Annotated in this window: 99 protein-coding genes and 1 pseudogene (2 of these 100 only partly in view); 57 read left to right on the plus strand and 43 right to left on the minus strand. The window is 71.8% G+C overall.

The window, feature by feature from the left end:
* The 4 genes in view from ACIGXX_RS02095 to ACIGXX_RS02110 are tightly spaced (at most 11 nt apart) and all read left to right on the plus strand, a layout consistent with a single transcriptional unit that may run on beyond the window.
* On the plus strand, positions 1–193 hold the 3' end of the coding sequence (locus ACIGXX_RS02095) for an ABC transporter permease (protein ID WP_399971884.1). Its footprint begins 692 nt before the window's first position; only the last 193 of its 885 coding nucleotides appear in the window; its start codon lies off the left edge, out of view; its stop codon occupies positions 191–193.
* Positions 190–1,230 (plus strand): ABC transporter ATP-binding protein, encoded by a 1,041-nt coding sequence (locus ACIGXX_RS02100; RefSeq protein WP_351156992.1) that lies wholly within the window; start codon positions 190–192, stop codon positions 1,228–1,230. The genes ACIGXX_RS02095 and ACIGXX_RS02100 overlap by 4 nt, the downstream gene beginning before the upstream one ends.
* Entirely contained in the window at positions 1,227–2,261 is a 1,035-nt protein-coding gene (locus ACIGXX_RS02105; RefSeq protein ID WP_399971887.1) for an ABC transporter ATP-binding protein, read from the plus strand. Before ACIGXX_RS02100 ends, ACIGXX_RS02105 begins: the two co-directional genes overlap by 4 nt.
* Before the next feature lie 11 nt (positions 2,262–2,272).
* Positions 2,273–4,129 carry a gamma-glutamyltransferase gene (locus tag ACIGXX_RS02110; protein WP_361464082.1) on the plus strand — a complete coding sequence of 619 codons (1,857 nt, stop codon included), beginning with the start codon at positions 2,273–2,275 and terminating at the stop codon, positions 4,127–4,129.
* 141 nt (positions 4,130–4,270) lie between these two features.
* Here ACIGXX_RS02110 and ACIGXX_RS02115 read toward each other — a convergent pair whose 3' ends face one another.
* The 4 genes from ACIGXX_RS02115 to ACIGXX_RS02130 all read right to left on the minus strand — a co-directional run bounded on the left by ACIGXX_RS02115 (position 4,271) and on the right by ACIGXX_RS02130 (position 9,444).
* The gene (locus ACIGXX_RS02115; RefSeq protein WP_383816715.1) at positions 4,271–5,533 is read right to left on the minus strand and encodes a cation:proton antiporter; all 1,263 of its coding nucleotides are present in this window, start codon (positions 5,531–5,533) and stop codon (positions 4,271–4,273) included.
* A 4-nt stretch (positions 5,534–5,537) separates the two neighbouring features.
* Positions 5,538–6,023: a TrkA C-terminal domain-containing protein gene (locus ACIGXX_RS02120; RefSeq protein WP_351156982.1), complete on the minus strand. Its 486-nt coding sequence runs from the start codon at positions 6,021–6,023 to the stop codon at positions 5,538–5,540.
* 130 nt (positions 6,024–6,153) lie between these two features.
* Complete coding sequence (locus tag ACIGXX_RS02125; protein WP_399971890.1) at positions 6,154–7,695, minus strand: ATP-dependent DNA ligase; 1,542 nt, start codon at positions 7,693–7,695, stop codon at positions 6,154–6,156.
* A 210-nt stretch (positions 7,696–7,905) separates the two neighbouring features.
* Entirely contained in the window at positions 7,906–9,444 is a 1,539-nt protein-coding gene (locus ACIGXX_RS02130) for a sigma factor (RefSeq protein ID WP_399971892.1), read from the minus strand.
* Between the two features lie 207 nt (positions 9,445–9,651).
* Between ACIGXX_RS02130 and ACIGXX_RS02135 the strand changes: the two genes are divergently transcribed.
* Both ACIGXX_RS02135 and ACIGXX_RS02140 read left to right on the plus strand, forming a co-directional pair.
* On the plus strand, positions 9,652–10,065 hold the full coding sequence (locus tag ACIGXX_RS02135) for an SsgA family sporulation/cell division regulator (RefSeq protein ID WP_351156974.1): 414 nt from the start codon (positions 9,652–9,654) through the stop codon (positions 10,063–10,065).
* A gap of 91 nt (positions 10,066–10,156) precedes the next feature.
* The gene (locus ACIGXX_RS02140) at positions 10,157–10,900 is read left to right on the plus strand and encodes a siderophore-interacting protein (protein ID WP_399971894.1); all 744 of its coding nucleotides are present in this window, start codon (positions 10,157–10,159) and stop codon (positions 10,898–10,900) included.
* On the opposite strand, the gene ACIGXX_RS02145 is transcribed toward ACIGXX_RS02140, so the two are convergent.
* On the minus strand, positions 10,876–12,057 hold the full coding sequence (locus tag ACIGXX_RS02145) for a serine hydrolase (protein WP_351156968.1): 1,182 nt from the start codon (positions 12,055–12,057) through the stop codon (positions 10,876–10,878). The two genes, ACIGXX_RS02140 and ACIGXX_RS02145, sit on opposite strands and share 25 nt — an antisense overlap.
* Before the next feature lie 151 nt (positions 12,058–12,208).
* On the opposite strand from ACIGXX_RS02145, the gene ACIGXX_RS02150 reads away from it, so the two are divergent.
* The 3 genes from ACIGXX_RS02150 (at position 12,209) to ACIGXX_RS02160 (ending at position 14,199) form a co-directional block, all read left to right on the plus strand.
* Positions 12,209–12,910: a restriction endonuclease gene (locus tag ACIGXX_RS02150; protein ID WP_351156965.1), complete on the plus strand. Its 702-nt coding sequence runs from the start codon at positions 12,209–12,211 to the stop codon at positions 12,908–12,910.
* Between the two features lie 172 nt (positions 12,911–13,082).
* On the plus strand, positions 13,083–13,910 hold the full coding sequence (locus ACIGXX_RS02155) for an NAD(P)H-binding protein (protein ID WP_399972801.1): 828 nt from the start codon (positions 13,083–13,085) through the stop codon (positions 13,908–13,910).
* On the plus strand, positions 13,855–14,199 hold the full coding sequence (locus ACIGXX_RS02160) for a hypothetical protein (protein ID WP_399971897.1): 345 nt from the start codon (positions 13,855–13,857) through the stop codon (positions 14,197–14,199). The genes ACIGXX_RS02155 and ACIGXX_RS02160 overlap by 56 nt, the downstream gene beginning before the upstream one ends.
* A gap of 27 nt (positions 14,200–14,226) precedes the next feature.
* Here the strand turns inward: ACIGXX_RS02160 and ACIGXX_RS02165 are convergent, their stop codons facing one another.
* From ACIGXX_RS02165 to ACIGXX_RS02175, 3 genes are read right to left on the minus strand one after another with little or no spacing between them, the layout of a single operon-like run.
* Positions 14,227–14,718 (minus strand): glutathione peroxidase, encoded by a 492-nt coding sequence (locus ACIGXX_RS02165; protein WP_351156960.1) that lies wholly within the window; start codon positions 14,716–14,718, stop codon positions 14,227–14,229.
* Between the two features lie 42 nt (positions 14,719–14,760).
* On the minus strand, positions 14,761–15,306 hold the full coding sequence (locus tag ACIGXX_RS02170) for a hypothetical protein (RefSeq protein WP_351156957.1): 546 nt from the start codon (positions 15,304–15,306) through the stop codon (positions 14,761–14,763).
* 32 nt (positions 15,307–15,338) lie between these two features.
* The gene (locus ACIGXX_RS02175) at positions 15,339–16,121 is read right to left on the minus strand and encodes an ABC transporter permease (RefSeq protein ID WP_351156954.1); all 783 of its coding nucleotides are present in this window, start codon (positions 16,119–16,121) and stop codon (positions 15,339–15,341) included.
* Between the two features lie 182 nt (positions 16,122–16,303).
* Between ACIGXX_RS02175 and ACIGXX_RS02180 the strand changes: the two genes are divergently transcribed.
* From ACIGXX_RS02180 to ACIGXX_RS02190, 3 genes are all read left to right on the plus strand, one after another.
* The gene (locus tag ACIGXX_RS02180; RefSeq protein WP_351156952.1) at positions 16,304–17,389 is read left to right on the plus strand and encodes an S-(hydroxymethyl)mycothiol dehydrogenase; all 1,086 of its coding nucleotides are present in this window, start codon (positions 16,304–16,306) and stop codon (positions 17,387–17,389) included.
* A complete protein-coding gene (locus ACIGXX_RS02185; RefSeq protein ID WP_399971900.1) occupies positions 17,389–18,018 on the plus strand; it encodes an MBL fold metallo-hydrolase in 630 nt (209 codons plus the stop codon). The genes ACIGXX_RS02180 and ACIGXX_RS02185 overlap by 1 nt, the downstream gene beginning before the upstream one ends.
* A 190-nt stretch (positions 18,019–18,208) precedes the next feature.
* Positions 18,209–18,928 carry a DUF2470 domain-containing protein gene (locus tag ACIGXX_RS02190; RefSeq protein WP_351156946.1) on the plus strand — a complete coding sequence of 240 codons (720 nt, stop codon included), beginning with the start codon at positions 18,209–18,211 and terminating at the stop codon, positions 18,926–18,928.
* On the opposite strand, the gene ACIGXX_RS02195 is transcribed toward ACIGXX_RS02190, so the two are convergent.
* Positions 18,899–19,189 carry a DUF1232 domain-containing protein gene (locus ACIGXX_RS02195; protein ID WP_351156943.1) on the minus strand — a complete coding sequence of 97 codons (291 nt, stop codon included), beginning with the start codon at positions 19,187–19,189 and terminating at the stop codon, positions 18,899–18,901. The genes ACIGXX_RS02190 and ACIGXX_RS02195 overlap by 30 nt on opposite strands.
* Positions 19,190–19,404: 215 nt before the next feature.
* On the opposite strand from ACIGXX_RS02195, the gene ACIGXX_RS02200 reads away from it, so the two are divergent.
* Positions 19,405–20,604, plus strand: a complete 1,200-nt coding sequence (locus tag ACIGXX_RS02200) for an amidohydrolase family protein (protein WP_351156941.1) — start codon at positions 19,405–19,407, stop codon at positions 20,602–20,604.
* On the plus strand, positions 20,597–21,178 hold the full coding sequence (locus tag ACIGXX_RS02205) for an isochorismatase family protein (protein WP_361464068.1): 582 nt from the start codon (positions 20,597–20,599) through the stop codon (positions 21,176–21,178). Before ACIGXX_RS02200 ends, ACIGXX_RS02205 begins: the two co-directional genes overlap by 8 nt.
* A gap of 22 nt (positions 21,179–21,200) precedes the next feature.
* On the opposite strand, the gene ACIGXX_RS02210 is transcribed toward ACIGXX_RS02205, so the two are convergent.
* From ACIGXX_RS02210 to ACIGXX_RS02220, 3 genes are read right to left on the minus strand one after another with little or no spacing between them, the layout of a single operon-like run.
* Positions 21,201–21,986, minus strand: coding sequence for an SDR family NAD(P)-dependent oxidoreductase (locus ACIGXX_RS02210; RefSeq protein WP_399971904.1), 786 nt, complete (start codon positions 21,984–21,986; stop codon positions 21,201–21,203).
* A 17-nt stretch (positions 21,987–22,003) separates the two neighbouring features.
* A complete protein-coding gene (locus ACIGXX_RS02215) occupies positions 22,004–22,687 on the minus strand; it encodes a TetR/AcrR family transcriptional regulator (RefSeq protein WP_399971906.1) in 684 nt (227 codons plus the stop codon).
* Between the two features lie 53 nt (positions 22,688–22,740).
* Positions 22,741–24,369, minus strand: a complete 1,629-nt coding sequence (locus ACIGXX_RS02220; RefSeq protein WP_399971908.1) for an alpha-amylase family glycosyl hydrolase — start codon at positions 24,367–24,369, stop codon at positions 22,741–22,743.
* An 85-nt stretch (positions 24,370–24,454) separates the two neighbouring features.
* Here ACIGXX_RS02220 and ACIGXX_RS02225 point away from each other — a divergent pair, with 85 nt between their 5' ends.
* A complete protein-coding gene (locus tag ACIGXX_RS02225) occupies positions 24,455–25,054 on the plus strand; it encodes a hypothetical protein (RefSeq protein ID WP_399971910.1) in 600 nt (199 codons plus the stop codon).
* On the opposite strand, the gene ACIGXX_RS02230 is transcribed toward ACIGXX_RS02225, so the two are convergent.
* Positions 25,051–26,244: a lactonase family protein gene (locus ACIGXX_RS02230; protein WP_366461618.1), complete on the minus strand. Its 1,194-nt coding sequence runs from the start codon at positions 26,242–26,244 to the stop codon at positions 25,051–25,053. The two genes, ACIGXX_RS02225 and ACIGXX_RS02230, sit on opposite strands and share 4 nt — an antisense overlap.
* Before the next feature lie 353 nt (positions 26,245–26,597).
* On the opposite strand from ACIGXX_RS02230, the gene ACIGXX_RS02235 reads away from it, so the two are divergent.
* Both ACIGXX_RS02235 and ACIGXX_RS02240 read left to right on the plus strand, forming a co-directional pair.
* Positions 26,598–26,984: an STAS domain-containing protein gene (locus tag ACIGXX_RS02235; protein WP_383816759.1), complete on the plus strand. Its 387-nt coding sequence runs from the start codon at positions 26,598–26,600 to the stop codon at positions 26,982–26,984.
* A gap of 112 nt (positions 26,985–27,096) precedes the next feature.
* Positions 27,097–27,786 carry a L,D-transpeptidase gene (locus tag ACIGXX_RS02240; protein WP_399971913.1) on the plus strand — a complete coding sequence of 230 codons (690 nt, stop codon included), beginning with the start codon at positions 27,097–27,099 and terminating at the stop codon, positions 27,784–27,786.
* Between the two features lie 62 nt (positions 27,787–27,848).
* Here ACIGXX_RS02240 and ACIGXX_RS02245 read toward each other — a convergent pair whose 3' ends face one another.
* Positions 27,849–29,696, minus strand: coding sequence for a choice-of-anchor A family protein (locus ACIGXX_RS02245; RefSeq protein ID WP_399971914.1), 1,848 nt, complete (start codon positions 29,694–29,696; stop codon positions 27,849–27,851).
* 311 nt (positions 29,697–30,007) lie between these two features.
* Here ACIGXX_RS02245 and ACIGXX_RS02250 point away from each other — a divergent pair, with 311 nt between their 5' ends.
* The gene (locus tag ACIGXX_RS02250) at positions 30,008–30,673 is read left to right on the plus strand and encodes a TNT domain-containing protein (RefSeq protein ID WP_399972804.1); all 666 of its coding nucleotides are present in this window, start codon (positions 30,008–30,010) and stop codon (positions 30,671–30,673) included.
* 7 nt (positions 30,674–30,680) lie between these two features.
* Complete coding sequence (locus tag ACIGXX_RS02255) at positions 30,681–30,917, plus strand: hypothetical protein (RefSeq protein ID WP_351156913.1); 237 nt, start codon at positions 30,681–30,683, stop codon at positions 30,915–30,917.
* On the opposite strand, the gene ACIGXX_RS02260 is transcribed toward ACIGXX_RS02255, so the two are convergent.
* Together ACIGXX_RS02260 and rpmF are read right to left on the minus strand one after the other, a co-directional pair.
* Positions 30,906–32,078 (minus strand): GTP-binding protein, encoded by a 1,173-nt coding sequence (locus ACIGXX_RS02260; RefSeq protein WP_351156910.1) that lies wholly within the window; start codon positions 32,076–32,078, stop codon positions 30,906–30,908. The two genes, ACIGXX_RS02255 and ACIGXX_RS02260, sit on opposite strands and share 12 nt — an antisense overlap.
* Before the next feature lie 6 nt (positions 32,079–32,084).
* Positions 32,085–32,255 carry a 50S ribosomal protein L32 gene (gene rpmF / locus ACIGXX_RS02265; protein WP_351156907.1) on the minus strand — a complete coding sequence of 57 codons (171 nt, stop codon included), beginning with the start codon at positions 32,253–32,255 and terminating at the stop codon, positions 32,085–32,087.
* Positions 32,256–32,408: 153 nt separating this feature from the next.
* Here rpmF and ACIGXX_RS02270 point away from each other — a divergent pair, with 153 nt between their 5' ends.
* The 9 genes from ACIGXX_RS02270 (at position 32,409) to ACIGXX_RS02310 (ending at position 43,567) form a co-directional block, all read left to right on the plus strand.
* Positions 32,409–33,917 (plus strand): membrane-associated oxidoreductase, encoded by a 1,509-nt coding sequence (locus ACIGXX_RS02270; protein WP_399971917.1) that lies wholly within the window; start codon positions 32,409–32,411, stop codon positions 33,915–33,917.
* A gap of 128 nt (positions 33,918–34,045) precedes the next feature.
* Positions 34,046–35,140, plus strand: a complete 1,095-nt coding sequence (locus ACIGXX_RS02275; protein ID WP_351156902.1) for a substrate-binding domain-containing protein — start codon at positions 34,046–34,048, stop codon at positions 35,138–35,140.
* Between the two features lie 91 nt (positions 35,141–35,231).
* Positions 35,232–36,563, plus strand: coding sequence for an extracellular solute-binding protein (locus tag ACIGXX_RS02280; RefSeq protein ID WP_351156899.1), 1,332 nt, complete (start codon positions 35,232–35,234; stop codon positions 36,561–36,563).
* Between the two features lie 109 nt (positions 36,564–36,672).
* Positions 36,673–37,644 carry a sugar ABC transporter permease gene (locus ACIGXX_RS02285; RefSeq protein ID WP_366461611.1) on the plus strand — a complete coding sequence of 324 codons (972 nt, stop codon included), beginning with the start codon at positions 36,673–36,675 and terminating at the stop codon, positions 37,642–37,644.
* Positions 37,641–38,504: a carbohydrate ABC transporter permease gene (locus ACIGXX_RS02290; protein ID WP_399971920.1), complete on the plus strand. Its 864-nt coding sequence runs from the start codon at positions 37,641–37,643 to the stop codon at positions 38,502–38,504. The genes ACIGXX_RS02285 and ACIGXX_RS02290 overlap by 4 nt, the downstream gene beginning before the upstream one ends.
* Positions 38,505–38,549: 45 nt before the next feature.
* On the plus strand, positions 38,550–39,572 hold the full coding sequence (locus tag ACIGXX_RS02295; RefSeq protein WP_399971922.1) for a hydroxyacid dehydrogenase: 1,023 nt from the start codon (positions 38,550–38,552) through the stop codon (positions 39,570–39,572).
* On the plus strand, positions 39,569–41,476 hold the full coding sequence (locus tag ACIGXX_RS02300; protein ID WP_399971924.1) for a DUF2264 domain-containing protein: 1,908 nt from the start codon (positions 39,569–39,571) through the stop codon (positions 41,474–41,476). The genes ACIGXX_RS02295 and ACIGXX_RS02300 overlap by 4 nt, the downstream gene beginning before the upstream one ends.
* Before the next feature lie 55 nt (positions 41,477–41,531).
* On the plus strand, positions 41,532–42,344 hold the full coding sequence (locus tag ACIGXX_RS02305) for a MerR family transcriptional regulator (RefSeq protein WP_399971926.1): 813 nt from the start codon (positions 41,532–41,534) through the stop codon (positions 42,342–42,344).
* Positions 42,341–43,567, plus strand: coding sequence for a glycosyltransferase (locus ACIGXX_RS02310; RefSeq protein ID WP_366461606.1), 1,227 nt, complete (start codon positions 42,341–42,343; stop codon positions 43,565–43,567). The genes ACIGXX_RS02305 and ACIGXX_RS02310 overlap by 4 nt, the downstream gene beginning before the upstream one ends.
* Here the strand turns inward: ACIGXX_RS02310 and ACIGXX_RS02315 are convergent.
* Positions 43,564–45,225 carry an amidohydrolase gene (locus tag ACIGXX_RS02315; RefSeq protein ID WP_399971928.1) on the minus strand — a complete coding sequence of 554 codons (1,662 nt, stop codon included), beginning with the start codon at positions 45,223–45,225 and terminating at the stop codon, positions 43,564–43,566. The genes ACIGXX_RS02310 and ACIGXX_RS02315 overlap by 4 nt on opposite strands.
* A gap of 53 nt (positions 45,226–45,278) precedes the next feature.
* On the minus strand, positions 45,279–46,760 hold the full coding sequence (locus tag ACIGXX_RS02320) for a purine-cytosine permease family protein (RefSeq protein ID WP_399971930.1): 1,482 nt from the start codon (positions 46,758–46,760) through the stop codon (positions 45,279–45,281).
* 215 nt (positions 46,761–46,975) lie between these two features.
* Here ACIGXX_RS02320 and ACIGXX_RS02325 point away from each other — a divergent pair, with 215 nt between their 5' ends.
* Together ACIGXX_RS02325 and ACIGXX_RS02330 are read left to right on the plus strand one after the other, a co-directional pair.
* Positions 46,976–47,545, plus strand: a complete 570-nt coding sequence (locus tag ACIGXX_RS02325) for a TetR/AcrR family transcriptional regulator (protein WP_351157965.1) — start codon at positions 46,976–46,978, stop codon at positions 47,543–47,545.
* A gap of 65 nt (positions 47,546–47,610) precedes the next feature.
* Positions 47,611–47,901: a hypothetical protein gene (locus tag ACIGXX_RS02330; protein WP_351156872.1), complete on the plus strand. Its 291-nt coding sequence runs from the start codon at positions 47,611–47,613 to the stop codon at positions 47,899–47,901.
* A gap of 352 nt (positions 47,902–48,253) precedes the next feature.
* On the opposite strand, the gene ACIGXX_RS02335 is transcribed toward ACIGXX_RS02330, so the two are convergent.
* The gene (locus ACIGXX_RS02335) at positions 48,254–49,744 is read right to left on the minus strand and encodes a cytochrome P450 (protein ID WP_351156870.1); all 1,491 of its coding nucleotides are present in this window, start codon (positions 49,742–49,744) and stop codon (positions 48,254–48,256) included.
* Between the two features lie 108 nt (positions 49,745–49,852).
* Between ACIGXX_RS02335 and ACIGXX_RS02340 the strand changes: the two genes are divergently transcribed.
* A complete protein-coding gene (locus tag ACIGXX_RS02340) occupies positions 49,853–50,464 on the plus strand; it encodes a TetR/AcrR family transcriptional regulator (RefSeq protein WP_351156867.1) in 612 nt (203 codons plus the stop codon).
* Between the two features lie 142 nt (positions 50,465–50,606).
* Here ACIGXX_RS02340 and ACIGXX_RS02345 read toward each other — a convergent pair whose 3' ends face one another.
* The 5 genes from ACIGXX_RS02345 to ACIGXX_RS02365 all read right to left on the minus strand — a co-directional run bounded on the left by ACIGXX_RS02345 (position 50,607) and on the right by ACIGXX_RS02365 (position 54,903).
* Positions 50,607–50,798: a DUF5999 family protein gene (locus ACIGXX_RS02345; protein ID WP_351156864.1), complete on the minus strand. Its 192-nt coding sequence runs from the start codon at positions 50,796–50,798 to the stop codon at positions 50,607–50,609.
* 123 nt (positions 50,799–50,921) lie between these two features.
* Positions 50,922–51,377 (minus strand): hypothetical protein, encoded by a 456-nt coding sequence (locus ACIGXX_RS02350; RefSeq protein ID WP_351156861.1) that lies wholly within the window; start codon positions 51,375–51,377, stop codon positions 50,922–50,924.
* A 5-nt stretch (positions 51,378–51,382) separates the two neighbouring features.
* Positions 51,383–52,018, minus strand: a complete 636-nt coding sequence (locus ACIGXX_RS02355) for a hypothetical protein (protein ID WP_351156858.1) — start codon at positions 52,016–52,018, stop codon at positions 51,383–51,385.
* Between the two features lie 157 nt (positions 52,019–52,175).
* Positions 52,176–53,453, minus strand: a complete 1,278-nt coding sequence (locus ACIGXX_RS02360) for a helix-turn-helix domain-containing protein (RefSeq protein WP_351156856.1) — start codon at positions 53,451–53,453, stop codon at positions 52,176–52,178.
* A gap of 136 nt (positions 53,454–53,589) precedes the next feature.
* Positions 53,590–54,903 (minus strand): lipase family protein, encoded by a 1,314-nt coding sequence (locus tag ACIGXX_RS02365; protein ID WP_351156853.1) that lies wholly within the window; start codon positions 54,901–54,903, stop codon positions 53,590–53,592.
* Between the two features lie 165 nt (positions 54,904–55,068).
* Between ACIGXX_RS02365 and ACIGXX_RS02370 the strand changes: the two genes are divergently transcribed.
* Both ACIGXX_RS02370 and ACIGXX_RS02375 read left to right on the plus strand, forming a co-directional pair.
* A complete protein-coding gene (locus ACIGXX_RS02370) occupies positions 55,069–56,334 on the plus strand; it encodes an AMP-binding protein (protein WP_361464021.1) in 1,266 nt (421 codons plus the stop codon).
* A gap of 240 nt (positions 56,335–56,574) precedes the next feature.
* Positions 56,575–57,315 carry a MerR family transcriptional regulator gene (locus ACIGXX_RS02375; RefSeq protein WP_361464019.1) on the plus strand — a complete coding sequence of 247 codons (741 nt, stop codon included), beginning with the start codon at positions 56,575–56,577 and terminating at the stop codon, positions 57,313–57,315.
* On the opposite strand, the gene ACIGXX_RS02380 is transcribed toward ACIGXX_RS02375, so the two are convergent.
* Positions 57,281–58,732: an MFS transporter gene (locus ACIGXX_RS02380; RefSeq protein WP_361464017.1), complete on the minus strand. Its 1,452-nt coding sequence runs from the start codon at positions 58,730–58,732 to the stop codon at positions 57,281–57,283. The genes ACIGXX_RS02375 and ACIGXX_RS02380 overlap by 35 nt on opposite strands.
* A 248-nt stretch (positions 58,733–58,980) precedes the next feature.
* Between ACIGXX_RS02380 and ACIGXX_RS02385 the strand changes: the two genes are divergently transcribed.
* The 3 genes from ACIGXX_RS02385 (at position 58,981) to ACIGXX_RS02395 (ending at position 65,960) form a co-directional block, all read left to right on the plus strand.
* On the plus strand, positions 58,981–60,795 hold the full coding sequence (locus ACIGXX_RS02385) for a fatty acyl-AMP ligase (protein WP_399971937.1): 1,815 nt from the start codon (positions 58,981–58,983) through the stop codon (positions 60,793–60,795).
* Positions 60,792–64,868, plus strand: a complete 4,077-nt coding sequence (locus tag ACIGXX_RS02390) for an acyltransferase domain-containing protein (RefSeq protein WP_399971939.1) — start codon at positions 60,792–60,794, stop codon at positions 64,866–64,868. The genes ACIGXX_RS02385 and ACIGXX_RS02390 overlap by 4 nt, the downstream gene beginning before the upstream one ends.
* A gap of 69 nt (positions 64,869–64,937) precedes the next feature.
* A complete protein-coding gene (locus ACIGXX_RS02395) occupies positions 64,938–65,960 on the plus strand; it encodes an alpha/beta hydrolase (protein ID WP_399971941.1) in 1,023 nt (340 codons plus the stop codon).
* On the opposite strand, the gene ACIGXX_RS02400 is transcribed toward ACIGXX_RS02395, so the two are convergent.
* Entirely contained in the window at positions 65,902–66,885 is a 984-nt protein-coding gene (locus ACIGXX_RS02400; RefSeq protein ID WP_361464009.1) for a fatty acid desaturase, read from the minus strand. The genes ACIGXX_RS02395 and ACIGXX_RS02400 overlap by 59 nt on opposite strands.
* Positions 66,886–67,113: 228 nt before the next feature.
* Here ACIGXX_RS02400 and ccrA point away from each other — a divergent pair, with 228 nt between their 5' ends.
* Together ccrA and ACIGXX_RS02410 are read left to right on the plus strand one after the other, a co-directional pair.
* Positions 67,114–68,388 carry a crotonyl-CoA carboxylase/reductase gene (ccrA, locus tag ACIGXX_RS02405; protein WP_399971944.1) on the plus strand — a complete coding sequence of 425 codons (1,275 nt, stop codon included), beginning with the start codon at positions 67,114–67,116 and terminating at the stop codon, positions 68,386–68,388.
* 110 nt (positions 68,389–68,498) lie between these two features.
* Positions 68,499–68,966: a VOC family protein gene (locus ACIGXX_RS02410; RefSeq protein WP_399971946.1), complete on the plus strand. Its 468-nt coding sequence runs from the start codon at positions 68,499–68,501 to the stop codon at positions 68,964–68,966.
* A 73-nt stretch (positions 68,967–69,039) separates the two neighbouring features.
* Here ACIGXX_RS02410 and ACIGXX_RS02415 read toward each other — a convergent pair whose 3' ends face one another.
* The 3 genes from ACIGXX_RS02415 to ACIGXX_RS02425 all read right to left on the minus strand — a co-directional run bounded on the left by ACIGXX_RS02415 (position 69,040) and on the right by ACIGXX_RS02425 (position 73,348).
* A complete protein-coding gene (locus ACIGXX_RS02415) occupies positions 69,040–69,453 on the minus strand; it encodes a hypothetical protein (RefSeq protein WP_399972808.1) in 414 nt (137 codons plus the stop codon).
* 2 nt (positions 69,454–69,455) lie between these two features.
* Complete coding sequence (locus ACIGXX_RS02420; protein ID WP_351156824.1) at positions 69,456–70,766, minus strand: hypothetical protein; 1,311 nt, start codon at positions 70,764–70,766, stop codon at positions 69,456–69,458.
* Between the two features lie 230 nt (positions 70,767–70,996).
* Positions 70,997–73,348: a hypothetical protein gene (locus tag ACIGXX_RS02425; RefSeq protein WP_399971947.1), complete on the minus strand. Its 2,352-nt coding sequence runs from the start codon at positions 73,346–73,348 to the stop codon at positions 70,997–70,999.
* Between the two features lie 186 nt (positions 73,349–73,534).
* Here ACIGXX_RS02425 and ACIGXX_RS02430 point away from each other — a divergent pair, with 186 nt between their 5' ends.
* From ACIGXX_RS02430 to ACIGXX_RS02440, 3 genes are all read left to right on the plus strand, one after another.
* Positions 73,535–75,352, plus strand: coding sequence for an ABC transporter ATP-binding protein (locus ACIGXX_RS02430; protein WP_383816833.1), 1,818 nt, complete (start codon positions 73,535–73,537; stop codon positions 75,350–75,352).
* A 60-nt stretch (positions 75,353–75,412) separates the two neighbouring features.
* Positions 75,413–75,973: a DinB family protein gene (locus tag ACIGXX_RS02435; RefSeq protein WP_399971950.1), complete on the plus strand. Its 561-nt coding sequence runs from the start codon at positions 75,413–75,415 to the stop codon at positions 75,971–75,973.
* 87 nt (positions 75,974–76,060) lie between these two features.
* A complete protein-coding gene (locus ACIGXX_RS02440; RefSeq protein WP_399971952.1) occupies positions 76,061–76,744 on the plus strand; it encodes a M15 family metallopeptidase in 684 nt (227 codons plus the stop codon).
* Here ACIGXX_RS02440 and ACIGXX_RS02445 read toward each other — a convergent pair.
* On the minus strand, positions 76,719–77,369 hold the full coding sequence (locus tag ACIGXX_RS02445; protein WP_399971954.1) for a TetR/AcrR family transcriptional regulator: 651 nt from the start codon (positions 77,367–77,369) through the stop codon (positions 76,719–76,721). The genes ACIGXX_RS02440 and ACIGXX_RS02445 overlap by 26 nt on opposite strands.
* Before the next feature lie 147 nt (positions 77,370–77,516).
* Here ACIGXX_RS02445 and ACIGXX_RS02450 point away from each other — a divergent pair, with 147 nt between their 5' ends.
* The 3 genes and pseudogenes from ACIGXX_RS02450 to ACIGXX_RS02460 all read left to right on the plus strand — a co-directional run bounded on the left by ACIGXX_RS02450 (position 77,517) and on the right by ACIGXX_RS02460 (position 79,231).
* Positions 77,517–78,077: an NAD(P)H-dependent oxidoreductase gene (locus tag ACIGXX_RS02450; RefSeq protein ID WP_361463997.1), complete on the plus strand. Its 561-nt coding sequence runs from the start codon at positions 77,517–77,519 to the stop codon at positions 78,075–78,077.
* 288 nt (positions 78,078–78,365) lie between these two features.
* A pseudogene (locus tag ACIGXX_RS02455) lies at positions 78,366–78,667 on the plus strand (TetR/AcrR family transcriptional regulator); the annotation flags it as partial.
* Between the two features lie 102 nt (positions 78,668–78,769).
* Positions 78,770–79,231, plus strand: a complete 462-nt coding sequence (locus ACIGXX_RS02460) for an SRPBCC domain-containing protein (protein WP_351157957.1) — start codon at positions 78,770–78,772, stop codon at positions 79,229–79,231.
* A 5-nt stretch (positions 79,232–79,236) separates the two neighbouring features.
* Here the strand turns inward: ACIGXX_RS02460 and ACIGXX_RS02465 are convergent, their stop codons facing one another.
* From ACIGXX_RS02465 to ACIGXX_RS02475, 3 genes are read right to left on the minus strand one after another with little or no spacing between them, the layout of a single operon-like run.
* Positions 79,237–79,929 (minus strand): YoaK family protein, encoded by a 693-nt coding sequence (locus ACIGXX_RS02465; protein ID WP_399971956.1) that lies wholly within the window; start codon positions 79,927–79,929, stop codon positions 79,237–79,239.
* A gap of 50 nt (positions 79,930–79,979) precedes the next feature.
* Positions 79,980–81,521 carry a carboxylesterase/lipase family protein gene (locus ACIGXX_RS02470; protein ID WP_399971958.1) on the minus strand — a complete coding sequence of 514 codons (1,542 nt, stop codon included), beginning with the start codon at positions 81,519–81,521 and terminating at the stop codon, positions 79,980–79,982.
* On the minus strand, positions 81,518–82,531 hold the full coding sequence (locus ACIGXX_RS02475; protein ID WP_399972812.1) for an MBL fold metallo-hydrolase: 1,014 nt from the start codon (positions 82,529–82,531) through the stop codon (positions 81,518–81,520). Before ACIGXX_RS02475 ends, ACIGXX_RS02470 begins: the two co-directional genes overlap by 4 nt.
* A gap of 177 nt (positions 82,532–82,708) precedes the next feature.
* On the opposite strand from ACIGXX_RS02475, the gene ACIGXX_RS02480 reads away from it, so the two are divergent.
* Complete coding sequence (locus tag ACIGXX_RS02480) at positions 82,709–83,656, plus strand: helix-turn-helix domain-containing protein (RefSeq protein ID WP_399971961.1); 948 nt, start codon at positions 82,709–82,711, stop codon at positions 83,654–83,656.
* Here ACIGXX_RS02480 and ACIGXX_RS02485 read toward each other — a convergent pair.
* Positions 83,653–84,957, minus strand: coding sequence for an ROK family protein (locus ACIGXX_RS02485; RefSeq protein WP_399971963.1), 1,305 nt, complete (start codon positions 84,955–84,957; stop codon positions 83,653–83,655). The genes ACIGXX_RS02480 and ACIGXX_RS02485 overlap by 4 nt on opposite strands.
* A gap of 192 nt (positions 84,958–85,149) precedes the next feature.
* On the opposite strand from ACIGXX_RS02485, the gene ACIGXX_RS02490 reads away from it, so the two are divergent.
* From ACIGXX_RS02490 to ACIGXX_RS02505, 4 genes are read left to right on the plus strand one after another with little or no spacing between them, the layout of a single operon-like run.
* Positions 85,150–86,469 carry an ABC transporter substrate-binding protein gene (locus ACIGXX_RS02490; protein ID WP_399971965.1) on the plus strand — a complete coding sequence of 440 codons (1,320 nt, stop codon included), beginning with the start codon at positions 85,150–85,152 and terminating at the stop codon, positions 86,467–86,469.
* 26 nt (positions 86,470–86,495) lie between these two features.
* Positions 86,496–87,488 (plus strand): carbohydrate ABC transporter permease, encoded by a 993-nt coding sequence (locus tag ACIGXX_RS02495; RefSeq protein ID WP_383817183.1) that lies wholly within the window; start codon positions 86,496–86,498, stop codon positions 87,486–87,488.
* Positions 87,481–88,377 carry a carbohydrate ABC transporter permease gene (locus ACIGXX_RS02500; RefSeq protein WP_351156790.1) on the plus strand — a complete coding sequence of 299 codons (897 nt, stop codon included), beginning with the start codon at positions 87,481–87,483 and terminating at the stop codon, positions 88,375–88,377. Before ACIGXX_RS02495 ends, ACIGXX_RS02500 begins: the two co-directional genes overlap by 8 nt.
* A gap of 44 nt (positions 88,378–88,421) precedes the next feature.
* Positions 88,422–89,786: a GH1 family beta-glucosidase gene (locus tag ACIGXX_RS02505; protein WP_399971968.1), complete on the plus strand. Its 1,365-nt coding sequence runs from the start codon at positions 88,422–88,424 to the stop codon at positions 89,784–89,786.
* A gap of 129 nt (positions 89,787–89,915) precedes the next feature.
* On the opposite strand, the gene ACIGXX_RS02510 is transcribed toward ACIGXX_RS02505, so the two are convergent.
* The gene (locus ACIGXX_RS02510; RefSeq protein WP_351156785.1) at positions 89,916–90,362 is read right to left on the minus strand and encodes an SPW repeat protein; all 447 of its coding nucleotides are present in this window, start codon (positions 90,360–90,362) and stop codon (positions 89,916–89,918) included.
* A 181-nt stretch (positions 90,363–90,543) separates the two neighbouring features.
* On the opposite strand from ACIGXX_RS02510, the gene ACIGXX_RS02515 reads away from it, so the two are divergent.
* The 3 genes from ACIGXX_RS02515 to ACIGXX_RS02525 are packed head-to-tail and all read left to right on the plus strand — an operon-like array spanning position 90,544 to position 92,848.
* Entirely contained in the window at positions 90,544–91,224 is a 681-nt protein-coding gene (locus tag ACIGXX_RS02515) for an ABC transporter permease (protein ID WP_399971971.1), read from the plus strand.
* Positions 91,221–91,901, plus strand: coding sequence for an ABC transporter permease (locus tag ACIGXX_RS02520; RefSeq protein ID WP_399971973.1), 681 nt, complete (start codon positions 91,221–91,223; stop codon positions 91,899–91,901). Before ACIGXX_RS02515 ends, ACIGXX_RS02520 begins: the two co-directional genes overlap by 4 nt.
* The gene (locus ACIGXX_RS02525) at positions 91,898–92,848 is read left to right on the plus strand and encodes an ABC transporter substrate-binding protein (protein WP_351156780.1); all 951 of its coding nucleotides are present in this window, start codon (positions 91,898–91,900) and stop codon (positions 92,846–92,848) included. Before ACIGXX_RS02520 ends, ACIGXX_RS02525 begins: the two co-directional genes overlap by 4 nt.
* 29 nt (positions 92,849–92,877) lie before the next feature.
* Here the strand turns inward: ACIGXX_RS02525 and ACIGXX_RS02530 are convergent, their stop codons facing one another.
* From ACIGXX_RS02530 to ACIGXX_RS02565, 8 genes are all read right to left on the minus strand, one after another.
* Entirely contained in the window at positions 92,878–94,041 is a 1,164-nt protein-coding gene (locus tag ACIGXX_RS02530; protein WP_351156777.1) for a betaine/proline/choline family ABC transporter ATP-binding protein, read from the minus strand.
* Positions 94,042–94,045: 4 nt separating this feature from the next.
* The gene (locus ACIGXX_RS02535) at positions 94,046–94,747 is read right to left on the minus strand and encodes an LUD domain-containing protein (RefSeq protein ID WP_361463980.1); all 702 of its coding nucleotides are present in this window, start codon (positions 94,745–94,747) and stop codon (positions 94,046–94,048) included.
* Positions 94,744–96,240 carry a LutB/LldF family L-lactate oxidation iron-sulfur protein gene (locus tag ACIGXX_RS02540; RefSeq protein ID WP_366464179.1) on the minus strand — a complete coding sequence of 499 codons (1,497 nt, stop codon included), beginning with the start codon at positions 96,238–96,240 and terminating at the stop codon, positions 94,744–94,746. The genes ACIGXX_RS02535 and ACIGXX_RS02540 overlap by 4 nt, the downstream gene beginning before the upstream one ends.
* Positions 96,237–96,998, minus strand: coding sequence for a (Fe-S)-binding protein (locus tag ACIGXX_RS02545; RefSeq protein WP_351156769.1), 762 nt, complete (start codon positions 96,996–96,998; stop codon positions 96,237–96,239). Before ACIGXX_RS02545 ends, ACIGXX_RS02540 begins: the two co-directional genes overlap by 4 nt.
* Before the next feature lie 65 nt (positions 96,999–97,063).
* Positions 97,064–98,563 carry a rhamnulokinase family protein gene (locus ACIGXX_RS02550; RefSeq protein ID WP_399971978.1) on the minus strand — a complete coding sequence of 500 codons (1,500 nt, stop codon included), beginning with the start codon at positions 98,561–98,563 and terminating at the stop codon, positions 97,064–97,066.
* Positions 98,564–99,000: 437 nt separating this feature from the next.
* Positions 99,001–101,040 (minus strand): bifunctional aldolase/short-chain dehydrogenase, encoded by a 2,040-nt coding sequence (locus ACIGXX_RS02555; RefSeq protein ID WP_399972815.1) that lies wholly within the window; start codon positions 101,038–101,040, stop codon positions 99,001–99,003.
* Positions 101,041–101,045: 5 nt separating this feature from the next.
* Positions 101,046–102,215, minus strand: coding sequence for an L-rhamnose isomerase (gene rhaI, locus ACIGXX_RS02560; RefSeq protein ID WP_351156762.1), 1,170 nt, complete (start codon positions 102,213–102,215; stop codon positions 101,046–101,048).
* 33 nt (positions 102,216–102,248) lie between these two features.
* Positions 102,249–105,446, minus strand: a complete 3,198-nt coding sequence (locus tag ACIGXX_RS02565) for an alpha-L-rhamnosidase (protein ID WP_399971980.1) — start codon at positions 105,444–105,446, stop codon at positions 102,249–102,251.
* A 322-nt stretch (positions 105,447–105,768) separates the two neighbouring features.
* Here ACIGXX_RS02565 and ACIGXX_RS02570 point away from each other — a divergent pair, with 322 nt between their 5' ends.
* The 5 genes in view from ACIGXX_RS02570 to ACIGXX_RS02590 are tightly spaced (at most 57 nt apart) and all read left to right on the plus strand, a layout consistent with a single transcriptional unit that may run on beyond the window.
* A complete protein-coding gene (locus ACIGXX_RS02570; protein ID WP_399971982.1) occupies positions 105,769–107,265 on the plus strand; it encodes a sugar ABC transporter ATP-binding protein in 1,497 nt (498 codons plus the stop codon).
* A complete protein-coding gene (locus tag ACIGXX_RS02575; RefSeq protein WP_351156753.1) occupies positions 107,262–108,302 on the plus strand; it encodes an ABC transporter permease in 1,041 nt (346 codons plus the stop codon). Before ACIGXX_RS02570 ends, ACIGXX_RS02575 begins: the two co-directional genes overlap by 4 nt.
* The gene (locus tag ACIGXX_RS02580) at positions 108,295–109,293 is read left to right on the plus strand and encodes an ABC transporter permease (RefSeq protein ID WP_399971985.1); all 999 of its coding nucleotides are present in this window, start codon (positions 108,295–108,297) and stop codon (positions 109,291–109,293) included. Before ACIGXX_RS02575 ends, ACIGXX_RS02580 begins: the two co-directional genes overlap by 8 nt.
* A gap of 56 nt (positions 109,294–109,349) precedes the next feature.
* Positions 109,350–110,453 carry a rhamnose ABC transporter substrate-binding protein gene (rhaS, locus tag ACIGXX_RS02585; RefSeq protein ID WP_399971987.1) on the plus strand — a complete coding sequence of 368 codons (1,104 nt, stop codon included), beginning with the start codon at positions 109,350–109,352 and terminating at the stop codon, positions 110,451–110,453.
* A gap of 57 nt (positions 110,454–110,510) precedes the next feature.
* A protein-coding gene (locus ACIGXX_RS02590) for a LacI family DNA-binding transcriptional regulator (RefSeq protein WP_399971989.1) crosses the window boundary here: on the plus strand, positions 110,511–111,512 show its 5' portion. The gene runs 15 nt beyond the window's last position; only the first 1,002 of its 1,017 coding nucleotides appear in the window; the start codon lies at positions 110,511–110,513; its stop codon lies off the right edge, out of view.

The following is a 111,512-nucleotide window of genomic DNA, read 5'->3' on the forward strand; positions in this document are numbered from 1 at the left end:
CTTCCTGGGCCTCGGCGTCCAGCCGCCGGAGGCCTCCCTCGGCGTGATGCTCTCCGGCGCCCAGTCCTTCCTCGCGCCCGCGCCGTGGATGGCGGTCTTCCCCGGACTCGCCGTCGTCGCGGCCACCCTGGCGTTCAACCTGCTCGGCGACGGCCTGCGGGACGTCCTCGACCCCCGAGGAGCCACCCGATGACCCAGCCAGTGACGACCGAACCGGTACTGAGCGTGCGCGACCTGTCCGTCTCCTTCCGCTCCGACACCCGCACCGTGCACGCCGTCGACCACCTCTCGTACGACGTCGCACCGGGCGAAGTGCTCGCGGTGGTCGGTGAATCGGGATGCGGCAAGTCCGTCACGGCGATGGCCGTGATGGGGCTCCTGCCGCCCACCGCGCACATCGAAGGGTCGATCAGACTCGGCGGCGCCGAGATCGCCGGAGCGAGCGAGAAGGAACTCGGAAGGGTCCGCGGCAAGGACATCGCGATGATCTTCCAGGAGCCGATGACCTCGCTGAACCCGGTCCTGACCATCGGCCGGCAGATCGGCGAGGTGCTCCGGCGCCACCAGGGCCTGTCGAAGAAGGAGGCACGCGCGCGTGCCGTCGAACTCCTCGACCTGGTGGGCATCCCGGCCCCCGCCCAGCGCGTCGACGAATACCCCCACCAGCTCAGCGGCGGCATGCGCCAGCGCGTCATGATCGCCATCGCGGTCGCCTGCGACCCGTCCGTACTGATCGCCGACGAGCCGACCACGGCCCTCGACGTCACCGTCCAGGCGGGCATCCTCGAAGTCCTCCAGTCGCTGCGCGAGCGGCTCGGCACCGCGATCGTGCTGATCACCCACGACCTGGGCGTGGTGGCCGACGCCGCCGACCGGGTCCTGGTCATGTACGCCGGCCGCCCCGTCGAACAGGCCCCCGTGCACGAACTGTTCGCCGAGCCCCGCCACCCCTACACCCGCGGCCTGCTGGGCGCGGTCCTTCGCCCCGGCGGCGAGGGCAAACGGCGCCTGCCCGAGATCCCCGGCCTGGTGCCGAGCCTGGACGCGCAGCCCGACGCCTGCACCTTCGCCCCGCGCTGCGCCCACGCCGACGACCGGTGCACGACGCGCAAGCCCGGCTTCAAGGCCGTCTCCCTGGACGCCGGAGCCGACGCCGCGCACCGGGCGGCCTGCTGGCACCCGCAGGACGCCGCCGTGCTCACGCCCACCATCCAGGAGGCCGGACAGTGACCCCGACACCCGTTCTTGAACTGCGCGACCTCCAGCGGCACTTCGCGGGCCCCGGCGGCACCGTGCGCGCCGCCGACGGCGTCACGCTCACCGTCGGCAAGGGCGAAGTCGTGGGCCTCGTGGGGGAATCGGGGAGCGGCAAGTCGACCGTCGGGCGCTGCGCCGTCCGGCTCGACGACCCCACCGGTGGCACCATCCGCATCAACGGCACGGACGTGACCCGCCTCTCGCGGCGCGCCCTGCGGCCCCTGCGCAAGGACTTCCACCTCGTCTTCCAGGACCCCTCCTCCTCGCTCGACCCGCGCATGACCGTCGGGCAGATCATCGCCGAACCCCTGCGCCTGCACTCCATCGCCAAGGGGGACGCGGCACGCGCGCGCGTGGCGGAACTCCTCGCCCAGGTCGGCCTGCGCCCCGAGCACGCCGACCGGCATCCGCACGAACTCTCCGGCGGGCAGCGCCAGCGCATCTCCATCGCCCGCGCGCTCAGTGTCGACCCGGACCTCCTGGTGGCCGACGAACCCACCTCCGCCCTCGACGTCTCCGTCCAGGCCTCGGTCCTCAACCTCCTGGCCGACCTGCAGCGGGACCGCGGCTTCGGGTGCCTGTTCATCACGCACGACCTGGCCGCGGTGGAGTTCCTCGCCGACCGCATCGCGGTCATGTACCTCGGCCAGATCGTCGAACAGGCGCCCACCGTCGAGCTGTTCGCCGCCCCCAAGCACCCGTACACCCAGGCGCTGCTCTCCGCGGCGCCCGTACCCGACCCGGCGCTCCAGCGCACCCGCGAGCGCATCGTCCTCAGCGGCGAACTGCCCAGCCCGCTCGCCCCGCCGCCGGGCTGCCGCTTCCACACGCGCTGCCCGCTGGCCGTCGACCGCTGCCGCGTCGAGGTGCCCGAACTGCGCGAACTTCCCGGAGAGGGCCACCGCCAGGTCTCCTGCCACCTGGTCGCCGACGACGGCACGGCTCCGGACGCGGCCGCCGCCCCGACCCTCCGTACGATCCCCAGTACCCGCACCGCACGCTAGGAGCAGCTCACTTGTTCACCACTAGGCCGACCCTCCAAGGCACCTTCGGCATGGTGTCCTCCACCCACTGGCTCGCATCGCAGTCCGCGATGGCCGTCCTGGAGGACGGCGGCAACGCCTACGACGCGGCCGTCGCCGCGGGTTTCGTCCTGCACGTCGTCGAGCCGCACCTCAACGGCCCGGCAGGAGAGGTGCCGATCATCCTGGCGCCCGCCGACGGTGAGGTGCGGGTCCTGTGCGGGCAGGGCGTCGCGCCCGCCGCAGCGACCGTGGAGCACTACCGCGCGCTCGGCCTCGACCTGGTGCCGGGCACCGGGCCGCTCGCGGCCGCCGTACCCGGAGCCTTCGACGCGTGGATGGTGCTCCTGCGCGACCACGGCACCAAGTCCCTCGCCGACGTCCTCAAGTACGCCATCGGATACGCCGAGGACGGCCACGCGCCCGTGGAGCGCGTCGGCGAGACCGTCGAGACCGTGCGCGAACTCTTCACGACCGAATGGCCCTCGTCGGCCGAGGTCTACCTGCCCGAAGGCCAGGCCCCGCGCCCCGGCGAACTCCTGCGCAACCCGGCGCTCGCCGCGACCTGGCGCCGCGTGATCGAGGAGGCGGGCAACGGCTCGCGCACCGAGCAGATCGAGGCCGCGCGGAAGATCTGGAGCGAGGGCTTCATCGCCGAGGCGCTCATACGCCAGGCCGCGGTCCCCACGATGGACACCAGCGGCTCCCGGCACACCGGCACACTGACGGCCGCCGACCTCGCCGGGTGGGAAGCGACCTACGAGGACCCGGCGACGTACGACTGGAACGGCTGGACGCTGTGCAAGGCGGGCGGCTGGAGCCAGGGCCCGGCCTTCCTCCAGCAACTGTCGCTGCTGCCCTCGGAGCTCGCGGACCTGCCCGCCTACGGCTCCGCCGACTACGTGCACCTCCTGATCGAGGGCTGCAAGCTCGCCATGGCCGACCGCGAGGCCTGGTACGGCGACGCCGACGGCACCGGCACGGTCCCCGTCGCCGAGCTGCTGTCCGCGGCCTACAACGACGAGCGCCGGACGCTCATCGGCGAGAAGGCCTCGCACGAACTGCGTCCCGGAAGCCCCGGCGGACGCACCGCGAAGATCTCCGCCCACGCGCGCGCCGTGGCCGACAAAGAGCCCGGCTTCGACGCGCTCGGCCTGCCCGGAGCGGGCGCAGGCGAGCCGACCGTCGCCAAGAGCGGCACCTCGCCCGTGCCCGGCGAACCGGCCGTCTCCGCGGACGGCGCCACCCGCGGCGACACCTGCCACCTGGACATCGTGGACCGCTGGGGCAACATGGTCGCGGCCACGCCGAGCGGCGGCTGGCTCCAGTCCAACCCGGTCGTGCCCGAGCTGGGCTTCCCGCTCGGCACCCGCCTCCAGATGGCCTGGCTCGAAGAGGGCCTGCCCAACTCCCTGGTGCCGGGCCGCCGCCCGCGCACCACGCTCACCCCGTCCCTCGCGCTCAAGGACGGCGTACCGGTGCTGGCCTTCGGCACCCCCGGCGGCGACCAGCAGGACCAGTGGCAGGTGCACTTCTTCCTCGCGGTCGCGCTGCGCGGCTCCGTACGCGGCGGACTCGACCTGCAGGGCGCCATCGACGCCCCCAACTGGCACAACGACAGCTTCCCCGGTTCCTTCTACCCGCGCGGCATGCGCCCGGGAAGCGTCACCGTCGAGTCCCGCATGGACGAGGGGGTCATCGAGGAGCTGCGGCTGCGCGGGCACGACGTGACGGTCGGCGAGCCCTGGTCGGAGGGGCGGCTGTGCGCGGTCGCGCGTGATCCGCGCACCGGGGTGCTCTCGGCGGCGGCCAATCCGCGCGGGATGCAGGGGTATGCCGTGGGGCGGTAGAGAAAGCGGGGAACTGCGCGAGGACGGAACACGATCCGCGTCCGGCGACGGCGCGAACCCGGCCGACGCAGCTCCGGGGAAGCCCTGCGGCACGGCCGGGTACGCGGCGCGCGACGCCGCGTACCCGGCCGAAGGTGGGCGTCAGGACCGGCCGCTCGTCTCCTGGCCGTCCAGCGATTCCTTCGTCGACTGCTCCGGCTCCCGCGGCGAGGGCAGGGCCACGGTGGCCGCGGCCTCCCGGCGGCGCGACACGGCGCCGCCCACCAGTGCGGCCACCGGCTGCGCGAAGCGCGCGGTCAGCGGGCCGACGATCACCAGGATCAGGACGTACGCCGTGGCCAGCGGGCCGAGCGACGGCTCGATGCCCGCGGTGACGGCGAGCCCCGCGATGACGATGGAGAACTCGCCGCGCGCCACGAGGGCGCCGCCCGCCCGCCACCGCCCCTTGACGGAGATCTTGGCGCGGCGTGCCGCCCAGTACCCCGTGGCGATCTTCGTGCACGCCGTCACGACGGCGAGCAGGAGCGCGGGAAGGAGCACCGGCGGGATGCTCGCCGGATCGGTGTGCAGACCGAAGAAGACGAAGAAGACGGCGGCGAACAGGTCCCGCAGCGGCGCCAGGAGACTGTGCGCGCCCTCGGCGACCTCGCCGGACAGGGCGATGCCGACCAGGAACGCGCCCACGGCGGCCGACACCTGGAGCTGCTGCGCGATCCCGGCGACCAGGATGGTCAGGCCGAGGACGACCAGGAGCAGCTTCTCGGGGTCGTCGCTCGACACGAAGCGCGAGATGACGCGGCCGTAGCGCACGGCGAGGAACAGCACCAGACCGGCCGCCCCGAGCGCGATGCCCAGGGTGAGACTGCCCGCGGCCCAGCCGACACCGGCCAACAGGGCGGTGATGATGGGCAGATACACGGCCATCGCCAGGTCTTCGAGGACCAGGATGCTGAGGATGACGGGCGTCTCGCGGTTGCCCAGGCGGCCCAGGTCGTTCAGGACCTTCGCGATGACCCCGGACGACGAGATCCAGGTGACGCCAGCCAGGACGACGGCGGCCACCGGACCCCACCCCATGAGGAGCGCGGCGATCGCGCCCGGCACGGCGTTGAGCCCCATGTCGACCAGACCCGCCGGGTACTGCGTCTTGAGATTGCTGACCAGATCGCTGGCGGTGTATTCGAGCCCCAGCATGAGCAGCAGCAGGATGACGCCGATCTCGGCGCCGATCGCGACGAACTCCTCACTGGCGCCCAGCGGCAGCAGACCGCCCTCGCCGAACGCGAGCCCGGCCAGCAGATAGAGCGGGATGGGGGAGAAGCGGAACCGTCCGGCGAATCTGCCGAGCAGCCCGAGCGCGAGAATGATCGCGCCGAATTCGATCAGGAAGACAGCGGAGTGCATCGAATCACTCCCGCCCGAGTATCGCGGCGGCGCTCTCCACACCCTCGCGGGTGCCGATCACGATGAGGGTGTCCCCGCCCGCGAGACGGAAGTCCGGCGTGGGCGACGGAATGGCCTCGGCCCTGCGAAGTACCGCGACGACGGAGGCACCTGTCTCGGTGCGCATCTGGGTCTCGCCGAGCACCCGCCCGTTCCAGTGCGAGGAGCCGGCCACCTCGATGCGCTCGGCGACGAGACCGAGATCGGTGGTGTGCAGGAGGTTCGGGCTGTGGTGCGAGGGCATCAGCGCGTCGATCAGCGCGTCCGCCTCACCCGAACTCAGTCGCAGCGAGAGCGCGCACTCGTCCGGGTCGTCGGCTCGGTAGGCGCTGAGGGTGCGCGCGCCGTCCCGGTGCGCGACGACCGAGATCTGCCGATGTTCTCGGGTGGTCAGGTCGTACCGGATTCCGATGCCTGGAAGTGGCGTCTGGCTCAGACGTGAAGCGGGCACAGCTCTTCCCCTAGGTGCTGATCGGGCTGATGGGCGTCAATACGGCGTTAAGGTCACCCTATCGGCCCACTCTTTGCCAGAACTTGGTGGTAGAGGTCCCGCGCCCGGACTAGTGCGGAATCGGCCCGGTCTAGGGCTGACGTTCCGCCAGCACCGTCTCGACGGTATCGGCCTCCGCGGGCGACTTGTCCTCGCGGTAGCGGACGACCCGGGCGAAGCGGAGCGTGACGCCGGCCGGATAGCGGGTGGACTTCTGCAGCCCGTCGTAGGCGATCTCGACGACGAGCTCCGGACGTACGGTCACCACAAAGCCGTCGTCGCCGACGGCGAGCTCACGCAGCCGCTCGGTCTGCCAGGCGAGCATCACGTCGGTCATGCCCTTGAAGGTCTTGCCGAGCATGGCGAACGTGCCGTCCGGTCGGCGGGCGCCCAGGTGGAGATTGGACAGCTTGCCGGTCCGCCGCCCGTGCCCCCACTCGGCGGCCAGGACCACGAGGTCCAGGGTGTGCACGGGCTTGACCTTCAGCCAGCTCGCACCGCGCCGCCCGGCGATGTACGGAGCGTCGAGGGACTTGAGCACGACGCCTTCATGGCCACGGCGCAGTGTGTCGGCGAAGAACTCCTCGGCGGCGCGGAGTTGGGCCTCGTCGACGGGGTCGGCGACGACGATGCGCCGCACCCGCATCGGCTCGGGAACGAGCCGCGCCAGATGGCTGTGCCGCTCGACGAACGGCAGGTCGAGCAGATCCCGCCCTTCGGCGTACAGGACGTCGAAGAAGACGGGGGACACGGGAAGTTCGGCGGCGGCGGTGGCGACATCGACACGGGACCCGACGCGTCCGGCGATGTCCTGGAAGGACCGGGGTCTGCCGTCGCCGTCGAACGCGATGACTTCCCCGTCGAGAATGAAGTCCCCACCCGCCAACTGCTCTGCGGCAGAGGTGAGTTCGGGCAGCCGGTCGGTGATGTCGTCGAGGGTGCGGGTGTACACACGGACGCCGTCGGCATCGCGGTGAACCTGCACACGGATACCGTCCAGCTTCTCCTCGACGGCACAGGGCGCACCCAGCTTTTCGACCCCTTCGGCGACGGAGCCGGCGCCGTGCGCGAGCATCGGCAGCACGGGCCGCCCGACGCTGAGCCGGAACTCCTCCAGGGCGCTCGGCCCCCTGGCGAGCAGGGCCTCGGCGACGGGTGTCACCGCCCCGGCCAGCATCACCGCACGGCGCACGGCGGTCGGCGGGGCCTCGGTGGCCCGGGCGAGCCCCTCCACGGCGATGGCGTCGAGCGCGCCCTGCCGGACCTCACCGGTCAGCAGCCCAAGGAGGAACCGCTGCTCCTCGGCGGTGGCAGCCCCCATCAACTCCCGTACGAGCCGCTTGCGTTCGGCCTGCGAGCCCTGCCCGGAGAGCGCACCGATGGCGGTGAGCGCGGCGTCCGTGGCCTGGACGGTGAGGGTGGGCTCGGCGGCGGCCGGAGGCGGCTCCTTGAGGAGGCTCCACCCGATACCGAGCCTTCCCTGGGGGAGGCGTCCGGCGAGGTAGGGAATGACGATGGGGGCGTCGGCGGGGCCGGCGGCCCGGAAGAGGTCGGAGAGGAGGGCGATCTTCTGCGATCGGGCGGGGGTGGTGGCCACGGTGGCGGACACGTGGGCGAGGCGGGCTAGGAGCATGCGATGTCCATTCCCCGATCGGGCACCTTTCCGAAACCAGGGGGCTCAGGGGGTGGAATTCAGCCCGTCCGGCCTTCGAGGACGAACTCGGCGGAGCCGGTGATCGACGGCCATCGAGGCCCCCGCGCCAGAGTGGCCCGACGCGGAGACGCACATGTCACAGCCGGGAAGGGGCGGGGCTGGGGACTGAATCCGTTGCCCGCACCCCCACTACGGGCTGTGGCAGACATAGATCGGCCCGACCCAGCGCTCGCAGACCGGCTCAGGCGGAGACGTGGGCTCGACAGGGGTGGGCTCCACGGGCGTCGGCTCCACCGGAGTAGGCACCGGGGTGGGCGTCTGGGTCGCAGGGGGAGGCGTGGGAGTGGGCGTAGGGGTAGGCGTCGGGACCGGCGGAGCGGCCGGTTCCGACGGCTCGGCAGGAGCCACCGGCTCCGCAGGGACCGGCGCCTCGGACTGATCCGGCGCCACGGCCTCGGGAGCCTCCGGCTTTGCGGGAGCCTCTTCGGCGGCAGGCTTCTGCTCCGGGGCTTCCGCCTCCACCTCCGCTTCTGCTTCCGCCTCCGCAGGAGGAGAACCAGGCTCCGGCGCATCCGGCGCATCCGGCGCATCCGGCGTATCCGGCGCAGGAGCCGCCGGAGCTGCGGGAGCCGTCGGAGCTGCGGGAGCCACCGGCGCCGGAGCCTGCTCCGGCACCCCCCTCTCCACAGAAGCGGCTCGCTGCGGCGGCACCGCGTGGCCCGACCCCGACCCCCCGAGCAGAAGCCCCGCCGCCACAGCCGCCCCCACCAGGGACGCCCCCACAGCTCCCACCGCGGCAACGGGCAGCTTGCCGCCTCCGGTGAGGGCATGACGTATGCCGTGCAGGAAGCCGCCGTGCCCACCCGAGCCGGCAGCGGAGCCCGCCCCCACCGAACCTGCCCCCACCGAACCCGCCGCCAGCGGCACGAGGAACTTCCCCGCACCACCCAGAACGAAGATCAGCAGCGCAGGACCGACCAGCGCGGGCAGCCGGTCGTTCGCGCGGGCGAGCAGCGCGAGCCTGCCCCGGCAGTCGGCGCAGCCGTCGAGGTGGGCGAGGAGCCGCTCGGACTGCCGGGCGGAGGCCTCGCCGCGTATGTGGCCGGGTATGCGGTCCCAGTGCTGTTCGCACGCGGGGTCCTCCGGCGTGCCGGGATGCGCGCGCAGGAACGCCTGCCGCATCCCCTCGCGGGCCCGGTGGAGCAGGACGGCGGTCGCACCCTGCCCGGCGCCGATCCTGCGGCCGACCGTCTCCAGCGGCTGTCCCTCCGCCTCGGCCAGCCACAGTGCCTTCACCCAGCGCTCGGGCAGCTGACCGAGCACCCGGCCGAGCAGATCCACGGAGGAGACACGGTCACCCGGGTCATCACCGACGCCTGCCACTCCATCGAAGGCACCGAAGGCCTCTACGGCCTCGACGGACTCCGGGGCATGCGGATCATGCGGCGTCTCGCGCGCGGAGCCGCGGCCCACGGTCACCGCGAGGTTCCGCACGGTCGTCATGAGGTACGCCGGTACGTTCTCGATCTCGTGACCCGCGGACAGCCGCCGCCAGACACGGAAGTGCGCCTCGGCGACGAGGTCGTCGGCGACCCAGGCGTTGCCGGTCAGCGAGCGCGCGTAGGCGACGAGGCGCGGCTGTTCCTCCTCGTAGATACGGGAGTACGTGGCCGTGGCGGGCGTCGTGACGGGCCCGTCGGCGGATGCGTCGGCGGATACGTCGGTCATGGCAGAGCACTCTCCCGGTCCCACTGCGGGTGGTTCGGACGAGTTCCAGAGCCTAGGTGTTAAATGTCCGACTTGTGAGGCTGGAGTGGCGTACGTCACAGAGATTGTCCCGTGTGGCGCGTAATGAACCCCCTGGTCGCGGACTCGAACAGGCACGGAAGAAAGCAGAGTGCGCAGCGGGAGCTGCGCCAGCAGAGGAGTCCGATCATGGCCGTCACCCTTGAGCAGCCCGCCCGCGCCCGTCTGGTCGCCCCCGAGGGGCGCGAGCGCGCGCTGCCCGTGACCCTGCGCTATGCGGCCGACGACCCCCTGGCTGTCCAGATCGTCTTCCCGTCGGAGGCCTCCCTCGATGGCGCGGAGGTCACCTGGATCTTCGCCCGCCAGCTCCTCGAAGAGGGCCTTCGCGCCCCCGCGGGCGGCGGTGACGTGCACATCTGGCCGTGCGGGCGGGCGCGCACGGTTCTCGAGTTCCATGCGCCGCAGGGTCTTGCCCTGGTGCAGTTCGACAGAGCCGTGCTGCAGCGGTTCCTGGTGCGCACCTACGCGGTCGTGGGTGCGGGGCGCGAGGTCGCGGGGCTCGACCTGGACCAGGATCTGGCCCGTCTGCTGGGTGGAGTCTGAGCGCGCCGTACACACCCATCCGCCATTAGGTTAGGCTGTCCTAACTTAATCATGGTGGGTGGTTTTCGGCCGCCCAGGGGAGGGGAATCCGATGGGGCATGGCTGGGAGGGAGTGGTCCTCAAGCTGTTCCGCGGCAAGGACTTCGAGTTCACCGTGACCGGGGCCGAGGACGTCACCGAGCACTACCGGCGCCTGCACCTCACGGACGGCGGCATGCTCGCGCTGACCGGAGTGCATCCGACGATGTGGGTCCGCCTGTGGATCGACCAGGCGGACGGCAAGCATCATCAGCGCGCCTACACCCTGGTGGACCCCGACCCCGCCGCCGGGACGTTCAGCCTGGAGTTCGCCCTGCACGACGGCCGCGCGAGCGACTGGGCGCGCAAGGCGGGGCCGGGCGACAGGATCGAGGCCACGCTCCAGGGCACCGGCTTCGACGTGCCCGAGCCGCTGCCCACGCGGCTCCTGGTGATCGGGGACACGGCGGCGGTCCCGGCCGTCAACTCGCTCCTGACGGCCATGCCCGACGTGCCGGCGACCGTCTGGCTGGAGACGCAGCACGCGTCGGACCACGACCTCGAACTGCGCCTCGACCCGGCCCTGCACGACCTGCACCGGGTGGAGCGACGCGACGCGGGCAGTCACCTGGTCGACGAGGTCAAGGCGGCGCTGCCCGCACTGATCGAGAACGACGGCGACAGGGCCGACGTGTACGTATGGATCACCTGCGACACGACGACGACCCGGGCCCTCGCCTCCTACGTACGCAAGGATCTCGCGATCCCGAAGCAGCGCGTGCACGCGCTCGGCTACTGGCGCCCCGAGAAGCGGTAGACGCGAGCCCTCCGCCGCCGGACCACCACCGCACCGGCCGCCAGAGCCGCCGAACCCGCGGCGGCGAGAAGGATCACGGTCCAGTCCGGGCCGTCCGCGTCGTGCGAGGTGGCGACGGGCTCGGCGGCGGGCGCGGGGCCCTGCGCCGTGCCCTGCCGTTCGCTCCTGGGGAGCAGCGAACCCACCGGCCTGACGTGCCCGGCGGCCCTGAACCCCCAGTCGAGAAGCGACCTGGTCTCCTCGTACACGCGGTATCCGCCGCTCGCCTGAGGGTTCATCACCGACACCACGAGGGTGCGGCCGCCGCGCTGCGCCGCGCTGATGAGGGTGTTGCCCGCGTGGCTGGTGTAGCCGTTCTTGATGCCGAGCAGGCCGGGGTAGGGGGCCACGCCGTCGGCGCCGGTCAGCAGGCGGTTGGTGTTCTGGATGGGGTAGGACCAGTTGCCGTGCGGGAACTTGGCGACCGACGTCGAGCAGTAGCGGGCGAACTCCGGGTCCGCGAGCCCCGCCCGGCCGAAGATCGCCAGGTCGTACGCGGATGACACCTGCCCGGCCGCGTCGTAACCGTCGGGCGAGACCACATGGGTGTCGCGGGCGCCCAGCGCGCGTGCCTTGGCCCGCATCTGACGGACGGTCTGCTGCCAGCCGCCGTTGAGCTTGGCGAGCACGTGCACGGCGTCGTTGCCGGAGCTGAGGAACACCCCCCGCCACAGGTCGGCCACGCTGTAACTGCGTCCCGCCTCGACCCCCACCAGGCTGCTGCCGTCACCGACGCCGTCGAGCTCGCTCTGGGTGACCCGGTGCCGGGCGACGGCGTCCAGGTGGGGCAGCGCGGTGAGGGCGAAGAGCGACTTCAGGGTGGAGGCGGGCGGCAGTTGACGGTGCGCGTTCCGGGCCGCGAGCACTTCGCCCGAACGGGCGTCGGCCACCACCCAGGAGAGCGCGGAGACGTCGGCGGGGACGGCGGGGGCGCCGGCGCCGGGACGGGCCTGGATGCCCGGCCGGTCGAGAAGGTCGGAGGAGTACGCGGGACCGGGCCCCGGGGGCGTGGGCTCGGCCGCGGCGGCCGAGAAGGGTGTGGGCAGGAGGACCAGGGCGGCGACCGCGAGGGCCGCGGTGCGGACGGATGAGGAGCGCGGGAGGTACCTGATGACCATTCAGCCACCGTATGAGCGCCGCCCGAAGACCGCAGGTCAGCTTGGTCCGGCTGGATGTACGGGGGCGGTCGCGGACCGTGCCCGCGTGCGCTCTTCCCGAACCCGCCGTCCTTGCCCACACTGCTGGGCAGGGACGGCGGAGGGGGCTCGGATGGCCGCTCGACGGGGACGGCGAAGCGCGGTGCGGAAACGGCACAAGGCGCTGTGGAAGCCGGTGGCGGTGTTCGGCGGCATCCTGGCCCTGGAACTGATGCTGCTCTGGTCGCCCCTGCGGCCTTACGTGGCCGGGGCGTTGATCCTCGGCCTTCTCGGCGCCGTGCTGTGGTGGCTGTGGCGCACGGACCGCCAGGCACGCCGGGGAGATCGGGCCTGGCGGGAGAAGGAGGCGGTACGCGCGGGCCACCGGACGCTCGCCGAGGTGGACGCGATGACGGGCACCCGGTTCGAGGAGCTGGTCGCCGGACTCTGCCGCAGGGACGGCTGCGCCGAGGTACGCCGCGTGGGCGGGGCGGGGGACAACGGCGCCGACGTGGTCGGGCGGCTCCCGGACGGCCGGTCCATGATCATCCAGTGCAAGCGGTACGCACCGAGCCGCACCGTCGCCGCACGCGATCTGCGCGATCTCCTGGGCTCCCGCGTGCACTTCGGGGCCGATGTGGCGATCTGCGTGACGACCGCGCGATTCAGCCGCCAGGCCCAGACCTTCGCGACGGGGAACGGCATCGCCACCCTGCACCGCGACCACGTGGGCCTGTGGAACAGCGGGGCCGCGCTGGAGTCACTGATCGGGCTCGGCGGCGCGGGCCAGGGGGACAACCGGCACCGGGTGCGCTGGAGGAAGACGTACGGATAGTTGCGTACGGGCCCACCCGCCAAGGGAGTTGTGAGCTCGGTCACGAAAACCCCCTCTCCCCAATACTTTCCCCTAGGTACCTACTGCACCTGCGCGGATAGCTTCCATCGAGTCAGCGCACTCAGCGCACTCAGCGCACAACGACTCGGGAGAACGACTCATGGGAGCGAGAATGATCGTGGTGACCGGAGCGACGGGCAACGTCGGTAGGCCGCTGGTACGGGCCCTCGCCGAGGCGGGTGAACAGGTCACGGCCGTCTCGCGCGGGATAACGGCGACGGACGTACCCGAAGGCGTCCTGCATCGACAGGCCGACGTGGCCGACCCCGCGGGCCTCGAACCCGCGCTCGACGGCGCCGACGCGCTGTTCCTGCTGACCTCCGGGGACCTGGTGCTCGGCGGCGGAAGCATCGACGGCGCCCTCGAAGCCGCGCGGTCCAGTGGCGTCCGGCGGGTCGTCCTGCTGTCCTCGCAGGGCGTCGGGTCGCTGCGGCACCCGCCGGTGTTCGAGGACGCCGTCAAGCGGTCGGGCCTGGAATGGACGGTGCTGCGCCCGGGAGGCTTCGGCTCCAACGCCTACCAGTGGGCCGATGCGGTCCGTGAGCGGCGGGAGGTGGCCGCGCCGTTCGGCGATGTCGCGCTGCCGGTCATCGATCCGCTCGACATCGCGGAGGTCGCGGCCGCCGCGCTGCTCGACGGCGGCCACGGCGGTGCGACGTACGTACTGACCGGCCCGGCGCCCGTCACGCCCCGGCAGCAGGCGGCGGCGATCGGGGACGCGCTGGGCGAGCCCGTGCGGTTCGTCGAGCAGAGCCGGGCGGAGGCACGGGCGCAGATGGTGCGGTTCATGCCCGCGCAGGTGGTGGACGCCACGCTGGCCATCCTGGGCACTCCGTTCCCCGAGGAGCAGCGGGTGAGCCCTGACGTCGAGCACGTCCTTGGCCGTGCGCCCCGCACGTTCGCCGAGTGGGCGGCGCGGAACGGGGCCGCCTTCAAATAGCCGCCGCGAACCGGTCCTCCGGCAGGTCAGGCGGCCGTGGATACCGCCCGCCATCGTCACCGAACTGGCCACGCTCAGCCCCGAGTTCCGGCGGATCTGGGGCATCGGGGAGGCCCTGATGTGCGCGGCGGTCCGCAGGCGGCTGAGGCACCCGGCGGCCGGGCTGCTCACCCTGGACTGCGAGCCCCTGCACGTGCCGGCCGCGCCCCGCGAGACGGGGCTTGTGGTGCACGTGTTCAGGGCCGAGGAGGGCAGCGCGGAGGCCGACGCCCTCGCGGGCCTTGCGTAGCGCCGCGCGAGGACGAGGCCGTAGGGGTTACTTCGGCAGGTTCGCCTCGATCGCGGCGATGACCTCGGGAGCGTCCGGCTCGGTCTTCGGACCGAAGCGGGCCACCACGTCGCCGTCAGCGTTAGTGAGGAACTTCTCGAAGTTCCAGCGGACGTCGCCGGTGTGCCCCTCGGCGTCCGCCGTGCCCACCAGGTTCCCGTACAGCGCGTGCCGGTCGTCGCCGTTCACGTCGACCTTCTCGGTCATCGGGAACGTCACGCCGTACGTCGCCGAACAGAACTCGGCGATCTCGTCCGACGTACCGGGCTCCTGGCCCATGAACTGGTTGCAGGGCACACCGAGCACGGTGAAGCCACGGCCCGCGTACTGCTCGTGCAGCCGCTCCAGACCCGCGTACTGCGGGGTGAGCCCGCACTTGGAGGCGACATTGACGATCAGGACGGCCTTGCCGAGGTACTGATCCAGGTTCGCCGGACCGCCTTGCAGGCTTTCGATCTTTACTGCGTCATAGACAGACATGATCCGGAGCCTACGCTTCGGACGCCGCGGCCTTTGCGTCGCCTACGTCGACAGTTCGGCGCGCCATTGGCGTGGCCATTGTCCCGAGGGCGGGGGAGCTCCGCCGATGCCGAGGTCGGTGCGTGCCCTTTCGTAGAACTGGTCCCGTGCCGCACTGGCTATCTGGTGTGCTTTGGTCCAGTCGCTCGGTGCGCTGACGCCTTCCCGTACGAGTAGTTCTATGCCCCATACCGCTTCGTGCCATTTCCGGGCCGCGGCGATCGTGGACGCGTCTCCGACCAGCAGCATCGACTCCCATTCGGCCGCGCGCTGGGACTCGGCCTCGGCCAGGTCGGCGAAGCCGCGCTCCGGCTCCAGGGGGTCGGTCACGTCCGCGTACCCCAGGGCCGCGCCGATGCGCCACGCGATCCGGAGCTGCGCCTTGAGGACGTTTCCGTAGCGGCTGTACGTCTCGAACCGCTTCTCGTCCCACCGCTCCAGCTTCTGTATCTTCCACTTCCGCCGCTCGGTCAGGCTCTGGGCCGCGTAGGAACCCACGGAACCCACTACGACGCCGATCAGTGCCGGCAATTGGTCTGCAAGCGACATGGTCCCCCCTCGTCGTTCCAAGATGGTTGCCATCAGATGATGGCTCGCCGGTTCAGGCGGCCGCAGGCGATCAGCTCGACGGTCGTGGCCACCGCGATCGCCTGGACCGCCATGAGGGCGATCAGGACGAACAACTGCACCGCGCCCGCCAGGACGGGTGACGCGCCGCCCAGGAGCATGCCGACGAAGGCGCCGGGCAGCGTGACCAGGCCCACCGTGCGGGTCTGGTCGAGGCCGGGGAGCAGGGCGTCCGACGCGGCGGGGCGGATCACCTCCAGTCGGGCGTCCCGGTCGAGCAGGCCGAGGGCCAGACCTGCCTCGAACTCGCCGTGGCGGGAGTCGAGTTCGCCGAGGGCCCGGCGCCCGCCCAGCACCGTCGCGGTCAGCGCGCCGCCGATCAGGATGCCCGTCACGGGGATCATGGCGATGCCGCGCACCGGCAGGAGTCCCGCAAGGACCAGGCAGGTCACCACCGGGACGACCGGGCCCGCGATCGGCAGCGCCGCCCACCACCAGCTGCCGTTGGCGGTGATGCGGCGCCCGGCGGTGCGCGCGGCGACGGCGAACATCAGGAGCAGGAAGGCGAAGAGCGCCACGACGTGGTGGATCACCCAGCCGATCGCCAGGGACACCACGCCCAGCTGTACGGCCGCCCGCACCCCGGCCACGAGGATCTCCCGCGCCCTGCCGTGCGAGCCGTCGGGGGAGAGGCGGAACACGGCGGCGGTCGTGGCCGCGGCGAGCAGCAGGACGAGGAGCGCCACGCCGAGCGTCGCGTTCACCGGAAGGAGAGCCTGAGCAGCGAGATCGCGCACGCGCCCACCCTAGGCGGCGATCTCGCCGCACAGATCGGAACACAGATCGGAACCGGGAACGCACCGGAGATCGGAACCCGTGCGTCCGGGGTCGTCGCGGGCGGGCCCGGTCTGTGAGGATGCGGGAAGAACATGTGTTGCCGGACGAGCAAGCAACGCCGGAAGAAAGAAGGGCTGACCTCATGGCGCAGCAGGTACAGGGCGTGATCGCGCGCGCGAAGGGCGAGCCGGTACGGATCGAGACGATCGTCGTGCCGGATCCGGGGCCCGGGGAAGCCGTGGTGAAGGTGCAGGCCTGCGGGGTCTGTCACACCGACCTGCACTACCGCGAGGGCGGCATCAACGACGACTTCCCCTTCCTCCTCGGCCACGAGGCGGCGGGCATCGTCGAGTCGGTCGGTGACGGTGTCACGGAGGTCGCGCCCGGCGACTTCGTGATCCTCAACTGGCGTGCGGTGTGCGGCCAGTGCCGCGCCTGCCTGCGCGGTCGCCCCCAGTACTGCTTCGACACGCACAACGCCAAGCAGAAGATGACCCTTCTCGACGGCACGGAGCTCTCGCCCGCGCTCGGCATCGGCGCCTTCGCGGAGAAGACCCTGGTCGCCGCCGGGCAGTGCACCAAGGTCGACCCGGCCGCCTCGCCCGCCGCGGCGGGGCTCCTGGGCTGCGGGGTCATGGCCGGTATCGGCGCCGCCATCAACACGGGCAACGTGGGCCGCGGCGACTCGGTCGCCGTCATCGGCTGCGGCGGTGTGGGCAACGCGGCGGTGGTGGGCGCGCGCCTGGCCGGAGCCGCGAAGATCATCGCCGTCGACATCGACGACAAGAAGCTGGAGACGGCCAAGGGCCTGGGCGCCACGCACACCGTCAACTCCCGCTCGGCCGACCCCGTCGAGGCGGTCCGCGAGCTGACCGACGGCAACGGCGCGGACGTGGTCATCGAGGCGGTCGGCCGTCCGGAGACCTACGAACAGGCCTTCTATGCCCGCGACTTGGCGGGCACGGTCGTCCTGGTCGGGGTGCCGACACCGGAGATGCGCATCGACCTGCCGCTCCTGGACGTCTTTGGACGCGGCGGCGCGCTCAAGTCGAGCTGGTACGGCGACTGCCTGCCCTCGCGCGACTTCCCCATGCTCATCGACCTCTATCAGCAAGGTCGCCTCGACCTGGACGCGTTCGTCACGGAGACGATCGCGCTGGAGGACGTGGAGAAGGCGTTCGAGCGGATGCACCACGGGGATGTCCTGCGTTCGGTGGTGGTCCTCTGATGGCCGCGCGCATCGACCACCTGGTCACCTCGGGCACGTTCTCCCTCGACGGGGGCACCTGGGACGTCGACAACAACGTATGGATCGTGGGCGACGACAGCGAGGTCGTCGTCATCGACGCCGCGCACGACGCGGACGCCATCGCGGCCGCGGTGGGCGGGCGCCGGGTCGTCGCCATCGTGTGCACGCACGCCCACGACGACCACATCGACGCGGCCCCCGCGCTCGCCGCCCGCACCGGCGCGCCGATCCTGCTGCACCCCGCCGACGCGGAGCTGTGGAAGCAGACCCACCCCGACCGTGCCCCCGACGGCGAGCTGTCCGACGGGCAGGAACTCACCGTGGCGGGCACGCAGTTGCACGTCATGCACACCCCGGGCCACTGCCTGGGCGCCGTCAGCCTCTACGCGCCCGCGCTCGCCACGGTCTTCACCGGCGACACGCTCTTCGCGGGCGGGCCCGGCGCCACGGGCCGCTCGTTCAGCGACTTCCCCACGATCGTGGACTCGATCAGGGACCGGCTCCTGACGCTGCCGCCGGAGACCGAGGTGCGCACCGGCCACGGCGACAGCACGACCGTGGGCGCGGAGGCGCCGCACCTGGAGGAGTGGATCGCCCGCGGTCACTGACCGCGCCGAACGAGGCCACCGACCGCACCACCCGCGGCCACCGGCCGCGTCAACTGACGTACGCGACCGGGCTCCTGCCCGGTTCGTCCGACCGGCCCCGCGTGGTTCGCCGCGCGGGGCCTTCCGCGTACTGGCCCTGATCCACGATCTCCGATAAGTTAGGCAAGGCTTACCTAATGGAGGTTGAAGGATGGGTGTCCGTCACGCCAGCACGACCGTGCCCACTGCAGCGGCACGCGCTCGCTCACTGCTCACCACCGCCTGGTCCTGTGCGGTGACCACGGAGATCGGCAGGGATGAACTCGTCGGCGCGCACAGCGTCACGCCGGAGGGCATCCTCCTGCTGTCACCGCCCCCGGACAGCGCGCTGGCCACCGCGATGATCTGCGCACCGCGCGGCGAACCCTCCACGCTGGTGGAGTTCGCCGATGTCGCCCCCGTCCCGGTCAGGGACCGCATCCGGGCCCGGCTGTGGCTCTCGGGGTCACTGGTGCCCGACGGCGAGGGATTCGTCTTCGCCCCGACCTGCGCCGTGCTGCACGACTCCACCGGCGGCCGCATCGGCATCGACCTCGACGAACTCGCCCTGGCCGCACCCGACCCGCTCGCCGAGGCCGAGGCACGGCTGCTCACCCACCTCGCCGAGGCGCACGAGGACGCCGTCGAGCAGCTGACCCGGCTCGTGTGCTCGGACAGCCTGCACGGCGTGGTGCGCGTACGCCCACTCGCCATCGACCGCTACGCCCTCACGCTGCGCCTGGAGAAGGCCCGCAGCCAGGCGGACGTCCGGCTGGCCTTCGACGAGCCCGTCGAGGACGTCACCCAGGTGACCGAACGCATGCACCTCCTGCTGACCAAAGCCCGGCACCTGCGCCGACCCCTACTGCGCCCCTCGGCTCCCGACGCCTGAATTCGCCGACCGCATCGACCGCAGCGCCAGCACCAGCACCCCGATGTCGTCGAGGAAGACCGGGTCGGGCAGCAGATCGGCCGGCAGGACGAGATAGGCGACCGCGCCCCAGAACACCCACTGGCGCTCGACCGGCAGCCCCGCCGCGCGCAGCGTCCGGCGCGTGCGGATCAGCCGTACGAGCAGCGCGATCGCGACCGCGAGTGTGGCGGCCACCAGGATCGCGCCGGCAACGAGGAGGACCGTGACTTCCGTGCTCATCAGACCTTGACCTCCGTCCTGCGACGTCCCGAGACATCCCGTGCGGGCACTCGGCCCAGGCTATGGGTACCCCCGGGACGCCGCGCGAACATCCCGTCCCGCCTTTCCGTGAGTGACCTTCTGCCCTCCTTCGACGGACCACTCGCCCTCCCATGACGGACGATGGAGGCCGGCACCACCGCCAGCTCCTCCAACTCCTTCCGGGAAAGGCAGAGATGAGCCAGACGAGCCAGACGCTGCTGACGGCAGGGCGGGTTCTGACCGGGCCGCGCGGCCGGTACGTCACGGACGGCGCCGTACTGACCCAGGGCGCGGACATCGTCGCCGCGGGCGCCCGGGCCGATGTCGAGCCCCTGGCACGCGGCGTGTCGCAGCGGTACGCGCTGCCCGACGCCACGGTGCTGCCCGGACTCATCGACGCCCACGTCCACCTGGTCTTCGACGCGAGCAAGGACCCCGTCGCGGTCCTGGACGCGCACAGCGACACCACCCTCATGGCGGCGATGGAGGAGCGGGCGCTGCGGTTCCTGCGCAGCGGTGTCACCACGGTGCGCGACCTGGGCGACCGCGGCCGTCTCACCCTGCGGCTGCGTGATGCGATCGCCGCTCACCGGGTGCCGGGCCCGCGGATCGTCGCCGCCACCACGCCCCTGACCACCAAAGGCGGCCACTGCTGGTTCCTGGGCGGTGAGGTCGAGGGGGAGGACGAGATCCGCGCCCTGGTGCGGCGCAACGCCGAGCTCGGCGCTGACGTCATCAAGGTCATGGCCACCGGCGGCGGCCTCACCCGGGGTGGCCCCGCCACCTGGCAGGCCCAGTTCGACGCCCCCCAGATCCGTGTGATCGTCCGTGAGGCGCACCGGGCGGGGCTGCCGGTCGCCGCCCACGCCCACGGCACCGCGGGGATCGTGGCCGCCGTCATGGCGGGCGTCGACACCATCGAGCACTGCACCTGGATGACGCGCAAGGGCCTCGGCCTGCGCGAGGACGTCCTGGACGCCATCGTCGACAAGGGCATCCGGATCTGCCCCACCGTCAGCCCGAACTGGCGGATGCTGCCGATGTTCTTCGGTGCCGAACGGGCCAAGGAGATGTTCGACCAGGTCCGCACGATGGCGGAGCACGGCGCACGGCTGATCGCCGGGACGGACGCGGGCGTCCAGCGGGCCGGCTGCGACGGCCTGGCCCAGAGCCTCGGCTTCTACCAGCACCTGGGGATCGAACCGGGCCGCGTCATCGACATGGCGACCACGGAGGCCGCCGACGCCCTGGGCATCGCCGACCACGTCGGACGCCTGGCGCCGGGCTACCGCGCCGACCTCATCGCGGTGCACGGCGACCCGCTCACCGACGTGGAGGCCCTGGGCGATGTCCGCCTGATCATGGCGAACGGCAGACTGGTGGACCATGAGTGAGTCATCGGCATCTCCCACGAAACCCGTCCAGGCACTGATCGTCGTCGACATGCAGTCCGCCTTCGTCACCGGGGACGGCGCCGTGCCCCAAGCGGCCCGCGTCCTGGACCGGACGACCGACCTGATCACGCGGGCCCGCGAGGCGGGCGCCCTCGTCGTCCAGCTCCAGAACGACGGCGAGCCCGGAAGCGTGGACGAACCCGGCACCCCCGGCTGGCGCATCCACCTCCCCACGGACCCCGACCGGGGCGAGAAGGTCCTGCGCAAGAGCGTCGACGACGGCTTCGAGGAGACCGGGCTCGCGGAACTGCTCGCCGAGGCGGGCGTGCACGACCTGGCCATCTGCGGGGTGCAGTCCGAGATGTGCGTGCTGGCGACCGCGCGTACCGCCCTGGAGCTGGACTTCCGTGTCGTCCTGCCGCACGACGCGCACGCGACGTACGACATCCCGGCCGCCGAGGGCATCAGCGAGATGGTCCCGGCGGCGATGGTGTCCCGGGTCGCCGAATGGGCCCTCGGCGACGAGGTCGAGATCGTCGCGAGGGCCCAGGACGTCGACTTCACCAAGCCGTAGACCTGATGGCGACCGCGGGGGATCAGCGGGCGGTGTACGCGCCGTCCACCAGGTGGTAGCTGCCGTGGATGAACGAGGCCCGCTCCGAGAGCAGGAACACGATCAGCTCGGCGACCTCCTCGGAGTGACCGAGGCGGCCCGCCGGGTGCAGGGAGACGAGGGCGTCGTACGCCTCCTTGTCCATGTTCTGCAGGAGCGGGGTCTCGATGAAGCCGGGGCCGACCGCGTTCACGCGGACGCCCTTGGCCGCGTACTCGGCGGCGGCGGTCTTGGTGAGGCCGACGACGCCGTGCTTGGCGGCGACGTAGGCGGGGGAGCCGGCGAAGCCGACGGAGCCCAGTATCGAGGCGACGTTCACGATGGCGCCCGCGCCCGCGGCCTCCAGGACGGGCAGTTCGTAGCGCATCGAGTAGAAGACGCCGTCGAGGTTCGTGCGGATCACGCGGTCGTACACATCGATGTCGTACGCGCCCGTCGGCTTGCTCTCCCCGCCGATGCCCGCGTTGTTCACCGCGAGGTCCAGCCCGCCGAACGTGTCGACGGTGAACCGCACGGCGGCCTCGACCGAGGCGGGCTCGGTGACGTCCACGGCGACCGCGGCGGCCTTGATGCCCTCCGCGAGCAGCTGCGCGGCGGCCTTCTCGGCGCCCTCGGCGTTGTGGTCGGCGATGACGACGTTCGCCCCACCGGCGCCCAGGCGACGGGCGGTGGCCAGGCCGATGCCGGAGGCGGCGCCCGTGACCAGGGCGGTCTTGCCCGCGAACTCGGTGGCGTAGTCGGGGACGGTGGTGGCGGGGGTGGTGCTCATGGTGCTCTTCACTTTCCTCATCCGATGTGGGGGGCCGCGACGGCGGCCTCCTCGGTCAGAACGGCGTAGGCCCGCTCCACATGCGCGGTGAGGTCTGCGTCGTTCTCGTGCCCGCCGCGCGCCCAGCTGCGCAGGGCGGCGGTCAGCACTCCGGCGGCGGCGCCGACGACGACGGCCGAGCGCTGGTCCCGGACGGGGTCGGTGCCGAGCCGGTCGGCGATGATCCGGACGGACTCGTCCTGGGCGTCGACCCGGACGCGTTCGTACGCGGCGAACAGCGCGGGCTCCGTGTCGACGAGCGCCAGCAGCGCCCGCGTGCGGGACCTGCGATGCAGCCCCGGGGTCCGCGGGTCGGCGAGCCACTCCCGCACCGCCGCGCGATAGGCGGCCAGCGGGGGCTCGTCGGCGGGGCGGGTGCGCAGGGCGGCGTTGATGCGGTCGCCGTCGGCGCGGGTGAAGTCGAGCGCCGCGGCCTCCTTGCTGCCGAAGTGACGGCTGAAGGTGCGGCGCGTGACGTCCGCGCGCTCGGCGACGGCCTCCACGGTGACGGCCGCGAGGCCGTGCTCCAGGATCAGGTCGATGGCCGCGTCAGCGAGCGCTTCCCGGGTCTGCCGGGCCTTGCGCTGCCTGCGGTCCTCGCCGGTCGGGTCGCTCCGGCCCGGGGCCGGGGCTCCTGGGCCGGATTCCGTCGCCTTGTTCATGTCTTCGACTGTACACCCGTGATGTCCCAATGGGACACCTGTCCCGTCGGGACTCAATCAGAGGCGGCGGCTGAGGCGGCGGCTAGGGGATGCCGCAGCTCGAAGACGCCGTACCCGAAGCCCCGCGCCGTCACGGCGCCGCCCGCGGCCTCCACGCCCGCCGCCTCCAGCGCCCGCGGTCCCCTCCCGGCCGCGAGGCCGGTGGTGAACGCCGCCGGTTCGCCGCGGGGGTTGATCACCACGAGGTGGCGCCCGCCCCTGACGTACACGAACGGATAGCCGGTGTGCAGCACCTCCACCGAGCCGTCCGGGCCCAGCTCCGGGGTGGACTTGCGCAGGGCGATCAGGCGGTGCACGAGGTGCAGCAGCGAGGTCTCGTCGGCCCGCTGGGCGGCGACGGTGGGGCGGAGCGGGTCGGGGTCGACGGGGAGGTAGAGGCGGTCGGCCGGGGCGGTGGAGAACCCGGCGTTCGGGCCGTCGTCCCACTGCATCGGCGTGCGCGACCCCGCCCGGTTGTAGCGCGGGCCGAGCACGCTGCCCTCGGTGTCGGGCAGGCCCGGGACGTAGCGCATGCCGATCTCGTCGCCGTAGTAGATCGCCGGGAGCGTGGGCCAGGTGAGCTGGAAGGCGAACGCCGCCGGGAGCTGCTCGGCGGTGCGCGGGCCGCAGTTGAGGCGGGAGAAGTCGTGGTTGGAGGTGGGCAGCGAGACATGCCCGGCGTCCCCCACGGCCTCATGGGCCGCCTGCCACGCCTCGACGAACGTACGGGCCGAGCCCTTGCCGCTCGGGTCGAAGAAGCAGTCGACGGGGTCCCACGCCGTGTCGTCGGTGCCCTCGCCGTTGTTCCACAGGGAGCGCAGGGGGCCGCCGTTGGTGGGGCCGCCGAACTGGAGGAAGAAGTCGGCGTGGAACCCGGCGGGCACGGACACGGCCGGATCGCCCCACTCCGAGAGCAGCACCGCCTCCGGATGGGCGGTGTCCAGCCAGCCGCGCAGCTCGGTCCAGATCGCGGCCGTCGCGCTGCGGTCCGGGTCGTCCTTGACCAGGGAGTGCGCCATGTCGACACGGAATCCGGCCAGGCCAAGGCGCAGCCAGTGGTCCATGACGGCGCGCAGCGCGGCCCGGTTGGCGCGCGGCCCCTCGGCGTCGACGGGCAGGCGCCACGGCTCGGCCGGATCCTTGCGCGCGTATCCGAAGTTGAGGGCGGGCTGGGAGTCGAAGAAGTTCGGCAGATACGCGCCGGGGCGGCTCCCCGGGGACCGCACGAAACCGTCAGGACAGCCCTCGGGCGCCCAGATGTAGCGGTGGTCCTGCGGGTCGTCGGCCGACGCGACGAACCACGGATGCCGGTCGGAGGTGTGCCCGGCCACGAGGTCGAGCAGCACCCGGATGCCGCGCCGGCCCGCCTCCTCCACGAGCCTGGCCAGGTCGTCGTCCGTGCCGTAACGGGGCGCCACGGAGAGGTAGTCGCAGACGTCGTACCCGGCGTCGCGGAACGGCGAGGCGAAGCAGGGGTTGATCCAGACGGCGTCGACCCCCAGCCAGGCGAGGTGGTCCAGACGCGCGGTGATTCCGTTGAAGTCACCGATGCCGTCTCCGTTCGAGTCGGCGAAGGACTGCGGATAGATCTGGTAGAAGACGGCGCCGGAGAGCCAGGCGGGGGCGGGACGAAGCGAAGTCATGGCGGGGACGGGGCCCTTCTCTCGTACGGGTACGACGGCTGAGGCGGCGCGGTTGTCCCGATGCGGGCAGGGGTAGGTCCGCCCGGTGCTTTCCTTACCCATTCCTGCCCCGCCGCTGAGCGATCACTTCGCCGCCGAGGGCTGTCTGCGAAAGAAGCTCGCCGTGCGCCGGGACTTCGCCATGGCGGCGACGGCCGATTCGCCCCGCCACATGACCACCCTCGGCGGCCACACCATCGACCGGGAGTCGACCCTGATCCCGCGCCTGTACCGCGACCGTGAACTCCTGGCCTGGCTGGGCGACGTCTCCTCGCTGGCCGCGGTCGAGGTCGCCGACCCCCTGGAGCGGCACGTCCTGAACATCCTGCACCGGCCCGGCGACACCCATGGTGCCCACACCGACGACTACCCCCTGGCCCTGGTGCTCTTCATCGAGGCGCCCGCCGACCCGGCCGACGGCGGGCTGCTGCACTACACCCCGCGCACCGGCGCCCTCGACGCCACCGCCGAGCGGGCGCACCACCGCAGTGGCGACGGCTATCTCCTGCGGGCCGACACCACGGCCCACCACGTCACCGCGCTGCGCAGGCCGGGCATCGGTCGTACGGTCCTCAACTTCGCCTACACCACCCCTGACCGGCAGCGGGCGCGCACGTCGACGACCTCCGCGTTGTACGCGCCCTAGAGCGGCAGCGCGCACACGGCCAGCGGAGCGGCGAACGGCTCTCCCGCCAGGCGCAGTTGGCCGGACTTCCCCACCTGGAAGACGCTCACCGAGTTCGACTTCTGGTTCGCCGCGAACAGCAGTCGCTGCGAGGGCGAGAAGGCGATGTGCCGGGGGAAGTCACCGCCGACGGGGACCGTGTCAAGGAGCCGCAGCCGGGCGCCGCCCGCTTCGACGGCGTACCGCGTCAGGCTGTTGTGCCCGCGGTTGGCGAGGAAGGCGAAGGCGCCGTCACGCGTGACGACCAACTGCGCCGGATAGCTGGTGCCTTCGCCCGTTCCGGTGGACTGCGGAGCGCCGGGCGTCAGCCGCCCGGTCGCGGGGTCGTAGGCGCAGACGACCACCGTGTCGTCGAGCTCGTTCGCCAGGTAGGCGAAGCGCCCGGAGGGGTGGAAGGTCAGGTGGCGCGGCCCCGCACCCGGGCGCACGGTGGCGTACGAGACCTGGGTGAGCTTCCCCTTCTTCGGGTCGAGGCGGTAGCTGTAGACGGTGTCGTTGCCCAGGTCCACGGCGAGCACATGGCCGCCGTCCGGGCTGGTCACGATCTGGTGGGCGTGCGGCCCGTCCTGCCCGGGGCCCGGGGGCGGGCTGGAGTGGGCGACCAGATCGCTCAACTCGCCCAGGGCGCCCGAGGGTTGGATCGGGTGGACGGCCACGCTCCCGGAGAGATAGTTGGCGCTGAGCAGCCAGCGCCCGCTCGGGTGCACGGACAGATGGCAGGGCCCGCCGCCGCCCGTGCCGCGCGCCCCCAGGACCTCGGGCCCCGACGGCGAGAGCGCGACCGCGGTCACCCCGCCCTTCTCCCGCTCGTTGACGGCGTACAGCGTCCTGCCCGAGGGATGGAGGCAGAGGTAAGAGGGATCGGGTACGCCGGTCAGCGTGCCGGTGTCCGTGATGCGCCCGGTCGCTTCGTCGTACGTCGCAAGGCCGAGACCGGTGCCGCCGCCGTCCTGGGTGGTGTACGTACCGAGGAAGAGCCGTCCCGTGCGGCGCGGGCGCCGTTCGGGGAGCAGGGCGGACGCCGATGCGGGCGCGGGTGCGGCGAAGGCGGCGGCGGTGGCCGTGGCGGCGACGGCCCCGATGAACCCGCGCCGTCCCCAGCCGCTCGCTTCGGGCCGTCCCTCGGACCCGCCGTTCATCCCTGCCGCCATGTCCGCTCCTCGATCCAAGTGTCGGTAGTGAGGCGTGTGGCAGACAGCGTGATGCCCAGAACCCCCACGATCAAGAGGCGCAACCCGAGTTGCACTCCGCGCAACGCTCGATCGGCGTGGTGTACAACGTGTTAACTACGTAGAGTAACAATGGCCGACTTGCTGCGCATATGCGCCGTGCAGTGGCCGGTGATACCACCCTGAGGTATGAACTGGCCCTGAGCGGGCAAGATGTAGGTGCCATTCGCGGTGCCGCCCCAGTCCCCGGCGGCGTCGGGCGCCGGCCTCCGGGCCGCGCCGCTCGCGTTGTCGTAACTCTTCGTATGCGGGGTGTAGGGAATTGGGGGTGGACCATGGGTACGCCCGACCCGGGCTTTGGACTGCACCACCATGTGGTGGACGGATCGATCGTTCTGACGTTCCGCGGTGAGCTGGACGCGTGGGCGGACCTGGAACTCACGCCGCGCATAGCGGAGTTACTGGACCGTCCAGGCGTGGATGTGGTGGTGGACCTGCGGCAGGTGTCCTTCCTGGACGCTGGCGGCCTGCGGCTGCTGGTGCGCATCAAGGGCCTGGCCATCGCGAGACAGCGCTCCCTGCGGCTGGTGCGCAGCAGCCCACGCGTCTGGCGGGTGCTGTGCATCACTCGGCTCGACCGCAGTTTCACCGTTCTGGACAGCATGCCCGTCGGCCTGGACACGCCCGACGACCGTGAAGGAAACCTGAACAGACCAGCCTAGAAGGGGAGCAAGTGGCAAATCTGATTACATGATTCGCCGCAGCCCCAGCCGAACCTTCAGCCGCAGCCACAGCCGCAGCCGGACCTTCACTGGTCCAGGTCCTGGCCTTCGCATGCCCACGTCCCCCTTCCCGCGCTCCCTGCTGACCGCGACCGTCCTGCTCCTGGCGCTGCCCGCCGCCCCGGCAGCCGCGACAGCCGCCCGCCCCGAGCCGCCGTGCACCGCCGGAACCGCCCCCTACCAGCGCCAGCTGGAGCGCGAGCTGCGCAGACCGGTCGACGGGGTCCAGTCGCCGGAGGACTGCGCGGCGATCCGCCGGCTTCAGCGGCGGCTCGGCGTCTCTCCCGCCGACGGGCGCGCCACGCTGCGCACGTACCGGATGGTCGTCGCCGACCAGGCGCGGCGCGACCCCGCGGCCCGCCGAGGCTGTCCCTCCCGGGCGTACCGCGTGGTCTGCGTGGACCTGACCCGGCAGATCCTCTGGGTGCAGGTGGGGCAGCGCCTCGTCTTCGCGCCGGTGCCGGTGCGCACCGGCCGCGACGGTCTGGAGACGCGGCGCGGCTGGCACCGGATCTACTGGAAGCACCGGGACCACTTCTCGACGATCTACAACGTGCCCATGCCCTACGCCCAGTTCTTCAACGGCGGCCAAGCCCTGCACGGCACCCGGCACGACCTCTTCTCCTCCGGATCGGGCGGCTGCGTGAACCTGACGGTGGCGGACGCGAAACGCCTCTACGGATTGCTGCACAAGGGTGACCGGATCTACGTGTGGGGCACGAAGCCCGGCACCGGCGGCTGACCGGCCGTCAGCCGCCGGTGCCGGGCCTCACTCAAGGCTCGGACCGAGCCCTCGATGGAGGCTCAGCCCCTGCCGCCCTGCCCCTTCCCCTTGAGTCCCTTGTCCCCCTTGCCCGTGTCGTCCCGCACATTGCTGAGCTTGACGGTGACGCCCGCGGTGGCGTTCTCCTTGGTCAGCCGGTAGGGGCCGGTGACCTTGGGGGAGGGCAGGCGATAGCCGTCCGGTACGGCGGTCTCCTTGAGGTAGTAGGAGCCGAGCGGCTGGTTGGTGAAGTCGCAGCGGCCCCGGCCGTCCGTGGCGCAGCCCTGCCCCCTGCGGGTGTCCGGGTCTGCCCCTGAGGTCTGCAGTCCCGCCCTGCCGTTGGTCTCGCGCCACAGTTCGAACACGGCCCCGGCCAGCGGTCGGCCGCTGGTGCGGTCCGTCTTGACGACGTGCAGGGAGCCCACCGTCTCGCTGGCGGGCGTCTTCTTGTTCTTCGCGGTCACCCTGACGCCGTCACGCGCGTTGGCGGCGGTCACGACGAGCGGGCCGAAGGAGGCCGGTGACGGCAGGTCGTACCCGTTCGCGGGCTTGGTCTCCACCCAGTAGTACGTGCCCAGCGGCACCGTCCGGCCGCACTCGCCCCGGGCGTCCGTGGTGCACGGCTCGCCGACCTGGACATCGGGGTCGGCGCCCGAGGTCTGCACGCCGGGGACACCGTTGGTCTCGTGCCAGAGCTCGAAGACCGCCCCGGGCAGCGCCTTCCCGTTCTCCGCGTCCTTCTTGGCGACCTCGACCACGCCCGTCTCCGTCGGGGCGGCCCCGCACTCGGGCAGGTCACCCACGAAGGGGTAGTTGTGGAACTCCTGGCCGCCCCCGCCACTGGCCGAGCTGGTGTGGGTGAGGGAACCGGTCGTGAAGAAGCGTCCGTTGATGCCGGGCACGCTGACCGTCGTGTTCGAAGCGTTCTGGCCGATCAGTACGCTGCCCTGGAACTGCCCGGTGCCCTTGATCTCCACGTCCGTCGCGTCCGGGAAGTTCCACAGCAGGCGCTCCCGCAGCCGGTTGAGCGGATCGGTCGCGTCGTCGATGCCGCCGCTGTAGGTGTTCACGACCCGCCGCGTGCCCAGCACATTGACCAGGACCGTCGCCCCGTCCGGAATGTTCGCGAACCGGACGCCCTCCTGCCCGCCGCTCGCACCGGCCAGGTCGAAGTCGACGTTGAACACCTGGAGCGCCGATGTGCCGTCCCCGGTGAACACCGTCTCGCCGCCCCCGTGCACGGCCGTACCGGTCGGCGTGCGCGTGCCGGCCTCCCCGTGCGCGTAGCACTGGCTGGCCACGTTCAGCTGGCCGCGCAGCGCGGTGTACGGCGCCGCCGCGCCCGCGTCCTCGGTCACGTCCCGGGCCAGGATCGTGCCGCTCGCCGCGCCCGCGTGGCGTACGACCCCGCCCTCGGCGAGGAGCCGCTCGCCCGCGCCGACCGTGACGCGGCCGCCGGTGGTGAGCCAGTCGGAGCCGATCGGCGGCGCGACCCGGGAGCCGACGCCCGCCTCGCCGACGTTGTAGGCGGCGCTGACCCCGGCCGCCTTGTCCTGGTCGAAGTCGCCGAGGACGACGACGCGCCCCTCTGCCTCCGCCGCGCTCCCGCGCACCAGGAAGTCGCCGCCCGCGAAGACGTTGATCGCGTTGTCGCGGAACCGGACCGGATCATTGGTGACGGGCGGGTAGGGGCCCGGCGGGCAATTGCCCGGGACGCAGGGCCCGAGGCCTCCCGGAAGCGGCGCGGCCGCTGCCCGGTCGGCCGGTGGGTCACCGGCCGACGCGAAGGCGTTCCCGGAGGGGAACAGCGGGACGGACGCGGCGGCGAACGCACAGCTCAAGGTGGTCAGCAGGCGTCCGGCGCGGTGCGTTGGGAACAGTCCGAGCATGTCGATTACCAGCTCCTCAGGCGATAGGAAAGGCTCCTCGCCAGGCAGCTTGCGACAGCCTCCCGCCGGGCTCGGTGCGGCAGGCCGCGTTCTCCCGGGGAGCGGGCCAACTTCCACTCTCACGGCGGCTCCCGAAACCCGATGGCCGGTTCTGGCTCGCCGTGACGGAAGTTGACCACTGACAGCCACCGCTCGGATACGGTGTGCGAGCTGTCTTTGTTTCCCGTGGATACGCGAGGAGTTGCTGAGTGGACCGCAGTTCTGTGATCCGGATCCGTACTGTTCTGGCCGCTCTGGGCGTGGCGACCGCGATGGCGGCCGCGCCCACCGCGACGGCGGCGGCGGCGGAGCAGAAGCCGACGCCGACGCCGACGGCGGGGTCGGCGGGGTCGGCGGGGGTGCCGTCCTCGGCGCCGCACGAGCCGTGCACCGGCGAGTTCCACAAGGACGCCCGCCTCGGCCCGAAGTGGCTCCCCAAGAAGTGGCAGGAGCCGGTCGGCCCGCTGCTCAAGGGGTGGAAGCGCACGGGCGGCCTCTCGCCCTCGTCCTTCCTGAAGAAGTACTGGGAGGGCCCCGCCGACACGGGCAGCTGGAAGTATCCGCCGAACGACGGCTTCGAGACGGTCAACGGCCAGATCGACAAGCACCCCGAGGAGCTGGAGGAGGGTGAACTCCTCGACCGCTTCGGGTCGGAGTTCGGCTCGTTCCTGGCCCCCGCGGGCGACTCGTACGCCGAGCGCGCGCTGCCCCCGCAGAACCTCAACACCCGGGACGCCGCGGTCGCCTGCGACTACCGCGTCTACGAGGTGAGCAAGCCGTTCTACGTCTGGCAGGGCGGCATCGCCCCCTGGTTCGCCCAGCCCGGCGGCGGCCAGCAGATCAAGCTCGACCCGGTCTTCCTGGACCCGGGCGAGGGCCAGCGCCTGAACGTGAAGTGGCTGCTCCAACACGGCTACCTCGAGCCCGCGAACGACTAGCGCGCCGATGGACGTCCGTGGACTGCCCGCCGCGCTGCGCGCAGCCGGTGTCGCCGAGGGCTACTACTGGATCGAGGGCGTCCACGAACCGGCCCCCACGCCCCCCGACTTCGTCTACCTGCGCAGAACCGAGGACGGCGAGGCGTGGGAGACCGGGACGTACGAACGCGGAACGCACCACCCCCTCGCCCGGCACACGGACGAGGGGGAGGCCTGCGCGCAGCTGCTGCGCCTACTGCGGTGAGACGGCGAGGGCCTCGTGCTCACAGGCCTCGTCGATGCCGTACGTGTCCCACGCGGGGAACGGGTCGTCCGCCGGTGCCGGACGGCCTTCGCCCTCGGTCATGAGGCAGTCGGCTAGCGCCGCGCGCAATGCGTCGGCGCGCAACCGCGTCCCGATGAAGACCAGTTCCTGCCCGTGGCGGTCGCCCGCGTCGCGTGCCGCGGACGGCTCGAAGCGCGCCACGGACCCCGCCTGGGACCACAAACCGGTCACGTTCGGGCGGCTGGCGAGCCAGAAGAAGCCCTTGGACCGCAGCACGTCGCCGAAGGCCCCGCTGTCCAGGCCCTCCGTGACGAAGGTCCACAACCGGCCCGGATGGAAGGGCCGTTCGGCGCGGTAGACGGTGCTGGAGATCCCGTACTCCTCGGTCTCCGGCACATGGTCACCGTTCAGCTCCCGCACCCACCCCGGGGCCTGCTGCGCCCGCTCCAGGTCGAACAGGCCGGTGCCGAGCACCTGCTGGGGATCGACGCGGCCGTGGGTCGCGGTCACGACGCGGGCGAGCGGGTTGAGGCGGGAGAGGGTGGCGATGAGCCGCTCGGCGCTCTGTGCGTCCACGAGGTCGAGCTTGTTCAGGACGATGACGTCCGCGAACTCGATCTGGTCCATCAGCAGATCGCTGACGGTGCGCTCGTCCTCCTCGTACTGATCGAGACCGCGCTCGACCAGACCGTCCCCGCCCGCCAGTTCCGGCAGGAAGTTCGCGGCGTCGACCACCGTCACCATCGTGTCCAGGCGGGCCAGGTCGCCGAGCGTGGCGCCGTCGTCGCGCGGGAACGCGAAGGTGGCCGCGACCGGCATCGGCTCGGAGATGCCGCTGGACTCGATGAGGAGGTAGTCGAACCGGCCCGCTCGCGCCAGGCGGTCGACCTCCTCCAGGAGATCGTCGCGCAGGGTGCAGCAGATGCACCCGTTGGTCAGCTCCACGAGCCGTTCCTCGGTCCGCGAGAGGGCGGCGTTGCCGCCCCGCACGAGCGCGGCATCGATGTTGATCTCGCTCATGTCATTGACGATCACCGCGACGCGCAGGCCTTCGCGGTTGCCCAGGACATGGTTGAGCAGGGTGGTCTTGCCCGCGCCGAGGAAGCCGGACAGGACGGTCACCGGCAGGCGTCCGGCCATCTCCGGTCAGCCCTCGGGCCGCAGCAGGCCGCGCTCGTACGCCTTGGCGAGCCGCTGGGGCACCAGGTAGGCGGAGCCGTCGACGGTGATCGGCACGAGCTGTGGGGTGCTGGCCTTCCACTGGGCTCGGCGGTGGCGGGTGTTGCTGCGGGACATCTTCCGCTTGGGTACGGCCATGGTTCCGGGTCCTTTCTCGGCGTGCGATGCCGAGTCTCGGCGGTGCGGTGCCGAGGCTATATGAAAATGGTTCCCGTTTCGAATTAAGGAGGTGCCGACCGGTCCCGAGCCCGTGGTTGACAGGCCGAACGCGCCCGCGACAGCATCCGGGCGATGGAGATCACCGACCTGACACCGGCCGAGCACCGCGTCTGGCAGGCGTTCTCGCTCGGCGAGGGCGTCGACTTCCGCGAGAGCCCCGACGACGACGCCCGGGCCGGCGCGTCCTGGGGCCCCGAGCGGACGGTGCGCGCCGAGGTGCTGCGGGCGCTGCTGCTCAACGGGCCGACGCGGGAGGGCGAGACAGCCGGCATGAAGGTGACCGGCGCGCGGATCACCGGGCGGCTCAACCTCATGTACGGGGCGGTCGAGCATCCCGTACGGCTGCGGTCCTGCCACTTCGAGGAGGCGCCGGATCTGTACGGGGCCCAGGTCCGCGCCCTGGTGCTCAGCGACTCGGTCCTGCCGGGCCTCACGGCGGGAAATCTCCGCGTCGAACTGGTCCTGCGGATCAGCTGCTGCCGAATAGCGGGCCCCGTGCGGCTCGCGGGCGCGCAGATCGCCGGCGCCTTCTTCGTGAACGGGGCGGAGCTGGGCACCCCGAGCGCTCCCGACGAGCCGCCCGCGCCGGACTCACCGGACCCGGAGGGGGAGGCGGAAGCGGTCCTCCAGCTGAACCACGCGGTGATCGGCGCCGATGTCTGGGCCGTGGGGCTGGTGGCCCACGGCCAGGTCCGGCTGAACGGCACGACCGTCGCTGGACAGGTCAACCTCGACGGCGCCGTGCTGAACGCCCCCGGTGGCGTCGCCCTGTACGCCGAGACCCTGTCGGTCGGCACCGATCTGCGGGCCATGCGGCTGCGCGCCCGCGGCACGCTCAACCTGAGCGGTGCCAGAATCCCGCGGCACGTCAATCTGGCCTACGCCCGCCTCTCCCGCCCCGGTGGGACGGCGCTGCGCGCCAGCAGCTGTGTCGTCGGCGAGTTGTGGCTGCGGGAAGCCGCCCCGGTCCAGGGCGCCGTGAACCTGCGCCGCTCCCAGTTCGACCTGCTGCACGTCCCTCCGGAGGTGTGGCCCGGCGAGGTCAAGCTCGACGGCCTCGCGTACCAGCGGTTCGCCCCGCACCTGCCCGCGGAGGCGCGGCTGCCGCTGCTCGAGCGCGAGGCGGCGGGCTATCTCCCGCAGAGCTACGAGCAGTTGACCGCCGCGTACCGCACGGTGGGCGACGAGGCCGCCGCCCGCACCGTGCAGCTGGCCAAGCTCCGCCGCCACCGGCGCACCCTGCCGCCGTACGCCAGGATCTGGGGCCACCTCCAGGACGTGACGGTCGGCTACGGATTCCGCCCGATGCGCGCCGCGGGGTGGCTGCTCGTCCTGCTGCTCATCGGCGCGCTCGTCTTCGCCCTGCACCCTCCGCGCCCGCTGAAGTCCGACGAGGCCCCCGGCTTCAACCCCGTCTTCTACACCCTCGACCTGCTCCTCCCGATCATCGGCTTCGGTCAGGAGCAGGCCTTCGCGCCCGAGGGCCGGTACCAGTGGCTCTCGTATCTGCTGATCGCCACGGGCTGGGTCCTGGTCACCACGGTGGCGGCCGGTATCACGCGCTCGCTCAGCCGCCAGTGACCGACAGCGGTGACCCATCGCCGGTGACGAACATCGCCGACCCGCATACAGGCGGAGCAATGATCGATATCCTCCAGCGAAACGCTCAAACGAACACCTGACGGGTACGTCGCGAGGGGGTCGGCAGCATGCGGGAGCCGAGGGATGTCAGGCGGCAGCGGATACTCGCGGTCGTGCAGTCGCGGGGTGAGGCGCGGCTGAGCGACCTCGCCGACGATCTCGAGGTCTCGGTGATCACCGTGCGCCGGGACGTCGAAGACCTCGCCCGCGAGGGCAAGTTGCGGCGCGGCCACGGGGTGGCGCGGTCGGTCGGGCCCGTGGAGCGCGGCGCGGCGCCCGCCGAGCCGGTGACGGGCGGCGGGGCCGTGGCGCTGATGGTGCCCGAGCGGCACACCTATCTGTACGAGACGATGCACGGGGCCCGGGGCGTCCTGAACGAGGCCGGGATGCGGGTCGCGCTGCACATCGCACCGCAGGTCGAGGGGGCCGAACGGCCGCTCGTGGAGCGGGTGCTTGCCGAGGACGTGCGCGGGCTGCTCATCGCCCCGCGCTGGCGCACCGCGGCCGAGGAGGAGGCCGACTACGCCTGGCTGGCCGCGTCCGGCGTGCCCACGGTCCTGATGGAGCGGCGGCCGCGTGCGGGCAGTGCGCTGCACGCCATGGACTCGGTCTGCACCGACCACTGGTACGGCATCCACCTCGCCGTCGACCACCTCGTGCGGCTGGGCCACCGGCGGATCGTCCTGGCCGCCCGTGACGACAGTCCGACGGCCCGCGCGCTGCGTGCGGCCTTCGCCGAGATCGCCGCGTCCAGGCCCGACGTCGAGGACTGGAGCGTGATGCTCAGCGCCGAGGGCGCCGGGCCCGGCCGGGTGCGCGAGCCGCTGGACCTCGCGGCGCGGCTGCGCGAGCACGGGGCGACGGCCGCCGTGCTGCACGGCGACGTGGACGCGCTGATGCTCGTGCAACAGCTGATGGACCGCGGGGTGCGGGTTCCGCAGGACTGCTCGGTGGTGGCGTACGACGACGTGGTGGCCGCGCTCGGCAGCACTCCGCTGACGGCCGTCTCCCCGCCGAAGCACGAGGTGGGACGGGCCGCGGCCGGACTACTGCTGCGCAGGCTGGGGGAGTTGGCGGGGCCGGGTGCCGGGACGCCGCAGCGGGTGCAACTCCTGCCGGAGCTGAAGGTCCGTGGATCCACCGCTCCTCTGCGGATCGTTTGACCGCTTGAGTTTCTTTTGATCGGTCTATTGACCGGCACCGTTCACGCGATCAGGATTCCCGTGTCCCGAACAAGAGCCGCGGGAGGCACCCATGCCTGGTCGACCGAGCCGCCGGTCCCTGCTCGCCGTGACAGCCACAGTTCCCATGACAGGTGCGCTCAGCGCCTGTTCGGGCAGCACGGGCGGCACGTCGAGCGGCAAAGGCGGCACCACACGCATCACCTTCTGGTCCGCACTGCGCGGAAGCCAGGAAGTGGTCGACGCGTTCAACAAGACCCACGACCGCATCCAGGTCGAGTTCCAGCAGATCCCGTCCGGCGCCATGGGCGGCTACGCCAAACTCAGCAACGCCGCCCGGGCCGGAAACGCCCCGGACGTCGCCACGATCGAATACCCCCAGGTCCCCGGCTTCGCCATCGACGGTGTCGCCCGGGACATCACCTCCCTGGTGAGCGACCGGCTGCGCGCGAAGCTGCTGCCGCAGGCCCTGTCCCTCACCACCTTCGAGAACCGCGTCTACACCGTCCCGCTCGACGTCGAGCCGATGGTGCTGCACTACCGCGCCGACCTGTTCGACCGGTACGGCATCGAAGTCCCGCGCACCTGGGACGAGTTCGCCGAGGCCGCACGCACCGTGCGCGACAAGGCGCCCGACCGGCGCATCGCGCTCTTCCCCACCGACGGCGGCACCCAGTTCGCCGCCTGGGCGTGGCAGGCGGGCGCCCAGTGGTTCGACACCCGTGACGGCGCCTGGAATGTCTCGCTGACGGACCGTCCGACCCGGAAGGTCGCGGCCTACTGGCAGCGGCTCATCGACGAGGAACTGCTCTTCGTCAACGCCAGCGAGAGCAGGCACTACGACTCGCAGCTCGCCGAGGGCCTGGTCCTGGCCCGGCTCAGCGGCGCCTGGGACGCGGGGTCGCAGATGAACGCACGTCCGGGACAGAAGGGCCTGTGGGCCGTGGCCCCGCTCCCGCAGTGGGACCCGAAGAACCCGCTGGTCGGCACCCACGGCGGCTCCACCTTCGCCGTCACCAAGGACAGCCGGAAGCCCGAGGCCGCCATGGAGTTCATCGAGTGGCAGGTCTCCCACCCCGACGCCCTGCGCGCCCGTCTCTCCAGCGGCACCAGCAGCCAGTACCCGGCCGTCCCCGACCTGGTCTCCGTGGGCCGCAAGGCCTTCGACCGCACCTACTACTCGGGCCAGGACATCTACCGCCTCTTCGAGGAACAGGCCGAGACCATCCGCGACGGCTGGGTCTGGGGCCCGCGCATGACCGCCACCCAGAAGGTGATGCAGGACGGCTTCGCCCGCGCCGGCGGCGGCAAGGGCTCGCTCATCGACGCCGTACGCGCCGCGCACGACGGAACGCTGCCGGACCTCAAGGCGCTCGGCCTCTCCATCACCGAGCACAGCACATGACCGGCTTGAGCGTCCGGAGCGGGACCGAAGCCCCGGCGCGACCGAAACCTACGGAGCCGCAGCAGCCCCGTACGCCGACGAGCACCAGCAGAAAGGCAGGTGACCCCCGATGACCACGACCGCGCCCCCGGCCCGCGCCACCCGCACCGCCGACGCCCCCGCTCCCGCACGCGGCGCCCGCACGCGTGCGCGACGCCGTGAACACATGGCGTGCGGCGTCCTGATGACCCCCTTCCTGATCCTGTTGGTGACGGTCTTCCTGATACCCGTCGCCACCGCGGTCTGGCTGAGCTTCTTCAGCGACGACCAGCCGGGCCTCGGCTTCGGCCCGGAGAAGACGGTCTTCGTCGGCCTGCGCAGCTACACGGCCGTCCTCACCGACCCGACCTTCCTCGGCAGCCTCGGAATCGTCGCCCTCTACTGCCTGATCTACATCCCGCTCATGGTGATCGGCGCCCTCGCCCTCGCGCTGCTGCTCGACTCGGGCGTCGTACGGCTGCGCGCCTGGGCCCAGTTGGGGCTCTTCCTGCCGCACGCCGTGCCGGGCATCATCGCGGCCCTCATCTGGCTGTACCTCTACACGCCGGGGCTCAGCCCGGTCGTCGACCTGCTCTCCAAGGGCGACATCCACATCGACTTCCTCGGCGTGAACACCGTGCTCCCGTCGATCGTGAACATCGCCCTGTGGAGCAACCTCGGCTACAACATGGTGATCTTCTACGCCGCCCTGCAGGCCGTGCCCCGAGAGGTCATCGAGGCCGCCGTGGTCGACGGCGCGGGACCGGTGCGCACCGCGCTCCAGGTCAAGGCACCGCTGGTGCGCTCCTCGATCGTCATGGTCGCCATGTTCACCCTGATCTGGGCGATGCAGCTGTTCACCGAGCCCATGCTGCTCAGCCAGTCATCCCCGATGATCAACACACGCTTCTCGCCCAGCATGTACATCTACGACGCGGCCTTCACCCGCAACAACTACGGCCTCGCCGCCGCGGCTTCGGTGATCCTGCTCCTGTGCACGGTCGCCCTCTCCTACGGCGTCACCCGCTGGACCAACCGCTCCCAGAAGGAGGCCGCACGATGAGCGCCGACACCCTCACCGCGCACCGCCCCCGCCTCCTGGGCCGCACCGTCGTCAACACCGTGGTCGGCATCGCGGTGCTCTACACCCTGCTGCCCGTCCTGTGGCTGGTCCTCGCCGCGTCCAAGAACCGCGACGCGCTGTTCAGCAGCAACTTCTTCACGCTGGCCGACTTCTCCTTCGTGCAGAACCTGCGCGACCTGTTCGCGATGGACGGCGGCCTCTACGGCCGCTGGTACACCAACAGCCTGCTGTACGCCGTCCTGGGCGCCGCGATCAGCGCCCTGGTGAGCGTCGCCTGCGGCTACGCCTTCGACAAGTACCGCTTCCGGCACAAGGAGAAGATGTTCGGCCTGGTGCTCGCCGCGGTGATGGTGCCGCAGACGGTGCTGGCCCTTCCGCTGTATCTGATGGCATCGGCCACGGGTGTCGTCGACACCTTCTGGGCGGTGTTCATCCCGGTCCTCTTCAACCCGTTCGGCGTCTATCTGGGCCGGATCTTCAGTCAGGGGTACGTGCCCGACGAGGTGCTCGAAGCGGCCCGGGTGGACGGCGCGGGGGAGCTGACCACCTATGTGCGCGTCTCCCTGCGGATGCTGGGACCCGGCCTCGTCACGGTATTCCTCTTCCAGCTCACCGCCATCTGGAACAACTTCTTCCTGCCCATGGTGATGCTCTCGGACGAGAAGCTGTACCCGGTCACCCTGGGCCTCTACACCTGGAACAGCTCGGCCACCGTCTCGCCCGAGTACTACCCCGTGGTGATCATCGGTTCGCTCATCGCGGTGCTGCCACTGATCCTCGCCTTCATCCTGCTGCAACGCTTCTGGAAGTCGGGTCTCACCGCCGGCTCGGTCAAATGAGCCACCGGTGAGCCACACGTGAGTCATGTGAAAGGGAATGTGCCGATGAACGGCAGCAGCCACCGCCGTCCGCGCACCGCGCTCGCCATGGCGCGGGACGCGGCCACGGCCGTGCTCGGCCCCGGCGCCCTGGCCGCACTCGGCCAGGTCTGCGATCTGGAACCGGACACCGTCCTGGACGACTTCACCACCGAGCGGGCACGCTCCGTGCTCCGGGACGTGGAGGTCCTGGTCACCGGCTGGGGCTGCCCGCCGCTGGACGCCGCCGCGCTCGCGGCCGCGCCCCGGCTGCGGGCCGTCGTCCACACCGCCGGGTCGGTACGCGGTCACATCACCCCGGAGTGCTGGGAGCGCGGCATCGAGGTGTCGTCGGCAGCCGCGGCCAACGCCCTGCCCGTCGCCGAGTACACCGTCGCCATGATCCTGCTCAGCGGCAAGCAAGTCCTGGAGCGGGCGAGGGAGTTCAAGGCCACGCGCCGCCGCGACGAGTGGCTCGGCCTCTCGCACGGCGTGGGCAACTACGGCCGCGGCGTCGGCATCCTCTCCGCCTCGATGATCGGCCGCCGCGTCATCGAACTCCTGCGCCCCTACGACCTCCAGGTCCTGCTGCACGACCCGTACGTCTCCGACGAGGAGGCCAAGGCGCTGGGCGTACGGCCGGTCGGCATCAGGGAGCTGTTCGCGAACAGCGACGTCGTCAGCGTCCACACCCCGCTGCTGCCCGCCACCCGCGGCCTGGTCGGCCGCGAACTGATCGCCGTCATGCGCCACGAGGCGGTGCTCATCAACACGGCCCGCGGCGCGGTCCTCGACCAGGACGCCCTCACCGAAGCCGCGCTTGCCGGCCGCATCCGTGCCGTCCTCGACGTCACGGACCCCGAAGTCCTGCCCCCCGAGCACCCGTTGTGGGAGTGCGACAACGTCATGATCACCCCCCACCTGGCCGGTTCCCAGGGCAACGAGTGGGGGCGCCTCGCCGACCTCGCCGTCGCCGAGCTCGGCCGCTGGGCCGCGGGCGACGGTTTCGCCCACGCCGTACGACGCGAAAGGCTGGCCTACCTCGCATGAGCATCCCCGGACTGCCCGAAGACAACCGGGAGTTGAGCCCGTACACCGGCTACACGCGCGAGCACTGGGAGGCCGCGGCCGACGGTCTCCTGAGCGCCGCCTGGCAGTGGGCGACTCCGCGCGGCGCCCTGCTCGACCTGCCGGGGCGGCCCTCCGCGTCGGGCGTGCGATCGGACGGCCTGGAGGGATACGCCCGAACGCTGCTCGCCGCCGCGTTCCGAGTGGCGGGCGCCGAGGGCAAGGACCCGCACGGCTGGCTCGACCGGTACGCGGAAGGGCTGGCCGCGGGCACCCGCACGCCCGGCCGCGACGACACCGAGTCCTGGCCGGTGATCCTGGACCACCACGTCCAGGGCCAGCCGATGGTCGAGTCCGCCTCCGTCGCCCTGGGCCTGCGGCTCACCCGCCCCTGGCTGTGGGACCGGCTCGACACCGACGTACAGGACCGCGCGGCACAGTGGCTGCGCGGCGCGATACGCCACGTCCCCGCGCCCAACAACTGGTACCTCTTCCCCTACACCGTGGCCGGATTCCTGGAGTCGGTGGGCCGCGGCGACGCACGGACGGCCAGAGCGCGCGAACGGGCGCTGGCACTCCTGGAGACCTGGGACCGCGGCCAGGGCTGGTACGCCGACGGGGACGGCCGCGCCTTCGACCACTACAACGGCTGGGCGCTGCACCTGTACCCGACGCTCGACGCACAACTGACCCGCGATCAGGACGAGTTGGCCCGTCATGGCGCCCGCCTGCACGAGCATCTGGAGAGCTTCGGGCTCCTCTTCGGCGCCGACGGCGCCCCGATCCACTTCGGCCGCTCCCTGACCTACCGTTTCGCCGCCGGAGCCTCCGTGGCCCTCGGCGCGCTCACCGGCCACACACCCCTCACCCCCGGCACCTCGCGCCGCATCCTCAGCGGATCGCTGCGCTACTTCCTCGACCGCGGCTCCGTCGGCGCCGACGGCCTGCTCAGTCTCGGCTGGCACGGCCCGCACGACGCGACCCTTCAGCCCTACTCAGGCCCCGCGTCGCCGTACTGGGCGTCCAAGGCGTTCGTCGGACTCCTGGCACCGGCCACCCACCCTCTGTGGACCGCCACCGAGGAACCCGCCCCCAGCGAGACCCGCGACCAGATCCTCGCGCTGCCCGCGCCCGGCCTGCTCGTGCAGAGCACCCGCGCCGACGGGATCGTACGGCTGCACAACCACGGCAGCGACCACGCACGCCCGCACGAGGCCGAGACGGCGTCCCACGAGGACCCGCTCTACGCCCGCCAGGCCTACTCCACCAGGACAGGACCCACGGCACGCGGCAACACCGCGGACAACCACATCGCCGTGGAAGTGGCGGGCGTACGCAGCGCCCGCTGCCGCATCCACCCGCTGGGCGCGGGCCAGGGCGAGGGCTGGGGATGGGCCGCGTCCCGGCACACACCGGCCTTCGTGAGCGGTCCGCCCATGGTGCCTGGGCTGCGCGTGGAGAGCGTCACCGTGGCCAAGGGCCCTCACGAACTGCGCGTGCACCGCGTCGTCGGCGCGCCGCACGGCGCCCACGTCACCCACACGGGCTGGGCGACAGGCCCCGAAGAGTCCTTGCACTCGGCGCTCCACCCCCTGCACGGCTGGACCGGCCAGGACGAACAGCGCGCGCCCCAGGGCACGGCCTTCACCCGGTGGGCCCACCTGCCACGGCTCACGGCCGACGTGGAGGGCACGGCCGTGTACGCGGCTCTGGCGATGCTCACCTCGGAGCAGGAACCCGCGGCCTTGGCGGACACGGCCACCGTGGTGAGCGCGACCCGGGACACCGTCGAGGTGCGGTGGACGGACGACGGCTCCATCACCCGGATCGCCTTCGAGCCGCTGACGGTCGAGCACGGGGGAGGGGCGATCACCGGACCCGGGTGACTTGACCCTCACGTCGCGTCAGGCCGCAGGCTGTACGCGACGAAAGGCGAGGTCCATGAGTTACACCGTGGGGCAGGTCTCCGGGTTCGCGGGGGTCACCGTCCGTACGCTCCATCACTACGACCGGTCCGGGCTGCTCGTGCCCAGCGAGCGCAGCCCGGGCGGGTACCGCCTGTACGGCGAGGCGGATCTGGCGCGCCTCCAGCAGATCCTCTTCTACCGCGAACTCGGTTTCGGCCTGGAGGAGATCGCGGAGATCCTCGCCGACCCGCAGGCCAACGCGCTCGACCAGCTGCGGGCGCGGCACAAGGCGCTGGTGGAGCAGATCGGCCAACTGGGCCGTCTGGTGGAGGTCGCCGAGCGGGCCATGGAGGTGCAGCAGACCGGCGTGCGGCTCAGCCCCCAGGAGCGGTTCGAGGTGTTCGGCGAGATCACCTTCGACTTGAGCTACGCCACCGAGGCCGGGCTCAAGTGGGGGAACAGCGCGGGCCACCAGGAGGCGATGAGCCGCGCCGCCGCCCACTCCAAGGAGGACTGGGCCCGCATCATGCGCGAGGCGGCCGCCTGGCGGGCCGAACTCGTCAAGGCGTACGACGAGGGCGAACCCGCCGGGGGCAGGCGCGCCATGGCCCTGGCCGAGGAGCACCGGCAGCACATCACCCGCTGGTTCACGCCCTGCCCGCCCGCCATGCACCGCCGCATCGCCGACGACTTCGCCGAGGACCCCCGCGCCTTCGCCCTCGTCGTACCGCCGTCGGAGCAGCGCCCCCGCCTCGCCGCGTTCCTGCACGCGGCTGTGCGGGCCAACGCTTCAGAGAGCGAGAGGGAGAGCGAGAGCGAGAGCGAGAACGGGGCGGGGAGCCGATGAGAATTCTGCTGGCCGCCGCCGGGTCGTACGGCGATGTCGCCCCCTACGCCGGCCTGGGTGCCCGGCTGCGTGCGGCCGGCCACGAGGTCGCCCTCGCCACGCAGGAGTCCTTCGCGCCGCTCGTGCGGGCCGCCGGACTCACCTTCCGTCCGCTGCCCGCCGACACCAACGCGGGAGGCGGGGGAAATCGGCAGCTGATGCGCACGGCCGCCGCGTTCGTACGGGAGCTGGGGGCCGGGCTCGTCGCCGCGGCGGAACCCGGCGCCGACGTGCTGCTGCTCTCGGCCACCACGGCGCCCCTGGGCTGGCAACTGGCCGAGGCCATGGACGTACCGTCCCTGGGCGTCTACCTGCAACCCACCCACCCCACACGGGAGTTCGCGCCGGTGGTCGGCGGTGGCAGGTCGCTCGGCGGCCTCGGCAACCGTGCGCTCGGCCGCTTCTCGCTGCGGATGGCCGACCGCGTCTACGCCGACGCGGTCGCGGACCTGCGGGCACGCCTTTCGCTGCCCCGCGTAGCGCGGGGCAGCGTCCGGCGCCGCCAGGAAGAGACCCGGTGGCCGGTCCTGCACGGATTCAGCACCGCCGTGGTGCCCCGGCCCGCGGACTGGCGCGAGGGTCTCGACGTCGTCGGCAACTGGTGGCCGCACCACGACCCGGACACCCCGCTGCCCGCCCTCTTCGAGGACTTCCTGCGGGCCGGGCCACCGCCCGTCTTCATCGGGTTCGGCAGCATGGCCGCGGGCGAGGGCGCGCGGCTGAGCGAGCTGGCCGTCTCCGCGCTGCGCCGGGCCGGGCTGCGGGGAGTCCTTCAGGAAGGGCGGGCGGGGCTGATGGCGCACGGCGACGACCTTCTCACCGTCGACGAGGTGCCCCACGCGCTCCTGTTCCCGCGGATGGCAGCCGTGGTCCATCACGCGGGCGCGGGCACCACGGCGGCGGGACTGCGGGCGGGCGTACCCGCGATCCCGGTGCCCGTCATGGCGGACCAGCCCTTCTGGGCCGCGCGGCTCGCCGGTCTCGGTGCGGCCACGCGGCCCATCCCCTTCGGGGAACTCACGGCGGAGCGCCTCGCCGAGCAGCTGGGGCGTGCGGTGCGCGAGGCCTCGTACCGGCAGGCCGCCGGTGCCGTCTCCCGCCGGATGGGCACGGAGGACGGTGCCGGTCAGGTCCTCAAGGCGGTCGAGGCTCGGCTGGTCCGCAGGCGTCCGGTCAGCGGCTAGCCGACCGTCACCACCCCGCCCACGACCACGACCTCCGCCTTCGTCCCCGGGATGTCCTCGGGGCGCACCCGCAGGATGTCCCGGGACAGGACGACGAAGTCGGCCAGCTTGCCCACCGTCAGCGAACCCCGCTCGTCCTCGAGGAAGTTGGCGTAGGCGGAGCCCATCGTGTAGCCGTGGACGGCCGTCTCCACGTCGAGTGTCTCGGTGGGCTGCCAGGCTTCGCCGCCGCCGAGGGGGCGACGGGTGAGGGCGGTGTAGATGCCCGCCATCGGGTCCATCTCGGCGACGTTCCAGTCGCTGGAGAGCGCGAGCACCGCCCCCGCCTCGTGCAGGCTGCGCATCGGCCAGGCCTTGTGCCACCGGTCGGCGCCGATGTTCTCGGCCCAGTCCTGGCCGGGGCCCGCGATCTCGGGGGCACAGTGGCGCGGCTGCATGCAGGCCACCACGCCGAGTTCGGCGAAGCGCGGGGTGTCGGCGGGGTCCAGGCACTCGACGTGGACGACCTGGTGGCGGGCGTCGCGCGGGCCGTTGAGGGTGCGGGCGTGCTCGACGGCGTCCAGGACCGTGCGGATGCCCCGGTCCCCGGTGGCGTGCACGAAGCACTGGAAGCCGCGGGCGTCCAGCTTCGCGAGCAGCTCCGCGAACTCGTGCGCGGGGTAGAACGTGTCGCCCTGGTGCCGCCCGCACCCGGTGTACGGCTCCAGGAGGGCGGCCGTGCGGGGCTCGACGACGTCGTCGATGTACAGCTTGAGCGGCCCGACGCGCAGCCGGTCGTCGGCGAACTCCCGGGCCGCCGCCGCGAAGTCGTCCAGGTCGGCGTCGGAGGTGCCGCGCGGATGGAAGAGCGCGGCGACGATGCGCGAACGCAGCCGTCCCTCGGCGCGGGCGCGGGTGAACAGTTCCAGGTCGTCCAGGGAGTTCTGCGGTTCGACGACCGTGGTGATGCCGAAGCCGATCGCGTCGTCCAGGCTCTTGGCCAGGCGCCCGTACTGCCGGTCGGGCGAGGCCCACGGCAGGCCGAGCTCCCGCAGCGCCCGGTGGCCGTCGCGGGAGAGACCCTTGACCGCGAAGTCCTTGATGAACCCGGTGGGTTCGCCCGTCTCCGGGTCGGTCTCGGCACGGCCGAACGGCAGCGACGTACGGTCGCGGTCGACGCCGAGACGGCGCAGGGCGGCCGTGTTGAGCCAGGCGGTGTGCACGTCGTAGCTCAGGACGAAGGCCGGGGTGTCGCCGGTGACGGGGTCGAGGTCGGCGGCGTTCGGCATCCGACCGCCGGGGATCGCGGAGTAGTCGAACGCCTCGGCCTCGATCCAGTCCGCGCCCGGGTTCTCGCCGCGCCAGGCGCGGATGCGGGTGTGGATCTCGTCGAGGGAGCGGGCGCCCGCGAGTTGGACGCAGGCGTCGTCGGAGCCGAGGCGCACGTGGTTGTGGGCGTCGATGAAGCCGGGCAGGACCAGGCGCCCGCCGCCGTCGACGACCTGCGTCCCCTCGCCGGTCCAGGAAGCCGCTTCCGCGTCGGGTCCCAGCCATGCGATGCGCCCGTCCAGGACGGCGAGCGCCTCGGCCGACGGGAGGTCCGGGTCGACGGTGTGGATGCGGGCGTTGCGCAGGACGAGATCCGCGGGCCTGGGGGCGGTGGAGGTGGTGCTGGTCATGAGAGGTGAACTCCTGGGGCGGTACGGGTGGTTCGTTGGGTGGCGGGGATGCCTCAAACGGAGGCGGAGGCAGGCCCGGTCGCGGGAACGCCGCGGCGGGCCAGCGCCCAGTACGTGAGCCCGGCGACGACCGACCCCAGCAAGGTGAGGTCACCGCCGCCAAGGGGCGCGACCAGCGGTCCCGTCCACAGCTCCGAGTCGCAGGTCAGCGCGGCGAAGGTCGTCCCGGCGACGAGGGCGGCCATCCCGGCGGGGTGGAAACCGGACCGGTACCAGTAGGCCCCCTCGCGTCCCGTCGTGTGCAGGGCTCCGGTGTCGTACCGGCACCGGCGCAGCAGCATGTCGGCGAGGAACACCCCGCCCCACGGCGCGAACACGATGATCAGGAGCGAGAGGAAGCTGAGCAGCGACTCGGTGAAGTCGGTGAGGAACAGGGCGCCGAGCGAGCCGAGCGCCGTCACGGCGACGCTGATGACGATGGCCTTCGCGCGGCTCCACGGGATGCCGAGCACCTGGAGGTTGAGGCTGGAGGAGTAGAGCGTGAGGATCGAGTTGGTGACCGAGCCGCCGAGCACGAGCAGCAGGAACACCGGCTGGAACCAGCCCGGAAGCAGCTTCTCCACCCCCGCCACCGCGTCCGTCATGTCGGCCTGCGTGGCGGCCGCGACGCCCGCGACACCGAGCGCCACGGAGGAGACGAGACCGCCGAGCGCGCCGGTGACGGTGAGGGAGCGCAGCGAGGTCTCCCGCGGCAGATAGCGGGTGTAGTCGGCGGGCATCGGCAGATACGAGAAGGGCCCCGCGAGCATCACCACGAACGCGAGCGTCCAGCCGGAGAAGCCCGCGCCACCGCCCGATGCGGCACCGAAGTCGGCGTCGGGCAGCACGAAGACGAGCAGCACCCCGAAGCCGGCGGCGAGCACGTACGCCATCCAGCGCTCGGCGAGCTGCACGGTGGCGTGCCCCCACATGGCCACCGCGAAGGTCATCGCGAGGGTGACCGCCAGCGCGAGGGCGCGGGCCGCGTTGCCGCCGCCCGTCCATCCGAGGTCGGTGAAGAGGGCCTCCAGGGCGAGCGTGCCGACCACGGTGTTGACGATGGTGTAGCCGATGGAGACCACCCAGTTGAGCAGCCCGGCGGGGAAGTTCCCGAGGACGCCGAAGGCGGCGCGGGAGATGACCAGGGTCGCGGTGCCGGTACGGATGCCGCTCAGTCCTGCCGCGCTGATGGCGAAGAAGGAGAGTCCGCCGATCACGACCACGGCGGTGGCCTGCCAGAAGCTGAGGCCGAAGCTGACGGCGAGGGCGCCGTTGATGACGTAGGTGAAGGTCAGGTTGGAGCCGAACCAGAGCCAGAACAGGTCCTTGGCGCTGCCGTGCCGGTCCTCGTCCGGGATCGGGTCGATGCCGTGGGTCTCGACCCGGAACACCTCGTCGCTGGTGACTCCGGTGCTGATCCCGGGGCCGGTTCCTGTCGCCGTCGTCGCCGTCGTCGCTGCCGTCGTCCCAGCGGTATCCGGGGCCTGTCGCGTCATGCGGGCACCTCACTCTCCGGCACCCAGACTTTGAATGCCGTTCTATGACCTAGAACGGCATTCAAAATGCGCCACGGGCCCGGGAGCCGTCAAGACCCTGCGGGAAATCGGTCGCGGACCTCCGGGGATAGGGTCGGCGGGTGGAGCAGGACGCGGGGACCGGAACGGGAGCAGGCGTGGCACGACGGCGGGACGGGCAGGTCGCGCGGGACCGGATGCTGGAGGAGGCGATGACGGCGATCGCCGAGAACGGCCTCGCCGCGCTGACCATGTCCGCGCTGGCCGAGCGGCTCGGCACCAGCGGCGGCCACATCCTGTACTACTTCGGCAGCAAGGACCGCCTGCTCCTGGAGGCGCTGAGCTGGAGCGAGGCCGCGCTCACCGAGGAGCGCCGGGCGCTGCTCGCGGGCCGGGCGGCGCCCGCCCGCAAGCTCGACCGGTTCCTGCGGATGTACCTGCCCAAGGGGCCGCGTGACCCGCGCTGGATGCTGTGGATCGAGCTGTGGGCGCGGGCCGGCGCGAACGAACCGCTCCGCGCGGCCCAGGATGATCTGGACCGCGGCTGGCAGGCGGATCTGGAGGCCCTGCTCGCCCAGGGCGCGGCTCAGGAGGCCTTCGCGGTGGACGACGCCGCGCGCCGCGCCGGTGAACTCCTCGCACTCCTCGACGGCCTGAGCACCCGTGTCGTCCTCGGGCAGCGCGGCGCCGACCGTAAGAGGGCTCTCGCCTCGGCGCGCTCGGCGGCCGAGCGGCTCGTCGGGCACCCCGAGGCGACCGGTACGTAGCCCGAGCGGCCGAACGGGCAGGTCGTGATGGTCATGACGGAGCCGGAGCGTGGAAGCCTCCAGACATGACCGAAAGCGCGAACCTCTATATGGCGAACCCTCGGATCACGGTCCTTGGCGTCAACCCCGGCCGACCGCCCTTCCGCATCGTGGAGCTCGACGGCGAGGTGGTCGGCGAGGCCAGGGAACTTGTCGACGTCCTGGAGGTGGCCGCCCAGCTGGGGGTCGTCGTGCACGACGTGGACGATCCGGACCTGGTGCGCTGGGTGGGCGGCGACAAGTTCACCTGGAAGCCGAAGGAGCCGATGGAGCCGATGGAGTCGCCGGAGCCTGGGGAACCGAAGGGGCCGAACTAGCCGACGCGGGGCGCCGGCGGGGATCGGGGCAGGCCCGGGGATCGGGGTGGCCGGGATCGAGGTCGTAGATCCTGTTCAGGAGCTCGGCCTCGTTGCCCGTCAGGCCCGCGCGGCGCAGCGCTTCGTCCGCCTCCGCGATGGGTCCTGCGAGCAGCGAGGCCGCGGCGGCCGGTGAGGGGCCGGACAGCGCGGCACGTGCGGTGTGCAGCAGCCGCAAGCAGGCCTGGGCGGCGGCCAGTTCGGGGGTCGGCGTGCTGGTCATGTCGAGAGCTCCTCTGCGCGGGGGCGGACGGTCCGGTGGTTCGCACCGGTGGACCCTCCACTCTTGCGCACGGGTCTGACAATCGTGTCCCTACGCGGCCGTGGCGCGGCGGGTGAGCCGCAGCGTGAGGCCTTCGGGCATGAGGGTGAGGCGCTCGGCGACCCGCAGGCGGTAGCCGGGGTCGGCGTGCAGGTCGTAGCGGCGCAGGAGCAGGCCGAGGACCAAGGTGGCCTCGTGCAGCGCGAACTGACGGCCGATGCAGGCCCGCGCGCCGGTGCCGAACGGCTTGAAGACATGGGCGGGCCGCGCGCGCACCGCCGCGGGGGTGAAGCGGTCGGGGTCGAACTCCTCGGGCCGCTCGCCCCACGCCGCCGGATCGCGGTGCAGCAGCGTGGCGAGGACCAGCGCCCAGGCCCCCTCGCGCACGGGGTGCACGCCGCCGAGCGTCGTGTCGTGCAGGGCCTGGCGGGAGAAGCCGGGCGCGGTCGGCCACAGCCGCAGCGACTCGTCCAGGACGCGGCGCAGGTAACGCAACTTGGCGACCTGCCCGTAGGCGGGTTCGTCCGCGTCGCCCCAGACCTCGTCGACCTCCGCCTGTGCGCGGGCCAGGACTTCGGGGGAGCGCGAGAGGTAGTGCAGCGCGAACGACAGGGCGCCCGAGGTCGTCTCGTGCCCGGCGACCAGGAAGGTGATGACCTGACGGCGGATGTTCTCGGCGGAGAGCCGCTCGCCCGTGTCGGGGTGGGCGACCTCCAGCATCCGGTCGAGCAGATCGCCGTCGCCGGGACCCGGCGAGGCGCGGCGGGCGGCGACCACGTCGTCGACGGTGCGGTTGAGGTAGGCCATGTCGGCCGCGTTGCGCCGGGTGGCGCCGCGCAGCAGCAGCGGGGCGAGCGCGGGCGGCACGACGTTGCGGCGCTGGGCGTAGGAGAGCGTGCCGACCATGGCCGACACGAAGGGGTGCGGCCTGGACCGCTCGAAGGAGCCGAAGTCGTGCCCGAATCCGGTGCGGGCGATCGTCTCCAGGGTCAGCTTCGTCATGTCACCGGGCACGTCCACGGACCGGCCCGCCGCCTCCCGCTCGTCCCAGCGGGCGGTCAGCTGCCGGGCGACGTCCAGCATCAGCGGGTGGTAGCCGGCCATGGCGTCCCGGCTGAAGCCCGGCGCGAGTATGTCGTGCGCCAGCTGCCAGTTGGGCTCGTGGTTGTACGCGGTGAACAGGCCGTCCCCGGCGACCGGCCGCAGATTGGCGACCCCCAGGCCGACATGCTTGGCGAACCGCGACTCGTCGGCCAGCTCCGCCGCCAGCTCGGCGCCCCAGACGAAGACGATCTCCTTGCCGAAGGCCTTGCGGCGGAAGATGGGCCCCAGGCTGCTGCCGATGCGCATCGAGTCCTGCACCGGGGTGCGGACGTTCGCGCCCAGGATGTCGCCGATCAGGGGCAGGCGGCGCGGCGGATGCGGGATGAGGTCCAGACGCGGCCACCCGAGCTCGGCGCTGCGGAACCCTTTGGCGGGCCCGGCGGTACCGGCCGTCCCGGCACCCTCTCCGACCTGCGATGTCTGCGACACCTGCGCCATGTGTGCCATCTCCCTTGTGCCGCAGACCCGTTGAGCCTGTTGTACGCGGATTCAATAAGGAGTTCAGTCTGGTCCCGCTGTTGAATCCACGTCAAGTAAGGTGCTCGCATGGTCGCGAACCCGCAGCAGCGCACGCGCCGCAGACTCAGCACGGAGGAGCGCAGGGAGCAGCTGCTCTCGGCCGGGGCGCGGCTCTTCGCCCAGAATCCGTACGACGACGTCTGGGTCGAGCGCGTGGCGGAGATCGCCGGGGTCTCGCGCGGCCTGCTGTACCACTACTTCCCGACCAAGAGCGACTTCTTCGCCGCCGTGGTGCAGCGCGAGAGCAGGCGCATGCTGCGCCTGACGGCGGCCGTGCCCGGCGTGCCGGTGCGCGACCAGATCGGCAGGGGCCTCGACACGTTCCTCGCGTACGTCGAATCCCATGCCGAGGGCTTCCGTGCCTTCCACCGCGCGGAGGAGACGGGCGACGCCACGGTCCGCAGGATCTACCGCGAGGGCCTGGCGGCCCACGAGGACCAGATCCTGCAGGCCCTGGCCGCGGACCCCGAGACGGCGTCCACCGCCCACGAACTGCCCACCCTGCGCCTGGCCGTGCGCGGCTGGCTCGCCTTCATGGTGACCGTCTGCCTGGAGTGGCTCGAGGAGCCGGAGCTGCTGCCCCGCGAGCAGGTGCGGGACCTGTGCGCCAGAGCGCTGCTCGGCGCGATCGCGCCCTGAGGCGCCCTCGGGGGTGAGGTTCGGGGCCGGCCGGCTCCTGGTGAGGGCACTTCCTCTTGCGGCACCCCGCCCGCGCGTACGTATACGCAGAGGACCGGGGCCCGAGCGCGACCAGGACCGGGGCCCGAGCGCGACCGTGTGGTCAGGCCGCCATCGCCAGGGTCCTCGTCACCGCCACCACCCGTCCGTCCGGCAGCAGTTCGCCGGTGTCGTCGAAGACGATCGTGCCGTTGCACAGCAGGCTCCAGCCCTGTTCGGGGTGGGCGGAGACGACGCGGGCCGCGAGATGGTCGGGGCTCTCGGCGGGCGGGCACTGGGGCTGGTGGGCGCACATGGTGTACCTCCGGGTGGGGGTCGCGAACCTTGCGCGCGGCCCGGTCTTGTTCGGTTTCTCCTTGTGTGAGTCAAGACTCTGGAGGAGGCATCAACTCATCGCTCGGAGAGGGTACTTGCCACCTCATGCGGGGAGGAAACCGGCCCGGAAGTGCGCCAGGAGTGTGGTACGTGAGGTGGCGTCCTCGTCCGTGAGCCGGCCCGCCGCCCAGAGGAAGAAGTCGTCCCCTTCCGCGTCCATCCCGTCGTACGTCGGGTCGAAGGGGCCGGGATCCGGTGCCGGGTAGAGGAGTTCGAGGGCCGTTCCCCGCGCGCCCTCGACCGTGAAGCGCCGGGTGCCGTTCGGCCCCGTGGACTGATGTGCCGTCACCGTGGCGCAGTCCCAGCGCCGCCCGCCGTACTGGAGCCAGAGAGTCGGCTCCGCCTCGGACGGGTCGGCGTACAGCGCTGCCGTCGCCTCGTCGCCCGCGTGGACGAAGCCGTGGCAGCGGCCGGACGCGGGGGACGCGGGGGAGAGGAGCCCCGTGCGGGGGTCGAGGGCCCACGTCCGGCCGTGGCGGTCGTAATCCTGGAGCAGCATGGAGGTCAGTCGCGCGGCGGGATGCCGAGTTCCTGGTCGACGGCGGCGCTGGTGCGGGTCGCCGCCTTGATGACCTCGGCCCAGCTGCCGTACTTGGCGAACTGCTGGTCGGCCGTCGGGCCGAGCGGGTTGCCGTACTTCTTCATGTTCCGCTCCTCCAGGGCCCGCACCGCCTCGGGGGTCATGCCCGCTCGGGTGATGTCCTTGGCCTCGTTGCGCATGTCGACGAGGACGCGGGCGATCTCCTCGTCGGAGCGGCCCTCCTCGTGCATACGGTCCGCCACGTGCTCCATGGTGTCCAGCAGCCCGTGGTAGCGCAGCCGTACCTCGCGCGCCCGCTCCCGCTCCTCCGGGCTCATCTGCCGGATCAGGCAGACCGCGGGGTCCTTGCTGGTGCACGGCTCATCGGGTGCGGGCGGCGGGGCCAGCAGCCGGGTGGCGGACGGCGCGTGCTGCACCAGCGCGTCCGCGTGGGCGTGGGCCGGGGCGAGCAGGGTGCCGCTGAGGGTGGTCAGCAGAGGGAGCAGGAAGAGGACCACGAGGCGGGGCAGGAGCCGCGGGGGGATCCGGGGGGTCCGCTTCGTGGCCGGGGCGGTCGGGGCGGTGGGTGCGGTGGCAGCGGCCATGAGAGGGGCACGCACGTAAGAACTCTCCTTCGCCTGGGAGTTGGGGCGAAGGGGACATTACGGCTTGATAACGGCCACGGACGGCCGCCCTCGCGGCGCGTCCGGGTGACGTACCGCGGCTACGTACGGACGACCCCGGTGCGCCCGGGCCGGCCGCCCCACCGCATCCGGCTCACCGCACCGCCCGAACCTCACCGGTGGCCGGCCGCAGGCTCAACGCGTGCAGCGCCAGCTGCATCTCGAACTGCGCCACCGGATCGTGCAGCCGGTCGCCGAACACCTCGTCCAGCTGCCGCAGGCGGTAGCGGACCGTCTGCGGATGCACGGCCAGGCGCGTGGCCACCTCGCTCGCGTTGTGCCCGCACCGCAGCCAGCACAGCAGCGTCTCGGCGAGGCGCTCACGCTGCGGTGAGCGCACCTCCTTCAGGGGCAGCAGATGCCGCTGCGCCAGCGCGTCGATCAGCGCCTCGTCCTGGAAGAGCAGCAGCGTCGCCAGATGGTCGGCGCAGTGCAGCAGGCCCGCACGGGGCAGGATGCCGCGCCGGGACAGCTCCAGGGCGTCCAGCGCCCAGCGCAGCGAACGCGCACCGGCGTGCAGCGCGACCGTGGGACCGATCACCGCGCGCAGCCCCTGGAGCGCGGCGGCGATCGAACGGGCCCGCCCCGGACCCTCCGGGTCGGGCACCACGATGCAGCCGGGCTGCTCGGAGAAGCGCGCCAGGAACTCCGGCGGCACGATGGGCCTGGTGGTCTCCGGGGTGAAGGCGTGGTCGATGACGACGACGGCCACCTCGCGCGGGATGGGCCACTGGGCGGCCTGCGCGAGATCGGCGATGGCCTCCGCCGACGCGGGAGGATCGGCGGTCAGCAGATCGATGAGCCGCGCCCGGCGCTGCTGGAGCTCGCCCGCCGCGTGCAGCCGGGCCTCCGTGTAACCGGCGGTCGTCGCTGCGGCCATCTCGTCCAGGTGCAGGAACAGCGCCTCGCCGAAGGCGGCGAGGACGTGCCGGGGCAGCAGGTCGGCGTCGACCAGGGCGTTGACCCGGCGCCAGGTGACGCGCGCGCCCAGGCGCAGCGCCGACTGGAAGGAGTCGAGGCTGCGGCCCTCGTCCGCCTCGCCCCGCCCGATGTTCTGGTAGGTGGCCTTCACCGACTCCCAGTCGGTGTCCGGGTGGGCCATCCGGGCCAGGAACCCCTCCAGGGCCTGCTCCACACCCCGGTTCACGACATGCATGTACGTGTCGTTCGTCGGGCGTGCGTACTCCGGTATCTCTGTGCGGATGGCCCGCACCACCTCCGATGTGATGTCGTCGAGAAACGGCCTGACGTGATCGTGGAGGCCCGAGGGAAAGGCCCGGAACGCGGCGTACGACTCCTCTGCCGGGGTGCCCGCGGATGCGGGGGCGCCTGCCGGGGGTATACCGGCGGGCAGCGTCGAACCGTTCACCATGGAGTGCTCCCTCTGCGCACGGGGGACAAAGGTTTGGTGAAGACACCGCCGCGGGTGCGCGGCGGCCCATCAAGGACGGACACATGATGCTGCCTCTTGTCGCCCTGGCGACAAGAGGCAGCGCGTGCGAACTTGGTCACGGAAGCAAGCAGTTGCCGAACTCCGGCTTGCCCTCGAAGCGGTCGCCGAGCCACTTGACCGCGTCGTCCTTCGCCAGCTGGTCGGTCGTGAGGTGCTCGCCCGGGTACACCTTCCACTGGGTGGCGATGTTCGCCTTGCAGTACGCCTTGCGCGTGGCGTCCTCGGTCTCGATCGGGATGACCTCCTCCAGCGCGCCGCGGTACTGAAGGACGGGGAAGTCGATCTCGTACGTGGCGCCGGAGCCCGCGCGGCCGATGCCGACGCCGAGCTTCTGCGCGTCGACGACCTGGCCCCACGTCCTGCCGTCCGTGCCCTTGAGCGCGTAGAGCTGCTCGAGGCTCAGCCCGTCCTTGGTGTTGTCCTCGATCTTCTGGCCCGCGAGGGTGGAGATCGTGCCGACCAGACAGTGCGACCTGGCCTTCTTCAGGGTCTCCTTGCCCTGGTCGTTCATGAGCTGCTCGAAGGGCATCTGGGGATGCGCCGATGACAGGCCGAGCACGGCGTCGACCATGAAGCCCGCGAACGGGCCGCCGTTGAGCGCCTTGGCCACCACCTTCAGGTCGCCCGGCACACCGCCGGACGCGTCGCCCACGACGTTGAGCTCAGGAGCGTACGAAGCCGCGAGCTGCGCCGCCCACAGGCTGGCCGCACCGCCTTCCGAGTAGCCCCACAGTCCGACCTTGGTCTTCGGGTCCAGGCCGCTGCCGGGGATCTCGGGCGCGCTGCGCGCGATGTCCAGGAGCGCGTGCCCGGCGTCGGCGCCGGAGACGTACGGATGGGTCTGGCCGTCCAGATAGCCCGCGCCGTCCGTCGCGGCGACGGCGTAACCGGCCTTCAGGAGTGCCGCGACGTTCTCGCCCTCGTACTCGTCCTGGTAGGCGCCCGCGAGCTGCTTGGAGAACGCGCACTGCGAACCGAGCCCCAGTGTGCCCGGGTTGAAGGCCACGACGGGACGGCTGCCCCGCCCCTTCCACTCGGCGTCCGGCACGGCGACGGTGCCGGAGACCGCGACCGCCTTGCCCGTGTTGTCCTTCGAGCTGTACTGGACCTTCCAGGCCCGCATCGGGATGTTGCCCGGCACGTGGGGGAGTGCGGTCTTCCGGCAGGCGATGACGCTGCCGGGGTCGCTCGGGACGCCGCCGGGCACCTGGTAGATCCGCTCGTCCGGGGCGTCGCACGCCGCCGACGCGTCCGGGGCCGCCGCGGCGCCCGCCGTCAGGGCCGGCACGCCGAGACCCAGGCCCGCCAGGGCGACGGCCGCGGTCAGCGCGATCAGCCTCTTCTTCCGTTTCGCTCGTGGCCTGCGCACGGGGGCTCCTTCGTTTCGGGGGGACGCGAGGGGAGAGTGCTGTGCACGCTGTGAAGTTACGGATCGGTAACCGGGCGTTGATAGTCAGTGGAACCACAGCCCGCCGGGCCGGAACTGTGCGTGGGGCACAAGTGACGACCCGCCCTCCTGCGCCACGATCAGGTCATGACCGAGCCACAGGTGACGGCCACGGACCCACGACCGTGGCTCCGCTTCTACGCCGCCGGGGTACCGCACCGCCTGCACGTACCCGACGTCACGCTCCCCGGCCTGCTCGACGCCGCGGCCCGGCGCCACGGCGGCCGATCCGGCCTCCGGGGGCTGCACCGCGCGGTCGGCACCTGCGCCGAAACGCTGCGGACGCGCGGCATCCGGCACGGTGACCGGGTGGCGCTTGTGCTCCCCAACTGCCCATGGTTCGCGGTGGCGTGGCATGCGGTGCTGCGGCTCGGGGCGGTCGTGGTGGCCATCGATCCGCAGGCCTCGCGGCAGGCGTTGAGGCATCAACTCGCGGATTCGGGAGCGGTGCTGGTCATCGCCGCCGACTCCGCGGGGGAGCGGCTCGATGCGGTGCGCGGCGACACCTGCGTACGCGACGTCATCACCGTGGCGGTCGACGGGGAGTGGCCGGGGCGCGGCGGTCTGCGCAAGCCGGTCCGGTCGTCGAAGTCGGCGGCGGGCGGGCCGGAGTCGGGGGATCCGGCCGTCCTCGCCTATGTCGCGGACGACGGGCCCGCGGCCATGCTCACGCACGCGAACCTCGTCGCCGCGGCCCATCAACTCGCCCTGTGGCACCCGCAGTTGCGTGACGGGCAGGAGACCGCTCTGGCCGTCACGCCCCTGTGGCGCCCGCACGGGCTGCTGTTCGGCCTGACCGCCCCGCTGCTCACCGGGACGCGAACCGTCCTGCTTCCGGACCCCGAGCCGCAGGCACTCCTGCGCACGGCACGCCGCCGGAAGGCGACCCTCCTGTCGGCCGACCCCGCCTACTGCCGACGCCTTCTCCAGCGCCCCGCCCACGAGCTGGAGGCCCTGGCCACCGTGCGGACCTGGCTGACCGAGACGCTGGACGCCGAAACCGCCGACCGCATCCGGGACGCGGTCGACGCGGTGCTCGTCGAGGGCCACGGAATCCCGGAGGCGGCGGGCGCCGTCCTCGCCAACCCGCGCGGCGCCAACGCCCGCCCCGGCACGTCCGGCCTGCCCCTGCCGGGCACGGAGGTCCGCATCGGCCAGGAGGGCGCACCGGGGGTCGAGCTGCCGTCCGGGCAGGCCGGTGAACTCCTGGTGCGCGGGCCGCAGGTGTGCGCGGGCTACTGGGGCGACCCGGCGGAGACGGGGCGGAGGCTGCTGCCGGGCGGATGGCTGCGCACGGGGGACGTCGCGGTGCTCGGGCCGGACGGCTATGTGACGGTGCTCGGTGACACCTAGGGCTTCGGCCGCGCCGGGAGCTTCGGTGGCCCCCCCCCGGGTGCCGCGGCGTCACACCCCGCCCGGGAACGCCCCCGTCCGTGACCCGCGCGCCCGCGGCCACGATCTGGCTGCCCGCCGCGCCGCCTTCGGGGCCCAGGCCGATGACCCAGTCGGCGGCGCGGACGGTGTCGAGATGACAAGACTTCTGTGCCGCTAACCTTCAATTCGGAGGATCAGCAGCAGTCAGGAGAGGGCCCCATGAGCCGAGCCGGGACGGCGCTGCGGCCCGTCGATCTGGCGCGGGCCGCCGGTGTCTCGACCCAGCAGATCCGCAACTACGCCGACGCGGGCATCCTGCCGCCCACCCCGCGTACGCCCGCCGGATACCGCAGGTTCGACACCCGCCACCGCGACGCCCTGCTCACCTACCGCGCGCTCGTCCCGGGCTACGGCCTCGACACCGCCCAGGCGATCATGCGGGCCGTCCACGCGGACGATCTCCCGCTGGCGCTCACCCTCGTCGACGCCGGGCACGTCGCACTGCACGAGCAGCGGCTCTCCCTGCGGACCGCGGGCGATGCCCTGGAAGCCGTCGCGAGGGAGACCCCGGACGACACCGGGCCGCATGCCACGCCTCCGCGCCTGCGCATCGGTGAGGTGGCCGCCCGCCTCGGTGTGCGCACCTCGGCACTGCGGGTGTGGGAGGCGGCGGGCCTGCTCGCGCCCGACCGCGAACCGGGCACCCACTACCGCTGGTTCGGCCCCGCCGACGTACGCGACGCCCGCATCGTCAGCATCCTCCGGCAGGGCCACTACCCCCTGCCCCAGATCCACGCCGTCCTCGACGGCCTGCGCGAGACGGGCAGCCCCGACGCGCTCCGGGCGGCCATCGCGCAACGCCTCGCGGGCGTGTCCGCGCGCGCGACCGCCATGCTGGCCGCGTCCGGCCGGCTGCACCAGTACGTCACCGCCGCACCGGGCGACGCGTCGTCCCCTTGACCCCGGCGGAGGAGCCCGGACGCCGGTGCCGGGCGGGCCGCCGCAGCGTGACGGCCGTGACCGCGGCCCCCAACAGGACGCACGCAGCCGCCAGTTGAAGCCCCGTGTCGTAACCGTCCAGGAAGGCGCTGCGCGGGTCGGCGCCGTCCCGCAGCGCCGAACGTTCCGTGCGGGTGAGGACCACGCCGACCAGGACGACCCCGAACACCCCGGAGATCTCACGTGCCGCGCTCACCAGGCCCGAAGCCATGCCGGTGCGCGTCGCGGGGACGTCGGCGACGGAACGTACCGTCAGCGGAGTCGTCAGGGCGGAGCCCGCGCCGATCAGGAGCAGCCCCGGCTGCAGATCCCAGTACTCGGCGTGCAGCCCCGTCCCCGACACCCACACGAGCCCGCCCGCGACCAGGACGAGTCCCCCGGCGATCGACCAGTGCGCCCCCACCGCCTTGGCCGCGCGCTCGGCGAACGGCGTCGTCACGAGCAGCGCGCCGGCCAGCGGCAGAAAGGCAAGCCCCGCCTTGGTGGGGGAGAAGCCGAGCACCCGCTGGAGGTAGAGCGCGGTGAAGAAGAACACGCCGTTGACGCCGATGCCCCACAGCACCTGAGCCGCCGCGCCGCCGCTCAGCGAACGGCTGCGCAGCAGCCGCAGATCCACCAGGGGCAGGAACGTCCGCGACTCCACGACGAGAAACGCGATCCCGGTGGCCGCCGAGAGCCAGAGGCAGAGCGGCACGGGCGGCGTGCTGAAGCTGTGCTCCCCGCCCCGGACCAGTCCGTACGTGAGGAGAAACAGCGAGGTCGTGGACAGTGCCACGCCCGGCAGGTCGAGCAGCGGCAGCAGGCCGTGCCGCACGCGGGTGACGGTGCGCGGGACCGCGGGCACCAGGAGCAGGGCGAGGACGCCGAAGGGAATGTTGAGCAGGAACACCCAGCTCCAGTCCCACCGTTCGGTGACGAAGCCGCCCACCACGGGGCCGAGCGCAAGGGCGACCGCGAGCGCCGCCGTCCACAGACCGACCGCCATGGCGCGCCTGCGGGCGGGCAGATCGGCGGCGACCACCGCGAGCGAGGCCGGGATGACGAGCGCCGCCCCCACGCCCTGCACCGTGCGTGCCGCGATGAGCGTCCCGCCGCTGTCGGCGAGGGCGGCCGCAAGCGAGGCCGCGGTGAAGACGACGATCCCCGTCGCGAGGACGATCCGGCGGCCGAGCAGATCCGTGAGCCTGCCCCCGGCCGGAAGGAGCGAGCCGAAGCTCAGGACGTAGCTGGTGGCCACCCACTCCAAGTCCGTGACGGTCAGGCCGAGGTCACGCTGGACCGTGGGGAGGGCGACGTTGATCACCGTGTTGTCCAGCGTCGTGATGAAGCCAGCCAGGGCGAGCATCGCCAGAAGAGCGGTCAGCCTGGCCCGGCCCACGTGCGGCTCCCCTCGGTCGCGCGATGCGGTTCCGCTGCCGGATTCTCCGGGGCGCCGACACGTCGCCGCTCCTGCCCGTGACGCCGAATCCCCTGCGGGTGCTTGTCAGTTGAGTGACAGAGGGTGTCAGACGATCTGTCAGCAAGCCGTCTTACTCGCGTGTCACGTCCGGGCGGAACCTGGTGCACCGCTCGTCCCGGTCCCCGCGACGCCCGTTCCGGTCCCCGCGCCGTCCAGTTGGAGCCGCCATGTCCAGTCCCCAGTCCCCTCAGCGGGCCCCTCGGCCGCCCGAAGGCGCCCTGCTGACCGACCACTTGGCGCACTGGGCCGCCGACCGTCCGCACCAGCGCGCCTTCACCTACGTGGAGTTCCCCGACCCGTCCTCACCCGGCCTGCACCACACCCTCGGCTGGCAGGGCCTCGACGTCCGCGCCCGCGCGATCGCCGGACGGATCGCGGCGAGCGCGGGCCCCGGCGACCGGGCGGCGCTGCTGCTTCCGCAGGGCCTGGACTACACGGCGGCGTTCCTCGGCTGTCTCTACGCCGGAGTGATCGCCGTCCCGCTGTTCGGCCCCGAACTACCCGGCCATGAGGGGCGGTTGGCCGCCGTCCTCGCCGACTGCGAGCCTTCGTGCGTCCTCGCCGACTCGGGCACCGCCGCAGGGGTCGAGCGCTTCATGGCCGAGCAGGGGCTGCCGCGCGTGCCGGTGGTCCTGGTGGACCGGCCGAGCGAGAACTCCGCTACCGCCCCCACGGAACGGCCCGAACTCCCGGAGCGGCTCGAACCGGACGACATCGCCTATCTCCAGTACACCTCCGGCTCCACCCGCAGCCCGGCGGGCGTCGTGATCAGCCACGCCAACGTGGTGGCCAACGCCCGCCAGGCCATCGAGGCCTTCGCGGCCGACGCGGCGAGCAGCACGACGGTCGGCTGGCTGCCGCTCTTTCACGACATGGGCCTCGTCCTGAGCGTGGCCGCGCCCGTCGTCGGCGGCTTCCCCTCGGTCCTGATGGACCCGGTCGCCTTCCTGGAGCACCCGGTGCGCTGGCTGCGGCTGCTCGCCGCGTATCCCGGCACGATCAGCGCGGCCCCCAACTTCGCCTACGACTACTGCGCGAGCAGGATCGACCGGGACGAGGCCGCCGAGATGCGGCTCGACCGCGTCAAGGTCCTCATCAACGGCAGCGAGCCCGTGCGCCCCGGCACCGTCGACCGCTTCCGCGACGCCTTCGCCGAGGCGGGCCTCGCACCCGAGGCGCACTGCCCGGCGTACGGCCTGGCCGAGGCCACCGTGTTCGTGACGACCGACTCGTTCGCCGCACCGCCCACCATCCTGGCGTGCGATCCGCTCGCCCTGTCCGAAGGACAACTCGCCCTACGGGAGCCGACGGACCCGGAAGCCACCCACCTGGTTGCCTGCGGCACCCCGGCAGGGCAGGAACTGCTCGTCGCCGACCCGTCGACCGGCGCCGCACTGGGTCCGGGCGAGGTCGGCGAGATCCTGCTGCGCGGACCCAACGTCGGCCTCTGCTACTGGAAGCGCGGCGGGCTCTCCGAGGAGGTGTTCGGCTTCCGCCCGCCCGGCTCCACGGGCGCGGACGGCGACGCGGGGTGGCTGCGCACGGGAGACCTCGGCGCGCTCCATGAAGGGCGGCTGTACGTCACCGGGCGGCTCAAGGACCTGATCATCGTGGACGGCCGCAACCACTACCCCCAGGACATCGAGGAGACCGTGCAGTCGGCCGTCGATCTCGTACGACGGGACCGGCTCGCCGCGTTCTGCGTGCCCTGGACGGGTACGCAGACCGACGTCCTGGTCGTCGTCGCCGAGCACCGGCGCGGCGCGGAGCCCACCGAACAGGACGCGCTCGCCGCGCTGCGCACCGCCACGGCCGCCGTCTCGGCCCGGCACGGACTGCGCCTGGCCGAACTCCTGCTCATACCGCCGGGCGCACTGCCCAGGACGAGCAGCGGCAAGGTCGCCAGAGCGGCGGGCCGGGCGCGCTACCTGCTCGGCGCCTTCGGCGAAGGGGGCCGGGGCGGCGCGGAGGGCGCGCGATGAGGGGGGAGGCGCACGCGGAGATCCGGGCCGCGATCGTCGAGAGCCTGAGCGCCTGGTACGGCCTGGCGGCCGAGGAGATCGCCGACGACCGCCCGCTGGCGGAGCTGGGCCTGACCTCGCGGGACGCGGTCGTCCTCACGGCGCGCCTCAGCGACCTGGCGGGGACCCGGCTGCCCGCGACGCTGCTCTGGGAGGCGTCGACGATCGGCGCGCTCGCACAGCGCGTGGCGCGCGGCGAACCGGAGCACGGCGGTGCGCCGTCGGAGCAGGTGAGTACCGACCTGCCGTCCGCGCGGGGCGGTGCGCCGGTCGCGGTCATCGGCGTCGGCTGCCGGCTGCCCGGCGGCGCCACATCGCCCGCCGCGTTCTGGCGGCTCCTGAGCGAGGGCCGCGACGCCGTGGGCACCGTCGGCGACGACCGCTGGGCGCCCTTCGTGCGGGAGGGCAAGAGCCTGCCGGACGAGATCAGCAGACACGGTGGCTTCCTCGGGGACGGGGACATCGGCGGCGTGGCCGGTTTCGACGCCGAGTTCTTCGGCATCGGCGCGCACGAGGCCACCGCCATGGACCCCCAGCAGCGCATGCTCCTGGAGGTCGCCCGCGAGGCCGTCGACCACGCGGCCCTGCCCGCGCCGTCCCTCGCGGGCACCCGTACCGGCGTCTTCGTGGGCATCAGCGGCAACGAGTACGCCCATCTCACCACCGCGGACCCGGAGTCGGTCGGGGCCTGGACCCCGCCGGGCGCGGCCCTGAGCATCGCCGCGAACCGCCTGTCCTACCTCCTGGACCTGCGCGGTCCCAGCATGGCCGTCGACACGGCGTGCTCCTCCTCGCTCGTCGCCGTGCACCACGCGGTACGCAGCCTCGGCGCGGGGGAGAGCGACATGGCGCTGGCCGCCGGGGTGAACCTGCTGCTCTCGCCGGCGGTGACACTCGGCTTCCAGCGCGCGGGGGCGCTGGCCGCCGACGGCCGGTGCAAGGCGTTCGACGCGACGGCCGACGGCATGGTGCGCGGCGAGGGCTGCGGCGTCGTCGTCCTCAAGCGCCTCGCGGACGCCGAGCGCGACGGCGACCGCGTCCTCGCGGTCATCGAGTCCACCGCCGTCAACTCGGACGGCCGCTCCAACGGCCTCACCGCCCCCAGCGCGGAGGCCCAGCGCACCCTCCTGGAACAGTGCCACGGCACCGGACCCGCGACCGTGGACTACGTCGAGGCGCACGGCACGGGCACAGCCCTGGGCGACCCCATCGAGGCGTCCGCGCTCTCGGCCGCGCTCGGCGCTGGGCGCGGGCGTGCCGCAGACCAGCCGCTGCTCATCGGCTCGGTGAAGACGAACATCGGCCACCTGGAGGCGGCTGCGGGCATCGCCGGGCTCATCAAAACGGTCCTCGCCCTGCACCACGACGAGATCCCGCCCCACCTGCACTTCACGGCACCGGGCCCGCACGCCGACCTCGACGCACTGGGCCTGCGCGTCGTCACGGGCCCCGAGCCGTGGCCCCGCTACTCGGGCACCGCACGCGCGGGCGTCTCGGCGTTCGGCTTCGGAGGCACGAACGCCCACGTGGTCCTGGCGGAACACCGCGTGCCGCGCGGCGCACGCCCGGCCGCGACCGGCCCCGTCATCACGCTGCTCGACGGCGTGACCGAGGACCGGGTACGCGCGTACGCGGGCGAGTTGGCCCAGTGGCTGACCGGACCGGACAGCCGCGCCGTCCGCCCGGCGGACCTGGCCCGCACCCTCGCGGGCCGCGTGGGGCGGGGCCGCCACCGGGCGGCGGTCGTCGCCCGCGGCCGGGAGGAACTGACCACGGCGCTGGCTCGGCTGGCCGGGCGGGAGCCCGACGGGCGGGTGCTGGTCGGGGCGCCCGCGCCCGGGGGCGGCCCCGGGGCGGTGTGGGTCTTCTCCGGGTACGGCTCGCAGTGGGCCGGGATGGGCGGTGAACTCCTCGCCGCGGAACCGGGGTTCGCGGCAGCCGTCGACCGTCTCGAACCGCTGCTGCGCGAGCAGGCCGGCATCTCCCTGCGGGACTGCATGGCCCCCGGCGCCGATCTGACCTCCCCCGACGTCGTCATGCCCGCCCTCTACGGAATGCAGGTCGCCCTCGCCGAGCTGTGGAAGGCGTACGGCTTCGAGCCCGCGGCCGTGATCGGCCACTCCATGGGCGAGATCGCCGCGGCCGTCGCCTGCGGCGCCCTCGACGCGGCCACCGGCGCGCGCGTCGTCGCGATCCGTTCACGGCTCCTCGCCGGACTCACGGGCGGGGCCATGGCCGTGGTGGACCGCCCCGGCGAGCACATCGAGGCCCTGGCCGCCGACTTCCGCACGCTGCAGGTCGCCGTTCACGCGTCTCCCGCGCAGAGCGTGGTCACCGGCTCCGCCGAGGACGTGCGCGGACTCATCGACCACGTCACCAAAGAGGGCGGCTTCGCCCGTTCCCTGCGCGTCACCGGCGCCGGGCACTCGCCCGACGTCGACCCGCTGCTCGCCGACTTCGCCCGCGAGCTCGGCACCGTGCGGCACGCGCGCCCCGGCTGCCGCCGCTACTCCACCGTCCTGTCCGACCCGCGGGACCCGTGGCCCTGCGACGTCGACTACTGGGTGGCCAACCTGCGGCGACCAGTCCGCTTCAGCCAGGCGGTACGCGCGGCGGCGCAGGACGGCCACCGGGTGTTCGTCGAAGTCGCCCCGCACCCCACGCAGTTGCACCCGCTGACCGAGACGCTGCGGGACGCGGGCGCCGACGGATCGCTGATCCTGCCGACCCTGCGCCGCGACACGGACGACGCGCTCACCTTCCGTACGTCACTGGCTTCCCTGCTGGTGCGAGGCGTGGGCGTGGCCGGACCACGTGAACGTCTGCATCCCGGCGCGCGCATCGTCGACGTTCCCACGCCGTGCTGGCGCCACCGCCGGTTCTGGGCGGGGGAGGCTCCCGGCCCGCAGGAGGGGCCGCGTCACGCACCGGCGCCCACCCGCGCCTCGGGCCCGCTCGACCGCCTGCGCGGCTGCGTGGCCGACGTCATGGGCTACACCCCGGACCGCATCGACGCCGACACCCCTCTGACCGACCTGGGCCTCGACTCGCTCACCGCGGCACGCATCCGGACCGCCGTGGAGCGGGAGTTCGGGGTGCGGGTGGAGCCCGGGGTGCTGCTGCGGCAGGCGACGCTGAGGGGGGTCGCGGACCTGCTGCCGGATCGTGGGCCCGACGGGCGGGGCGCGGCTCCCGACAGGGCGGCGGAGAAGCCCCGGGCAACGCGCACGGACGGGCCCCTGCGCGTCCTCGCCGACGCCGGGCGCGGCACCCCCCTCTTCCTGGCCCACGCCGCAGGCGGCACCTCCGAGGTGTACGCACGCCTCGCGGCACGCCTGTCCGGGACCCGCCCCGTCTACGGCTTCGACAGGCTGGTCGCCCCCGAGGATCTCCAGCCCCGCGCGGAGCACTTCGCGGAACGCATCCGCGCGCTGTCCCCCAACGGGCCATGGTTGATGGGGGGTTGGTCCTACGGCGGTCTGCTGGCCCAGGAAGCCGCGCGGCTCCTCACGCCACACGGCACCGTCAAGGCCCTGGTCCTCCTCGACTCCGTACTGCCCCTGCCCGCGCCCCCAGGTCTGAGCCCGGCAGAGGAAGCCCGCCGCCGGTACGCCGATTTCGCCACGTACATAGGCCGTACGTACCGCGCCCATCTCCCGCTGCCCTACGAGCAACTGGCGCGCCTGGACGACGCCGAGCAGATCGCTCTCGTCATGAAGCTGCTCGAGCAGGCCGTCGACCTGCCCCGGGCCGTCCTCGACCACCAGCGCACATCGGCCCTCGACCTGCGCAGCGGCGAACGCCACACACCAGGGCCGTACGCGGGCCGGACGCTGCTCTACCGGGCCACCGAACCGGCCCCGCACACCGTGCGCGACATCCGCTACGAACGGGACGACGCAAGCCTCGGCTGGGACGCCCACTGCACCGACCTCACGGTCACCCCCCTGCCGGGCCACCACCTGTCCCTGCTGGACCCCCCGGTCGTGGACACGCTCGCGGAGCTCCTGGCCCGCGACCTGCCCGACGACTGACCCGGCCCACGACCGCCCCCGCCGACCCCTGACCCGCCCGCCTGCACCCCCGCCGAGAGGACCGCCCCCATGCGTCACAAGCACCGCAGACCACGCAAGAAACTGGCCGCCCTGGCCGCGGTCGCCGCCCTCCTCGCCACCGGCGGCGCCCTGGGCACCCCCACCGCCCTGGGCACACCCACCGCGGCGCCCGCGGCGGCCCGAGCCGCCGACAGTCCGCGCGTCGTCGGCGAGAAGTGGCTCGACTCCCGCACCGTCGACCTCACCATCGACTCACCCGCCGTGGGCAAACAGCTCCCCGTGCGCGTCATCCTGCCGACCCGCTTCAAGGAACAGCCGGACCGCACCTGGCCCGTGCTCTACCTCCTCCAGGGCGCCCACGACGACTACACCTCCTGGACCCGCGAGACGGACGTCGAGGAGTTCCTGGCCGACAAGGACGTCATCACCGTGATCCCGGCGTCGGGCCCCACCGGCATCCCCACCGACTGGTGGAACCACGGCAGCCCCACCGCACCCGACTACGAGGCCTTCCAGGTCGAGGAGTTGACGGGCCTCCTGCGCGCCACCTATCGCGCGAACGGCACCCGCGCCGTCGCCGGAGTCTCCACCGGGGGCTACGGCGCCATGGCGTTCGCCGCCCGGCACCCCGGCACCTTCGGCGCGGCGGCCTCGTACAGCGGCGTCCTGGACACCACGGCCCTCGGCATGCCGACGGTCATGAACGCCATCGTCGCCCGGGAGCTCCAGCTCCCCTCCGCCCTCTGGGGCAGCCCCTTCCTGCACCGCGAGAACTGGAACCGCCACAACCCCGCCGCCCTGGCCAAGCACCTGGCCGGAACCCGGCTCTACGTCTCCCAGGGCAGCGGCATCCCCAGCAGCGACTTCGGCAACCTGGAAGGGGCGGTCCTGGAGGGCACGCTGTGGGGCCAAGCACACGGTTTCACCCGGCAGTTGGACCGCGCGGGAGTTCCGGCGACGGTCCACTTCTACCGCGGCGGCTCACACGCCTGGCCCTCCTGGCAGCGGGAGTTCAAGGCTTCCTGGCCGACGCTGGCGGCGGGCCTTGGGCTTCCCGCGCAGGCGTCCTGACATCGGCGGACAGGCGGGCGAGGCGCCGCTCGTCCGGCCAGCGCACCGCGCTGGCCCACGAGGCCAGTTCGAAGAGGCGTATCAACCGGGCGCTGGAGTCGATCTGGCCGCGCAGCACCCCGTGCCGGGCGGACGTCGGGTCGGCGTGGTGGAGGTTGTGCCAGGACTCACCGCCGGAGAACGGGGCGAGCCACCACACGTTCCCGGAGCGGTCCCGGACCCGGAAGGGCCGGTCCCCGCTGATGTGACAGATCGAGTTGATCGACCAGGTGACGTGATGGAGCAGACCGATGCGGACGAGCCCGGCCCAGAAGAAGGCCGACCAGGCGGCGCCGGAGTCCCAGGCGCCCTCGCCCCAGAGCCCTCCCGCCACGGCGGGCGCACCGAACGAGAACAGCACGATCAGCGGCTGCCAGCGCGCCACCAGGGCCAGGTCGCGGTCGGCGAGGAGGTCGGGGACGTACTTCTGCTGGTTGGTCCTGTCGTTGTTGAAGGTCCAGCCGACGTGCGCCCACACCATGCCCTTGAGCAGCGCGCGCACGGAGGTGCCGAACCGCCAGGGGGAGTGCGGGTCGCCCGGCTGGTCGGCGAACTGGTGGTGGCGGCGGTGATCGGCGCACCAGGTGATCGCGTCACCCTCGACGGCCATCGTCCCGGCCACCGCGAGGGCGATTTTCAGGGGGCGGGCGGCCTTGAACGCCTTGTGCGTGAACAGGCGGTGGTAGCCGACCGTGATGCCGTGCACGGCGATGGCGTACATCACCGCGCCGATCACCAGGTCGTGCCAGGTGACGCCCCAGCCCCACAGCACGACGACGGACGCGATCACCGCGACAAAGGGAATACCGACGAACACCCCCACCACGACCCGGTCCGCTGTGCCCATGCGTTCGCCCCAAGCGGCGTTCGCGCTCTCTTCTGCCATGGGTTTCCTCACCTTTCCGTGCGAGTGAGCCGGACATTAGCGAGGGAAAGGGAGAGGCTTCTACTCGAAAAGTGATGACAGGACGGCGATTCGATTGGCGATCCTGGTGAATTGGAGCCGATCTGCTTGTGGGGAGCGGGTGTTCCGCCGCAATGTATGAACCCGGAACAGTAGGCCCGCACCGCACGAACCCCGACCACCGGACAGCTGTGCCGAAGGAGGAACGTCATGGATGTGCTAGCAGAGGCAGTCGTCGCGGGAGCCGACGCGGACGAACTGCGCCGACTTCCCTTACCCGCCGAATTCACCGCCGCGCATCTGCGCAAGGAAGACGTGGAGAGTTTCACGGGGGTGGCGGACAAAGACGTCCGAAAAACACTGCACGTGGGATCAGTGCCGATGCCCGAACTCGCCCCGGACGAAGTCCTGGTGGCCGTCATGGCGAGCGGGATCAATTACAACACCGTGTGGTCGGCGATGTTCGAGCCGATATCTACCTTCTCCTTTCTGCGGCATTTCGGCGCGAAAGGCGGCTGGGCGGCGCGGCACGATCAGCCGTATCACGTGGTCGGTTCGGACGCGGCCGGCGTCGTCGTCCGTACGGGCGCCGGGGTGCGCCGCTGGAGCGTCGGCGACGAGGTCGTGGTCACCCCCGCCTACGTCGACGACGAGGAACCTGCGACACACGCCGACGGCATGCTCGGCGACTCCCAACTGGCCTGGGGCTTCGAGACCAACTTCGGCGGACTCGCCCACTACTGCGTGGCCCGCGCGAATCAACTCATCGCCAAATCACCCAAGTCGACCTGGGAAGAGGCGGCAGCCAACCCGCTGTGCGCGGGCACCGCCTACCGCATGCTGGTCAGCGACCGCGGCGCGCGGATGACCCAGGGCGACATCGTGCTGATCTGGGGCGCGGCGGGCGGCCTCGGCGCGTACGCCGCGCAGCTCGTGCGGGGCGGTGGCGGCATCGCGGTGGGCGTGGTCGGCAGCGAGGAGAGGGCGGAGCGTGCCCGTGCCTTCGGCTGCCACGCGGTGATCAACCGCGCCGAGATCGGCCTGACCGGCACCGCTCCGGCCGACCCGGCGGCGGTCGGCAAGAAGCTCGGCAAGCGGATTCGCGCCGAGGTGGGGGAGGACCCGCACATCGTGTTCGAGCACGTGGGGCGGGCGACCTTCGGGGTCTCCGTCTTCGTGGTCCGCCGGGGCGGCACCGTCGTCACCTGCGGATCGAGCACCGGCTATCTCCACGAGTTCGACAACCGCTACCTCTGGATGCGCCTCAAGCGCGTCATCGGCAGCCATGGAGCCAACCTCCAGGAACAGGCCGCCGTGGCGCGTCTGCTCGACCTCGGTCACATCCGGTCCGCCCTGTCGGTGACGTACGACCTGAGGGACACCGCCGAAGCCGCCCGCCTCGTCCAGGCCAACCGGCACACCGGGAAGGTCGGCGTCCTGGCGCTCGCGCCCCGGGCCGGGCTGGGCAGGAGGGGCGTGGCATGAGGCGTTGACCTGAAGTTTGGTCGAGGTTCTACGGTCGAGTTGTTCGCGGGGCGCACCCGCCCCGCGGCGACCTTCAGGACCGCAGGGCCCTACGACTTCAGGAGACACCGATGACCACGAACGAGCAGCTGAACCGCCGCGACGTCCCCGGCCGTTACCGGTACTCCGTGATCCCGCACGTCATGGTCGACGGCGCGGCGGCCGCGATCGACTTCTACGCGGAGGCTTTCGGCGCCAAGGAGCTCTTCAAGCTCCAGGCGCCGGACGGGCAGGTGATGCACGCCGAGATCGAGATCAACGGCTCGGCCCTGATGCTGGGAGATGCCGCGGGCGTGTTCACCTCTCCGTCGGGAGCGGGTTGCCCGTCGGTCGCGCTGCACGTGTTCGTCGACGACGTGGACGCCCTCGCCGACCGGGCCGTCACCGCGGGGGCGGAGCTGCTCCAGCCGCCGACGAACATGTTCCACGGCGACAGGACCGCGATCCTGCGCGACCCCTACGGGCACGTCTGGGTCTTCCTCACGCACCTGGAGGACGTGTCCCCGGAGGAGATCGTGAGGCGCGCGGCCATGCTGTGAGGGTGTGACCGCGGCCCGGTCATGGCCCGTGAGCGCATGACCGGGTGCGGGCGTACGGGCGTATGGGCCCGGCTCAGCGGACCGTCACATAGACCACGGGCGAGATGGCGCCGCCGCCGACGATGCGCAGGGAGTTGCGGCCCTTGAGGCCGAGCTTGACCCGCATGTTGTACGCACCGGAGCGTGCGGTGTACACCGACGCGGGCAGCGCCACCCAGCGCTTGCCCTGCTTCTGCTGAAGCGTGACGCGCGTACCGGCGCGCATGTGGTGGCCGACGCCGTAGATGCGGAAGTCGTGCCACGCCCGCACGCTGCCCACGGTCGACTTCGCCGTCAGCGTCGGGCGCGGAGCCGCGGTCACGGCGGCCCCGGGTGCGTGCGAGGAGTGCGGGCTCACGGCGCCGGCGCCGGCCACCGCGGGCCCCGCCAGGACGGTGAGGGCCGCGATTCCCGCCACCGACACCTGCTTCAGCTTCAACCGGTTCACGGTCAACGTCTTGTCTCCATCTCTCTGTTGATTTCTCGCTTGGTCGCTTTGCCGAGAAAGCTCTGCCAGCCGCCCGCGGGCTGCTCGCCCACCTGAAGTCCGCGCAGCCTGGCGAGGACGGCCGGGTCCTGGACGTCGAGCCAGTCGACGAACTGCCGGAAGGAGACGAGGCGTACGTCCTTCTTCCCGGCCATCCCCTTGAGGGCTTCTTCGACGGCGTCCATGTAGATGCCGCCGTTCCACTCCTCGAAGTGGTTGCCGATGAAGAAGGGGGCACGGTTCGTCTCGTACGCACGCCGGAAACCGGCGAGATACGACTGGGTCGCCTGGGTGCGCCAGCCGGGATAGTTGTACGAGGGCGCCCGCGTCGAATTCTTCGACTGGTTGGCCAGGACGTTGTAGTCCATGGACAGGACCTCGAAGCGGTGCCCGGGGAACGGGATCTGCTGCAACGGCAGATCCCACACCCCCAGGCGTTTCTCCGGCCACCGCTGCGATCCGCCGGGGGACGAGGAGTCGTAGCGCCAGCCCCGTTCGCGGGCGACGGGCAGCAGATTGTTCCGGCCGAGGAGGCAGGGCGTACGGCCGCCGACGAGTTCCTTGTCGTAGTCGAAGGGCAGTGACGGCAGATCGGTCCAGCCGGTGTTCGTGCGCCATTCCTTGACGAAGCCGGCGGCCTGGTCGATTTCGCTCTGCCATTGCGCGGGTGTCCAGTGGGCGACGCTTCCGGTGCCGGTGCAGAAGTGTCCGTTGAAGTGCGTGCCGATCTCGTGGCCTTCGAGCCAGGCCTGGCGGACGTACTTCAGCGTCTCCTTGATGTGACCGTCGGTGAGATAGCCGATGTCGGAGGCGCCGACCGCGTTGTTCGGCGGCTTGTAGAGCCGCTTCTTGGATTCGGGGAGGAGGTAGAGCCCGGAGAGGAAGAACGTCATCTTCGCGTCGTGGTCCTCGGCCAGCTTCAAGAAGCGCGGGAAGAGACCGTTGCCGACCTCGCCCGCACCGTCCCAGGAGAAGATCACGAACTGCGGGGGCGTCTCACCCGGCTCCAGGGGGACAGGGGAGTCCGGCTGCATCGGCTGCTTGCCCGTGAACGCCGTCGAACCGTCGCCGATCGGACGCGCCGGTGCCTGCTTCAGCTGCGCGCCGTGCCGTCCGCCCTCTCCCTCGTGCCCGTGCCCCTGCGCCGCCCCGGAGGGCGACGGGGACGCCGAACCCTTGGATACACGCTCCTCGGCACCGCACCCGGCAAGGCCCACGCCCGCTGTCACCGCAAGTCCGAGCCCCAGCGCGTGCCTTCGGCCGACCGAGCGCATACCCACTCCGTTCACTCGCTTCCTGGTCTCACCATGTGTAGACCGCAAGAAGATGAACGAATCAGATGACGGTATGTCTTTTGCCGGATTTGACCCGAAAAGGGCAGTTGCTGGAGGTGTGGCAGGTGAGGCGCTGGGCTGCTGTTCCGACCGGTCGGTGACGGGGCGTTAGAAGTGATGGCCCGTCAAAGTCCCCGAATGGGAGCGCCAGTGGTCGACTGCCGGGCCCGTCAAGTCCCTGGTGGATCCCACCCGCACGGAGGGGTCCACTGGACACCGCCGAGCACTGGCTCCCCTTCGATCACGTCGATCAGCTGCTGCACCGAGACGCCGCCGAGCGGCCCGGCCACGGAGACGACACCGGCGAGTGCCTTGTGCGCCCGGCGCCAGGCGCGGCTGCGACGGCCGCGCAGATGCTCCACGAGGGCGTGCGCGTACTGCGTCATGGCGCGCGTCCACATGTCGTGCCGCGTCTGCGTGCCGGCCGACGCACGGCGGACACTGCGCAGCGCGTCGGCCGGGCGGACGCGTGCCTGGGCCACGGCGAGCTCGGCCCAGCTGATCGCGGCGGGCGGCCCGTGGTCCGCGTGGGCCGGGATGGTGTGGGCGGCTTCCCGCAGGTGCTCGATGGCGCGTTCCGTCTCTCCGTCGCGCAGCGCGATGATGCCTTGTACGTGGGAGACCCGGCCGATGGTGGCGTCGTCCCCCGCGAGGACGGCCACGCGCCACGCCTGGCCCAGGAGTTCCTCGGCCTCGGGGGCGCCGGTGCACGCCGAGAGCCAGCCGGCCAGCCAGAGGGCCTGCCCGCAGCCCACGGTGCCGGCGCGTGCGAGGGGCAGCAGCCGCCGCAGATGCTCGCGCCCCTCGGCGGCGTGTCCGCACACCGCCCACCAGAACCACAGGTCCACGACCATGCCGAGGGCGGCCGCGCTCTCGTCGGCGGTGTGCGGGCCCCGTTCGAGCGCGGCCCGCAGATCGGGCTCCTCGTCGCGCAGCAGTCGGGTCGCCTGCTCGTGCCGTCCGGTGCTCCACAGCTGATGGGCCCTGGAGGCGACGGTGCGGTACCAGGCGAGGTGGCGGGCGGCCGCCGCGGCGGACTCCCCGACGGATTCGAGGCGTTCGGCACCGAACCCGCGGGCCGCGGCGGGCAGCCGATAGCGGGGCTGTAGTACGCCGCCGGGGTCACGCACCGGTTCGAGCACCGAGGCCAGGGCGAGCCGCGCCAGGCAGGACGCCACCCGCGCGGGGGCCAGCCCGCCGCCCGCGCACACATGGACGGCGGCGTCCTCGTCGAACTCGCCCGCGAAGACGCTGAGCCGCGCCCAGACGCTGCGCTCGGCCTGCCCGCACAAGGCGTAGCTGGCGCCCACGGCGGCCCGTAAGGACCGGTGCCGCCGCACGGGTGCTTCGGGCGAGCCGAGCCACCCCTGGGCGGGCCGGAGCATCCGCGCGAGCTGTTCGGGCGGATGCAGGGCGGTCTGCGCCGCGGCGAGCTCCACCGCGAGCGGTACGCCTTCCAGCTGGGCGCAGATGTCGCTGACGGCGCGCAGTTCGGCCGCGTCGGGCAGGGCGGGTGCGGGGACGGAGCCCCCGGCGGCCGACCGGGCGTCCGCCCCGCTCCGGAGAGCGCGCGCCCGCTCCATGAACAGCCGCACCGCGGGCCCCGGTTCCTCGTCCGCCCCCGGTTCGCTGACCGGGAGCGGTCCCAGGCGCAGGACCAATTCCTGTCCGAGCCCCAGCGATTGCCTCCCGGCGGCGAGAATCCGCACGCCCGGGGCGCGCTGCAGCAACGACCGCACCAGACGTGCGCACTCATCGCGTACGGGATCGAAGTCGTCGAGAACGATCAGCACCCGCCGCGCCCGAAGCCGCGCCATGAGCTCCCGCTCAGCACCTCCTTGCTCGCTTCCGGCGGCGGACGGGCCCTGCTCGTCCGCATCCGTCGCAGGCGGACGCTGCTCGTTCGTACTCGCCGCGGGCGGGTTCTGATCACCCCCGACCGCCGCGAGCCGCCGCCTCTGCTCGCTTCGCCCCGCAGCGGGCCGCTCCTGCTCGCCCCTACCCGTGGCAGCAGTCGGGTCCTGCCCGCCTCCATCCACCGCGGGTAGGCCCTGCTCGCCCTCACTTGCCGGGGAGGGCGCCTGCTCGTCGTCCCCACTTGCCGGGGAGGGCGCCTGCTCGCCCCCGCCTTCCGGCGAGGTCGCCTGCTCGCCCCCGCCTTCCGGGGAGGGCGCCTGCTCGCCCCCACCTTCCGGCGAGGTCGCCTGCTCGTCGCCCCCACCTGCCGGGGAGGCCCCCCGCTCACCTCCACCCGCCTCCCCGTCCATCGCCTCGACCACCGCCCGTGCCACCGACTGCCCCCGCGCCGGGCCGCCGCCGTCCCACCAGCGCACGATCACCACCGCGTCCGTCAGCTGGCTGCCCACCGCTGCCGCGGCATGCGCCGCGAGGGTGCTCTTGCCGATGCCCGCACCGCCGACCACCGTCACCAGCCTGCTCTGGGCCAGCAGCCTGCGGAGTCTCGACAGTTCCTCGGTCCGGCCCAGCAGGCCACCCCCGCGCACACGCACTCGCCCCGTCATCCCCTTCACGCTCGGGCCCTTCCATGCCGCGAGCCCTGCCGCCCGCCGCATGCCACACTCGCCGTGCAGAATCGTCACTGCAACGAATTCGCCAGATCCTCTAACTCCGTGTCCCGATCTGGGTTACGGGGCGAAGGGCCCGGCGGTCTGTCAGGCAGATCACCCTCCACCGGCGTCCTGCCTCACGTGACCAAGAACGAGCCGGAGCAGCCGGCCCCCGAGCGGCCGACACCCGAAGGACCCCAGAAGGAGAGACCGGCGCAGGAGCGGCTCTCCGCCGCGGAGACCTGGCGGGCGCTGTACCGCTACTTCCGCCCGCACCGCTGGGTCGTCGCGTTCGGCGCCCTGTGCACGCTGATCGGCGCGGCGACCGGCCTCGCCCAGCCGCTCGCCGCGAAGGCCCTGGTGGACCGGCTCGGCAGCGACGAGTCGATCGCCGGGATCATCCTCCTGCTCACCGCGCTCGTGGTGCTCGGCACCGCCATCGAGTCCGTGGGCGCGTACGTCCTCGAACGTACCGCCGAGTCCGTGGTGCTCGCGGCCCGGCGCACCCTGATCGGGCGGCTGCTGCGGCTGCGTGTGCCCGAGGTGGAGCGCACCCAGCCCGGCGACCTGATGTCCCGGATCACCTCGGACACCACACTGCTGCGCGCGGTCACCACACAGTCCGTGGTGTCCGCCGTCGCGGGCGGACTCTCCTTCATCGCGACGATCGTGATGATGGGCCTCATGGACGTCGTCCTGCTCGGCGTCACACTCGGCGTGATCGTGCTCATCGGCGGCGCCGTGGCCCTGGTGATGCCGAAGATCGCGCGCTCGACGGAGCGGGCCCAGGAAGCGGTCGGCACCATCTCGACCGCGCTGGAGCGGGCCTTCGGCGCGTTCCGCACGCTCAAGGCATCGGGCGCCGAGGAGCGCGAGACCGCCGCCGTGCAGGCCGCCGCGCAGGAGGCCTGGCGGCACGGCGTGCGGTCCGCGAAGTGGCAGGCGGTGGCGTGGAGTTCGGTCGGCTTCGCCGTGCAGGTGTCGTTCCTCGCCGTCCTCGGCATCGGCGGCGCCCGCGTGGCGTCCGGCGCGATCTCCGTCTCGACGCTCGTGGCCTTCCTGCTCTTCCTCTTCTACCTGATCGACCCCGTGTCCCGACTCGTCGAGGGCGTCTCGCAGTACCAGGTCGGCTCGGCGGCGATCGCCCGGATCGTCCGGGCCGAACGCCTGGAGACGGAGGACGTCACCGAGCCCGCGACGCCCACCGGGCAGGACGGCCCCGCCGCCGTCGCCTTCGAGGACGTCACCTTCCGCTACCGCGAGGGCCTTCCGTACGTCCACCACGGCGTGAGCTTCGACATCCCCGGCCCCGGCATGACCGCCTTCGTCGGCCCTTCGGGCGCGGGCAAGACCACCGTCTTCGGCCTCCTGGAGCGCTTCTACGACGCGACGGGCGGCCGCGTCCTCGTCGACGGCCGCGACGTGCACGCGTGGCCGCTGGCCGAACTCCGCTCCGTCATCGGCTACGTGGAGCAGGACGCGCCCGTCCTCGCGGGCACCCTGCGCGAGAACCTCCTCTTCGGGGCGCCCGGTGCGACGGACGCGGAGATCGGGGACGTCCTCGTACGCGCCCGACTGGACACCCTCGTCGAACGGCTGCCGGACGGCCTGGAGACGCTGGTCGGACACCGCGGCTCGCAGCTGTCCGGCGGCGAACGCCAACGCGTGGCGATCGCCAGGGCGTTGCTGCGCAAGCCGCGCCTCCTGCTCCTCGACGAGGCGACGTCGCAGCTCGACGCGGTGAACGAAATGGCGCTGCGCGATGTCGTCGCCGAGGTCTCCCGGGAGGTGACGGTCCTCGTCGTGGCGCACCGCCTCTCGACGGTGACGCTGGCCGACCGGATCGTGGTGATGGACGCGGGCCGGGTCCGCGCGTCCGGCACGCACGAGGAGTTGGTGGCGGCCGATCCGCTGTACGGGGAGCTGGCGGCGACGCAGTTCCTCGCGACGACGGCATGATCGCCGTACAGCGGATCGGCCGCCGATAATCGCTGGCCCCGTAGGCGACCTCCAGGTTGGATGGCGGGCATGACCGGTGGACGCAGACGAGCGCAACTGTTCGTGGACGAAGAGCGGGACGGCCGGCTCGACGCCCGGACCACCGGCGAGGAGCGGCTCATGCTCGCCGACTTCCTCTCGGCCCAGCGCACCACGCTGGAGCTGAAGTGCGCGGGCCTGGAGGCCGAGTTGGCCCTGCGGTCCGTGGAGCCCTCCACGCTCTCGCTGCTCGGCCTCGTCCGGCACCTCGCCGACGTGGAGCGCCGCTGGTTCCGCCGCGTGCTGGCCGGTCAGGACGCGGCGCTCCTCTTCAGTACGGACGCCAACCCCGACCAGGACTTCGACGGCGCGCTGCCCGAACCGCCCGTGATCGCCGGAGCATGGGAGGCCTGGCGCGCCGAGGTGGCCTTCGCCGACCGCTTCGTCGCCGAGGCGCCCGATCTCGACATCGAGGGCCACGACGGCTGGCGCGGAACGGTGTCGCTGCGCTGGGTGCTCATCCACATGATCGAGGAGTACGCCCGGCACAACGGCCACGCCGACCTCCTCCGCGAACGGATCGACGGCGCGATCGGCGTGTAGCGGTGCGTCTCCTCCGCAGAGAAGGGAACTCCGTGCCAGGTCGCGGAGGGTGAAGCACCACCCGGCGTCAACGGCGATGATCTCTCCATGAGTTCGAGCGAGATCACATTGATGTCCGACCCGAAGGTGGCCGCCGTACCGGTCCAGGAGTGCGGGGAGCGCCTGGTCGACGTGCGCCACGCAGGCACGCTCCTGGTCGACACCCGCGCCCAGGACGCCGACGACGCCTTCGCCCGGCTGCGCGAAGGCGTCCTGGCCCGCATCCTGCACGCCCAGACGCTGCTGCCCGACGGGCTGTGCCTGCTGTTCGTCGAGGGCTACCGACCGCCGTGGCTGCAGCGCGGCTACTTCGAGGAGTACGAGAGCCGGCTCCGGGACTTGAACCCCACGTGGACCGCCGAGCGGCTCCACACGGCGGCGAGCCGCTATGTGTCGCCGCCGGAGATCGCACCGCACAGCGCGGGCTCCGCCGTGGACCTCACCCTCGCCGACGCCGACGGCCGCGAACTCGACCTGGGCACGCGGATGAACGCCTCCCCGGAGGAGAGCGATGGCGCCTGCTACACGGATGCGGACAACATCACCGCCGCGGCCCGCCGGAACCGCGAGATCCTCGGCGCGGCCCTGCGGGGCGCGGGCCTGGTCAACTACCCCACCGAGTGGTGGCATTGGTCCTACGGCGATCGTTACTGGGCGCTGGCAGAGGGCGCGCCGCACGCCCTCTACGGGCCGGCCGGCGCGGAGGCTAGCGCGCGGTCGTCAGCCGGTTGACGAGGTCGTGCCACCCGGCTTCCACACGGTCGAGCGGCATGCCGAGCTCGACGGTCAGGTGGTGGACGAGAACGCTGTCGACGGAGCCGAGCAGGGCGTGCGCGAGCAGCTCGGCATCGCCCGCCACGCCCGCCTGGCGCAGCAGCATCGTGACGTGCGTGCGGCGCAGCCGGTTCGCCGGGACGGCGTAGGTGCGCAGCGGGTCGGTCCGGGAGGACAGGACCAGTTCGTGGTGGTCGCGCTCGTGACGAATGAGGGCGGGACCGAACGCGTGCAGGCGCTCCAGGGGCGGGGCGTCGGGGCCCAGCGGGGGCGGGCCGGAGAGGAAGGCGGCCTGGAGCTGCTGCTCGCTGTGGTCGAGCAGGGCGACGAGGAGGCCGGTGCGGTCGCCGAAGCGCCGGAAGACCGTTCCCTTGCCGACTCCGGCCGCCGCGGCCACCGCGTCCATGGTCAGCTGCGCGGCTCCGCACCCGGCCATCAGCTGTGCGGCGGCCTCCAGCAGGCGCGTGCGGTTGCGCGCGGCGTCGGCCCTGAGTGACGGCTCGCCGGCCGGGGTGAGGACGAGCTCGGTCGCCCCGCGCGGTGCGTCGGGCGAGGGGAGGGGCGGGAGAGCGGAGCCGGTCATGGGTCCAGCGTAACGCTCCGCGGGGACAAGTGGACCGTGGTCCGGATAGGTGGTACAACTTTAAACGGACCCCGGTCCGCTTGTCGCGTAACCCGTAGTCGCAACCCGTATATGAGTTCCGTCCGCACGTCTTTCAGGAGTTCCGCCATGTCTGTACGCATCCTCGCCCTCGTCGGCAGCCTCCGCGCCGGCTCCCACAACCGTCAGCTCGCCGAGGCCGCCGCCAAGCACGCGCCCGCAGGCGTGCACATCGAGCTGTTCGAGGGTCTTGCGGACGTGCCCTTCTACAACGAGGACATCGACGTCGAGGGCGGCGTCCCGGCCGCCGCGGCCCACCTGCGCGAGGCGGCCGGCGGCGCCGACGCCTTCCTGCTCTTCTCGCCCGAGTACAACGGCACCATGCCCGCCGTCCTGAAGAACGCGATCGACTGGCTGTCCCGCCCGTACGGCGCCGGTGCGATCTCCGGCAAGCCGGTCGCCGTCGTCGGCACCGCGTTCGGCCAGTACGGCGGCGTGTGGGCGCAGGACGAGGCCCGCAAGGCCGCGGGCATCGCGGGCGGCGCGGTCATCGAGGACGCCAAGCTGTCCATCCCCGCCTCCCTGACGCGCTTCGCCGAGACCCACCCGGCGGACGACACCGAGGTGGCCACGGCCCTCACCGAGATCGTCGCCCGCCTCACCGAGCAGGCCACGCCCGTCGCCGCCTGACGCTTGCACGCAGGGCCGCCAGGCGCGGGTGCGGCAGCCGAAGAGGGAGCCCCCGCACCGCGCGGCTCATCCTTCGCCGGCGCGTGGCGCGCCTGGGGGCGGGGCTCCCGGCCGAGGGTGACGCCGCCGTCAGGCGACGGGGGGCTTGGTCACCTTCGTCGCCGCGTAGAGCAAGGGCTCCGTACCCTGCTCGACCCCTGCGAGCGCAGGACGCCCAGTGAGGCGAGCGGGGAGAACCTCGGCTTGTCGCGGCCCAGGCTCGCGCCCGCCGTCTGGAGGCTGGTGCGCGTGCAGCCGGGGTGGGCGGCGTGCTCAGGAGCGGCGCGCCCCGTCCTGTGCGACCTGATCAGCGCGCGGGCCGCGGTCCTGGAACGCGATGTCTCCCCGAAGACCGCCGCGGAATACAAGCGGGCCGCCATCGCGAGCGTCGGCGTACCGGCCGGACTCGTGCGCGCCCACGTGCCGGAGCTCACGAGGGCGACGGGATGCGGTCCGCCGCCTACACCGTCAGGGTGACGGGCGCCGCCTGGGCGCACTCGCAGCCGTCCGCCGCGATGCCGGCCGCGAACGCAGCAGATCCCGAACTGGCAGTGATGCGGCTCGACTTCGCGCCGGTCGTCCGCGAGTGCTCGAAGTGCTGCGCAGCGGGTTGCTCGCACGGGCCGCGCGGTCGGCGCCCTAAATTGGTCCTCATGTACTCGACACGAGTGTCCGGGCACGTGAACGCCCCGCGCACGGCCGTCTATCAGGCGCTTCTGGACGCGGACGCGATCGCGCGCTGGCGCGTGCCGGACGGCATGAGCGGCCAGGTGCACACCTTCGACGCCCGCGAAGGCGGCCGGTTCCGCGTCTCGCTCACCTACGAGGCGCCGACCGGCACCGGCAAGTCGGCCGCGCACACCGACACCTACCACGGCCACTTCGCGAAGCTCGTACCCGACGAGCAGGTGGTCGAGGTGCTGGCCTTCGAGGCCGCGGATCCCGCGCTGCGCGGCACGATGACGATGACCACCACGCTCACCGACGCCGACGGCGGAACCGATGTCCTCGTCGTGCACGAGGGGATTCCCGACAGCGTCCCCGTCGCCGACAACGAGACGGGGACGCGCATGGCGCTGGCGAACCTCGCCCGGCTCGTCGAGGGAGCGCGCTAGGCGGCTCAGCGGACACGCAACTCCGCCGCGTCCCGCCGCAGGTACGCCGTCAGGGCGACGGCGGCGAGCAGCAGGATCGCGGGCGCGAGCGCGGCGGACGTGCCGTGGTGGAGCTGAAGGAGTCCGCCCGCGAGGGCGCCGGCGAACATCGCGGCGACGGACACGAACCTGCGCACGGACGCCGGGCCAAGCCGGTCGGAGGCCAGGCCCGTCAGGGTGCGGGTGAGGACGGTGGTGGTCAGATCGGGTACGGCCAGCTTGCCGACCACGGCGTTCTGCAGCCCCATGCCGAGCGCCAGGAGCACGATCAGGACGTGTCGCGCGTCGGCGGCGAGATCGAGCACCAGGGCCGCCGCCACCAGCACGGCGTGCCCCGCGACGAGGAGCGCGAACAGCCGCAGCGGCTCGGTGACCCGGGGCGCGATCCGCCCGCCGGTCCACGCGCCGACGACGAACGCGCCGACCGCCAGAAGCGACGCCGTGGCGGACAGCTGCACGTCACCCGCGAGCGCGAAGCCCAGGAAGACCACATTGCCGGTCATGTTGGCGACGAAGACGCGGTCGAGGCCGAGGTAACTGACGGCGTCGACGAGACCGGTGACGAAGGTCAGCAGGACGAGAAGCGGGGGCAGCACGCCGTGGTGGCCCGCGGTTTCGGGGAAGAGGCGGGCGGCGGCCCGGTCGAGCAGTGAGTTCATACCGTCTCTTCGGCAGGGACACCCCGCGGCCCGACCGCCCCGGGCCCGCCTCACCGCTCCCAGACCCGGCGCACCTCGCTTCCGGGGTCGTCGCGCACCGTCCAGCGCCGGCCGATGACCGCCGTGGCCCGGCGGCGGGTGTCGTACCGGGCCCAGCCGGGGTCTCCGGTGCGGGCGAAGCGGATCCACGCGGCATGCATGCGGGGAGCCAGATCGGCAGGAGGGCTGCCGGGGCCGAACAGCGCGTCGGGGCCGCGCAGCCGATCCGGGTCGAGGCCGAAGACGAAGGGGAGCTCCACGGTGTGGGTGGCGCCGAGCAGCCCGTCGAAGGCACCGGAGCGCCAGTCGAACAGATAGCTGTAGGTGGCCCCCGAGGACCGCTCGGCATGAGCGTCGGCCAGGGCACGGCTCCCCGCGCCGAACAGGGCGTCGCCCATGACGGCGGAGCGCAGCTGCCCGGGGGCGGCCCCGGGGTACGCCGCGCGATAGGCGTCGACGAGCACGTCCGGTTCGGGGTGGGAGCGTTCGGCGGCGGCCAGGACGTCGGCCATGGTCGAGTCGGCGTAGGCGCCGGAGGGGACGAGGTAGAGGTTGCCCTCCTCGGTGTTGGTGCCGACGAGGAGATCGAAGTCGGTGCTGCCGTGTCCGGCGGCGACGGCGTCGGCGGGCTGGCGGTCCGCGACCACGCTGAAGGGGCTGAGCCCGATCAGCGGGTCGTACGCGGTCGCGGTCCGAAGGTCGATGCCGCCGAGTCGGGCCGCGGCCTCGACCAGGCGCGCGTCGGGGACGGCGGCGAAGGCGTCGGCGTGCGGCGCGATGCCCAGAGCTGCCGCTGCCGCCCGCGTCACCCGGGCGGCCTGTTCGGGCGAGAAGGCGCCCAGGCCGCTGCCGCTCTGCACGACGGCGCGCTGGACGAGACCCCTGCTCTGTGGCGCGGCGATGACGGCACCGGTCAGGGTGGCTCCGGCGGACTGCCCGAAGAGCGTGACCCGGCCGGGGTCTCCTCCGAACGCGGCGATGTTCTCCCGTACCCAGCGCAGGGCGGCGAGGACGTCGAGCAGACCACGGTTGCGCGGCGCTCCGGGCAGGTCGAGGAAACCGGCGATGCCCAGGCGGTAGTTGACGGTCACCAGGACGACGCCGTCGCGCGCGAAGGCGGTGCCGTCGTACAGGCCGGCCCGGGTCGAACCCGCCACGAAGCCTCCGCCGTGCACGAAGACCATGACCGGCAGGGCCTCCTCCGAGTCCCGGCGCCCGGGGTGGTCGGGGGCCCAGACGTCGAGGGTGAGGTAGTCGTCACCGGGCACCCAACCGGGGCCGAAGTAGGGCGACATGTCGATCCCGCCCAGGTTCCGCTCGGCCTGCGGCGCGGTCGGCCCCGCCGCGGTCGCGTCCCGTACGCCGTCCCACGGGGCGTGCGGCGCAGGCGCGGCGAAGCGTCCCGTCCGCGCCGGGGGAGCGGCGTAGGGGACGCCGCGGAAGACCGCGACGCCCGCGTGCCGGGCACCGGCGACCACGCCCTGAGCGGTGGTCACGGTGCGGGTTTCGATGCGGTACCCGGTGCCGGGCCCGGTGCGGTTCTCGGTGGTCATGCCGTCGCCACCCGTCGCTCGTTCGCCACCCGTCCCTCGTTCGCCTCGTGCACCTTGTTCGCCTTGTGTGCCGCGTTCGCCTGGTGTGCCTCGCGCCCCTCCGTACGCACGTACGGAGTGAAGGGAGCCCACCCCTTGATGGCGAACGCACTGCCCGAGCGTTCGACCTCGGCGGCGCCGTGGCCGCCCAGGTGTGCGGGAACGACGAGCGCGTTGTGGTCGGCGGCCCAGCCCAGGATTCGTCGGCGCGTGGCGCGGGCGCCGACCGGGTCCTCGCAGAAGCAACTGTTGTGCTCCGGATCGACGAGCTGGACGGGACTGTGCAGCATGTCGCCGACGAAGACCGCCCGGTCGGTCCCGGCGGCGAGGGTGAGCACGCTGGATCCGGGGGTGTGCCCGGGGGCCGCTTCCAGGCGCAGGTTGGCGTCGATCCGGTGGTCTCCTTGCCACAGGTGCACCTGTCCCGCCTGGTGCACGGGGGCGACGCTGTCCTCGAAGACGTTCTGGTTGCCGCGGCCGAGCAGGGGAGTGTGGCCGTTCGCCGGGTTCCAGAAGTCGTAGTCGTCCTTCGGTAGCAGGTAGGTGGCGTTCGGGAAGGTGGGGACCCAGTCCCTGCCGTCCAGATAGGTGTTCCAGCCGACGTGGTCGACGTGCAGATGCGTGTTGATCACGATGTCGACGTCCTCGGGGGCGACACCCGCACGCGCCAGGTCGGCGAGGAAGTCGGTGCGCAGGTGGCTCCACACCGGTGCGTAGGGGCGCTCCTTGTGGTTGCCGACGCCCGTGTCGACGAGGATGGTCTTCCCCTCGCTGCGCAGCAGCCAGCTCTGGACCGCGGAGTTGACGATGTTCGTCCGCGGGTCGACGAAGTGGGGCGGGTGCCAGGCGGCGTCGTCGCGCCAGGCGTCCTCCGCGGCGGTGGGCAGGAACTGGCCGGGTGTCATGTCGACGGGGCCGTAGTACTCCTTGACGCGGGTGACGGTGACGCCGCCGAGTTCGATCTGTTCCAGCGGTTCGGCCTGTTCCATCTGTTCCATCTGGTCCATCGGGGTGCTCCTGAGGGCCGGGGCGGTCGGGCTTTCGATCACCACCACCGTCGTCGTGTCCGCGCAGGTCAGCCAGACCCGCCGCTGCCTACCCCGGACAGGGTCAGGCTGGCGCGCACGGGCCGATGCAGACTGGGGGACATGAGCGAACGAGGCCGACTCGGCGACTTCCTGTACGCGCGCCGTTCCCAGCTGCGTCCCGCGGACGTCGGCCTGAAGGACTACGGCGACCGGCGGCGCGTGGCAGGCCTGCGCAGGGAGGAGCTCGCGCTGCTCGCCGGTGTCAGCGCCTCGTACTACACGCGGCTGGAGCAGGGCCAGTCGGTGGGGGCGTCCCCGGAGATCCTGGACGCCGTCGCCAGGGCCCTCTGCCTCGACGCGTCGGAACGGAGACATCTGCACGACCTCGCCGACGCCGGCCGACGGCGAGCCCCGGCCCGTCGGCCGCGGCCCGAGCAGGCGGGGACCACCACGCTCCACCTGCTGAGCACCCTGGAGAGCGTTCCGGCGCTGGTCAGCGGCCGCCGCACCGACGTACTCGCCTGGAACCGTCTTGGCCACGCACTGTTCGCGGCGCACGTCAGCCCCGACAGCCCTCAGCGGGTGGCCGAGCGCCCCAACCTCGCCCGGATGCTCTTCCTGGACCCGCACACCCGAGCGCTGTACGCCGACTGGACGGCGAAGGCCAAGGCCGTCGTCGAGAATCTGCGGATGGTCGCCGGACGCCACCCCGACGACACGCTGCTGACCTCGCTCATCGGTGAACTCACCGTCAAGAGCCCCGAGTTCGCCGCCATGTGGACCGGTCACCAAGTACGCCCCTGCGACTTCGCCCGCTACGAGATGCGCCACCCCCTCGTCGGCACCCTCACCGTGACCCAGCAGAGCCTCCATCTCCCCCAGGCCGAGGGCCAGCACCTCGTGCTCGCGGTCACCGAGCCCGGCTCACCGTCGAGGGAAGCGGTGACCCTCCTCGGGCAAGCCGCCTCCGCCGCCGACCACCACCCGGGCTCCGGCGACGAGCGGGCCGAGGGCCGCTCCCGCCTCCGCGCCCACCTCCACGCCAACCTCCGCGCGGACCGGCCCTAGGACGGCTGGCGCCCCTCCAACGCGGTCTGCCAGCCCGGCAGTTCGGCCGCACGCGCCGGTGCGGCCCGCCGCCCGCCCCGCGCGAAGAAGTCGGCCAGCGGAAGCGTCGCGGCGCCGACCGTCACCGCGTCCGGACCGAGGCGGCCCAGGCCGATGGTGACGCGCCCCGCCGGGTAGGAGAGGGCGTAGGTGGGGATGTGGCGCTTCACCGCGGTCAGGAAGCGCTCCCCGAGCTGGAGCCCCGCCCAGCCGCCGACGAGGATGCGCTCCGGCTGGAAGAGGTTGATCAGGTCGGAGAGGCCCGCGCCCAGGTACTCGGCGGTCTCCTCCAGCACCGTCAGGGCCGTCGGATCGGCCGCTCCGCCGCTCTCCGGATAGGCGGCGTCGAGCATGGCGGTGAGCGCGCTCTCCTCGTCCGTGCCCCCGGGCGGGCGCCCGCCCGCCTCCTGCCACCGTTCGAGCAGCGCCTCCGCCCCCGCGTACGCCTCCAGGCAGCCGAGGGAACCGCATCGGCACCGTCTGCCCTGCACCCGCACGGTGAGGTGCCCCCACTCGACGGCGCGGCCCTGTTCCACGTCCTCGGTGACGACGCACGCGCCGACACCCGAACCGAACAGGACGACCACCGCGTTGCGCGTCCCGCGCCCCGCGCCGAACCACATCTCCGCCTGGCCGAGCGTCTTGGCCCCGTTGTCGATGAAGTACGGCACGGAATCGGGGAGTTGAGCCGCCCCCCGGGCGGTCTCCCGCAGCAGTGACTCCAGCGGGACCGCGTTCCAGCCGATGCTCTGCCCGTGCACGACGGCGCCGAGCTCGCCGTCGCGCGCGACGATGCCGGGCACGCCGATACCGACGCCGAGAAGCCCCTCCTCGGTGACGCCCGCCGCGCCGAGCACCTCGCCGATCCCGTCGCGGATGTGCTCGGCGATGCCGCCGGCATCGTGGCCCTTGAGCGTCAACGGCCGCTCCGTCCTGGCGAGTTCGGACAGGGAGAGGTCGAAGAGCTCGACGCGTACGCGGGTCTCGCCGACGTCCACGCCGATCAGCTGACCGCGGCCCGGCGCGACCCGAAGGAGCGTACGCGGGCGCCCGCCGTCGGACTCCACGCTGCCCGCCTCCTCCACCCACCCCTCCGTCACCAGCTCGGCCACGACGTTGCTGATGGAACCTGAACTCAGCCCGGTGGCCGGTCCGAGCGTGAAGCGGCTCATCGGCCCCTCGAAGTACAGCCGCTGCAGTACGGCGGCGCGGTTCTCCCGCCGCAGGTCGTGCACCGTACGCCCGTTGCGCTGCCCAGCCATGTGGTTCCTTCCGGCGTGCTCTGCCTCGAAGTTGGTTCTGTGTGACCCCTTGACGGTATCTTCCCTGCCGGTTTAACTCACGTCCTAAATTAAGTCATGAGGGCATTCAAGAGTTGAACGCGGCGCCTGCTCGACCCGGCGCTGGGCCAGCCGTCCTCCCCATGACTCCCTCCGGAAGGGACACCTGGAGCCATGCGCAGATTCCGAGCCGCCGCCTTCGGCGCCGCCACTCTCTCGATCGCCCTCACCGCCTCCGCCTGCGGCGGCGGTTCGACGACGGGCGGCGAGGGGTCCAACGACTCGCCGAAGACGCTGACCTACTGGGCGTCGAACCAAGGGCCCAATCTCGAGGCGGACAAGAAGATCCTCAAGCCCGAACTCGCCAAGTTCGAGAAGCAGACGGGGATCAAGGTCAAGCTCGAGGTCATCCCCTGGTCGGAGCTGCTCAACCGGATCCTGACCGCCACGACGTCGGGCCAGGGCCCCGACGTCCTGAACATAGGCAACACCTGGAGCGCGTCCCTGCAGGCCAGCGGCGCCCTGCTGCCCTGGGACGCGAAGAACTTCGAGAAGATCGGCGGCAAGGACCGCTTCGTGGAGTCCGCCCTCGGCTCGGCCGGCGCACCGGACAAGGACCCGGCCGCCGTGCCGCTGTACTCCATGGCGTACGCCCTCTACTACAACAAAAAGATGTTCAAGGACGCGGGCATCGAGAAGCCGCCCGTCACCTGGGACGAGCTGGTCGAGGACGGCAAGAAGATCTCCAAGGACGGCAAGTGGGCCCTGGGAGCGGAGGGGGCGAACCTCTCCAACAACATCCACCAGGTCTTCGCCCTCGGCAAACAGCACGGCGCCGACTTCTTCACCGAGGACGGCAAGGCCGACTTCACCTCCGCCGGCGCGGTCGCGGCCGTGAAGCAGTACGTCGACATGATGGCGAAGGACAAGATCGTCGCCCCGGGCAACGCCGAGTACGCGCAGAACCAGTCCCTGAGCGACTTCGCCAAGGACAAGACGGCGATGGTGCTGTGGCAGGCCGCGGCCACCACCTTCAAGTCCCAGGGCATGAGCGAGGACGAGTGGGGCGTGGCGCCCGTGCCCGTCCAGTCCGGCACGCCGGGCCAGGGCAAGGCCACCAACTCGATGGTCGCCGGCATCAACATGGCCGTCTTCAAGAACACCAAGAACATCGACGGCTCGCTGAAGTTCGTGAAGTTCATGACGAGCGACGCGGAACAGAAGATCCTCTGCAAGTCCTACGGTTCCGTGCCGCCCGTCAAGGCCGCACAGGAGGACGCCGCCTTCGACCGCCCCGAGCTGAAGGTCCTGCGCGACACCCTCGCCCAGAGCGCCGCGCCCCTTCCCCAGGTGGCCAACGAGTCGCAGTTCGAGACCGCGGTCGGCACCGCCGTCAAGAACCTCTTCGCGAGCGCGGCGGACGGACGTGAGGTCACCACCGCGTCCGTGAAGGCCGAACTGGTCAAGGCTCAGCAGCAGATGTCCCAGCAGTGAGCGACACGTCCATGACCGACACGTCCATGACCACGACCATCGTTCAGGACGCGAAGGAGCCGTCCGTGGCCGCCCCGGGAAAGCAGCGGGGGCCGCGCCGCCCTCCCGGACGGCTCCGCCGCATCGGCCTCCCCTACCTCCTGCTGCTCCCCGCCCTCCTGCTCGAACTCCTCGTCCACCTGCTGCCGATCGTCATCGGCACCGTGATGAGCTTCAAGGAGCTCACCCAGTTCTTCATCCGCGACTGGGGCGCCGCGCCCTGGTCGGGCCTGGACAACTACAAGGTGGCGGTGGACTTCGACGCGCCGGTGGGCGAGGCGCTGCTGCACTCGTTCTTCGTCACCTGCGCCTTCACGCTGCTGTCCGTCGGCCTCTGCTGGCTGATCGGGACGACCGCCGCCATCTACCTGCAGGAGACGTTCAAGGGGCGCGGCTTCCTCCGGGCGCTCTTCCTCGTCCCGTACGCACTGCCCGTGTACGCGGCCGTGATCACCTGGGGCTTCATGTTCCAGCGCGACAACGGCCTCATCAACCACGTGCTGCACGACCAGCTGGGCCTCACCGACAGCGCGCCGTTCTGGCTCATCGGCGACAACAGCTTCGTCGCGCTGCTCACCGTGTCGGTGTGGAAGGGCTGGCCGTTCGCCTTCCTCATCATGATGGCCGGGCTGCAGAACATCCCCAGGGAGATGTACGAGGCGGCCGCGCTCGACGGTGCCGGTGTGTGGCAGCAGGTCCGCCGCATCACGCTGCCGTCGCTGCGGCCCGTCAACCAGGTCCTCGTGCTCGTCCTGTTCCTGTGGACGTTCAACGACTTCAACACGCCCTTCGTCCTGTTCGGCAGGTCGGCGCCCGAGGCGGCGGATCTGATCTCCATCCACATCTATCAGTCCTCGTTCGCCACCTGGAACTTCGGTACCGGCTCCGCCATGTCCGTCCTGCTGCTCGTGTTCCTGCTCGCGGTGACGGGCGTCTATCTGTGGGTCACGTCGCGCGAGAGGAAGTCCGTGCATGTCTAGCGTGCGCATGGCCCCACGGCCCCGCCGGGCCGCGAAGCCCCGGTCGCCGATGGCGGCGCCCCGCTCGTTCCTCTGGTCGCGGCGAATCTTCCTGACGCTGCTCACGGGCTTCGTGCTCCTACCCGTGTACGTGATGGTCTCCAGCTCGCTCAAGCCCCTCGAAGACGTGTCCGGCACGTTCCGCTGGATGCCGAGCGGCCTCACGATCCGCCCGTACATCGACATCTGGAAGACCGTCCCGCTGGCGAAGTACTTCATGAACTCGCTGATCGTGGCGGGCGCGGCCACCGTCTGCTCGGTGGTGATCGCCGTCTTCGCCGCCTACGCCGTCAGCCGCTACCGGTTCCGCGGCAAACGCGTCTTCACGGTGACGGTCCTGTCCACCCAGATGTTCCCCGGCATCCTGTTCCTGCTGCCGCTGTTCCTGATGTACGTCAACATCGGCAACGCCACGGGGATCGCCCTGTTCGGCTCGCGGGCGGGTCTCATCCTCACCTATCTGACCTTCTCGCTGCCCTTCTCGATCTGGATGCTGATCGGGTACTTCGACTCGGTGCCGCGCGACCTGGACGAGGCGGCGCTCGTCGACGGCTGCGGGCCGATCGGCGCGCTCTTCCGGGTCGTCGTGCCGGCCGCGATCCCCGGCATCGTCGCGGTCGCCGTCTACGCGTTCATGACGGCCTGGGGAGAAGTGCTCTTCGCCTCCGTCATGACGAACGAAGGCACTCGCACCCTCGCCATCGGCCTGCAGGGCTACTCCACCCAGAACGACGTCTACTGGAACCAGATCATGGCCGCGTCGCTGGTCGTGAGCGTGCCGGTGGTCGCGGGCTTCCTGCTGCTCCAGCGTTACCTGGTCGCCGGCCTCACCGCCGGAGCCGTCAAGTGACCCACCCCCTCCCGTCTGATCCCCTTACGTCTGAGAGGACGTCTGTGTCCGAGCTCATCGACCTTGCCGCACTCCCGCACGACTTCGCGTGGGGCACGGCCACATCGGCGTACCAGATCGAGGGGGCCGTCACCGAGGACGGCCGTTCCCCCTCGATCTGGGACACCTTCTCGCACACCCCCGGAAAGATCGACAACGACGATCACGGTGACGTGGCCTGCGACCACTACCACCGCTGGCGCGAGGACATCGCGCTGATGAAGCAACTGGGCACCAACGCCTACCGGTTGTCCCTGGCCTGGCCGCGCGTCGTGCCCGGCGGCGACGGGCCGCCCAACGCCAAGGGCCTCGACTTCTACGACCAGTTGATCGACGGGCTGCTCGACGCGGGCATCACCCCGTCGGTGACCCTCTACCACTGGGACCTGCCCCAGATCCTCCAGGACCGCGGCGGCTGGCCCGAGCGGGAGACGGCCGAGCACTTCGCGGCGTACGCGTCCCTCGCCGCCGAGCGCTTCGGGGACCGCGTCACCCAGTGGGCCACCCTCAACGAACCGCTCTGCTCCGCCTGGATCGGCCACCTCGAAGGCCGGATGGCACCGGGCCTGACCGACCTGACCGCCGCAGTGCGCGCCTCGTACCACCTCCTGCTCGGGCACGGCCTGGCCACCCAGGCGATCCGTGCCGCGGCGCCCGGCGCGCAGATCGGCATCGTCAACAACCTCTCCACGGTCGAGCCCGCGAGCGACCGCCCCGAGGACGTCGCCGCCGCCCGCCGCGTGGACGGCCACACCAACCGCTGGTGGCTCGACCCGGTGCACGGCCGGGGCTTCCCCGCCGACATGCAAGAGGTCTACGGCGTCGAACTGCCGGAGCGATCAGGGGACTTGGCGACCATCGCGCAGCCGCTCGACTGGCTGGGCCTGAACTACTACTTCCCCGCCGTCGTCTCCGACGACCCGGCCGGCCCCGCGCCCTACGCCCACCAGGTGCGCCGCGAGGGAGTGCCCCGCACCGGCATGGACTGGGAGATCGACGCGAGCGGCATCGAGACCCTCCTGCTGCGCCTCACGAACGAGTACGGGGCGCGCAAGCTGTACGTCACCGAGAACGGCTCGTCCTACCCCGACGTCGTACGCCCCGACGGAACCGTCGACGACCCGGAGCGCACCGACTACCTGATCCGCCACCTCGCCGCCTGTGCGAGCGCAGCCCGCAAGGGGGCGCCGCTGGCCGGGTACTACGCGTGGTCGCTGCTCGACAACTTCGAGTGGGCCTACGGCTACGACAAGCGGTTCGGCCTCGTGCACGTCGACTACGAGACGCAGCGCCGCACGGTCAAGGGCAGCGGCCTGCGCTACGCGGACGTCATCAGGGGCCACCAAGGTCGCGTGAGCCGCGCCGCCTGACCCGGCCCGGCTTGGCCTGGTTCTGCCTGAGCAGCCGACAGCGGCTCCCGGTTCTCCGCCGATCCGGGGCCGCTGCGGCGTCCTTGCCCCACTTCCCCTTGTTCTCTTTGTTCCCTCTGTCTTCCTCCGTCAGGTCGAGTTCGTCTTCCTGCCCTCCTTCGCCGCCGCGCCTATGCACACGAGGCCCAGCAGGAAGGTGAGGCCGCCGATGATGATGTTGGTGAGGATGACGCCCATGTCAGGGCTCGTGCCGACGACCCACGGCGACACGATCATCCAGACGCCCATGGCGCACATGGCCCAGCTCAGGCCGTACATCCTGGCCGGCGCGACGGTGAACCCGAGGCCCAGCAGGCCGATCGCGATACCCATGATGAGGTTGTGCGTCGTGAGGACGGGCTGGCTTGTGGTGAAGTGGACCACCCAGGGGGAGATGGCACAGAAGAGGCCCGTGAGGAACACGGGCCCGTCCACGAGTGCCACATCGTTTCCACCGAGTACGCGGGCGTAGCGATCCCGCATTTCGGATACGTCAGGGTGAGCGGCTATGTCTCCCCTGTGTGAGACGTCGGCCATGAGACTCGTCTCCTCTGGTTCATGCAGGCCTGACCACGTCGCGCGGCGGGATGTCGCGCACATCCATTCTGCTCTTATTTTTTCTTTATGCGTAGTTATGTGCGATTCGTGGTCCACCGGTCACCGCACGTACGGGGGACCAGAACGCGCCGTCCCCCGCCGCGCCCGCTGGAATGGACACGTGACCGCGCCCCCGGACGACTGCCTCGCGCGCAACGAGTGGATCTGCGGCGAGTATCTGAGCACCCGCCGCCAGATCATCGTCGACGCGGTCCTCCAGCATCTGGAGCTGACCGCGGTCTCCGTGCTCATCGCGCTCGTCATCGCCGTCCCGCTGGCCGTCGTAGCCCGCCGCTGGGCCCTGGCGGCCGGTCCCGTCCTGGCGCTGACCACGGTGCTCTACACGATCCCCTCGCTCGCGATGTTCTCGCTGCTGCTGCCCGTGTACGGCCTGTCCGCGTCCCTCGTGGTCGCGGGACTCGTCCTGTACTCACTGACGCTGCTCGTGCGCAACATCCTGGCTGGCCTGCGCGCCGTCCCCGAGGACACCCGGCAGGCCGCGCGCGGCATGGGCTACGGACCCATCCGGCTCCTGCTCACCGTCGAACTGCCGCTCGCGCTGCCCGCCGCGATGGCGGGCCTGCGCATCGCCACCGTCTCCGCGGTCTCCCTCGTCACGGTCGGCGCGATCGTCGGCTTCGGCGGGCTCGGCAACCTCATCTACGCGGGCATGAACACCTACTTCAAGGCCCAGGTCCTGACCGCCTCCGTGCTGTGTGTCGTCATCGCCGTACTGGCCGATCTGCTGCTCCTGGGCGTGCAGCGGATCCTCACCCCGTGGACGAGGGTGGTCCGCTCGTGAACACCATCAGCGATGCCTGGCAGTGGCTCACCGACTCGGCGCACTGGGCGGGTGACGACGGCATCTGGCACCGGCTCACCCAGCACCTCGTCCTCACCGTGGTGTGCCTGATCCTGAGCTGTCTGATCGCGCTGCCGGTCGCGCTCATCCTCGGCCACCTGGGCAAGGGCGGCGCCCTCGCGGTCAACATCTCCAACGTCGGCCGCGCGGTGCCGACCTTCGCCGTCCTCGTCCTGCTGCTCCTCACCCCCATCGGGCAGTGGGGCGAGGGCCCCACCGTCGTGGCCCTCGTCCTGTTCGCCGTGCCGCCGCTGCTCACCAACGCGTACGTCGGCATGCGCGGGGTCGACCGCAGCATCGTGCAGGCCGCGCGCGGCATAGGAATGACGGGACGGCAGATGCTGTGGCGGGTCGAACTGCCGCTCGCGATGCCACTGGTCCTCAGCGGGGTGCGGATCGCCGCCGTACAGCTCGTGGCCACCGCGACGATCGCGGCGCTCGCCGGCGGCGGCGGACTCGGCCGGATCATCACGGCCGGGTTCAACCTCGCGAGCACCCCGCAGGTGGTCGCGGGCGCCGTCCTGGTCGCGGTGTTCGCGCTGATCGTCGAGGGGCTCTTCGAGATCGGCGAACGGCTCGCCCCGGGGTGGGCGCGGGGGAGAGGGCGGACCGGATGAGGTCACGTGCGGCACGGACGGCGGCGATCGCGGCCGGGACGGCCCTGCTCCTTGCCGGGTGCTCCTCGGGCCCGTCCCTGGAGACCCAGGGCGAGGTCACCGCGCCGCCCGGCGACAGCCACCACCTGGTCGTGGGATCGGCGGGATTCACCGAGAGCGACCTGCTGGCCCAGATGTACTCCCTGCTCCTGACGGAGGCCGGATACGGCGCGGAGATCCTCTCCGTGGCCAACCGCGAGCTCTACGAACCCGCCCTGGAGTCCGGCCAGATCGACGTCGTCCCCGAGTACGCGGCGACGTTCGCGGACTGGCTGAACGCCAAGAAGAACGGCGCGGACGCGAAGCCGGTCGGCTCGCCCGACCTGGACGCCACCATGAGGGCGTTGCGCGGCCTGGCCACCCCGCGCGGGCTCACCGTCCTGGACGCGGGCAAGGCCGTCGACCAGAACGCGTTCGCCGTCACCGCGTCCTACGCCGAGCAGCACCGCCTGAAGACCCTGAGCGACCTGGGCAGGTCCGGCCTGAAGGTACGCCTCGCCGCGGGCGACGAATGCGTGCAACGCCCGTACTGCGAACCCGGCCTGAAGAAGGTCTACGGCATCGACATCACCTCCGTCGACCCCAAGGGCGTGGGCACGACCCAGGCCAAGAAGGCCGTGCAGAGCGGTCAGGACCAGATGGTCCTGACCACGTCGACGGACGCCACGCTCGACGACTTCGGCCTGGTCCTCCTGAAGGACGACAAGAAGCTCCAGAACGCCGACTACATCGTCCCGGTCGTCAACCGCTCCCGCGCGGGCAGCGAGGGCGTCGCAAACGCGCTCGGCCGCCTCAACTCCGTACTGACGACGGCGGACCTGGCCTCGATGAACGAACAGGTGGACAGCTGGCGCAGGCTGCCGCAGGACGTGGCACGGACGTATTTGGAGGAGAAGGGGCTGCTGTAGCCGGCGCCTGGCATGTCGAACGGGGAGGCCTACGCGTCGGCGACGGAGTCGAACTCCACCTGGTCACGGGGCACGCCCTGGGCGTCCGCGTCCACCGAGCGGCGCAGGGCCTCGTGGAGCTTCGCCGGGGTCAGCACGCCGAGGAAGCGTGCCCCGTCGAGGACCGCGACCCAGCCCGCGTCGTGCTGGAGCATCACGCCGAACGCCTGCTTGAGCGGGGCGCCGACCGGGACCCACGCCTTCATGCGGTGGGCCAGATCGCCGACCCTGCCGCCCTCACCGGCCAGCGCCACCTCGTCGATACCGACCCAGCCGTGCAGATCCCCGTCCGTGTCCAGGACGACGGCCCAGCGGGCGTCCTGCTCGCGCAGCCGGGCGGCGGCGTGCGCGGCGGGCTCGTCGAGGCGGACCACCGACGGCTGCTCCAGGTCGTCCGCCTGGATGTCGGTGACCGAGAGACGCTTCAGGCCCCGGTCGGCGCCCACGAACTCGGCGACGTACGGCGTCGCCGGAGTGCCGAGCACCGCACCGGGAGTGTCGAACTGCTCGATGCGCCCCTGCCCGTACACCGCGATCCGGTCACCGAGCCTGACCGCCTCCTCGATGTCGTGCGTGACCAGGAGGACCGTCTTGCGGACCGCCGCCTGCATCCGCAGGAACTCGTCCTGCAACTGCTCGCGCACCACCGGGTCGACCGCCCCGAACGGCTCGTCCATGAGCAGTACGGGCGGATCGGCGGCCAGCGCACGAGCCACGCCGACACGCTGGCGCTGGCCGCCGGAGAGCTGCTCGGGGTAGCGCGATCCGTACGTCTTCGGGTCCAGGCCCACCAGGTCGAGCAGTTCGGCCGCCCGGGCCCGCGCCTTCGCCTTCTTCCAGCCGATCAGCGCGGGGACCGTCGCCGTGTTGTCGAGGATCGTCCGGTGCGGGAAGAGCCCCACCTGCTGGATGACGTAGCCGATACGGCGGCGCAGGCGGACCGGGTCCATGTCCGCGATGTTCTCGTCGTTCACGAAGATGCGGCCCGCGGTCGGCTCGATGAGGCGGTTCACCATCATCATCGTGGTCGTCTTGCCGCATCCGGACGGTCCGACGAGCGTGACAAGTTCACCCTGGGCGACCTCGAAGGACAGCTCGTCCACGGCCATCGTGCCGTCCGGGTAACGCTTGCTGACCTGCTCGAACCGGATCATGCACTCACGCTAGCCGCGGCCCTCGGACTCCGCTCACCAGCACCACCTCCAGAGTGCGCGGGCCGTGCACGCCCTCCACCCGGTCCAGTTCGATGTCGCTGGTCGCGGACGGTCCCGAGATCCAGGTGAGCGGGCGGAGCGGGTCGAGCCGTTCGAGTGCCTGCGGGACGGAGGAGACCACCTGGTCCGGGACCCGCACGACACAGACGTGGTGATCGGGGACGAGCGTGATGCGACGACGGCCCTGGTCCGGACTGCCGTCCAGGACGATCGTGCCGGTCTCGGCGACGGCGAGCGCGCAGCCGGTGACGACGCTGTCGACCGCGTCGAGCTCGCGCGGGGTGCTCGCGGCACGGTCGTGCACACGGGCCGCGTCGGCGCCGTCCAGCCAGTGCGCCGGCAGACCGGGCGGCACGAGCACGGTCCGCGCGCCGCGTGCCGCGAGCAGACGCATGAGCAGCTGAGGCAGCTCATCGTCCGCGCAGCGGTGCACGAGCGCGCGATAGTCGGCGAGGTTCTCCGCGAGCAGCTCGACGGTCTGCTCGGTGGTGCGGTCGCCGTGCTCGCGCAGATAGTCGCGCGGGACGGCCGTGTCGTAGGCATCGCTCTCCCCACCGCCATTCTTCCCACCGCCGCTCTCCCCGCTGTCGCTCACGTCGGCCAGTGCTCGCCGGACGCGGCCCAGGATCTGGTCCCTGCTGCTCACTTCTTCTCGCCCTTCTGCGCCTTCTGCGCCTGGCCGCCGTTCGTACGCCGCCACCAGTCACGGAACGGCTCCGCCGGCACCTTCGGCAGGTCCCGCGTCGCGCTCCACGCCCGGCCCGGGCCCGGAAGCGTGCGCGGATGGAGACGCCGGGTCCCGGACGCCAGGCGCTGCCCGGTCCGCAGCGCCCCCGGGCGGCCGAACGCCCAGCCCGCCGCGCGCATCGCCGCCCGCTCCGCGGCGTGCCCCTTCGCGGGCCGCAGCGTCACCTTCGTGCCGTGCCGTGTCACCTCGCCGCCCTGGACCACCCGCTCCCGCAGGTGGACGAGGACTTCGGGGATGTCGATGGCCACCGGGCACACCTCGTAGCAGGCGCCGCAGAGCGACGACGCGTAGGGGAGCGAGGCGTCGATCTCGCTCTGGGTGCCGCGCAGCTGAGGGCTGAGGATCGCTCCGATGGGGCCGGGGTAGACCGAGCCGTACGCGTGGCCTCCGGCTCGTTCGTACACGGGGCAGACGTTGAGGCAGGCCGAGCAGCGGATGCAGCGCAGTGCCTGGCGGCCCACCTCGTCGGCGAGCGTGTCGGTGCGGCCGTTGTCGAGGAGCACGAGGTGGAAGGTGCTCGGGCCGTCCTCCTGGGATGTTCCGGTCCACATCGACGTGTACGGATTCATCCGCTCGGCCGTCGAGGAGCGGGGGAGCGTCTGGAGGAAGACCTCCAGGTCCCGCCAGGTCGGCACGATCTTCTCGATGCCGACGACCGAGATCAGCGTCTCGGGGAGCGTCAGGCACATACGGCCGTTGCCCTCCGACTCGACGACCACCAGGGTGCCCGTCTCGGCGACCATGAAGTTCGCCCCGGAGACGCCGACCTTGGCACGCAGGAACTTCTCCCGGAGATGGAGGCGGGCGGCCTCGGCGAGTTCGGCGGGGGTGTCGGTGAGGCCTTCCGGGGCGGGGCGGCCCCACTCGCTCATCTCACGCGCGAAGATCTCGCGGATCTCGCCGCGGTTGCGGTGGATGGCGGGGACGAGGATGTGCGAGGGGCGGTCCTTGCCGAGCTGCACGATGAGCTCGGCGAGGTCGGTCTCGTACGCGTGGATGCCCTCGGCCTCAAGGGCTTCGTTGAGACCGATCTCCTGTGTGGCCATCGACTTGACCTTGACCACCTCGGTCTCGGCGGTGGCCTTGACCAGCTCGGTCACGATGCGGTTCGCCTCGTCGGCGTCCGCCGCCCAGTGCACGGTGCCGCCCGCCGCCGTGACCGACTCCTCCAACTGGATCAGGTAGCGGTCGAGATGGCGCAGGGTCTCGTCCTTGATCCGCTTGCCTGCCTCGCGGAGCTGGTCCCAGTCGTCCAGTTCGGCGACGGCGCGGGCCCGCTTGTCGCGGATGGTGTGCGTGGCGTGCCGCAGATTGGCGCGCAGGGTCTTGTTGCCCACGGCCTCGCGGGCCGCCGTGGGGAAGGCGGGCATGCCTACGAACGTGCCGCTCATGACAGGGGTTCCTCTTCCGTGCTCGCCAGGATCTCCGCGATGTGGACCGGGCGCAGGCCGCTCTTGAGGCGCGTCATCGTGCCCCCGATGTGCATCAGGCAGGAGTTGTCCGCCGCGCACAGGGTGTCGGCGCCCGTCGACTCGGCGTTGCGCACCTTGTCCGTACCCATCGCCGACGAGACATCGGAGTTCTTCATCGCGAAGGTGCCGCCGAAACCGCAGCACTCGTCCGCGCCCGGGAGCGTGCGCAGTTCAAGGCCCTTGACCGCTTGTAGCAGCCGCGTCGGACGGTCACCCAGGCCCAGACTCCGCAGGCCGTGGCAGGTCGGGTGGTACGTCACCGGGTGCGGGTAGTACGCCCCGACGTCCGTCACACCGAGGATGTCCACCAGGAACTCGGTGAGTTCGTACGTCTTGGGGACGACGGGTGCGAGGGTGGTCGCCAGGCCGTCACCCCGGCCCTCGGAGCGGGCCCGCTCTCCCATGCGCGGGTACAGCTCGCGGACCATCGCGCCGCACGAACCGGACGGCGTCACGATCGCGTCGTACTCGTCCGAGCCGAATACATCGGAGAAATGACGGGCGAGCGGCTCTGCCTGGTGGCGGTATCCCGTGTTGTAGTGCGCCTGCCCGCAGCAGGTCTGCGCCATCGGGAAGTCGACCTCAACTCCTAGCCTGGTCAGCAGTTTCACCACCGCACGGCCTGTGTCGGGATAGAGCGTGTCGTTGACACAGGTCAGGAACAGAGCGACACGCATCGCGGGTTCCTCCTCGTCGATCATCGGATGGGTGCAGCGTATGCGCTGCGCGCGCTTTGCGGGAGTCATGGTGCGGGCACGCGTCGCGACGCCTCTTCCCATGCCGCCCGGTGCGCCGGGTCGGTGGTGGGCTCGTAGCGCGTCAACTGCTGCGTGCCGCCCAGCAGGGCGCGCATTTCGTGGCGGTCGCGGAGGAGGCCCTGCGCTCGTGCCTGTACGAGTACGTTGCCCAGCGCGGCGGCCTCGGCGGGGCCCGCGACGACCGGCAGCCCGCAGGCGTCCGCCGTCAGTTGGCAGAGGAGTTCGTTGCGTGCGCCGCCGCCGACCATGTGGACGACGTCCACGGTTCGGTCCGCGAGGCGTTGGGCGTCCTCGACGGCGCGGCGGTGGGCCAGGGCCAGGGAGTCGAGGATGCAGCGGGTCGTCTCGGCGTGGGTGCGGGGGACGGGCTGCGCTGTGGCCTCGCAGGCCTGGGCTATGCGGTGCGGCATGTTGCCGGGGGGCAGGAAGGCCGGGTCTGCCGCGTCGACGACCGAGCGGAGGGCAGGTACGTGGGCTGCCTCGCCGAGGAGCGCCTCCAGGGTGGGAGAGGCGGTGGACGTCTCCCAGGTGCGCAGGCACTCCTGGAGCAGCCACAGGCCCATGATGTTGCGGAGGTAGCGGACCGTGCCGTCGATGCCCAGTTCGTTGGTGAAGTTGGCCGCGCGGCTCTCCTCCGTGCGGATGGGGTCGGTCAGTTCCAGGCCTGCAAGTGACCAGGTGCCGGTGCAGATGTAGGCGAAGTTCTCGGTGGTGGCGGGGACGGCGGCCACTGCTGAGGCGGTGTCGTGAGAGGCGACCGTAGTGACGGGGGTGGGCGTGGTCAGGCCTGTGTCGTCCAGGACCTGCGGCAGCAGATGACCCGCCGGATCGCCGGGGCGCCGCACGGGAGGGAACAGGGTGAGGTCGATGCCGAGGCGTGTGGCCACGTCGTGGGACCAGGTGTTGGCAGCCGGGTCCATGAGCTGCGTGGTGGAGGCGTTGGTCAGCTCCGTGCCGAGTTCGCCCGTCAGCCAGTACGTCAGGAGATCTGGGATGAGCAACAGGTGCTTGGCGGCTGCTAGTTGGGCGGTCCCGTGGGCCGCCATGAGTTGGTAGAGCGTGTTGAAAGGGGCGTACTGGATACCGGTGGCGGCATACAGCTCGGTGGCCGGGACGGTCCCCCACGCTTTGGCCGCGACGCCCTCGGTGCGGGTGTCCCGGTAGTGCACCGGGTTGCCCAGGAGGGCGCCGTCCGCGTCCAGCAGGCCGTAGTCCACTGCCCAGCCGTCGATGCCGATGGAGGTGAGGGGGGCGGAGCCCGCACCTGCGGCGCGCAGGCCGTCCAGGATTCCGGTGTAGAGGGAGAGGATGTCCCAGTGCAGGGTGCCGGCGGTGCGGACCGGGCGGTTGGGGAAGCGGTGGGCTTCCTGGAGGGTGAGGGTGCCGGGGCCTGTCCGGGCCACCATGACGCGTCCGCTGGAGGCGCCGAGGTCGATCGCGGCGAAGCGGTGGGGTGAGCGGGGGGTGGGGGCGGGACGGGGCATTGGGGCTCGCAGGGGTTGACGGGCGGAGGGCGGGGGCCGTGGGCTGTGGGCTTGAGGGGGCGGAGGGTTGTGGGCTTGAGGGGGCGGAGGGTGAGTGCGGGTGGTCGGTGGGCGGGTGGTGCGACTTGGGGGCGGGGCCGCGCCGGTATGTCCGTCCTCGCTATCGTCCGGTGGCCCCATGGGTACTTCGGCGCCGGAGCGCCGCGAACCGTGCTCCGGGCGGACATACCGGCACGTCCCCTCACGTGTGCTCCCGACTGCGGGTGCGCGGGGGCCGCTGTCCCCCCGCTTGTTCGCCCCCCCCCGGGTGGCTACGGGGCAATCGGGTGGGTGGGAAGCAAAGCTTGTTCGTGGGGAGGTGGATGCGGGGTTCTCGGATGCCAGCTAGGCGTTGCCCCCCGGCCGCGTGCGGGGCCGGGGGCCGGAGGGGGTGTCGGCTACCTGAGGAACGCCGCTGCTACGCCCGCGTCCACGGGTATGTGCAGGCCCGTCGTGTGGGACAGGTCGCCCGCCGTCAGGGCGAAGACCGCGTTGGCCACGTGCTCGGGCAGCACCTCGCGCTTGAGGAGGGTTCGTTGGGCGTAGAACGCGCCCAGGTTCTCCTCCTCGATCCCGTACGTCGCCGCGCGCTGCGCGCCCCAGCCGCCCGCGAAGATCCCCGAGCCGCGGACCACGCCGTCCGGGTTGACGCCGTTGACGCGTATGCCGTACTCGCCCAACTCGGCTGCCAGCAGACGGACCTGGTGGGCCTGGTCCGCCTTGGTGGCGGAGTACGCGATGTTGTTCGGGCCCGCGAACACCGCGTTCTTCGACGTGATGTAGATGATGTCGCCGCCCAGGGCCTGGTCCCGCATGACGCGGGCCGCCTCGCGGGAGACCAGGAAGGAGCCGCGGGCCATGATGTCGTGCTGTAGGTCCCAGTCACGGGCCGTGGTGTCGAGCAGGGGCTTGGAGATGGAGATGCCCGCGTTGTTCACCACCAGGTCGACGCCGCCGAAGGCGAGGGCTGTGGTGGTGAAGGCGCTCGTCACCTGGTCTTCGGACGTGACGTCCATGGGAATGGCGATGGCCTTGTCCGGGCCGCCCAACTCCTCCGCCACCGCCGCGGCGCTCTCCGCGTTCAGGTCCGCCACCGCGACGCAGGCGCCCTCCGCCACCAAGCGGTGCGCGATCGCCTTGCCGATGCCGCTGCCCGCGCCGGTCACCAGAGCGACGCGGGTGGCCAGGGGCTTGGGGCGCGGGAGGCGTTGGAGCTTGGCCTCTTCCAGTGGCCAGTACTCGATGCGGAACTTCTCCGACTCGTCGATCGGGGCGTAGGTGGAGACGGCCTCGGCGCCGCGCATCACGTTGATGGCGTTCACGTAGAACTCGCCCGCCACGCGTGCCGTCTGCTTGTCCTTGCCGAAGGAGAACATTCCTACGCCGGGGACGAGGATGATCGCCGGGTCGGCGCCTCGCATGGCGGGAGACGCTGGGTCGGCGTGGCGGGTGTAGTAGGCCGCGTACTCCTCTCGGTACGCGGTGTGCAGTTCCTTGAGGCGGGTGATGGCCTCGTCGAGGGGTGCGGTGGGGGGAAGGTCCAGGACCAGCGGCCTGACCTTGGTGCGCAGGAAGTGGTCGGGGCAGGAGGTGCCCAGGGCCGCCAGGCGGGGGTGCGCCGCGCCGGCCAGGAAGTCCAGGACCGTGTCCGTGTCGGTGAAGTGGCCGATCTGGGGGCGGTCCTGAGACGCCAGTGAGCGGATGTGCGGGGCCAGCTCCGCCGCTCGGCGGTGGCGGGCCGGGGTGGGGAGCGGGGCGTAGCCGGCCAGGTGCTTGCCGAAGGGGGCGGGCTTGCCGCGATCGGTGAGGAACGCCTCGGCCGTGCGGATCATGTGCAGCGAGTTGCGCTCGCACTCCTCCGCCGTGGCGCCCCAGGCCGTGATGCCGTGACCGCCCAGGATGCAGCCGATGGCATCCGGGTTGGCTTCTTTCACCGCCGCGATGTCCAGGCCGAGCTGGAAACCGGGGCGGCGCCAGGGCACCCAGGCCACCGTCGAGCCGAAGCACTCGGCCGTGAGCTTCTCGCCGTCCGCGGCGCAGGCCAGGGCGATGCCCGAGTCCGGGTGCAGGTGGTCCACGTGCGGTGCGTCGACCAGGGCGTGCATGGCCGTGTCGATGGAAGGGGCCGCGCCGCCCTTGCCGTGCAGGCAGTAGTCGAAGGCGGCGACCATCTCGTCCTCGCGATCCGCGCCGCCGTACACCTCCTTCAGTGCGTGGAGGCGGTCCAGGCGCAGGACCGCCAGGCCCTGTTCGGTGAGGGTGCCCAGGTCGCCGCCCGAGCCCTTGACCCACATCAGGTCGGTGTCCGCGCCGGTGACCGGGTCGGGGGCCGTGCCCTTCGCCGACGCGTTGCCGCCCGCGTAATTGGTGTTGCGCGGGTCGGCGCCCAAGCGGTGGGCGCGGTCCAGGAGTTCCTTGATCCGTGCGTGTTGTGTCATGTCGCTCATGCCCCCCATCCGGCCTGCTCGCCGCCCACGCGATCCTTGACGATCTGCTCCTGCCAGCCTGACTCCTGATAGGCCCTCATGGGATCAGGGTCGAGCCCCGAGTCCTCCCTGACTTCTGCCAGTAGGGGACGGACGTCGGTGTTGAAGGCGTCCATCAGCGCCGCGTTGGCGGCCAGCACGTCGCCCGTCCGCTGGGCCTCGGCCAGCGCGTCCGCGTCGACGAGCAGCGCTTTCGCCGTGGCCTCCTGCACGTTCATCACCGAGCGGATGATCGCGGGGATCTTCGCCTCGATGTTGTGGCACTGGTCGAGCATGAACGCGATGTCGGAGGTGAGGCCTCCGCCGCGGACGACCTCGTACATGATCCGGAAGAGCTGGAAGGGGTCCGCGGCGCCCGCCATCAGGTCGTCGTCCGCGTAGAAGCGCGAGTTGAAGTCGAAGGCGCCGAGGCGGCCCTCGCGCAGGAGGGTCGCGACGATGAACTCGATGTTGGTGCCGGGCGCGTGATGGCCGGTGTCGACGACGACCTGCGCCTTCGGGCCGAGCTTGAGGCAGTGCGCGTAGGCCGTGCCCCAGTCCGGGATGTCCGTCGCGTAGAAGGCCGGCTCGAAGAGCTTGTACTCGATGAGCATGCGCTGGTCGTCGCCGAGTCGGTCGTAGGTGGTCCGCAGCGCCTGCGACAGGCGGTCCTGGCGGCTGCGGATGTCGTCCTGGCCGGGGTAGTTGGTGCCGTCGGAGAACCACAGCTTCAGGTCGCGTGAACCCGTCGCGTCCATGATGTCGACGCACTCCAGGAGGTGGTCGAGCGCCTTGCGCCGGACCGTCGGGTCCGGGTTGGTGACCGAGCCGAGCTTGTAGTCGTCGTCCTGGAAGACGTTGGCGTTGATCGCGCCGAGCGTCACGCCGCGTTCGGCGGCGTAGTCGGCGAGTGCCGCGTAGTCGTCGACCTTGTCCCAGGGGATGTGCAGGGCCACCTTGGGAGCCACACCCGTGTGGGCGTGCACGCGGGAGGCGTCGTCGATCTTCTCCCGGGTCGTGCGGGGGACACCTGGCTGCGCGAAGACCTTGAAGCGCGTACCGGAGTTGCCGTACGCCCAGGACGGGGTCTCCAGGGCCTGGGTGGTGAGTGCCGCTTTCACGGCGTCCTTGCTGGTTCCGGCGGTCATCGCGCAGCCTTCCGAAAGAGCGGTCGAGGTGGGTCAGTTGGAGAAGCGGTGGGTGCCGGAGGCCGCGGCGAAGACGGCGCAGCCGTCCTCCATCCGCAGGAACTCGGCCGCTTCGTGCGTCACTTGAGATCGTTCGTCGGCGGGGATCCAGACCTCCGCCGTGGTGTTGGCGGGCAGGGTGAGCGTGAGACGGAAGCCCTCGGAGTCGGTCTTCCAATGGGTGGTGACCGGGCCGTAGAGGGCGTCGAAACTGCCCTGCGCCTCGGTCACGCCGCCGCCCGGGCGGGGGCGGACGAGGATCTTGCGGAAGCCCGGGTCGGCCGGTGCGATGCCCGCGATGTTCGCGTACATCCACTCGCCCACCGAGCCGTAGGCATAGTGGTTGAAGGAGTTCATGCCGGCGTCCTGGAAGCTGCCGTCCGGCTTGATGGAGTCCCAGCGCTCCCACATCGTCGTGGCGCCCCTGTCGATCTGGTAGCCCCAGCTGGGGAAGGACCGCTGGACCAGGAGGCGGTAGGCGACGTCCGTGTGGCCGGTGGCCGTCAGGACGGGAAGCAGCCGGGGGGTGCCCAGGAAGCCCGTCGACAGGTGCCACTCCTTGGACTTGATGAGCTCCACCAGACGGGCGGCCGCCGGTGCGCGGTCGCCGTCGGCGAGCAGCTCCATGGACAGGGCCAGGACGTACGCGGTCTGCGTGTCGCCCTTCACCCGGCCGCCGCTGGTGACGTATGCCGCGCGGAAGGCGTCTCGGACACTGCCGAAGAGCTTCTTGTACGGGGCAGGGTCCTTGCCCAGGGCTTCGGCGGTCCGCGCGACCAGGTCGGCGCTGTGCGCGAAGTAGGCCGTGCCGATGACGTCCTTGGGGGTCTCGTCCTGGATGTTGAGCCAGTCTCCGTAGCCCTCGGCGGGGCGCAGATATCCGGTGCTGTGCTTCTCCAGGTAGTCGAGCCACTTCAGCATCGAGGACCAGGACTGCTCCAGGACACGCGTGTCCCCGTACGCCTGGTACAGCGCCCAGGGGACGGTCACTCCGGCGTCTCCCCAGCCGGCCACGCCCTTGCCGACCGTTCCGACGAACGGGGCCACGTCAGGGAAGGCGCCGTCGTCGGGCTGCCCGTCGCGCAGGTCGTCGAGCCACTTGGTGAGGAAGCGCGCCGACTCCATCGTGTAGGCGGCGGTCGGCGCGAAGACGTTGATGTCGCCGGTCCAGCCGAGTCGCTCGTCGCGGGCCGGGGTGTCGGTGGGGATGGACAGGAAGTTGCCGCGCTGGCCCCATGTGATGTTGCTGTGCAGCTGGTTGAGCATGGGGACGTTCGTCTTGAAGTCCATCGTGAACGGAGCCGACGTGTGGATCACGCGGCCCACCACGGCGTCGCGCGGCGGCTTGCCCGGGTAGCCCGTCACCTCCACGTAGCGGAATCCGTGGAAGGTGAACCGCGGCTCGAACGTCTCCTTGCCGCCGCCCTTGAGCGTGTAGGTGTCGGTGGCGCGCGCGGTCCGCAGGTTGGTGGTGTAGATGGTGCCGTCGGGGTTGAGGACCTCCGCGTGGCGCAGCTGGACCTTCGTGCCGGCCTTCCCGGAGACGGTGAGGCGGACCGCGCCGACCATGTTCTGGCCGAGGTCGAAGACGAAGACGCCGGGCTCGGGCTCGCTCACCTTCTGGGTGGATATCTCGCTCTCCACGCGCGTGTGCCCGTCGATCTGGGCCACGACGGCGGCCTTCACCTTGTCGATGGCATCAGCCTTGATCCAGTCCGAGTCGTCGAAGCCGGCGCGCGTCCAGCCCGCTGTCTCCAGGCGGGCGTCGTAGTCCTCGCCCGACAGGAGGTCCGCGGCGGTCACCGGTCCTGTGGCCGTGCGCCAGTCGGTGCCGGACAGCACACGGTCGGTCGAGCCGTCGGTGTACGTGACCTCCAGCTGGCCCAGGAACGCCGGTCGTTCGCCGTACTGATACGGACCGAACATGCCGACGTTCCCCGCGTACCAGCCGACCGCGACCGTCACGCCGAGCGCGTTGGCACCGGGCTTCAGCTGCCGGGTCACGTCGTACGTCTGGTATTGGACCCGCTTGTCGTAGTCGGTCCAGCCGGGCGCCAGACGGTCGTCGCCGACGCGCTCGCCGTTCAGCCAGGCGTCGTAGAGGCCGAGAGCCGTGGAGTACAGCCGCGCCCGCGCGACCTTCTTGGCCGGACGCAGGCGGAACTCGTGGCGCAGCTGCGCGGCGGGGCAGTGGTGGGCGGCGACCTTGCCCCAGGGACCCGAGCCCCAGGCGGCGAGGACCTTCGACGCGGCCCAGGAGGCGTCGTCGAACCCGGTCGACCGCCAGTCGCCCGACGGCTCCTTGTCGGTGGCCTTCCACGTGCCGTCGGTGGTGAGCGTGCGCACGCCGTCGGCGGTCGTCAGCTCGAGCAGGCCGAGCAGACCGGCGGGCCCGGTCGTGGCGTTGGTGGCCGAGACGGCGACGACCGAGGCGCCGGGGCGCAGCTGGGCCGTGATGTCGACGACCACGGGGCGGCGCCAGTTGTCGGCGGCGCTGTCCGCTTCGGTGTGCGCCACCCGCGTGCCGTTCACGTACGCGGTGTAGCCGTCGTCGGCCGTCATGACGAGGCGCGCGCGAGTAACCCCTTCGGGGACATCGACGCGGCCGCGGAACCAACGGGTGGCCGCCGGGGCGCTGGTGGCGGGGTCGCCCTCGGGGAACCAGATCCACGAGGCGGCGTCCAGGGCGGGCGCGCCGACGAGGGAAGCGGGCGCGCCGATCCACCGTGCGGTCCAGTCCTTGGCCGCCAAGAGCCCGGTCTCCCACCAGGAGGGCTCGCTCCACTCGGAGGCCCGGCCCGCGCTGTCCCAGACCCGGACCGACCAGTAGTAGCGCGTACGGGACGTGAGGTCGGGGCCCGCGTAGGGGACCAGGACGGAGTCGCTGGACGCGACCTTGCCGCTGTCCCAGACGTCGGGCTCGGCGATGCGGCCCGGGGCGCTGGCCACGCGCACCTGATAGGCGGTCTGCGCCTGGCCCTCCTTGGTGGACGTCAGAGGCCAACTGAGCCTCGGACGCGGCACGTCGAGACCGAGGGGGTGTCTCACGTACTCGACGGTCGGTCTGGTCACGCGGAGGGCCCGGCCCCCCGCGGAAGGGGCGGCGACGGCCGCCGGAACGGCCCCGGCGGCCATCGCCGTTCCCAGGGCGGCCGTGGCGGTGGTGCTGAGCAGTCGTCTTCTGCTGATCACAACTCGACTCCGTAACGACTCGACGATGAATCGTTTCACGAGAGGCGAAGCTAGGGAGGGCGCTGCCTGATGTCAAGGGGGCTGGTGTGCTTTGCCGTTGGTGCATCAAGTGGCGACAGGATTTTCAAGTCACGCCCATTGACGCCGTAGTTGGCGCGGGTTTAGCTTCCCTGAAAATTGATTGAAACCTTTCACGCCGGGTGTCCGGCAGGTGACTCCCGATGACGCCCGACCCCTGGCCCCGGCGCCTGACCACTGACGCCCGACGCCTGTTCCCCCATGCCAGAAGCCGCATGCCCTTCGTGACCGATCGGTGCTACCTATGAGAGAGCCCCCCGTCCTTGCCGTGCAGGGCCTGAGCAAGTCCTTCGGGGCCGTGCGCGCCCTGCACGACGTCTCCCTGGAGCTGTACGCCGGTGAGGCGCACGCCCTCGCGGGCGAGAACGGCGCAGGCAAATCCACCCTCATCAAGACCCTCGCCGGGGTCCACCGGCCGGACGCGGGGGTGCTGACGCTTGACGGGTCCCCGGTCGTCTTCCACGGCCCCGGCGACGCCAGGGACGCGGGCGTCGCCGTCATCTACCAGGAGCCGACGCTCTTCCCCGACCTCTCCGTCGCGGAGAACATCTTCATGGGGCGCCAGCCGCGCCGCTCGCTCGGCCGCGTCGACCACAAGGCCGTGCACGCGGCGGCCGACGCGCTCTTCAAGCGCCTGGCCGTGGACCTCGACCCCGACCAGCCCGCGCGCGGGCTCTCCATCGCCGACCAGCAGATCGTCGAGATCGCCAAGGCGCTCTCCTTCGACGCCCGGGTCCTGATCATGGACGAGCCGACCGCGGCGCTCACCGGCAGCGAAGTGGCCCGCCTCTTCGGCGTCGTCCGCACCCTGCGCGAACAGGGCGCCGCCGTGCTGTTCATCTCGCACCGCCTCGAGGAGATCTTCGAGCTGTGCCAGCGCGTCACCACCCTGCGGGACGGCGGCCTGATCGCGAGCGAGCCGCTCACCGGCCTGACCGAGGACGATCTCGTGCGCCGCATGGTGGGCCGTGACCTCGACGAGCTCTACCCGAAGCAGGACACCCAAGTGGGCGACGTCGCGCTGAGCGTCCGCAGGCTGACCCGCGAAGGCGTCTTCACCGACGTGTCGTTCGACGTGCGGCGCGGCGAGATCGTCGGACTGGCGGGACTCGTCGGAGCCGGACGCAGCGAGGTCGCGCGGGCGGTGTTCGGCGTCGACAAGTGGGACGCCGGAACGGTCGAGGTGCAAGGGAAGGCGCTGCTCAACGGCGCCCCGAGCACCGCCATGGCGGCCGGGCTCGCGCTCGTCCCCGAGGACCGGCGCGCCCAGGGGCTGGTGATGGACATGTCCATCGAGCGCAACATCGGCCTCACCGGGCTGCGGACGACGGTGCGCGCGGGCCTCATGGACCGCGGCGCCGAACGCAGCCGCTCGCTCGACTGGGCGGTGCGGCTCCAGGTGAAGTACGCGCGCATCGCCGACGCCGTCGGCACCCTGTCCGGCGGCAACCAGCAGAAGGTCGTCCTCGCCAAGTGGCTCGCCACCAAGCCCCAGGTGCTGATCGTGGACGAACCCACCCGCGGCATCGATGTCGGCACCAAGGCCGAAGTGCACCGTCTGCTTTCCGAACTCGCTGCCGAGGGGGTCGCGGTCCTGATGATCTCCTCCGACCTGCCCGAGATCCTCGGCATGGCCGACCGGGTCCTCGTCATGCACGAAGGGCGGCTCACCGCCGAGATCCCGCGCGCGCGGGCCACCGAGGAGTCCGTGATGGCGGCCGCCACAGGGAGGACGGCATGAGCGTGACCACCCAGAGCCCGGCACCCGCCGTCGACCCGGCGAAGGCCGGAGCCACCCGCCTGGTCGACCGCGTCTTCAAGATGCGCGAACTGGCCATCCTGCTGGTCTTCCTGGTGATGATCGGCGTCACCCAGGCGGGCAACAGCGAGTTCCTCTCCGAGCAGGGCATCAAGGACCTGCTCCTGAACGCCACCATCCTCGTCCTCGTCGCCACCGGACAGGCCCTGGTCGTCATCACCCGCAACGTCGACCTGTCGGTCGGCTCCACACTGGGGATCAGCGCCTTCGCCGCCGGCAACTACCTCCAGGGCGGCGGCGACTCGACGCTCGCCATCCTCCTCGCCGTCGCGCTCGGCGTCGGCTGCGGTCTGCTCAACGGGGCGCTCGTGAGCCTGGGCCAGGTGCCCGCCCTCGTCGTCACCCTCGGCACCCTCTACATCATCCGGGGCATCGACTCCATCTGGGTCGGCTCCCGGCAGATCACCGCCTCCGACCTGCCGGACGGCTTCGTCGACTTCGGCTCCGGCGGAATCTCGGCCGTGCCCTACCTGGCGCTGATCGCACTCGCCGTCCTGGTCGCGGTCGCCTACTACCTGCGGCACTTCGGCGGCGGACGCGAGCTCTACGCCCTCGGCTCCAACCCCGAGGCCGCACGCCTCGCCGGCATCCCCGTGCGCAAGCGCATCCTCGCCGCCTACACGGCCTGCGGAGCGCTCGCCGGACTCGCCGGCGCGCTCTACCTGGCCCGCTTCGGCAACGTCGACTCCGCCACCGGCAACGGCTACGAACTCACCGTCGTCAGCGCCGTCGTGGTCGGCGGCGTCGTCTTCACCGGCGGCTCCGGCAGCGTCTACGGCGCGGCACTGGGCGCCCTGCTCCTGACCTCCATCAACAGCGTGCTTCCCGCGCTCGGCGTCAGCTCCGTGTGGGTGCTCGCCATCAACGGCGTACTGCTCGTCCTGGCCATCGCCGTCGACCGCATCGTCGCCCTGCGCGTCGCCAAGGCCCTGAAGAAGAGGAACGCACGCCATGGCTGACTCCAACCGGCTCACGCTCACGCGCGCCGTCCGCTGGGACACCGTCGTCGGCGCTCTCCTTGTCGTCCTCCTCCTGATGTCCTTCTCCTTTGTCGACGGTTTCGGCAACGCCCTCAACCTGTCGTTCCTCATCGGCAACACGCTGCCCATCGCCCTGATCGCCCTTCCGATGACGCTCCTCGTCGTCTCCGGAGAGATCGACCTCTCGGTGGCCTCGACAGCGGGCCTCTCCGGAGCGGTGATGGGCGCGCTCTGGAACGGGGGAATGGCCATCGAGACGATCATTCCGCTCGTACTCCTGCTCGGAGTCCTCTGCGGTCTGGTCAACGGGCTCCTGGTGACGCGCCTGGGACTGCCCTCGCTCGCCGTCACCATCGGCACCATGGCCGCCTACCGGGGCATCGCACAGATCGTCCTAGGCTCGGACGCCGTCACCGACTTCCCCACGCAGTACCTGGACTTCGCGGCCGGACGCGTCGGCGACACCTTCCTGCCGTACGCCTTCCTGCCCTTCCTCGTGCTGCTCGCGATCGCCGTCGTCGTCCTGCACGCCACCCCCTTCGGGCGCTCGCTCTTCGCGCTCGGCGCCAACGAGGAGGCCGCGCGGTTCGCCGGCGTCCGCGTCAAGCGGCACAAGCTGTGGCTGTTCGTCTTCACCGGTCTCATGGCCTCGCTCACGGGCATCTTCTGGGCCCTGCACTACGCGAGCGCCCGCTACGACAACGCCACCGGCCTCGAACTGTCCGTCGTCGCCGCCGTCCTGCTCGGCGGCATCGACTTCGACGGCGGCAAGGGCACCCTCGGCGGCGCCATCGCCGGAGTCTTCCTGCTCGGCGCCCTGCAGAACGCGATGAGCCTGCTGAACGTCTCCGCACAGTCGCAGATCGTCGTCACCGGCGTGCTGCTCGTGGTGTCCGTGCTCGGGCCGCGCGTGGCCCGGCAGATCGCCGTCGCCCGAGCGGGCCGCCGCGCCGCAGCGCCCGCCCGCTGACCCCTCGTACCGCCGACAAGTCGACAAGTCCGAAAGAAGTCCGAAAGGGACCAACGATGCTCTCTCCCCGCCGCTCCGTCCGCCGCTCCACCCTCACCCGCGCCTGCGTGACCCTGGCAGCCGTCACCTCGCTCGCCCTGACCGCCACCGCCTGCGCAGGCACCACCAAGGAGTCCTCGAAGAACGACGACGCGGCCAAGGCCTCGAACGCCAAGGCCGACCCGGACGCGGCCACCAAGAAGGGCCTGACCGTCGCCTTCCTGCCCAAGCAGGTCAACAACCCGTACTTCACCGTCGCCGACAAGGGCGGCGAGAAAGCGCTCAAGGAGCTCGGGTCGACGTACAAGGAGACCGGCCCCAACAGCGCCACCGACACCAGCGGCCAGGTCTCCTACGTCAACACGCTCACCCAGCAGCAGGTCGACGCCATGGCCGTCTCCGCGCAGGACCCCGGCGCCCTGTGCACCGCTCTCAAGCAGGCCATGAAGAACGACATCAAGGTCGTCACCTACGACTCGGACACCAACCCCGGGTGCCGTGACGTGTTCGTCTCGCAGTCCAGCGCCGAAGCGCTCGGCCGCACCCAGGTCGAGCTGCTGGGCAAGCAGCTGGGCTACAAGGGTGACATCGCGATCCTCTCCGCCGCCCAGACCGCGACGAACCAGAACACCTGGATCGGCTTCATGAAGGACGAGCTGAAGAAGCCCAAGTACAAGAACATGAAGCTGGTCAAGACCGCCTACGGCAACGACGACGCCCAGCAGTCCTTCCAGCAGACCCAGGGCCTCCTCCAGGAGCACCCCAAGCTGGCCGGGATCATCTCGCCGACGACCGTCGGCATCAAGGCGGCCGCCCAGTACCTTTCGGGGTCGAAGTACAAGGGCAAGGTGCGGCTCACCGGCCTCGGCACGCCCAACGACATGCGCCAGTACGTGAGGAACGGCACCGTCGAGGGCTTCGAGCTGTGGGACCCGGCCAAGCTCGGCGCGCTCGCCGCGCACACCGCCGTGGCCCTGAAGTCCGGCCAGATCACCGGCAAGAAGGGCGAGAAGTTCGAGGCGGGCGACCTGGGTACCTTCACCATCGGCGACAAGGGGGTCGTCGATCTCGGCGAACCGACCGTCTTCGACAAGAAGAACATCGACCAGTACAAATTCTGAGGGGATCGCACGCTGCGGCGCACCAGGCGCCGCACGAGCAACGGAACAAGGGGACGCATGGTCGGCATCAAAGACGTGGCCAAGCACGCCGGCGTGTCGGTGGGCACGGTGTCGAATGTGATCAACCGCCCGGACGTGGTCTCCGAAGAGACCCGCCACCGGGTGCAGTCCGTGATCGAACGGCTCGGCTACGTCCGCAGCGAGTCCGCGCGGCAGCTGCGCGCGGGGCAGAGCCGCATCATGGCGCTGCTCGTGCTCGACATGGGCAACCCCTTCTTCGTGGACGTCGCGCGCGGCGCCGAGCGCGCGGCGCGCGACGCCGGGCTCCGCGTCATGATGTGCAACAGCGGACAGAGCCCCTCCGAAGAGGCCGAGTATCTGGCGCTCTTCGCCGAGCAGCGGGTACGGGGGGTCCTGCTGACCCCGGCCGACGCGACGGGACGCAACATCGAGGCGTTCCGCAGGCACGCCATCCCCTTCGTCCTGGTCGACCGGGTCGCCGATGGCGCCACCGAGTGCTCCGTCTCCGTGGACGACGTCCTGGGCGGAGCGCTCGCGGTGCGCCACCTCGTCGACACGGGGCATCGCAGCATCGCGTACGTGAGCGGCCCGCCCGGCCTCAACCAGGTCAAGGACCGCAGGCAGGGAGCGCTGCAGGCGCTGGCCGAGGCCGGACTTCCGGCATCCGCGCTGCGGGAGCTGCCCACCGAGCGCCTCGACGTGGCCGCGGGACGTGACGCGGGCGCCCGCGTCCTGGGTCTCGCCGAGCGGCCGACGGCCGTCTTCTGCGCGAACGACCTGCTCGCCCTCGGGGTGCTTCAGGCCATGTACGCGGCCAGGGTCAGCGTGCCCGAGGACATCGCCATCGTCGGCTACGACGACATCGAGTTCGCCGCCGCGGCCGTCGTCCCGCTCACCTCGGTGCGCCAGCCCGCCATCAAGATGGGCGCCATGGCCGCGGAACTCCTCCTGGAGGAGACCGAGTCGGACGCCGAGCCGGAAGAACACGATCACCGGCGGGTGGTCCTCCAGCCGGAGCTCGTCGTACGGCGCTCCAGC

Origin of the sequence: Streptomyces sp. NPDC055243, from assembly GCF_044544025.1 — a bacterium.
Classification (GTDB): domain Bacteria; phylum Actinomycetota; class Actinomycetes; order Streptomycetales; family Streptomycetaceae; genus Streptomyces.

Excerpts from the sequence above, each read along its gene's own strand:
- ACIGXX_RS02100 (WP_351156992.1), top strand. The coding sequence starts at position 190 with ATGACCCAGCCAGTGACGACCGAACCGGTACTGAGCGTGCGCGACCTG.
- ACIGXX_RS02115 (WP_383816715.1), bottom strand. The coding sequence starts at position 5,533 with ATGCACTCCGCTGTCTTCCTGATCGAATTCGGCGCGATCATTCTCGCG.
- ACIGXX_RS02125 (WP_399971890.1), bottom strand. The coding sequence starts at position 7,695 with ATGCTCCTAGCCCGCCTCGCCCACGTGTCCGCCACCGTGGCCACCACC.
- ACIGXX_RS02130 (WP_399971892.1), bottom strand. The coding sequence starts at position 9,444 with ATGACCGACGTATCCGCCGACGCATCCGCCGACGGGCCCGTCACGACG.
- ACIGXX_RS02135 (WP_351156974.1), top strand. The coding sequence starts at position 9,652 with ATGGCCGTCACCCTTGAGCAGCCCGCCCGCGCCCGTCTGGTCGCCCCC.
- ACIGXX_RS02140 (WP_399971894.1), top strand. The coding sequence starts at position 10,157 with ATGGGGCATGGCTGGGAGGGAGTGGTCCTCAAGCTGTTCCGCGGCAAG.
- ACIGXX_RS02145 (WP_351156968.1), bottom strand. The coding sequence starts at position 12,057 with ATGGTCATCAGGTACCTCCCGCGCTCCTCATCCGTCCGCACCGCGGCC.
- ACIGXX_RS02150 (WP_351156965.1), top strand. The coding sequence starts at position 12,209 with ATGGCCGCTCGACGGGGACGGCGAAGCGCGGTGCGGAAACGGCACAAG.
- ACIGXX_RS02155 (WP_399972801.1), top strand. The coding sequence starts at position 13,083 with ATGATCGTGGTGACCGGAGCGACGGGCAACGTCGGTAGGCCGCTGGTA.
- ACIGXX_RS02165 (WP_351156960.1), bottom strand. The coding sequence starts at position 14,718 with ATGTCTGTCTATGACGCAGTAAAGATCGAAAGCCTGCAAGGCGGTCCG.
- ACIGXX_RS02170 (WP_351156957.1), bottom strand. The coding sequence starts at position 15,306 with ATGTCGCTTGCAGACCAATTGCCGGCACTGATCGGCGTCGTAGTGGGT.
- ACIGXX_RS02180 (WP_351156952.1), top strand. The coding sequence starts at position 16,304 with ATGGCGCAGCAGGTACAGGGCGTGATCGCGCGCGCGAAGGGCGAGCCG.
- ACIGXX_RS02185 (WP_399971900.1), top strand. The coding sequence starts at position 17,389 with ATGGCCGCGCGCATCGACCACCTGGTCACCTCGGGCACGTTCTCCCTC.
- ACIGXX_RS02190 (WP_351156946.1), top strand. The coding sequence starts at position 18,209 with ATGGGTGTCCGTCACGCCAGCACGACCGTGCCCACTGCAGCGGCACGC.
- ACIGXX_RS02195 (WP_351156943.1), bottom strand. The coding sequence starts at position 19,189 with ATGAGCACGGAAGTCACGGTCCTCCTCGTTGCCGGCGCGATCCTGGTG.
- ACIGXX_RS02200 (WP_351156941.1), top strand. The coding sequence starts at position 19,405 with ATGAGCCAGACGAGCCAGACGCTGCTGACGGCAGGGCGGGTTCTGACC.
- ACIGXX_RS02205 (WP_361464068.1), top strand. The coding sequence starts at position 20,597 with ATGAGTGAGTCATCGGCATCTCCCACGAAACCCGTCCAGGCACTGATC.
- ACIGXX_RS02210 (WP_399971904.1), bottom strand. The coding sequence starts at position 21,986 with ATGAGCACCACCCCCGCCACCACCGTCCCCGACTACGCCACCGAGTTC.
- ACIGXX_RS02215 (WP_399971906.1), bottom strand. The coding sequence starts at position 22,687 with ATGAACAAGGCGACGGAATCCGGCCCAGGAGCCCCGGCCCCGGGCCGG.
- ACIGXX_RS02220 (WP_399971908.1), bottom strand. The coding sequence starts at position 24,369 with ATGACTTCGCTTCGTCCCGCCCCCGCCTGGCTCTCCGGCGCCGTCTTC.
- ACIGXX_RS02230 (WP_366461618.1), bottom strand. The coding sequence starts at position 26,244 with ATGGCGGCAGGGATGAACGGCGGGTCCGAGGGACGGCCCGAAGCGAGC.
- ACIGXX_RS02235 (WP_383816759.1), top strand. The coding sequence starts at position 26,598 with ATGGGTACGCCCGACCCGGGCTTTGGACTGCACCACCATGTGGTGGAC.
- ACIGXX_RS02240 (WP_399971913.1), top strand. The coding sequence starts at position 27,097 with ATGCCCACGTCCCCCTTCCCGCGCTCCCTGCTGACCGCGACCGTCCTG.
- ACIGXX_RS02245 (WP_399971914.1), bottom strand. The coding sequence starts at position 29,696 with ATGCTCGGACTGTTCCCAACGCACCGCGCCGGACGCCTGCTGACCACC.
- ACIGXX_RS02250 (WP_399972804.1), top strand. The coding sequence starts at position 30,008 with ATGGCGGCCGCGCCCACCGCGACGGCGGCGGCGGCGGAGCAGAAGCCG.
- ACIGXX_RS02255 (WP_351156913.1), top strand. The coding sequence starts at position 30,681 with ATGGACGTCCGTGGACTGCCCGCCGCGCTGCGCGCAGCCGGTGTCGCC.
- ACIGXX_RS02260 (WP_351156910.1), bottom strand. The coding sequence starts at position 32,078 with ATGGCCGGACGCCTGCCGGTGACCGTCCTGTCCGGCTTCCTCGGCGCG.
- rpmF (WP_351156907.1), bottom strand. The coding sequence starts at position 32,255 with ATGGCCGTACCCAAGCGGAAGATGTCCCGCAGCAACACCCGCCACCGC.
- ACIGXX_RS02270 (WP_399971917.1), top strand. The coding sequence starts at position 32,409 with ATGGAGATCACCGACCTGACACCGGCCGAGCACCGCGTCTGGCAGGCG.
- ACIGXX_RS02275 (WP_351156902.1), top strand. The coding sequence starts at position 34,046 with ATGCGGGAGCCGAGGGATGTCAGGCGGCAGCGGATACTCGCGGTCGTG.
- ACIGXX_RS02280 (WP_351156899.1), top strand. The coding sequence starts at position 35,232 with ATGCCTGGTCGACCGAGCCGCCGGTCCCTGCTCGCCGTGACAGCCACA.
- ACIGXX_RS02285 (WP_366461611.1), top strand. The coding sequence starts at position 36,673 with ATGACCACGACCGCGCCCCCGGCCCGCGCCACCCGCACCGCCGACGCC.
- ACIGXX_RS02290 (WP_399971920.1), top strand. The coding sequence starts at position 37,641 with ATGAGCGCCGACACCCTCACCGCGCACCGCCCCCGCCTCCTGGGCCGC.
- ACIGXX_RS02295 (WP_399971922.1), top strand. The coding sequence starts at position 38,550 with ATGAACGGCAGCAGCCACCGCCGTCCGCGCACCGCGCTCGCCATGGCG.
- ACIGXX_RS02300 (WP_399971924.1), top strand. The coding sequence starts at position 39,569 with ATGAGCATCCCCGGACTGCCCGAAGACAACCGGGAGTTGAGCCCGTAC.
- ACIGXX_RS02305 (WP_399971926.1), top strand. The coding sequence starts at position 41,532 with ATGAGTTACACCGTGGGGCAGGTCTCCGGGTTCGCGGGGGTCACCGTC.
- ACIGXX_RS02310 (WP_366461606.1), top strand. The coding sequence starts at position 42,341 with ATGAGAATTCTGCTGGCCGCCGCCGGGTCGTACGGCGATGTCGCCCCC.
- ACIGXX_RS02315 (WP_399971928.1), bottom strand. The coding sequence starts at position 45,225 with ATGACCAGCACCACCTCCACCGCCCCCAGGCCCGCGGATCTCGTCCTG.
- ACIGXX_RS02320 (WP_399971930.1), bottom strand. The coding sequence starts at position 46,760 with ATGACGCGACAGGCCCCGGATACCGCTGGGACGACGGCAGCGACGACG.
- ACIGXX_RS02325 (WP_351157965.1), top strand. The coding sequence starts at position 46,976 with ATGCTGGAGGAGGCGATGACGGCGATCGCCGAGAACGGCCTCGCCGCG.
- ACIGXX_RS02330 (WP_351156872.1), top strand. The coding sequence starts at position 47,611 with ATGACCGAAAGCGCGAACCTCTATATGGCGAACCCTCGGATCACGGTC.
- ACIGXX_RS02335 (WP_351156870.1), bottom strand. The coding sequence starts at position 49,744 with ATGGCGCAGGTGTCGCAGACATCGCAGGTCGGAGAGGGTGCCGGGACG.
- ACIGXX_RS02340 (WP_351156867.1), top strand. The coding sequence starts at position 49,853 with ATGGTCGCGAACCCGCAGCAGCGCACGCGCCGCAGACTCAGCACGGAG.
- ACIGXX_RS02345 (WP_351156864.1), bottom strand. The coding sequence starts at position 50,798 with ATGTGCGCCCACCAGCCCCAGTGCCCGCCCGCCGAGAGCCCCGACCAT.
- ACIGXX_RS02350 (WP_351156861.1), bottom strand. The coding sequence starts at position 51,377 with ATGCTGCTCCAGGATTACGACCGCCACGGCCGGACGTGGGCCCTCGAC.
- ACIGXX_RS02360 (WP_351156856.1), bottom strand. The coding sequence starts at position 53,453 with ATGGTGAACGGTTCGACGCTGCCCGCCGGTATACCCCCGGCAGGCGCC.
- ACIGXX_RS02370 (WP_361464021.1), top strand. The coding sequence starts at position 55,069 with ATGACCGAGCCACAGGTGACGGCCACGGACCCACGACCGTGGCTCCGC.
- ACIGXX_RS02375 (WP_361464019.1), top strand. The coding sequence starts at position 56,575 with ATGAGCCGAGCCGGGACGGCGCTGCGGCCCGTCGATCTGGCGCGGGCC.
- ACIGXX_RS02385 (WP_399971937.1), top strand. The coding sequence starts at position 58,981 with ATGTCCAGTCCCCAGTCCCCTCAGCGGGCCCCTCGGCCGCCCGAAGGC.
- ACIGXX_RS02390 (WP_399971939.1), top strand. The coding sequence starts at position 60,792 with ATGAGGGGGGAGGCGCACGCGGAGATCCGGGCCGCGATCGTCGAGAGC.
- ACIGXX_RS02395 (WP_399971941.1), top strand. The coding sequence starts at position 64,938 with ATGCGTCACAAGCACCGCAGACCACGCAAGAAACTGGCCGCCCTGGCC.
- ACIGXX_RS02400 (WP_361464009.1), bottom strand. The coding sequence starts at position 66,885 with ATGGCAGAAGAGAGCGCGAACGCCGCTTGGGGCGAACGCATGGGCACA.
- ccrA (WP_399971944.1), top strand. The coding sequence starts at position 67,114 with ATGGATGTGCTAGCAGAGGCAGTCGTCGCGGGAGCCGACGCGGACGAA.
- ACIGXX_RS02410 (WP_399971946.1), top strand. The coding sequence starts at position 68,499 with ATGACCACGAACGAGCAGCTGAACCGCCGCGACGTCCCCGGCCGTTAC.
- ACIGXX_RS02420 (WP_351156824.1), bottom strand. The coding sequence starts at position 70,766 with ATGCGCTCGGTCGGCCGAAGGCACGCGCTGGGGCTCGGACTTGCGGTG.
- ACIGXX_RS02425 (WP_399971947.1), bottom strand. The coding sequence starts at position 73,348 with ATGACGGGGCGAGTGCGTGTGCGCGGGGGTGGCCTGCTGGGCCGGACC.
- ACIGXX_RS02435 (WP_399971950.1), top strand. The coding sequence starts at position 75,413 with ATGGCGGGCATGACCGGTGGACGCAGACGAGCGCAACTGTTCGTGGAC.
- ACIGXX_RS02440 (WP_399971952.1), top strand. The coding sequence starts at position 76,061 with ATGAGTTCGAGCGAGATCACATTGATGTCCGACCCGAAGGTGGCCGCC.
- ACIGXX_RS02445 (WP_399971954.1), bottom strand. The coding sequence starts at position 77,369 with ATGACCGGCTCCGCTCTCCCGCCCCTCCCCTCGCCCGACGCACCGCGC.
- ACIGXX_RS02450 (WP_361463997.1), top strand. The coding sequence starts at position 77,517 with ATGTCTGTACGCATCCTCGCCCTCGTCGGCAGCCTCCGCGCCGGCTCC.
- ACIGXX_RS02460 (WP_351157957.1), top strand. The coding sequence starts at position 78,770 with ATGTACTCGACACGAGTGTCCGGGCACGTGAACGCCCCGCGCACGGCC.
- ACIGXX_RS02465 (WP_399971956.1), bottom strand. The coding sequence starts at position 79,929 with ATGAACTCACTGCTCGACCGGGCCGCCGCCCGCCTCTTCCCCGAAACC.
- ACIGXX_RS02470 (WP_399971958.1), bottom strand. The coding sequence starts at position 81,521 with ATGACCACCGAGAACCGCACCGGGCCCGGCACCGGGTACCGCATCGAA.
- ACIGXX_RS02480 (WP_399971961.1), top strand. The coding sequence starts at position 82,709 with ATGAGCGAACGAGGCCGACTCGGCGACTTCCTGTACGCGCGCCGTTCC.
- ACIGXX_RS02485 (WP_399971963.1), bottom strand. The coding sequence starts at position 84,957 with ATGGCTGGGCAGCGCAACGGGCGTACGGTGCACGACCTGCGGCGGGAG.
- ACIGXX_RS02490 (WP_399971965.1), top strand. The coding sequence starts at position 85,150 with ATGCGCAGATTCCGAGCCGCCGCCTTCGGCGCCGCCACTCTCTCGATC.
- ACIGXX_RS02495 (WP_383817183.1), top strand. The coding sequence starts at position 86,496 with ATGACCACGACCATCGTTCAGGACGCGAAGGAGCCGTCCGTGGCCGCC.
- ACIGXX_RS02500 (WP_351156790.1), top strand. The coding sequence starts at position 87,481 with ATGTCTAGCGTGCGCATGGCCCCACGGCCCCGCCGGGCCGCGAAGCCC.
- ACIGXX_RS02510 (WP_351156785.1), bottom strand. The coding sequence starts at position 90,362 with ATGGCCGACGTCTCACACAGGGGAGACATAGCCGCTCACCCTGACGTA.
- ACIGXX_RS02525 (WP_351156780.1), top strand. The coding sequence starts at position 91,898 with ATGAGGTCACGTGCGGCACGGACGGCGGCGATCGCGGCCGGGACGGCC.
- ACIGXX_RS02530 (WP_351156777.1), bottom strand. The coding sequence starts at position 94,041 with ATGATCCGGTTCGAGCAGGTCAGCAAGCGTTACCCGGACGGCACGATG.
- ACIGXX_RS02540 (WP_366464179.1), bottom strand. The coding sequence starts at position 96,240 with ATGAGCGGCACGTTCGTAGGCATGCCCGCCTTCCCCACGGCGGCCCGC.
- ACIGXX_RS02545 (WP_351156769.1), bottom strand. The coding sequence starts at position 96,998 with ATGCGTGTCGCTCTGTTCCTGACCTGTGTCAACGACACGCTCTATCCC.
- ACIGXX_RS02550 (WP_399971978.1), bottom strand. The coding sequence starts at position 98,563 with ATGCCCCGTCCCGCCCCCACCCCCCGCTCACCCCACCGCTTCGCCGCG.
- ACIGXX_RS02555 (WP_399972815.1), bottom strand. The coding sequence starts at position 101,040 with ATGACACAACACGCACGGATCAAGGAACTCCTGGACCGCGCCCACCGC.
- rhaI (WP_351156762.1), bottom strand. The coding sequence starts at position 102,215 with ATGACCGCCGGAACCAGCAAGGACGCCGTGAAAGCGGCACTCACCACC.
- ACIGXX_RS02570 (WP_399971982.1), top strand. The coding sequence starts at position 105,769 with ATGAGAGAGCCCCCCGTCCTTGCCGTGCAGGGCCTGAGCAAGTCCTTC.
- ACIGXX_RS02575 (WP_351156753.1), top strand. The coding sequence starts at position 107,262 with ATGAGCGTGACCACCCAGAGCCCGGCACCCGCCGTCGACCCGGCGAAG.
- ACIGXX_RS02580 (WP_399971985.1), top strand. The coding sequence starts at position 108,295 with ATGGCTGACTCCAACCGGCTCACGCTCACGCGCGCCGTCCGCTGGGAC.
- rhaS (WP_399971987.1), top strand. The coding sequence starts at position 109,350 with ATGCTCTCTCCCCGCCGCTCCGTCCGCCGCTCCACCCTCACCCGCGCC.